We start from the raw sequence: 115,343 nt of genomic DNA, 5'->3' as shown, positions 1-115,343 counted from the left end.
CCTTTTCAGCTTCTTATTTATCAGAATTAAGCTGTAACTTAAACGCCTATAACGTTTACAAAAGCTCAAGTTCAACATGACATTTCTCCGTAGATATCTTTCTTTCATCGCCTCCATAACTACCCTACTATTTTCCGTGAATGGATTTGCTCAAGAGAGGACTAAAACAGACAGCACGGTAATGGCACTTAAATTCGTTGACACATTACTTCCTGAGGGCAACTATATTGTAGAGGTGTTGGGATCCCCTCCTTTGAATGCCGCTGAGTCGGAAATTCTCAAAAAAATGAAACTTGCCATTCAACAGAACCAAGATTGGTTTCTAAAAACAATGAGCGGATTAAAACCTGGGGAACTTATGCCATATCACAAAAATCTAGGCATTAGCGAACAGGAGTACGCGGTATTTATACAAGTTTCACAATCGGCAAAAATAGACAAAATAGGGATCGTAAAGCTTAAGATCATTCACAAAGACAACAGCATTTATTTCGAGCCCGAAGACTTTCCACATTATTTAAAGGAGCTCACAATTCACCTTAAGGACTATACGATCATGATTGACAGTATACCCTTGAAATACAAAAGTCAACGCATCATGGACAGCAAAAATACAACACTAGTTGCGGGACCATGGAAGGGATACTCCTGGGATTTTGAAGAAATTAGGAAAGACGGACAACTAATTGCAGACCCCGATAAGATGGATCCATCGGAAATTAACACGCTCGATATAAAATCGGTAAAACTGACTATTGGTAAACTCGACCATAATGACCAATGTTTTCTTTATCTAAGAAGTAATATTGTCAATAAAGGTCATGTTCTCGCAAAACAGGATATAGCACTCTTATTAAAAAAAGAATAAGCTAAATCTCGCTTGCTAGCTTATTCATTAAGCAGAAGAAATTCGTCTTGATCAATAAATGGAACAAATGACCAACGGCAGGCTCATTCCCTGATTTGATAGCTAGCTTCTTTTAAAATAAAGCATTTAAATAAAAGGCCACTTAGTGTTTTTCTAAGTGGCCTTTTAGGAACTCCTATAAGCAACTGACGATTGATTAGTTTTACAAATTTGGGTTATTATTCAGTTCGTTTAGAGGTATTGGAAATAAAAAATATTTGCTATTTGGAGATAAGTTAGATCCATCTGGAAACTTGAGAATATAATGTCCCATTACTGCTACTGTCTTTCCAGCATCATCCACAAAGGTCTCATTAGCCTCGCGACGTACAGGCGCCGTCTGCGTCCGAAGAATATCGTAAAGACGGAAACCCTCACCCCATAATTCTTTACGGCGCTCCAATAAAACTTCCTGTACCGCCTTTGCTTTATCAAAATTTGCGACATCGAGATCTTGCAAAGTCCGTTTACGTCTTAATTCGTTCAGGAGGTCTATAGCGCCTTTTACATCGTCCAGGCGAGCTCTACTCTCGGCTTCGATAAGCAGCTGTTCAGATGATCGCATTAAAACGATATGTCCATCACGGTTAGGGTGCTTATTTCTAAACTTACGGTAACGATAAGAACGATAGATCGCCTCAGCAGGTTGCTTCGCAATCTCAAAAAGCGATTTACGCACATCAGCAGCTGTAAATAAGCTGATAAAATTGGGGTCAGGAATAATGCTATTATAACCAAAATATAGATTTACACCTTTGGCATCTGTTGCGTAGGGAGTTGTCTCAATATAGGCTAAGAAAGAAGCTCCACCCAAATTTTGGGTTGCGGTCTGTGGGTGTCCCCAGATCCACTCCGGATTGCTGACATCGTTAAATCCTTCCTTGTACTGCTCTGCCGTCATAATCGGATAACCGACACGTGCTTTTGCTGCATAATCACGTGCTTGCGCCCAATTTTCCTGTGTCAAATATGTTCTAGCCAGTAGACCATAAACGACATTGAGGTCGAGTCTGTTCTTCACTTTCCGGTTGAAACCCGCCAATAATTTTTCGGCTTCTTTCAAATCGGAAATAACCTGCTCATAAACTTCCTTTACTGTAGCCAGTGGTTTGGGAACCGTCGTTGGTGTCGTCGGTTCGGTATAAATCGGTATTGCCTTGACATTTGGGTCTTTCGCATAGGTAAACTGGTACTGACGTACGAGATTGAGATAATTCAATCCCCTCAAGGCATAGGCTTGCCCCTTGAGGTGTTTTAAGCTTTCTTTACTGTTATCGTCAATTTTCACATTGGCTATCAGATTATTGGCATGGTCAATAGATTTATATTGCAAGGTCCAAAAGAAAAGCGCCCGGCGAGTGGTGTTGTCAAAAGGATCTTTATAGGGATATGAGTCCCGAAAACCATAACGGCCGTCACGTGCAATAGCGTCCTCTCCCATCACTTCATGTGTGAGGAATATGGTCGGGAGTCCAGGATTGTCTTGAGAGGTGCTATTTTCCATCAAAAAGCGGATTGATCCGTTGATAAAGGCATCAATATTATTCTCTGAAGAAAATACCTCGGGAGTCGTAATCTGGGTTGCAGGAGCAGTCTCGAAGAAACTGTCACGGCAGGATGAGAGTGCCAATAAAGGAAAAATGATAGTGATATATTTTAATTTCATAATAAATCAAATATGCGTGTTAAAAGGAAACATTGAGGACCAGAGCGTATGACTTCTGTGCCGGGTAGCGATAGTAGGTAACTCCACCTACCGTTTGCTCTGGGTCCAGGCCCTGAGTTCCATAGAACGTCAATAGATTTTCACCTACAAAACGTATCCGGACATCGGAAAGAGACCATTTTGACACTAGATTACGCGGAATAGTATAGCTTAAGCTCAAATTCTTTAGGCGTCCATAGCTTGCACTCCGTAGAAAACGTGTGGAGGGAATACTATTCCAGGAATCAGTCACGTAAGACAATCGAGGGAAATCGGTATCTCTATTTTCGGGTGTCCATCTATTGAGGGCCTCCTTGGACCAGCTTCGCCCCGGTGCTGAACCCACATGCATAATCATGGGTTGATCACCATCAAAGATTTTTCCTCCTAGACTATAGGAAAACAAGAAAGAAAAATCTATTCCTTTGTAACTAAAGTTGTTACTAACACCACCATAAAGATCTGGTAATGAACTTCCTTCAAAATAAAATGTTGCTTCATTTTGATTCGTTGTCGTCGTGCGCCCAGTTATATTTCCTGTTGCATCTTTTACATCTTTATACCAGGTTGCCTTGCCAGTCTCCGGATCTACTCCAGCCCATTCCTTGATATAAAAATCATAGATGGAACCACCTTCAACCATTTTTTTCGTGTTACCATACTGCCCAATGGATCCGGTGAGAATTTCTTTTTGTGGTAGTTTGGTGATTTTATTTTTATAGTGTCCCACATTTGCCGTAATAGACCATCTGAAATCTTTGTTTCGAATAGGCACACCGGTAATCTGCCCATCAATTCCGCGGTTGCTCAATGAGCCGATATTGGCGTCAATCCCGCTATAACCTGTAGACGGTGAAAGTGGCTTTTGGAAAAGCAGGTCTTTTGACTTCCGATCATAGACATCAATCTGTGCTACCAACCGATTGTTAAATAAAGCGATATCAGCGCCGATGTTGAGATTAAGATTTGTTTCCCATTTTAAGTCTGGTGTAGGTAAATCAGAGGGTAAAAGCCCCAAATTGTCCAAACTGTTATAAATGGAATAGAATCCACCATAAGCATAGTTACCAACTTTATCATTTCCCTGAGCTCCATAACTCGCCCGTAGATTCAGGTTGTTAATCGTGCTGATTTCTTTCAGGAAGGATTCTTTTTTGACATTCCAGGCGGCACCGACAGACCAGAAGTTACCCCAACGTGATTGCTTACTGAAGCGGGATGAACCGTCTCTACGGTAGCTTGTAGAAAAATGGTAGCGATCCAGATAATCATAATTTACCTGTCCCAGCCAGCTTGCGAGCTTATAATCGGAAGAAGTCCCGTTAAAAACACCACTCAGTGTCCCTGCGGATGGTTCCGTTTTACCAAGCACCTGGAAGCCCGTGCGGTTACCTGATAGTGAAGAAGCTCCCTCTACATAGATTTCGGGACCGACCAGCGCACTAATGCTATGTTTATTACCAAATGTAGTCGCATAGTTCAGAAAGCTATTGACCGTATAGTTGAGTGTACGGCTCGAACTTCGGCTTGCGGATCCCGCTCCATCTGTAAGGACACCGGTACTATAGTACGAATGCGAATAGGTATGTGAACTCGTGTTTCGGTAGTCGATATTGGCCGAGGTCTTCAGGAATAAATTGTCCGCAAATGATATTTTGATATTGGTCCCCAACAAAACTGATTCATTGTTGCTACCGGAAATTGCATTTTCCGCGCTACCTAAAATATTTGAACCACTCGCAGCTGTGGTTGGGCGCCATAACCCATAGTCCCAGATCTTATTGCCCTGTTCATCCAGCACATAGCTCCCATCGGGATTGCGCTGATAGACGGGATACAGATCGGACACTAAACGCTGAAAGTTAGCGAAGTTGCCGGTATTGCTATCGCTCTGCGTGGGCGCACGTTGAAAGCCTGATGACAAGGCAACATTCCCACCAACTTCAAACCAGTTGTTCACCTTTGATTGTATATTTGTTCGGAAATTATACCGCTTGAAATCAGCCGTGCGAATCCAGCCTTGTTCATTGAGGTAACCGACAGAAAGATAATAACGAGTACTTGCGCCGCCACCACTCAAGCTAAGGTCATATTGCTGGCGTCCCCCCCTTCGGGCAATTGCTTCTCCCCAGTTATCGTTCCAGAGCGATGTTGCTCCTGCAACCAGCTTTCCATCGAGTCCCACAGGTTTTGGATAGTTAGTCCCAAAGATGTTTACTTTAAGCGCACCATCGACCAAATAATCTGTGGCGTACTGGGCAGCATCGCCGGCGGATTTCCCTTGATCGAGCTGCGTATTGCGGATTGCTTCCCATTGCAATTCATAATATTCCTGCTGGGATAGGTATTCATAATCTTTCACGGCCCTCCCTGTATAACCGTAATTCGCCGAAAAGTTAACGGCAGTCTTACTGTTCAGTTCACCGGATTTTGTTGTGATCACGATGACGCCATTTGCACCACGTGAACCGTATAGTGCACTTGCTGTCGCATCTTTTAAGACCGAAATAGAAAGGATATCTTTTGGATTGAGGCTATTGGGATTGGCCCCGGGGGTACCATCTACGACATAAAGCGGTGCTGTTGACGCGTTTACAGAGCCTACACCCCTGACAAATAACTCGGCATCACTCCCAGGCTGACCTGCTGCGGCAATGGACTGTAGCCCAGGCACCGTCCCTTGCAATGCTTTCCCAATTGTCGTAATCTGTAGATTATCTAATTCTTTGCCACTTACGGTAGCTACGGATCCTGTATAACTTGATTTTTTAGCCGTAGTATAACCTACGACGACGGTCTCCTCAAGTGTATGATCCACAGGCTCAAGTTCAATAACCACTGGAGAATGATCTATGACCAAGGTCTGACTTGTATACCCCACAAAGGAAATTGTCACTGTAAAGGGTAATTTCTGTCCGGTTACAAATTGAAACCTCCCAAATTTATCGGTACTTACATGATGGGTTACATCCTTTAGACTTAAGGTTGCACCAGAAAGAGGCTTTCCAGTGGCAGCGTCCTGCACAACACCACTGAGTACAGCATTTATAATAGATTTTGTTTGCTCCTGTGCGAAGGAAGGTACCACGGCCCCACTGCCAGCTAGTGAAAGAAGCAAATAAAACAAGCTTGATTTTCTCATTGTTTTTCTGTTTGATGTTTTTTGTTTGTTCTTTACTCGCCGTAGATTTCCTTTAATTTCTGCAATAGCGCATCGCCTTTAATGTTTCGGGCCACGATAATACCATGCTCATCGATAAGTAGGTTGCTCGGGATAAAACGGACACCATACAGAGCTGCAGCTTCTGTATCCCAGAACGAAAGATCAGAAACCTGAGTCCAATCCAATCCATCGTCCTTAATGGCTTTTAGCCAATCTGCTTTTTTCTTATCCAGTGATACGCCAAATACGCTAAATCCATGGTTTTTATATTTCTGGAAAGCCGCAACAATATTGGGATTCTCCCGACGGCAAGGACCACACCAGGCTGCCCAAAAATCAAGCAATACGTATCCTTTACCAAGATGCTCACTGAATCTTATTTTATTTCCATCGGGACCAATAGACACAAAATCTAAGGCTTTATTCCCCGGCAATACGGCACGCTGTTTTAAGATTAAATCTTTCAAGATGCGCACATATTGTGTTTGTTGCAATGAGGCATCCAGCAATTTTGTATGCTCTTCGAGCTCATCCGGCGACAGATTATAGGAATAGTTACGGAACAATGCATACGCAGCGACAATAGATTTGGGATCCGCTTCAATAAACTGCTTAGCAGTATACTTACGTTGCTCTTTATTTGCGCGCTCAAAATAATCTTGAGCTTTTGACCCTCTCACAGTAGCATGATCGCCATTTTCTCCATACTGGATGAGCACTTCAATTGGAGCATCCTCCAAGAAAAGTTGGACGGGATGGCCTTCTTCATTCAACTTCAGACCATAGAGTTCGGGTAACTGCACTTGAGTCCCGAAACTAAATCGACCGTTGTGGACTAAAGCTGAATCAATCGTCTTAAATACTTTATTATCGTATTGTTGAAGATATATTTTACCTTCTTTCAATCCTTCTATTTTTCCAGTTAAACGTAGCGCTGCTACTTTTTGGGCCGATGCCTGTGTGGCAAGAAACAGCATCGAAACAGTAAATAATGTCAGTTTATTTTTCATCTATTTAAATTATTTAGGAGTGTTTATTTTCACTGGTATAAATGAAATCACTATGCCCAGTTTGCTTTTTCTAATAAAACTGCCTGATATATTCATTTTCCGGTAGGATTATTCATGGATATTTTGCTTTTTAGCTATATTTATGAACTCCTCACTCTCCATTGAATAAATCATAGTTTTATCCTATTTTATTCGTTGTTAGTTTGTAATCGTTTATCTTCTTATCCCAGATTGAAGAACCTGTCCGAGCAAGACCGCATTAAAAAAGCTGCGTGCATTGCCAAAGGAAATACCTCGGAATAAGGGATCGTCAACAAAATATACAATACGTCCATTCCCACTATTTTCTACGATAATGCTGGCTGTACCTGTGATGCTCTTTTGGTTTTCGGCCGATGCGTATCCATTTAATAAGGGAGACTTGCTATAAATTGCAACATTATTATAGGCCTGGTCACCTAGCTCAACAAAAAGAGTGTGGTTGCGGTAAACAGGCTTTGTTTTCTGGGTGTAACCATAACCGATGGGATGGGTTCTGTCAATTTCAGTGTTAAAATAGGTTCCACCAATACGTTTTGTTCCTTCCCGACCTTGGGCGGAAGCATAATCAAAACGTTCCTTTGTTTTCGTTGGTTTTTCCTCTTTCGGCACTACACTATCGCTCCTTCCGTCAAGAAATTGAAAAGAAGCAATCTTTTGTCCTGCAAGCCATTGTCCAGTACGTCCAAAAGCAATTAATGTTCCCCCATTTTTTACCCAAGCACGGATACGCTCAATAGCCGCCGAACTCAATCCGGTGTACTCGCCGCTAGCCAATACAAGTACTTGATATTCCTCGAGGTTTACACGACTGAATTGATCAAGATTTAACCGTAAGATCGGCTGTTCCAATTGGCGCTCAAATGTATACCACACTTCTCCGGCCTCATAAGCACTAATCCCATTTCCGGTTAAAAGCAATGCATTTTGAGGTGCGAGGCTTTTAAATCCACTACTTCCGAGATCTATTCCCTTTCCGCTGTATCCCGTGGAAGCGGATGCAATCGTTATATTTCCTCTTTTATTCAATTTCTGTAAGAGATCAAATAATTCATCTGCTGAGATGGGCTGACCTTGTATGGGAATCAGCAGACTTCCATAATCAAACCCTATTGTCCTGCCCTGATCAGATAGTTCAAAGGGACTGCTAGCGGACTTAACAAGGATGCCGCGCTGTAGCAATTGGGATAACAACCAAGCTGCTCCCTCCTGCCGCCAGTCTACGAGATAAGCATAATTACTCCTTGTCAGGGCAATAGCGTGCGGATTGATAGCAGAACTTTGATCGCTCTCTCCGTTGTCCACCCCTTGTTTTAGACTAGCATAAGAGAAGCCATAGAGGTAAGCAATGGAATTGCCCGAGCCATCATAAAAAACGCTGTCCACATATGTTTTGGTTTCGTCAAAGATGACTTTGACCAGCCGATAGTTTGCCTGCGCCGTCGGAATAATGATGGAAGTTCCTTTCTCAAAATCTTTACCATCTACCTTACGGTCACGATTGTTCGTTAGGTAGCGGATTTGATGCCTGGCAAGAAGTTCCTTGAAATGTGCTGCTGTGTTATTATTGTACTTTAGATCTACCAAGTAACCTTTAACCGGATCTTTTTGAGCTAATTCGAACGCCGACTGGAAGAATCTCAGTTGATTTTCCAAAAGTGTCGTACGATGATCAATAGATGCTGTAATGCTCGCCAAGGCTATTCTGAAGTGGTTTCGAATAGCAAAGGGGTAAGTTAGATCACCATTGCTTGTTTTTTGAAAGAGGCCTCGTGGACTTGCTTGCTCAAAGAGGATTCCTAAGCTTCCGACATGATCAGGATAAGTAGATCCATAGGTTGGATTAATATTATCAAATTGTTCTTTGGTGAAATAAAAAGATCCTATTTCATCCAATGCCTTCGCATAATAAGTAGCAAGTTTCTGATTTAGCTGATATGTACTTTTAGGGACTAAGGGAGATTCTTGAGCATCGGTCTTTGTGGGTTCGAAGAAGAAGGAAGATGCTGCTCCCATCTCATGGAAGTCGCCTTGAAAATGGGGCAGCCAATGTTGAAAGTAGCTGACACGCGCCTTACTTTCGGGATTTACCTGATTGATCCAATCGCGGTTTAAGTCAAACCAATAGTGATTTGTTCGGCCTCCGGGCCAAACTTCGTTGTGCTCTCTATCCAGAGGGCTTCCGTTTGGTGGAAATGCTGCATTAGCATTGACCCAATTGACATAACGATCATAACCATCTGGATTACGAACTGGGTCTATAAAAAATATTCCCTTTGCAAGTGAGGTCGCAACAACTGGGTCTTCGGCAGCCGCTAGGTAATAAGCGGTTAAAATAGATGCTTCGGCAGCTGAGGTTTCGTTACCGTGCACACTAAAACCCAAAAATACCAATGCGGGCTGTGTTTCATTAGATACGATCCGGTTCTCTTTTGCTTTGTTAATCGTTTCGATATGCTGTTGACGAATTTGTTCACTATTGCGTATGTTGTCGGGTGAAGAAGCTTTCAGCACGATCAGCGGTCTCCCTTCCCAGGTACGACCAATCGTATCTATCTTTATCCGGCCGGAACGTTGCTCAAGTATCTTAAAATAATCAACAATCTGGTCATAACGGGTATGACTATGACCGATTTGATGATTGAAAAATTGACTTGGCGTGGGGATGTTTGTCACAAAACGGCTTCCTGCCGGAAAATAATAATCTTTCTCCAAGTTTTGCCCAGCGGATTCATTTTGAAACACTTTGGGCACTGGGCCCTCCTGGGCAGAAGCAAAAAGAATACTGCTCCACAGAAAAAAAAGCAATAGCGAGCACTGGAAAAATACTTCGTATTTTTTCATAGGGATGAATTAGTTTAATAAGTGAATACTGACAAGTAGGATGATGCTACTTGTGGCATGATTGATAATAAGAGAAATACTATCCTTTACTATCCATTAAAAAAGTCTAGAAGAAAAAATTTAAGCGCAATAGCGCATTCGAAATGGAGTAAGGTTAAATCGAATGTTTTTCATGTTGTGAATGACGGAAAAGGTTGATCTTTGTGGTTTCATTTGAACTTTGTTTTTGTTAGGTTGTATCGCTGCCAACGCCAATTGATAAACGATTTGATCACAAATATAAAACATCTTACTGATAAATACTACTAAACAAGTAGTCTTTTTTTTACTTTTATCAGGAATCACGATTTTGTGACAAGGATATCATTGCCCAATACACCTAAGACGCCGGACCAAGGATAGCTATAAACTTTTCGAGATACTTACATTTATCCGAAGCAATGGTAATCATTTCCTTTAGATTATTATTCGTGGTTTTAGGATTTCAACAGAGGTGAGTTTATCATTTCATTGTGAAAGCGCTCCAAGTGTAAGGTACGTTGCCCAGATACTGGCTGCTAGAGCGAACAAGAGACTGTACCAGAGAATATCTATTGGCCTTCTGATCTTTATCAAAAAAACTATGACAAACATCAATGGGCAAACTGTGATAAAAATAAAGATAATTGTCGCTAAAGTCTCGAAAATATCTTGACTATAATTCATAAGCAATAACATGATCCCGACATAAAACAGCCAGACGAGGAGCGGTGAAATAAAGCACAACAGCAATCTCCACAGTAATTTGAGCTTAAAATGATCCGGGATGGCCCTGCGATAATTTCTATATAATAAATAACATATCCCCGCCAGACATAGGACCAGAATTACTAACTGCAAATAGATATTAAAAATGGTGTCAGCACGGGTGTTGATATTTGAAGAGGATTGGAGTTTATCATGGTTATAGTGTTTGATATTGATTGTTTCTCCATTAACAAATGTCTTTATGACCTTATCGGCACTGATCGTGTCCCTGATTATCCAGGTGGAGTCTTCCAATCCCATCTTATAAAATCCTTCAATAATAGTCTTACCTCCTTTTGTCCTGATGAACCGTCCATCAAGTCGCCCACCATTAAATCTTAAAGAATCACTCCCCTCTTCAGTATTGACTGTGAGCAAAGTTATTTTTCCGGGCGAAACCAGGCTAGCACTATCTGCTAAACGATGTAAAATGGCAAGATCAAGAGTTTTGATTGATTGATTTTTATTGTAATCATCGTTCCGCTCAGGCCTACTGGTAGATAGATAATTTATTTTGACAACAAGTAAGGAATCGCTTTTATGAAATTCCAATTCATCATCAAAATTAAGGTGCTGGATTGTCGGATCTTTTAACAGTACATACTGCGGCTGATCAAAAGATTGGATATATCTTTGCTGGCTGGTAGCACAGAAAGAGAAAATTGCGACAGCTGCGCTAAAATATGTGCTCAATCGCGTCATTAAGACTGGATTGACGGACTGTTGTGCCCTCCTTTTTGTGTAGAACCATGCCAACAATATCATGGGTAATGCGATCAGATCCGAAAGATCCACGGTTCTTCCAATACCAAAGTAGGGCTTCATAAATTGTATGATAACCGAGGAATATTCACTTTTCCAAAAGACAAATAAGACTGCTGTGGATATAAAAACCGTTAATTTTTGTTTAGGGAAGATAGCGGACCAGAAAATAGGGAAAATAAAAAGCCCACTGAAATCAGATAGTTTTCCGGTAAACGTATTATGGAATACCGCTTTCAGAAAAAAATCATTGATAATTAATAGAACAAGAAAAAAAATAAAAAGTGGCGAAACAAGATGCTTTAGGCGTTCATACATACTTTAGCGTTTACGTTTTCTATTGATACTTATTATGTAATTTGGTAACCCAAAGACTACAGCAGTTGCGAAGACCATTTTCACAATAGTTATGGGGATATTGTTTAAGATTGGGAAAGTGTGATTTTCGGAAAATAACGGCAAAAATAGAATGGTTCATTCGACCATTAACATCCCATCGGGGTTTTAATAATAATTAATTTGGTTACTTTTTGTCCATTGTCTTTCCGCTTACCTACGATTCGTAAGAAATATCGACTTATACTTATGGCACAAGGATATTCACGTGGAGAATTTGTCTTTTCCAAAAGTTTAAACCAATCCTCTCCACACTGCTCTTTTACTGTTTGTTTCAACTCATCCATCGAGACTTCGGGAAAGGTATTATAATCCTCTTCGGTGTATTTATCACCTACAAATTGCCCATTTGAATTTTGTTTTAACGACTTCCAGTTGGAGTTAAAATGCTCCCAATCAATAAGATCACAGTGAGGCCCTTCATTCATAATGGTTACACTCGTTTCATACCGTTGCTCAATGTTCAAACCGATAAGTTGCTCGCTCGAAATGGATATGGTACGTCCTTCAATGGTTTCTCCAACTTCAGCTTCGATCTCAGCAGTATCTTTTTGAATCCGTTCCATTTTTTCTGCATCAAAAATAGCCATGCCATTAATGACTACTACAAGTTCATTGAATTTTATTTTTGTAATTGTGTTAGATTCATTCGTATTGTGTACAGCGGATAGGTCCACGCTATCGCTCCCTCCTAGCTGCATATTTTTATTTTCAGTCAGTAGAACTCCTGCAGTATCTTTCTTTTCGTCCCCAGTGATAACTACATGTTGTGGATCAGTTCGTTTTTTTTGTTCTCTTTCGTTTCTACAGCTTAAAGCCATTAGCGCGAGTATAGTAAGCGTAATATTTTTCCACATGATAAAGTCGTTTTAAAATCCAGAACGTCCACAATGAATGGTACTTTACTTGATATTTATCTTATTGTTTAACTCAGCAGTGTAATAAGTAAACTGCTTGCTTCTCTCATTGTCGACCTTTTTAAGTGTATAAGCTTTTACAATTATGGTATTCTGATCGATCCATCTAATATTTTCGACTGCCCAGTTTTCGGTTTGAAAACTACTGTTTTCGGAAAGACGAATCCGAAATGGAGTTCCTTTTCGCACGTCAAGAATTCCTATAAAACAGCTATTAGGTGCGTACACCTCATTGTAGTAATATGCCAGAAACCGTGCGTCAGGAGATGGAATAGGAATTTCAACAGCACCATCACCTACCGAAGCAATCCTATGCTGGCTACCCTCGATGCTATCCAACAAAACCAAATCGCTAAAACCTAAACTTTCGGCAACAGAATGGCTTACCAAAATATGCATTTTCAGCTGTGGAAAATAGCCGTTATACTCCCAACCCTGGAATCCATCCCCTTGGCCTGCTGAGGAATCATACTTTTTAAATTTTAACTTACCTTTTCCTATTGGAATCACAAAATTTTTCTTTTCAACTGCAGGCCTGATATCGACGACGGTATTGGCGCTGAATGCCTTTTCATAGTTTTCTGCTGCCGCGGTCTTGAAATTTATCTTAGGCAAGCTGTCGTACCGATCTCCATAGCCGACAGTCAGATTTTTATCGGACTGCCCGTAAACAAGGCTTATGGAAAAAAGAATAATAAAAATCAATCTCATATTTATTTCTCGATTATGCGTAGCAAGAAAAGTTTTCTTGATACTATTTGACAAGCAGATTTATAACTTCCTAAAAGAATTAAAAACCAACTCGATATAAAGGTAACTTACATAACAACAAAAGTTAAAGGCTATTTAATATTTGTTTATAGCTGTTTATGATTCGCAGCTTCATAAGCTTTTTTTGCTTCGCGGTGGCATGAGTCATTGTATCAGCAAATTTGACGGCAATCTAGTATATATTAGGCTTCTATCTACCCGTCTAACAGATATCAAAAAAATAGTCCTACATGTGCTGTGCATTGCTTTGTACAGCCAAAAAATTCAAGGGAGAAGAAATTGGAGCTCTTTTTGCCATTAAAATTTAACGAATTTATCCTATCTTTAATATTCAAATATTTAAATTTTATGAAGGCACATACGTACGAAACACAATCGACAATTACTCCTGAAAAAGCATTAGACTTCTTAAAAGAAGGCAATCAACGCTTTGTCAATAATCTAAAAGCAAACCGGGATCTACTCGAACAGGTAAATGCTACTCGTGAGGGTCAATGGCCATTTGCTGTGGTGTTAAGCTGTATCGATAGCCGCACTTCTGCTGAACTTATATTTGACCAAGGTTTGGGTGATATTTTCAGTATCAGAATTGCAGGAAATTTTGTCAATCAAGATATTCTAGGCTCTATGGAATTTGGCTGTAATGTCGCTGGATCTAAACTGGTTGTCGTTTTAGGCCATACCAAATGTGGTGCTTTGAAAGGTGGATTGGATGCTGCACAAATCGAAACAATGGGAATGGACAACTTGAACCATTTAGTTAATCATTTTGATCCTATTATCAATGAAGTGATTGATGAGAATGAAGAGCGTTCATCAAAAAATAGTGTATTGCTGGAGAAACTCAACCAACAGAATATTAAACACGCAATTAAAGATATTCGCAGACAAAGTTCAACACTTCGTAAACTTGAAGAAGAAGGTAAGATCAAGATTGTTGGTGCCAATTATGATGTTGAAACAGGAAGTGTAAATTGGTTATAGGCTTATTTCAGAAAATGTGATCAACTCTTATGAGGATCAAAATTTGATGACTTATTCAAAGAACTGTACAGCATAACACGAAGACATGGGTTATGCTATAAATATAAAAAGGCCGTTTGGAAAGTATCCAAATGGCCTTAAATTACTTTGTATTCCTACTATTTATTTCAGATAATTTTCAATATCAACAAGCTGGTATTTGGGGCTTCTCTGCATGAATTCATCCAAAAAAGCGCTATGGGTAGCTCCCATTATTATAAGAATTCGATCATCGTTATTGACTGGTATCTGGTTTAAATTGGAGAATATCCGCAGATTTCGTCTATAAAATTTGCTCGCTTCATCTGCCCCTTCGAAATTGCCTTTTGTACTATTGTGAGTTAATATATCAGCATTTAGATTTATAAATTTTTGGAAAGTCGCTTTGCGATTAAATAGCTTCAATTTTTCTAGCACAGAAAGGTTTTCTGCGGCCATAAATTCTTTAAGAATACTGGCGTTGTATTTTTTTGAGGTTATACTGTCCACCTGATTTTCCAATTCATTCCCTATATTATAGTTATAAGCTGCAGTCTGCTGCTCGTCGATACCATATATTTTGTTTACGCCAGTCATTTTACCGATTTCGTAAGCAATTAAGGCGATCTCCCCTCCATATTTTGGTGTATAATCTTTAGTTTCCTTAAAACTCCTGTAGTCTGCGTTCAATTCCTCATTTTTGGTTGGAAGTACTTCCACACAAATTATTGTCGGTTTGAATTCCGCCAGCATCTTTGCTATTTTATAAGCCTCATTCTTATTTTTGTCATCCTTTTCATTAAATTTTACTTTATGTGCATCAGGTGTATATGTCATGTGAAAAGTCGCAAAATTTAAGACTTCAATTTTTTGCGCATAAACTTTTCCAAAAAGAATTCCACAAAGCAATATGAGGATGAATTTTAAATTGATCCCTTTTGCTCTGTTAGATAATTGAATCAACTGTGCTGTGTTTTTCAGGCTTTTCATGTGTTAGTTTGTTCTTATTGATTCAAAAATATCACAGTTCGCTCGAATACAGGCTACACTTGGGTGTAGTTTTATAGGTGGGCCTAGGCGGAATAGCTTAACTCATTCTTTATGGCTAATGAAAGCTTCCAGAACAGCTTTAGTCGATGAATATTCAGGTGTACTGCTTTTGAAAACCACGTTATCGATTAACCATCGTTCCTGCTTTATTAAAACCACTTCGTCAAACCAATTTAGTTTTAATTTGGAATTCTTAAACTCCAGGATAGCTCTGGCCGTCTTGCCTTCGACTATAATACTATCCAAAACAAATTGTTCTGCACCTTCATACTCGCTCGTGAAAATATCTCCTTCCAATATGATTGGCTTGTCGGTAGGATCGCTACCATTGGCTGTTTTGAGTACCTCATCTTTTTCCTTAGCGATCGCTTGGGTGATCAATGTCGCCAAGTCTTTGCTGAGAAGGTTCATATTGACAGTCTCTAAGCGGCTCTTGTAATTCATAAAAAAGGTATTTAAGGTTTGAGTTATTTCTGAAATATCCTGCTTCTTTTCATACTCCTCCCTTAAATTCTTATCTGGTTCTGGCACAAGTTCAGTACGGTCATGAGTACTATCCTTTTTTCTTTCCGGATTGGTACAATGTGCTAAGAATATGATGATCATCTGACCGAGCATTATTCGCTTTACCGTATAAAATCTGAACATAAAAATGCGAATTACATATATATCTGTAACGAGTTAACCAGAACTATTATTGCCGGTCAGAGGTTAAAGATGGTCTAACAACTGGCCATTTACTGTATTTTAATCATTTAATGGTATTAGTTTAAAATGGATTTAGACACTTCAAAAAATCCATATTATATTATGACATGGTTAGATTAGGAAATTTATCCTGTAAAACTCCAATAAATTTCTCACCAACGACCTGATATTTTGCTCTTGTTTCCAATTGTATCTTTAGATTGAGCAGATCTTGCGGGTCAATCCGATAATTAAGTCTATCATGGATTTCAAGAGATAATGAACTTCCATCAATATCAAAAGTAATAACATGTGTTTTTGGTAAATATTCCTCCGATGATTTTGAATAAATACCCAATTGCGATTTCAGGATACCTCCATATTGAAGCGCAGCCTTTTCAAGTCTAAAATTATCAAATACGATGTGTTCATCTAATTCGCCCACTGTATCTGTGCTGAAAAAATGTAGATCGTTTCCACTTAAGGCCCAAAAACAATCGGTTTCAATTCGTCTAAGCTTTACACCAATTGTAGACAATGCTACGTTTTTCAATCCATCAGTTACGAGTTCCTGCACTTTATTGGCTGTTGACTGAGGAACAGATGCAGAAGTAAACGCATCAATGGGTTTACCATTCATCCATCGTTTTAATTTTGAAAAATCCTGTATTAAAAGTTCCTGTTTGTATTGGGCATATCGAGTTCTCTCAACATCTAAATCAATTTCTGATTTTGCAGTTTTATGTTTTTTATTCATAATAATCATGAAAACTATACCTGCAATGATTAATATGACCGGAATTATAAATAGTGGGTTCATTCTTTCTTTAGTTTAAGTTTTTTGTGTTTGTCAACTGTTTTTGTTTATGGTTCTATTTATTTCAAGACTGTATCATAAATTGTGTTCAACAGATCCTGTCTCATTTTTGAGTTTCTCTGATCAAGAAGTATGATAATACCCCATTTTTTATTTCTATTGTAGCAGATGATGGAAGACTGTCCCATAGAATCTCCAGATTTCATATAAATTGTATTTTTATCATCTGATACAATGTTAAGTCCTAATCCCATCTCTCTCTTTTCATCTTTATATACTACTTTTTCCGTGATGATAGCTGCTTTCCCTACTGTTGTTTCATTATTTAAAACGGCTTTTAAGTAGGCAACCATGTCAGAAGCATCAGACTTTATTAATCCTGCAGGTGCCGTAATATTCCATTTGAAAAATTCCTGGATTCCTCCATTTGGATTGTGAGCAGTTGTTCTGTTTTCTACATCAAAATCCTTCGTTAAGGTATTGGTCATATGTAATGGCTTTATCAAGTTAGCGCTGATAATTTCATCATAGCTCTTACCATACACCTTCTCCAATATTTGTCCCATTAAAGTATATCCAATTGTGGAATAGCGATATTTACCATAATCTTTTAGTTCATTACAATTATTGATTATTCCAGCTAATGTTTCAGCAGTCACGCTACTTACAGGCTGCTGCGGGTTCAGTTCCATCAATTTCGGAAAATCTAGATCTGGTAAACCGGACTGATGTGATGCCAGGTCCGAGATTTTAATTTTGTTTTGAAGATTTGGTTGGAGTATATACCCATTGGGAAGAAATCCATCGATATAATCATCCAGTTTTATTTTATGATCCATAACTGCCTGTGCAATTAAATTTGAAGTCAGGATTTTGGTAATTGACGCAATTTCGAAGATGGAGTTTTTATTAATTTTTGTTTGACTCTCTGCATTCAACTTACCATAGGCCGTATAATATTCTTCATTGTTATTGATAAAGCCAACACTAATTCCTATCTCAGGATTTTTTTTATAATTATCATTTACGATGGAATCAATTCTTTTGCTCAGGTTTTGTCCAAAAGAAAAGCTACTAATAAATAATAGTCCAACTAAAAGTTTTGATGAAGTGTTCATTGTATCGTATTTAGGTTAAAATTTATTCCGATACAAAGATGTGGAAGACATTCAAGTTATGCGACCGAATAAATGCAGTCGCCCGTATTTCTTCAGAAAAATGAGTACGAGTAATTACAAAAGGAGTACGAATAATTACAAGCAGCTAATTTAAAGACCCTTACGATAAATTGTTGGTGTAATACCCGTATGTTTTTTAAACGCGGTATTAAAAGAAGATTTTGAATTAAAACCAACTTGATATAAAATTTCGAGGATAGTGACCTTATTTTTTGTATCATCCTTTAAAATATCCATCGCATTCTCAATACGATAAGTATTCACAAAATCGTAAAAATGCTGTCCTATTTGATGATTGATTAAAAGAGATAAATCCCGAACTGGAATTTCTAGCTCATTGGATACATCTTGAATGGTGAGCGATGGATTAAGAAAGGGCTTTTTCTCGACCATATACTTTCTTAACTTCACAAGCTCCTCATTATGTTTCTGTTCAGCTAGGGTTGACTGTTCACGACTATTTTCTTCTGAAACGAGCTCAGAAACAAGCTTTAGTTTTGAGTCAATATTTCTAAAAATATCCGGATTATTTAATGCTTTAAATAGATACCAGCAAAAAACAAAAAGAGAAGATACTAAAAGTCCAATCTTTAACCATTCTGAAATATGTGGATAATCCGAAAATTTAAGAATGTTTTTTAAAAGAGCTACGAGATATAAAATGGTCAATACAATGGTAAACTGAAACAGCCAATTATATGAACTGACGCTTTTCCCGGCAAAATTTTCAAGATATAGTGTCTTTGATTTTCTTAATACACTAAAAACAGCAGTGATATAGGTAATAATCTGAAGATGTATTAAAATATGAAGGAACTGGAACTCTATCATATTTTGACGATTCTGAATAAAACTTATTTTCGATGCTACACCTACAGTATAAAAACGTGGTGATAAAACCAAATTAACAATTAAAAATGGAAGCAGATGTAGTAAATATTTCGGCCTTAACTTAAAATCAGCGTAACAAACAGATATGATATAAAGATAAAAAACGGGAATTTGCAGAAAGATTAATGTACCTCTAAACATTCCCAAATTTGAGGGGCCATCAACCATCATATTAAATACAGGCTCACTAACATCTATTGCATTTAATATCAGAAAAATAGCAAATAATGAATTGCTTATTTTGTGCTTTGTTTTAAGCGTAAACAAGAAAAATGCGAGAAACAGTGAAATGAATAAAGAGACTATATTTACAATAATTAATAAATTGATTTTATCCATTCCTTACTTTTCTTTGTTTATGGTCATTTCTATTGGTATTCAGGCAGTGTATTGAAATTAAAAATCCAACAAATGCAAATATAAAAATTAGATTGACTTTGTCTGTTTGTTTTTTTTATCAAAGTATATTCTAGCAAAGCAGGCTGGGTACCGATTTTTTAAGTTGAACTTTGCGATAGGAAAAGGATAAAAATGAAAGCTCAGGTCGGCTAGTCGCAATTCAATATGTGGAAATTATGATAAAGTTTATACTCCTAACGAGGAAGATCATTACCTTTGAGCACTATGCTGCAAGTAACCTGTGCGATTATACAAGACGCTAATAAAATTCTGATTTGCCAACGCTCTGCGTCGATGAAGCTACCATTGAAATGGGAATTTCCGGGTGGGAAGATTGAAGCCGAAGAGTCTAAAGAAGACTGCCTACGCAGGGAGATCAAAGAGGAACTCAATATTGATATTACGATACATAAAGCGCTCACGGTGGTAGAGCACCATTACGCCGAATTCTCACTACAGCTCTATCCATTTGTATGCAGTCTGCATTCGGGTGAAGTGGATACACTGGAACATGCGCAAGCGATATGGGTAGATGCCGCTGAGCTAAAGAATTACGACTGGGCAGAAGCGGATCTGCCTATAGTGGATGAGTATTTAAACGGACAACAAGATAATAACAAACATATGGTACATTCTTTTCTGATGGTTGGCCAATCTAATATGGCTGGAAGAGGATTTTTAAATCAAGCTCCCCTACTTTTTGATGAAAGAATAAAAATGCTCCGCAACGGATGTTGGCAAACGATGTGGGAACCTATTAATTGTGACCGTCCAACGTCTGGAATCAGTCTTGCATCAAGCTTCGCCGCTGCCTGGCTGGAGAAGAATCCAGATCGTGAGATCGGACTTATTCCATGTGCTGATGGCGGAAGTAGTCTGGATGACTGGCGCACCGATGGTCCACTCTTCAAAAATGCTATTTTTCAGGCCAAACTAGCCATGGAAAACAGTTCCTTGGATGGCATACTCTGGCATCAGGGTGAAAATGACAGTTTAATGGGACGTTCAAAGCAATATGCTGAAAAATTGAAAAATATAGTCGATGCATTCCGAAATGCCTTGGAAGCGGCCGACATTCCTTTTATTTCGGGTGGCCTTGGCGACTTTTTACCATTGGGGCGCTACGGACAATACTTTCCTGAATCCCGCGAGGTGAATGAAGCTTTATTAGGTTTTACCGAAAATAGTGACAATTGTTATTTTGTGAGTGCTAGCAAGCTAAATTCCAATCCCGATGGATTGCATTTTGATGCGCCATCCCTGCGAAAATTTGGGCTGAGATATTTTCAGGCATTTCATCGGCAGACCAATATACTTGGTGCGCTGGACAATGAGGAAGAAACAATCCAAAGATTAGAACAGCGACCATTGACAGCAGCAGAAAAGAAAACGGTGCTGGAAATTAGGTATGCCTCAGGGCTGCTCTCGCAACATGAATATGAGAAACAATCGCAACATTTAGAACGGTGATTTTGAGCAGAGGTTAGCCTATCTCAGGGCTCCATCCTCACAGTAATCTTCAATCGCTGGAGAAACATGGACTAATTATAGTTGCAGCATCTATTGTATTCCATGATTTCCTTCCAATTAGCGTATCTTAGTATTGCTGCAATTTTATTGTTCTTTCCCAGAGGCTCAAAAATGACACTTTGCCCCCGTCGATTCCTTATCTTAGGTTATATATTCCCACAGAATATGGTTCTCTGTTTTCAATTCAAGGCCCTTCATTCTGGTTGGTTCGCCCTTATTAAAATTGAACTCATTGATATAACCGACCTCTGGTTTTACATTTATCTTTTTAGTCCAGATTTGATCAAGACCTTCTGTCGTCATAAACGTTTGATACACCTTAGAAATCGTACCTTTCGACCAGCTGGTCTTTAAACCTAGGAGTTTATTTTTTTAATCTAGAACTATAGCTGAATCAAAGAAAATTGAATAATTTTAGATGGTAAACAAAAGACCTAGGGACGATAAAAAATTATGGAAATAGAACAATATATCAGTACGCTTTCGCAAACCGAGCAACAAGCGATTAGTCAATTCCGAAAAGTAATATTAGAAAATGACAAAGCTGTTTCTGAAAGTTTTGGAAAATTCATGTCTAATCCCAATGCGATCAGTTATAATGAACAGGGTGTTTTCAAATATGGACTTACAGTTGCTAAAAACTATATCTCATTCCACTCGTTGGTGATGTATTCCAACCCCCAACTCATAGATGAGCTAAAATCAAAATTGCCCAAAGCCAAGTTCCAAAAGGGCTGTATTAATTTTAAATCGTTGGATGAATTTCCGGAATCGGTTTTGATAGACCATATGCAGATATCTTCCAAAATAGACTTCAGTCCAGTAATAAACCGGTACCTGAAAAAGAAGTAAAACCCATGCGAATTTATAGATTGACCAAAACTGGGGGATGTGCTCAGTTTGTCCTTTTATTTGGTATATGATCTGAATTGGAAAAGAGGCGTATTATCCATCCCTATTTGCAAACAAAATGCATCAAATTTATCTTGGAGTAAACTATGATAAGGTCGACAGGCAATGTAAAGAAGATTGTCAGCAATATCCTAACACAGCCCATTCTTTGTAGGATCATCGGTGTACTAATGGTCCTATTTAACAGTTTAATTACTTTTAGTGATATTCATACCCTCTATCAATATCATTTTTGTAAGAGTTGCTACTGGTACGAGATGGAGCTGGAGTCTATTCTTTATTTCAGAATAACTATTGGAACCATCAATATATTACTAGGAATGGCATTAATAACGCTAAAAATTAGGTACTGGTTGTTGGTTTTGATTATCTACATATTAATATTCAACATTAGCTTCGAATTAGAAAAGATAATCCATAGGGTAGAAATCGGTGATCCTCAGGAGTCTTCGTGTGCAGGAGATAATACTCAACTTGTATCAGATTATGCTATAGTATTTGGAGGAAGATCTTTTCCTATATTGCCGCACGAAATCCGTATAAGAATGGAACCCAGCAATATATTAAAAATATATAGGAAAAGTGATCGAAATATAAAGTATGCAGCCAGCAGCCGAGAGAAATCAGGGACTAAATATTCTGCAAATTTCATTATCAATGGATTTATATTCGTTTGGAAAAACAGTCAAGGCTTATCTTTATTCCCTGCTATATATCCTACAATAGGTAAACACATAAAACATAAAAGCTTCCCTCGAACTGACAGAGGGAAGCTTTTATCCGATTGTTATAGATTGTTTCTCAGATATCCTTGAAAGTTATCTTGAAACTGCAGGCCATTGCCTAATCTAAATTTACTTAATTTGCTATTTAGTGCTAATCCCCACAGTATAAATTCGGTCAGGAAATACCGATCTTCCGTCTTCGTTTCTGGCTGATATTGTTGTATCAGCGTTTGGATAGGTGTCATTTGATCTAATAAGCTCTCATAATCCGCATCAGTGAGTTCATCGGAAAGCTCAATACCCTCCGATTCCGAAAACCAACGAACGATATCATCATAGGGATAACGCTCGTTTTCCTTTTCCAGCTTCTCAATTTTGGGGAACAAGACCGGAAAGATACTTTTTACTGCATTTTCGATCAACTGCAACGCCACAGTAGCAGCCCCCTCCTGTTCACCTTCGTAAACCAGCTCCACCTTACCGGTTATAGCCGGTACGATACCCATAAAATCGCTCAAGCGCACCGCTGTTGCTTTTGTTCTGTTTCTAAGCATACGCAATTCGGCTGTGCTTAACAGGTTTTGAAATGCCGTGATGCTCATCCGCGCACTGACACCACTTTTTTCATCAACATATTCGCTATTTCGGGCTTCAAAACTGATCTGCTCAATTAATTCACGAGCCAGCTCAGGAACATATATTCGCTCCTTCTGCGCAGCTTCCAAATTGGCCTCTTGGGCAGTAATTGCCTTTGCCACCTCAACAGATGCGGGGTAGTGTGTTAGTATCTGGGATCCTATCCGATCCTTCAACGGCGTCACAATACTTCCCCTATTGGTATAATCCTCTGGGTTTGCAGTGAACACAAACTGTACATCTAATGGTAGACGTAACTTAAATCCACGAATCTGAACATCCCCCTCCTGCAAGATATTAAAAAGGGCCACCTGAATCCTAGCTTGAAGATCGGGCAGCTCATTAATCACAAATATCGAACGGTTTGCCCGTGGAATCATGCCAAAATGAATCACACGATCGTCCGCATAACTCAAGCGTAGATTAGCGGCTTTGATAGGATCTACATCACCGATTAAATCTGCTACGGTCACATCAGGAGTGGCAAGTTTCTCAGCAAAACGGTCGCTTCGATGAAGCCAACTTATGGGGGTGTCATCCCCGTTTTCCTTCAATAATTCCTGCGCGTAGCGCGATATAGGATTAAATGGATCATCATTGATCTCCGAACCTTGTACCACAGGTATATATTCATCCAGCAGATTAACCATAAGCCTAGCCAGGCGTGTCTTTGCCTGACCACGAAGACCTAGAAAATTAATATTATGCTTGGAGAGAATGGCTCTTTCAAGTTCGGGAATAACTGTGTCCTCGTAACCATGTACACCAGTAAAAACGTCTTCGCCTTTGTTTATTTTTGTAATCAGATTCTGGCGCAATTCTTCTTTTATCGTCTTAGGTTTGTAACCTGATGTTTTCAATGCGCCAAATGTTGTAATCTTCGTATAATCCATATATTCCTAATGATGAGGCGCAAACGTTGCGCAAGATGATATCCTATTATCGATAAACGATGTGTTTATCGTATTCTTTTTTTGCGATTTTCTTCGTAATCTTCAAAAATCATTCCGCCCAAATCTCCAAGTCCTGTGTAGTATGCTTTGCCTTGGTTTGAAGCTGTAAATTCGTTAACAAATTGCTGCAGATAAGGATCTGAAGTGATCATAAAGGTGGTAATGGGTATCCCCAGCTTTCGGGCTTGTGCTGCCATGCTATAGCACTTGCTGGTAATAAAAGGATCCAAACCCATCGGATTCTTATAGTAAGTGCCATCAGGCATATTTAAACAGCTCGGCTTTCCGTCAGTAATCATAAAGATCTGCTTATTGGCATGCCGTTTTCGTCTGAGTATATCCATCGCCAACTGAAGGCCAGCGACAGTATTGGTATGAAAAGGTCCTACTTGCAGATAAGGCAGATCTTTGATCGCTATCGGCCAGGCGTCGTTACCGAAGACAATGATGTCAAGGGAGTCTTTGGGATAACGTGTGATGATGAGCTCCGATAAGGCCATAGCCACTTTCTTCGCGGGTGTGATCCGGTCTTCCCCGTATAGAATCATACTATGGCTGATGTCAATCATCAACACTGTACTCATTTGCGATTTAAACTGCGTATCCTCTACAACCAGATCATTTTCTGATAAGCTAAACTCTCCTATCCCATGATTGATCTGTGCATTTTTCAAGCTCTCGGTCAATACGATTTTCTCCAGGCTGTCTCCAAACTGAAAGCTCCTAAAATCGCCCATATTTTCGTCGCTCCGCCCCTGATGATTGGTTTTATGGTTACCTGACGATCCTTTTCGCATCTTTCCGAAAATCTGATCTAATGCATTCTGTCGCAAAGCTTTTTCCAGCTTAGAGGTAAGGTCTACACCGCCATCACCGCCAAAGCCAAATTTTTCTCGGATGTATCCTTTGTTTTTGAGATCCGCAATGAAATCGTCGATCGTATATTCTGGAGTGGTCAATTTGAACTCTCTATCCAATTGACGCAGCCAATCAATAGCCTCATCAAAATCACCGGCAGTATGTGTAATCAGTTCTTTGAAAATAGTAAATAATTTATCAAAAGGTGTCTGAAACGGCTCGGCATATTGTGTGAAGAGAAAGCCCCTATTTCGTTTCGTGCTGTCCATGCATTTGTTATATTAAGGATGAAGAAGCTATTTATCTATAGATATCGGAATCGCTTCATAAGATAAATTTACGAAATAATAATTCTTATAAAGAGTCACATATCCAAAATTTCATCCCGATTATGCCAATCACAACAACGGATCAATGTTTATCTTTTTCACTAATTCATTGACTTGTTCCCGATGTTTTTCCCGCACATTGTCAATTGCCAAGGTGCCCCCTAGTATAAGCATTTCTTTGTGCTGAAAGCGTTTCCCTAACCTGTCCTCAAGCATAACTTTCTCCATGCTTTGGGCAATGCCGATTTCCTCTAAAAAGTTATTGGGATGACCTGCAGTACAGATGACTATTCCATATTTGACTATTTTCATTTTAGGCAAGTCTGGCTTTTGTCCATAGGCATAGCCAACCGAATATACCCGGTCAAACCAACCTTTCATCATTGCCGGACAATCGCTCCACCAGACCGGATAGAGAAAGATAATACAGTCAGCATTTTCAATTTTTTGCTGTTCTTCAATCACATCCCTAGGAATTGGCAGCGCTGTATCCGCATTCCCTTCTCTTTGGTATTCCGTTGCGGTCATAATACCCTGAAAATTATTTGCATATAAATCAGAGACTTCAACATTCCATTTTTGGGCTGCCAATATATTCTTCAGATGGGTGAATATCTCAAAAGTATAGGATTTCTCGCTCGGATGACTGTAAACAATTAAAATATTCATAATGATACGATTAGAATTACATTTTCTTTTGCGAATCTTGTCGTTTAATCAAAACGAGATTGACAACGAAATACTCATAACAACCTATTATTCAAAGCAAAGGTCAAGGCCTCATTCATATTGCCTACGCCCAATTTTTCAAATAATTTCCGTCGATGAAATTTAACCGTATCGATTGAAATGAAGATCTTTTCGGAAGTTTCGTGGATAGTAAGTCCGCGATGATAATAACGTAATATTTCGATTTCACGTTCTGTAAGATTAATCTTTTCACGGGCGATCCATTTACCGGTCAATAGGTCAAGCTCCCACAGCAAATCAGAATGAAGTTTTTCTATGGTTACATTTCCTGAAGATACATTTGAAGATAGAGATACGATACACATGGCCTTCCATATCTTTCCCTTCTCGGTTAGAAAAAACGGTGTTAACTTGTGATTGATCAAAATATATTTCTTATTTGCATCTTGTATTTGAAAATCATAGGATATAACATGAAGCTTCCGCTCCTCCAATGGAATATTTTCATAGAAATTAAAGCCAGCATTGTTGATCTGAATGAGCATCTGAAAATCCGTCGCAGGGACATATTTCTGATAAAATCCGTATCCCATCTCAACAACCTGTTTTGAACTTAAACCTGCCAGAAACAACGGGTTATCTGAAACAAATTCAAATGCTTTCAATTGATAATCTATCACATAGATACTTTGATAGGTAATGCGTGCGAAAGCTTTAACTATTTCTATATAATCTTTGGTCTGTTCTAAATCTTTTGCTGAAAGACTATCCACCGTATTCTTGGGTGAAAATAAATCGTTAACATCCATGTTCAAACTCTATACTTCAAAAATAAATAAAACTACACTCAGGTGTAGCTTTTATTATGATAATCAGTAATATTTTTGAGCAAAATAGAAATCAATAGGGAGCCAAAAATCTATTGACTATGTGGACAACAATTATCCCTAATCGGAGAGCTTTGGCGAACAACAAACCGAAACATATCATTACAGCCTTAATTAACTTAAAAATGACAAATTGCAAAAACTGTGGAACTGATATCATTTCCAATTTCTGTCCAGAATGTGGTCAACCCGCGGTCCTTAAAAGAATAGATGCACACTATATCGCCCATGAGATCGAACATATTCTTCATTTCGAACGGGGGATTCTGTATACTATCCGCGAACTAGTCACCACTCCGGGAAAAAATGTTCGGAATTACATTTCTGAGAATCGAAGTCGCTTGGTCAAACCCATTATTTTTATTATTGTCACCTCACTGATCTACTCGATTGTAAGCCATTATTTTCATGTTGAAGACAAATATGTTAGTTATTATGAATCCCGACACTCCACAACGGGTGCTATGTATCTATGGATTCAAACCCATTATGGCTATGCCAATATTATGATAGGGATATTTATTGCATTTTGGGCAAAATTATTTTTTAAAAAATATGGGTTCAATCTTTTTGAAATTATCATCCTGTTGTGTTTTACTCTGGGAATGAGCATGTTAATACATTCACTTTTTGCAATAATCGAAGGTGCTACACATAAAAATGTTATGGTACTCTCTAGTATAGTAGGTATGTCATATTGCATTTGGTCTATAGGACAGTTTTTCGATCCACAAAAAACAGCTAGTTATCTAAAAGCCTTTGTCGCATACATTCTAGGATATATTACGTTTACAATAGTGGTCTTTACTATCGGTTCGACAATAGATCTTATCTTTCATTGACAATAATAGTTTTCGGATCTATTTATAAAAGGGATAAATCACCTCCGCCTTATAACTTAATTTTTATCAACTGAATTAATAAATGTTACAAAACAATTATTAAAATCCATTTATCAATCGATTGACTAAACAATATTGGATAAAAAATATAATTTTTTTTCTAGATAATAAGCTCAATGGTTTATATTCATTATTATACAATATAAACCATTATGAGAAAACTTTTAAATTTATTGATTGCCACCTTGGCTCTGGGTGTAGCGTCGTGTAATAAGACGCTCATCCCAACGGATGAAAAAAGTGAAAATCTAAAACTAAAAGCATCCAGCGCAACGATTACGAATGAATGGCGCCAAAATCCGTACAAACTCAATGTCATTTACTTCGTGCCTAATGATGTCGATTCAATCCCTAACTTTGGAAAACGAATCAGTAGAATCCTTCTTGATGCACAGGAAATGTTTGCCTCGAATATGAACCGCGAAGGTTTTGGGCGCAAATCCTTCGGATTGGATCTGACAAATGACACCCTGATCAATATCCATTACATTGCCGGAAAATTTGGTAAGTCAACTTACCCTTATTCAGGTGGTAGCGGTGCTGTAAAGTCCGAAGTAGATGCCTATTTTGCACAGAACCCCACGTTCAAAAAAAGTGAGCATAACCTGATTATTATTCCTACTTATAATACCGATCCGGCCAATCCAGGCGGCCCGCCATTCTATGGTACTGGCACGACCTGTTATGCTTTAGATTACATAAATCTGGACGCCAAAAACCTCGGAATAGGTGGAGATATTGGCTGGAAAGCGACAGTCTGGATAGGTGGAATGATTCATGAACTTGGCCATGGCTTAAATGCTAGTCATAACCGAATGAACAAGACATTGGCTCCGACTTTAGGTACTGCATTGATGGGATCTGGCAATTCAACTTATGGAATCTCCACCACTTCATTGACAGCTACCACTGCAGCAACCTTTAATAACAGTCAAGTGTTTAGCACTGTGACAAGAAATGACTGGTATGGTGCGGCATCTGCGGAAATAACTTCATTATCCTCAAGCTACAGCAACGACAAAATCATTATTTCCGGAAAATTTACCACAACCAAACCTGTAAATGATATCGTCGTTTGGCATGACAGGGAACCTTTTGGTGGCAATAATGATTATGATGCAGTACAATGGGCGACAAAAATCATTGGCCAAGATAGCTTCAGATTCGAGTGCCCGCTGGCAGATTTTTATGATTTAAATGGAAATTATGAAATGCGTATCGGCTTTATGCATGTCAACGGAAGCCGCTCAACATTAGGTTATGCTTACAACTTTGTCAATAATGTTCCTGATCTCAGCAAAGTTGTCACTCACAAACTATTGCCAACAACAGGCTGGTCAATCTTAGGCAGTGACAGCAACGAATCTGGTGCTCCCGCAAGCAATGTGTTAGATATGAACAGAAGTACAATCTGGCATACACCATGGTCTTCAGCCCAAACACCACAACCGCACTTCTTCTCTGTGAATATGGGTGCTCTACGGTCGGTAAAAGGACTTGCATTTCGAAACCGCGATAATCTGAATGGAGCGATGAAAGATATTAATATTTATACGAGCACCAATGGTACAAGTTGGACCTTAATTAAATCTGCTCAGCTGAGCAAAGTTTCGGGTTCCTGGATCAATGTTAATCTTGATTCAACAATTAGCACGCGCTATCTTAAAATAGAATCTGTGAATTCCTGGGGTGATTTCTTCTATTCACACCTTGCGGACTTTGGAGTCTTCTCTAATTAGTCTTCAATTCGCTTAAACCTATAGAGGGGTGTCCACAAAGGTCGGACACTCCTATTTTTTTTTATTTCGTAACCATCTACACTATCTTTTTCAAATATTCAATTCCTGGAGCACATTTTTGATTTTTGAACTGCTCCTTTTATTTATTCTAATATATTTGGTATCAACCACTAATATAGAGCCTATGACGATAAAACTGTCCCTTTAAATCTGGAATATGGATTTCAATCGATAAATCACTATTTTAGTTATTGTATGTCTTAATCAAATGATGAAAAGTTAATCATGGACCAAAAACAAGTAAAATACCCCGAGGAGAGTAAAACAAATTATATTAAAAATCAAACGACCGATCTTCAACTATTGGAATTCGAATTCGCAGAGAAAAGAATTCCAGCCACGATGCTTGTATTTATTCCGTTGTTAATATTTTTCACAGGTATCGATATCCTGTTAATAAGCAATTTGTATACTGTGAATGGTGATTTCAAATTACTGGCAGCTACATTCATTTGGACTTTCTTTCTTGTCACAGTCTATCGTAGTTTTCTCTGGAATCTGTTTGGCAATACAAAGGTTGAATTAAAAACAGATGGACTAATGATCGAAAAAAAAGGGACATTCCTCACCAGACCACAGAAATATGATTTAAATAAGGTAAGAAATTTAAAATTGGTTGATTATAAGTTCAGTTTTTTAAATTTTCTTGTTTCCCGTGGTAGTTTGATCAATTTACAAACCTATGGCTGTATTACCTTCAACTATGAAAATAAAGAAATAAATTTTGGCGGAAACATTTCGGGAGATAAGGCGCAGGAAATTGTTGAAATAATTCAAAAAAGAAAAGGCCTACTATAGAAACTCTTCAACAAGGAAGCATATCCCCAAAAGAAATCGAATAGCTATTAAGGGCAAAATGTACTCTGTGTAATTTAAAAATTATGGGCAAACAGATCATTAATACAAGGGCAGAAAAACAGGGCCGTATCCCTTATAATAAAACGGCTAAAAGTCCATTGGAAAGTGATAAAAACAAGGACAGTGGGCTATAGATGTAGGTATCCCGTGATGCAAATACCGACTGTCTATACTTCTTAAATATACCAACATATTTCAGATCACCTATAAATCGCAAAAAGAAAATGCCGCTAATCACATACATGCCGTAAAGTACATAGCGATTCTCGAAGGGAACCTTTATCATCCCAATGGCAGAGAGGTTTATCAATGCAAAAAATAATAATCCAATGGCGACAAGTAAAGTCCCCTGCCAACCAGGATTAAATAACCTTCTTCCATTCAAGTCTGTAGGGATGGTAGCGCTAATCCCCCACTGACCTCCGAATACCCAAAAGAGATGAAGTAATGCTAGCAAAATAAAGATATTGGCAATTACTATTGATAATATAAATTCCATTCGATAAATATAATCTTTAAAATATACATCACCTTTAAAAAGTAATTTTTTATTGCATAAACAACAGCATTGAACATTATTGCTTATGCTTTGTGGCTATTTAAGATAAGTAAGCTAGAAAAAACATACATAGGGCCAGATGTTTACTACATCTTGAAGACATTAAACTTATGACCATCAGGGTCAGCAAAGACAAATCCATAATAGTTATTACCGAAACTGGTCGGTTTGGATACAATCGTTCCCCCAGCACTTTCAACTTCATTGGCCCATTGATCTGCTTGTTCTTTGCTTTCTGCAGAAAGTGTGAATATGATCTCATTGCTTATCTGAGAATCGCCAAAATTGACATCTTTTACATTCGATTCCAGTATATTTTTCAGAAAAAAATGAATTATAAAATCATTTTCCCCAAAAAAGAAGCTGACCAGGTCATTAGAAGTATGGGGATTATTGGGTTTAAATCCCAGTACTTCATAAAATTTCTGTGTGCGTTCCAGATTAGCAACCGCCAAATTGGCCCATATCATTTTAGGTTTCATATTATCTCATTTTTGTACAGCATAAAGTTAATGGTTTTCAACAGATTAAAGATTGTCATGGGACAAGTTTTTCCTATTCCTCTTGCTTTGTCAAACAAGCAAGCCTTTATATTCTCGCAAAAAAATTAAAGGTATGTTGAGCGATGAGCACTGGATTAATAACTGATGTGTCATTAAGTCGATCTTCATACAATTCGATTTGTATCAATTTAACATCATTCGGTATTTTATACTTTTCATCTTTTGTATAATTATAACCGCGTACATCTTCATTTTCCTTGCCAGGAATTTTCTTGATTTCAACAAAGTAGCGCAGTGTAATGGTATTACCATATTGTTCGCCTTTTTCGAAACGAATTTTTCTGACCTGACTCATTGTATGTCCACTGGAATTAATATTTCCTTGTATACGAAATTCTAGCGTTTCAACAGTTTTGGAAAGCATAAAAATCTGGGGCGCGAACCGCTCTGTTATTTCGTTACGGCTTGTAAAAGTATATGTTGTACCAGTTTCGGGATTCTCTTTTGCCACGCGTTTTGGTACGGTTTGAATAGCAGAAATTTGCAATTTCTGTGTATTGATTTTACAGCCAGCAAATGCTACAAAGGAAATTAAAACCAGAATCTGTTTCATCGCACTATTTTAATCATATTAGATATCAAAAGTAACTAAAGGTATCAAACTAAAATATCCCTGAAAATGATGGTTTTTTTAGGTCTAAAGTTGATTTTTAGACTTGGATTAAGCCAAATCCAACCAATGACATGCACCTGCTGCTGAGATCCTTACGGTCCACCTGGATTTGAGCTTGCACCGATAAGAGTGAATACAGTATGCATAGGAACATTCAGAACAAATCCCCTAAGGTATCTAACTGAACTGGAAAAGAGGAAAATCCGCGCCGGTTTCAAAACTGGTAAATAATTGTAGCCGATGTTGGAAGTTTCTTGGGATAAATACAAAACTTTTTTTGTTACAATTTTAGAGCAAACAAGATAAAAACAACAGCCGAATCATCCCACTAAAGCAAAAAAACAACGCTTAAAAATGTTCATTTCAATTATTTATTGGCAAAAACAGCTCTGGTATCGCTTTGTATGAATTAAGCACATTGTTCCCAATATTTTTGTATAATAGCTATATTTTTAAAAAATAGCTAGGTAATGTTATCCATCGAATATTATTTTAAAACATATTTTCTACAGCTCTGTACGTTTGCCTTTCCATGGGTCAACTCGGAGGAAATAGCCAAGGATATTGTACAAGATGCTTTTATTGTCCTAATGGATAGACCAGAGCTGTTGGAGAAAGGAGAACGGGTTATCAAAAGTTTTCTCTACACCTCCGTAAAAAATATGGCAATGAACACCAAACGACGAGATATGGTATTTGATAAGATACGCAATTCCATCACCGTAGAAGAATCCGACAATCATAATATCCTGGACGATCTTATCAATTCCGAACTGATTGGCGCATTACACCGCGAACTTGACCAATTACCTGAAGGCTGTCAGCGAATCTGCCGTTTAATCTACTTGGATGGCATGAAATATGACGAGGTAGCACAGGAATTGGATGTGTCTGTCAACACCGTAAAAACCCAACGCATGCGTGCAATAAACCTTTTGAAAACCAAATTCCTAAATTTAATTTTAAACTTCCTTTTGTTTTAAAGATTATTTCTTTTTATTTTTTTTTCATCCCGAGTCACCCTTTTTGATTCCTCAAGTTATTTAGTTATTGAATTATGATAGAAACCGATAAAATAGTATTGGCTGAATTGGCTTCATTACTCCTGAAAGATGGACAATTATCTACTGCACAGGAAAATGAGCTAAAACGTTTGTTGGAAAAATATCCTGAGGCAAAGGATAGTTTACGCCACCGTCTTGCGAATACGGATATCCAAGTTCCATTTGATTTACGCAGCACCGATCTAGATCAGGAGTGGGAAATTTTAAAAACCAAATATAAAGAAAGAAAAATTGCTCCAAATTATCGTCGGTGGAATGGAAAATGGAAAACTACTATCGGAGTAGCTGCTGCACTACTATTACTCTTTACTTTTGTTTGGATCTGGAAATCCTATCTAAAACCTATCAATTATCTTATCCCAGATAAGGTCTATGGACAGAAAAATGATGTCCTCCCAGGGGAAAACGGTGCTATCCTGAAGATTAAAGGAAAAGAAGACATTAACTTAATGAATAAACAAGTCGATCAAAGCCTTTCTCAAGGTATCGAATTAAAAGATGGAAAATTACTATACTCACAGCTCAAAACCGAAGAGTCTAACCCGATACACACCTTAATTGTGCCCAAGAGATCTACTATAGCGATAACGCTAAGTGATGGTACACGTGTATGGGTGAATTCGGAATCAGAACTGATTTATAAAGCAAATTTCACTGAAAATGAACGGAAGGTAACATTAAAAGGTGAAGCTTATTTTGAAGTTGCCAAGGACACAAAACGACCATTCATCATAGAGGCTAATGACCTTAGTATCCAAGCTATAGGAACAGCTTTTGATATCAATTCCTATAAGCCCAACGCCAAAGTACTATTAACAGAAGGACGCCTAAAAGTCAATGGACAAGAAAAAGAGATTTTTATAGATGCTGGAAATGGAGTAAAAATGGTTAACAGTCAATTGGTAGCCTTTCCTATACCAGATATGGAGGAAGCAACAGCATGGAAAGATGGCTATTTCTATTTCGATAATAAAAATATGCAGCAGATTCTCGATGAATTAAGCCGATGGTATGGTATCAACATAGACTCCAACGTTTCATTAGACAAAAGGCGTTACAAAGGAGGTATAAAAAGAGATGTGACCCTTGCAGAGGTCTGTAATCTACTGAAAGACCTGACCGGCTATCAGTTAACAATCGACAAAGAAAAATTAATCGTTAACAAACCGACTGACAAAAATAAATAAACTATCTAACTAAGAAAAGGAGGGCTTATAATATGTAAGAAGATAAATACCTAAATATTGTATGAAAAAGAATGCAGAAGTACTCCAATACTCCTGCATCTAACTGAATTAACAACTGATCATAAACTATTAATTCTCTACCAAATTATGAATAATTTATTTTATTCAAAAGGAATTCTTTGTCCTATAGACAAAGGAAAATTTTTGAACAATCTAATCAAAATGAAACTGACAGGAATATTATTAGCAACATCCATGATGGGTGCCTATGCTTCAAGCTCTGCTCAGATTACACTGCACGCCAAAAATGCAAAGATTGAAACGGTCCTCAAAAACATCACCAAGCAGACAGGAGTACGTTTCATCTTTATGGAGGGCTTACTGAATAATGAAAAAGCAAATCTTGAAATAACAGATGCAACCCTGAATAAAACACTTGATCAGCTCTTTAAAAATAGCGCATTCTATTACATGGTACATCGTGGTACTGTCGTCATAAAACGGAAACAGGAAAATGTACCTGATGATCAATCAAGTAGCGAAATGCTGTATCAGCAACGAACTATTAAAGGGAAAATACATGACACAAAAGGAAATCTATTAAATGCAGTAAGCATTTTGCTCAAAGGGACAAACATTGGAACCTCAACAAATGCTAGAGGCGAATTTCAACTTTCTCTCCCAAATGGGAATAGAGGTACGTTGATCTTCAGCGCAGTGGGCTTTAAGCAACTTGAACTTCCCATCAACAACAAAACTGAGCTCAATATCGTCATGGACAACGACGAAATTGGGCTTGAAGAGGTGGTGGTCGTTGGATTTTCAGAGGTCGATAAAAAGCACCTCGCCTCCTCCGTATCTCAAATGGATATGGAAAAAGTAAAAAACCGTCCAATCTATAAAATGCAGGATGCCTTTTCGGGAACAATTGCTGGTGTTACAATGATGCGAGGGAATAGTCTTCCTGGCAGTGTACCTGGCACCATTTCTATTCGCGGTATCAGTACACTACAAAATGCCGATCCTCTGGTCATCGTAGATGGAATGGAACAGAGTATCCACGATATCGATCCTAACCAAGTGAAAAGTATTACGGTACTTAAAGATGCGGCTTCAGCATCTATGTATGGCTCCCGCGGTGCCAATGGCGTTATCATCATCGAAACGGAGCGTGGACAAACTGGCCAATTCAAGGTTTTTACAAATAACTGGTATGCAATAAACAAACCGATAGATCTTCCAGAATTTGTTGGCGCAGTTGATTTTATGAAATTGCGAAATGAAACACTGATCCAACAAGGGCAACCAGCGATCTATTCTGATGAAACAATTGAACAATATGCGAGTGGAAAAATAAAAGGAGTTAACTGGCTGGATGAAATAATGGAACGCACCTCTACCGCAATCAACAACAACGCTAGTATTTCTGGTGGTGGAGGTGTCGGTACTTTTAACCTTATGTTGGGTCATATTAAGGAAAATGGCCTTAACAATATTGAAGGGACGCAAAAATTCTCGGCCAGATTCAACACAAATATCAATATTGCAGATAAGTTTGTTTTGATGGCCGATTTTTACGCGCATCGTCTACAAGTCAATAGGCTGATGGCAAATGATGATGGTCACGGGCTCTATCAACAAGCCTGGCGCCTAAACCCAACACAACAGATCTACTATGATGTAGACAGGCCTGAACCATTCATTCTGCATAACAACATTAATCCGATAGCTTCGATTAAACATGGTGGTACCAAAAACTATATGCATGACCGTAGTACGATCAATCTCCGACCTAAATACAATATTAACAGTAACCTAAATATCGAAGGAAATGTATCATACATGATCAATAAATCTGCCGACAAACAAAAGCGATTAACCTATAAATTCTTTGATGAAAAAGGGGCGCCAATCAGCATATGGGGTAACGATGTGAATGCCTCACAGGGAGTAAGTGAGAGCCAACTGACTGCGCGAGCATTGGTAAATTACAATAAGGAACTACGTCAGGACAAAGACAAAATCTATCTCACCGCAGGTTCTGAGATCATGAGCTATACCTTCACCGATTTTAGAGAAATTAGCAAGGCTTCTTTTTTTGGTAAATTAAACTATTCATTTGATAACCGTTATATATTTGAATTAACAGGTCGTTCGGATGGAAGCAGTAAATTTGCACCGGGTCATCGCTGGGGATTCTTTCCATCAGGGGCCTTTGCATGGAACCTGCATAATGAAAGCTTTTTCAAACCTATCCTCGAATCCGAGACGATCAACAATATTAAAATCCGTGCCTCATACGGTTTAATTGGTAATGAAAATGTAGCCCCGTATCTGTGGCAGGAATCTGTCAATACTTGGGGATGGACAATGCGTGTTCCTAATTCTAATTTTTCATGGGAGAAACAAAAACAATGGAATCTTGGTCTCGATATGAATGCCTTCAAAAATAGACTTTCTTTAACAGCCGAGGTATACCATAAAAATTCGTATGATTTAATCTATGATCAATTTGCTGTTCCGCCCCTAACAGGCTCATACACCTTAGTCTCAGCAGTAAATATTGGTGCGGTAGAGAATAATGGCTGGGAAGTTTCGATAAACTGGTCTGACAAGAAAGATGATTTCTCCTATAAAGTCGGTGCAATGCTATTCAATAATCGCAATCGCATACTCAAGGCTGGCTATAATGAAAATGACCGCTTGATTTTCAAAGGCAATAATGATCAGATATGGTATAAAGGGATCCCAATCAATAATTATTATGGTTTTCAATCAAATGGCTACTTTCAGAATCAACAAGAAATTGATGAAACAGCAGCAAAAATGCCCAATTCTAGACCTGGTGATATCCGTTATGTCGATCAAAATCAGGATGGTCTCATTAACGACAATGACCGTGTTTATCTGGCGGATCCACTTCCCTATTACAATTACGCTATCAATATTGACCTGCATTATAAACGCTGGGATTTTTCTGCGTTAGGTCAAGGTGTGGGTAAGAGAACTGGTAGGCTAGCTGGTCAGGAAGCCTATCCAGTTTATGTAGATGGAAACAGCAATGATCTAGGGGCACCACGTGTTGAATATGTTGCCGACCATTGGAGTCCGGAAAATCCAAATAGTCGTTTCCCACGTCTATGGACAGGCTCTACGCCGAACACACTTTTGAGTAATGTATGGCTCAGCAATGCGGCCTATTTCCGTGTTAAATCACTTCAACTTGGATACACTTTTCCATCCATTGGTAAAAGTGTCAAAAACCTGCGGATTTATGTAAACGCCCAGGATGTATTCACCTTGACAAAGTGGGAAGGACTAGACCCTGAGCGGATCGGTAGTGGTAATGGAAATTACCCGCGGATGGCAACATACAGTTTTGGATTAAGTGCGAGCATTTTTTAATATCATATACAATGAAAAAGAAAATTATTACCCTGATAATAGCATTGGCGACACTTAGTAGCTGCGAAAAATTTCTTGATAAACGAGATCCAACAGCAACTTCCTTTGATGAGTTTTTTAACACAGAGGAGGATTTACGTCGTGTGGTCTATAGCAGTTATTTGGATGCTTTTATGGGTCCAGGTGAACGTCGTCTCCTTTTTTATATGACCGAAGGTCGTTCGGACAATGCTTATGCCCGCATTGAGACAGACCACCATATGATCATTGCCAACGGCAATATGACCAGCAACTCTGCTTTAGCTGTTTATTACTGGAATTTACACAATCAGCATATAGGACGCATTAACACCTATTTGGCAAATGTTGACGTTCCCTATGTCGAAAATGAATCTACGCGGCAAAGGTATAAAGCAATTCTTGAAGGTTTGCGCATCTGGCATTACTTCAGGATCACAGAATTTTGGGGTAATGTCCCTTTTGTGCTTACTCCTGTTAAACTGGAAGAGGCAACACCAGCTGTGACCCCTAAAGCCGAAATCCTCGACAAACTCTTTGAAATGAGTGAAGATGTCGCCAATAGACTTCCGGAAAATGAAGGTACTACAAATGCATATATGTTCAATAAGTATTCCTTTAAAACATTGGTTATGCGCTATGCGCTCTATAATGGAAGGTACGAACTGGCGGCGAGGCTTGCTAAGGAAATAATGGATAGTGGAAAATATCAACTGCACCCTCAATACGCCAATCTATTTAACTATCAAGCAGATAAAACCAACAAAGAGTTTATCATCAAGTTCGATATGGAGAGTCATAACAATTCAGCAACGGCGTCATTTCAACATCTGGCTCCACAATATCGAACCGGAAATGGACAATCTTATGTCGTTCCTCTAAAAGCACTCGTGGATAGTTATTGGACTTTACAGGGGCGACCAATTGACAACTGTCCATTACACAGCAAGCAAGCCTATGAGCTTAATCCAAAATTAAACCGCGATCCACGGTATGAAGCCAGTGTATTTGGTCATGGCGATCTCTTCAATAATGAAAAAATAGACATCTATGATTCCAAAAGCGCTTTTTACTACCAAAACCTACGCAGTAGTAGATCGGGATACTGGTTTAAGAAATTTGTGGACCAAGCCGATGCGTTCCGTACTGGTGGAAATATGCATTTTTCTTTAGCCCGCTACGCCGAAGTCCTTTTAACCTATGCCGAAGCCAAGATTATGTTGAATGAAATAGATGAACTGGCTAAAAGTTGTATCAACCAAATTCGCAAAAGAGCCGGACTTGATATGAGCATTGCGGATGTCAATTTAGTTGCAAAATCACAGCAGGAATGGATAGCGCTCATCCGCAACGAAAGAAGAATCGAATTTGCTGGCGAAGGATTACGCTATAGTGATATCTTGCGATGGAAAACGGCAGAAACGGTACTTAATCAAGCAGCTCTCGGTCACATGCGTTTGAATGGTGCTGGACAGTCTGAGGTACTTAAAATTGAGGATCGAAAGTTCTTAAATCACCAATACCTATGGCCATTTCACGAAAGTAGTTTTCAGGTAGAACCTAACTTGGTGCAAAATCCGGGTTACTAATCCAATACAACTGTATTCTTTTATCCGATATTGCAAAAGCGGCATTCCTTATGGAATGTCGCTTTTGCATTTTATTTTTCTTTTGTTCAATACAACTTTTAATAGGAATAGCCTACCTAAGCGAAAAGAGAGACCTTTCGAGCAATGCCAAGAAGTAGCCCCCCTTATATGCGCAAAATAGCAACAACTTTTTCAAAACGACCATGATTGCTTACTGAAGTTGCAAATAGTTCTGTCCCCCCCTCTACAGCAATATATGGAATGCCAAAATGGTCTTTGACAATTTCATTTTTTTCGATTTCAATAACGTAGTCTAGAAGACTAAAAACGCTAACAGCTATGGAATGTATAAAATCAGGCGCAAGAATTGTTTCTGTATAGTAGATATTCCCTTCACAAAAAACCCGGCCATAAGCATTACTGATCGACTGCTGGAATATTGTACAAACCAGTTTTTTAGGCATATATTTCCGGATCTTGGTTTCTCTATTCCATATCTTATAAGCTGCCTCTTTCATGCTCCATAAGAGCCATAGCGTAGTCTCGGGATCTGGACTACTTGCTATTAACAATTGCTCATCAGCACCAAATAATTTCGGAATAAATCCCCTACGTCGCCAATTACTGTCTTTGCGGGATTGCACCAGATCGATGACGTCATTACCAATCATTTCATTTGAAGTTTGCTTTCTATAATATCAATAGCTGCCTTTACATTGAGCATACGTTCCATATCGGGATTGTCAATAACAATATCGAATTTCTCTTCAATATCCAATACTATATCAACCAGATTGGCAGAATTGATTTGGAGGTCGTGAATGAAATCAGTATCCTCGCTAAGGCTCCCAAAAGCGTCATCATTTGCAGTATATGGTGCTATGATAGGCCTTAATGCGTCAATTAGTTCTTCTCTGTTCATAGACTTAGTTATTAAATTTTTTAAATATTAGACAGGCATTTACATCGCCAAAGCCAAAACTGGCTTTGGCTACAATATTGGGTCTCAAGTAGGTTGTTTTCAGCGGTACTTTCAGCGGATCTATAAGAGCAGCAATGTCGGGATGTAGGTCATTACAGTTGCTATTACCGAACAAGAACCCTTCGTACAGTTGCAATACTGTAGCGACACTTTCAATACTACCTGCCGCGCTGAGGCAATGTCCAATCAAGCCTTTGAGCGAATTGATGTAAGGGAAGTTTTTCCCGTTACGTTCAAGCGCCTTAGTCCAATTTTCTATCTCGAGCGCGTCCTTGGCTGTTGCAGTAAGATGCCCATTGATGGCATCAATATCCATAGCAGAAATGCCAGCATTTTTAAGTGCATCGATGATGCATCGTTGCACAGCATCGCTATTAGGAGCTGTCATGCTCCCCATTCCACGCTGACCTCCTGAATTGACCTGGCCCCCAAGCAATTCTGCATATATCTTTACACCACGCGACAAGGCGCTTTCCAAATCTTCTAATAGTAAAGCACCTGCTCCACTACCGGGGACAAACCCTCCGGCCGTTGCACTCATTGGCCGGGCCCCTTGTTGTGGATGTTCATTATATTGAGAGCTACAGACCCGCAGGGCATCGAAGCCTGCCCAGATGTAAGGGCCACTATCTCCTGTACTCCCTGCTACCATCCGTTTTGCTCTTCCCGAACGAATGCGGTCATAAGCCATCAGAATGGCTTCCGTACCCGTAGCACAGGCTGATGAATTGGTTGTCACTTGATTTCCAAGCCCGAGTTTTCCCCCTAGGTATGCACTGACTCCACTGTTCATCGTCTGTGCCACTACTGTACTTCCTAGCCTCCGTGTTTGCAGATCGTCTACTTTATAAATGCTCTCACGAAATTTATCTATGCCGGAGGTACCTGACCCAAAAACAGTTCCACTATCCCAATCCGGTTCAGAAGAAGCATCTATTGGTAGCTCTGCATCTGCCCATGCTTGCATACCAGCAATGACGCCGTACAATATTCCGGTGCTATTAAATCCTCTCAGTTCCAAGTCGGTAAAATACTGTCTTTTGAGATCTTCAGATATCGCTGGCGTTCCTGCTATCTGGCAAGAGAATTGTAACCTTTCCAGTAGAGGATCATGCATTATCCCCGAAAGTCCATTTTTTATGGCCGTTGAAAAGGCGGGTACTCCTACTCCGTTTGGGGCAACCACCCCTAGTCCAGTTATTACAACTCTAGTCATAGCTCTCTCTTCATCATACCTGACAGGGTTCCTTTACAAACCTCATATCCAGCTTCGTTTTTCAATGTGACAGCGCACTTGAGCTTCCCGAACCTAAAATATATCTTATCCGAAAAAACGGTAACCTTTTCCTTAGGATACACCGGTTTTAAGAATTGTATTTCACTTGAGGTCAATGCCATCGCAATACCATTGTTTAAATCACTACCGAGCAAATAAATTCCAAAGCAGGCCAGCCCTATCTGAGCCATTACTTCGGTCAAAATAACGCCGGGAGTAATTGGATTACCGCAAAAATGCCCTTTGTAAAAATCCAGATTTTCATTGAAAGTATAGTTTCCTATAATACCTTCTTCATCTACATGCACCAATTCATCCACAAATAAAAATGGCTCCCCATAAGGCAATTGCGCAATAATATCATTCAAATCCATCGACTTATTTTTTAAGGTTACCATTGTAATAAAACTCGCTGTGCTGAGAAACCGGGGCCAAAACTCAACATTAACCCTAGTTCTCCGGCCTGAGGCTCGTGTGCCATGATACGCTCGAGAACATAAAGAACTGTAGCACTTGACATATTGCCATACTGGGCCAGAACGGCCTTGGTATCTGTAATATCTTTGCCAAACTCGGCAAAAATCTGCTCCATTGTTGCGACAATCTTTTTACCTCCGGGATGAAAAATCATATACTTTATGTCTTCAATTTCTAAACTATTCTCCTGTAAAAATGGATGTATGACTGCATCAAAATGCGATGCGATCACATTGGGAACCTCAACATCCAATATCATCTGCATACCGCCATTTGTTAGCTTGAAACCCATAATGTCTTCAGTATCATAAAAATGGTACATCTGTTGGTCAAGTATCACAGGTCCTCGATCTGCTTCATGAGAAGAAAGTAAACAACAGGCGGCGCCATCTCCAAATATCGCAGCGCTAACTATATTAGACATTGAAAAGTCTGACAGCTGAAAGGTTGCTGTTGGTGCTTCGACGGCAATTACAGCAGCACGTTTTCCAGGATTGGCCTGCAAGAAATTTTTGGCGTAAATAATACCGGAAACTCCAGCAACACAACCCATTTCAGTAACTGGCAGCCTGACAATATCCTGCCGGAGTTTCATCTTATTGATAAGATATGCGTCCAATGAAGGTATCATAATCCCTGTACAGCTGACGGTGATGATATAATCCAGAGATTGGGGTGTCCATCCTACCTTTTCGAGAGCCTTACGAAGTGCTTCCTCACCTAATACTATGGCTTCCCGCATGTAAATATTATTTTTCTCCTCGAATGATGTTGCAGTAAAAACCTCATTCGGATCCATAATAGCATACCTTCTGTCGACAGCCGAGCCCTCAAAAAGTTTCTTTACTTTTTTTATAAACCGGTGCTCCTGGCCCTTAAGCCATATATCCAATAGCGGAAGTATTTCAGCAGTTGTGCTGGAGTATTTGGGCAGTTGCTTGGCAACACTTATTATTTTAACATTCATATATTGGAAATTATCCATTGGTAACGAAATGCCCATTTCCACTGGACCATATAGTTTTTTAAATGTAATTGTTTGCAGAACTCCTCAAGCTCATTTTTCTTAAAGCCACGTAATATTGAAATAAGTCCATCCTTCTTGGTCATATTGTTTAACTTAAAAACAACACAAATGGTTTGAAAAAGTCGATAGGCAATTTTGCTTCGCTGCAAATCGTTGATTACTATCCCTAGGTTTGAAATTTTGACAAGGATATTTATTAGTTCTATAATCTGATCAGTATCAAAATGATGTAATGTAAGAGTACATAGTGCAATGTCAAACTTTGCCATTTCAAAATTCTTATCGAATACATCGCCGCACAGGTATGAAATATTGGGATAATCTTTTGATAAAACTTGAGCATAGTTAACAGTGAATGGATTGGCATCTATTCCCACTATTTTAAGATCTATATTATTACTATAACCATAGTCGCTCAACATACGTAACATCTCGCCATTACCGCAGCCGATATCGACAATGGTTAGTGTTTTGGTTGTATCGGCTTTTAACAACAATGTCCGGACGCCATCTAAAGTAATCTTGTTGCCCCCCAAAAAATGATTTATTTTCGATATTTCGTCCAAAGTAATGCGGAGTTCATCACCTTCGAGTGAAAAATCGTCCATAATTTCGTTTTTCTTAGTTCTAAACTTTGTATTTATCCCCATTTTATTTGCTTCATATTTCCGTGAGTTTGTTTGATTATCCATGTCAACACTGCAGGAAAAAGTATGGCAACCCTCATTAAGACCCTAATACCAACTTCGTATCCTAGCACTGTTGCTAAAATCCTTCCGAAAAATAGGCGTCTCGCAAAGTTTTTTCGCCATTGGTTGATGTAACGTTTTTCCAGTCCTTCACGTGAGGTTATTTTGCCAGCATAATAGTCCACAATAAGTTCGGAAGCTATTTTTGCACTGTGTATCGCCATCGCCATCCCATTACCGCAAAAGGGGTGGATCAGGCTCGCCGCATCGCCGACCATTAGGATATGATCTTCTATCACTGTTTTTTTTTCAAATGAAATCTGGCTAATGGTTAGCGGTTTATCAAAAAGTACCGTATTGCGTTCAAAAAAACTTTTTAGATGACTATTCGTAAACAAGACATGCTTCTGATGATCGACGACATTTTTATATTTTTTAAACATCTCTACATCTGTTAGATAACATAAATTTATCGCATTATGCTCGATTTTTGAAATGCCGCAGTATCCTCCCGGAAAATTATGCAACGCAATTAGGCCGTCCGGAAAATCACCTGAATAATGTGCTTTAACCGCCATCCATTTCGATGTCTTTTTCATGAAATCACGAGCTAAAATCTGATCAATATTGGCACGTTTTCCAAAAGCACCAAGCACAATCTTTGCTCTCAAAATCTGATCTTGAACCGAAACCTCAAATATATCGTCACTAAAAGATATTCCAGAAACGCTGGCTATCACAATCGCACATCCATTTGCTTTTGCTTTTTGGTATAAGAAATCGTCCAAACAATACCGGCTTACGCCAATACCGCCCAAGGGCAATTTGACCTGAGCCGATTTTCCATTTTGCGTCGTGAATTTAAGATGTTGAATATAGGTTGGATGCAATTCATTTATATTGGCGTTAAGCCAGCACAAATAGGGTACAATTTCATTGGAAAGATATTCTCCACACACTTTATGATGAGGATAATTGTGCTTTTCGATTAATGTTACTTTTAATCCTTGTTTAGACAGATGAAGTGCACTCGTGAGCCCGGCAAGACCCCCACCTATAATTATCACATCAGGATTTACTGTCATACATCACAATTCGCTTTACATTGGTAATCTTTAACATATCATCTTCATAAGTCATCACAGTCTCCATTTGGTCAGTCCCGTTTGATTCAAACAAAATAACGCTAAAAAATAAGCACACTCGGCAAGGTAACTCACAAGCCTTATGATTAATCTGGTTTATGAAAAGTTTCTTTGATAACAGCTACGACCATAAATAGTTTTGATCTTGCGCCAAATAGAAAACTAAGAGCTTCCCCTCACACTTGTATTTTTCATCGATCAGAGCTTTAACTGGATTGGCTATGGACTTTTTAGAAATCTTTGCTCCTTTTCGACAAATAAACCGTCGAGAAAAAGATACCTGTCTCTGAATTGCTCGGGAGATGCCTTTGCTTCAATAGCTATGTTAAGTATATTCATAAATTTATCTGTTGCTGTGGTTTTTGGCCACACAGCAAGGTCTCTTCCATTGGGATTACCGGTCTTAATAAAATTGATGAAGTAGCGCTGTCCCAGTAGTGAAGTTTTATAGTCATCCTTCGTCCAGTCAAAAACATCATTGCTCTTCAGGTTTCCCAATAGATATTCAATATCACTGGCATGGGATGCTCCCGGGAGGACTGGTGGCAGATTCTCTTTGTCCGTATTCGCAGATTTTTTATTTATCCCACCAGCGAGTCCTGTCTCCACGTTGCTATAAGCTGCTTTCATCGGTGGCCGCGCTTTGCTAAATATGTAAACATAGACAGGTTGACCACTGTTTTTTCGTTGCAAATCGAGCCACTTCCAAGTACTGTAAACAATAAAATTATCACTGGCTAGCCCAGTCGCCGATTTGAGGACTTCACTTTCTGTTTTTCCGGGATATAATTTGAGTACTTCATCAGCTCCAGTGCCAAACTGTTCGCGTACTAACCTTTCATAGTTGTCCGGTGATGGATAAGACTTGCCTGTGAAGGCGAGATAAGGAGCCTCTGTAGACGTCCAGCCCGCAAGTAGAGGAACTTTGGACTGCTCCCCTGCTTCAAATATTTCCAACGGTGATTTGGGGAGAAAATAACCATCTATGATCAGACGTGTCATAAAGGCGCCGGGCTCACTGGCCCAGTCAAGTAGTTCTGCGGCAGGAATTTTACGCAATTGGCTGAGATTGCCTGCGTTGACTTTGGCCGCAAATGTAACACCTCGTTGTTCTTGCTCCCCAAGGGAAATAGTGCCATATCTTAAATTAAAAACACTTCCGCTCTGACCGATAGCACGCTTAAATAGCCCTTTAGAAAGCGGACTGCTCATCTGAGCGGAAACAGACATGCTTCCTGCAGATTCGCCACCTATGGTAACCTCATCAGGATTACCTCCAAAGGCAGCTATATTCTTTTTGACCCATTTTAATGCCGCATATTGATCCAGGAGACCATAGTTCCCTGATGCATTTTTTTGTGATTCTTGGGTTAGTTCCGGATGCGCAAAGAAACCAAAGATGCCCAAACGATAATTGACCGTAACGACAATAATGCCTGCTTTGGCAAAACTCTCCCCATCGTAACGATTTTCTGATCCATCACCGGCATTAAAGCCGCCACCATAAAAATAAACTAAAACAGGAAGTTTACCGGATCCCCCCGCCTTTGGTCGCCATATATTCAGGTAGAGGCAATCTTCACTTATACCCGGAGAACGAAATCTCATATCCCCATAGATCGGTTTCTGCATTGGTGAATTTCCAAAGCGATCTACCTTTCGAACCCCTGTCCAATGATCGGCAGGTTGTGGTTCTTTCCATCGCAAATTGCCAACCGGCGGTTTTGCAAAAGGGATTCCACGGAATGCCTGCACTCCGCTGGATAACGTAATTCCCTCCATTATCCCCTCCTCAACCTTTACTTGAGGCTGTTGGGCAAAAACAAATGATATAATCAGGAACGCGGTGACAGTAAAAAAAGTCTTTATCATAATAATGTTCGCTTAGTTTATGCTTTAGTATTCACTCAGTTAAAATACTAAAATAAAATTAAACGAACAGGTTTTCAATATCTTACATAGGACTGCACCAATTAGGTAAACTCTCGCTTGTAGGCATTGGTTAAATTACAAAATCAAATGCCTTTACTTTATCTCGCACCGTCATTCCATAATTTTTCAACAATTTCGTTTTGATTATATTCAAAATAATTGCCCTGTTTATCTTTTTGTCTTTGAAACAATCTGCGGTCAAAGGTTGTAAAATTTAGCTTTAGAAAATCAATAAAATAGTCATCAAGATGATAATGAAACTGCGCTCTCAAACTTTTATCATCCTCGTCCTGCATAACAAAAGTCTTTTGCCATCGCACAATTTCTGCCAGTTCATCCTTTGTGATATGTTCAATAATTTTCGGAGCGGGAAGTGATATTCTGAATGCCAAAACTTCAGCGCCTTCTTCCTCCCACCATTCCCAAAGATTAAATTGAGATATATCTTTACCCGTCATTTCATGAAGCGTATTTTCAAGCTTTTGATATTCGGTATTATCTTCATCCCCGTTCTCTTCACAATAGTCAGAATATGCCAGAATGAGCTTTAGAACTTCAGGATAGCGTTTTTCCAATGTTTGAAAATCAGGTTCAATTTCTTTTCTTAATTCCATTATCTAAATATAACGTCAAAAGTATCGCCATCTTGTTGAACGGCCTCCGCACATCCTTAGCTTTATACCAAACAAGTAGGTTCTTGTCTTTTGCTCAAAAAGACGAGGTCAACAAACAAAAATAGAATAATAATTTATACCGATTATATTTTACCATGTTATCGGCAGTTAAAAAATTAGTAAATTCACGATATAATAACGCTTGATCAACACATAAATATAATAAGATGCACCTTACACTGGTGTCCTGACAATGATTAAGCAAGTAAATGTCGTACATCTGTTATTTATCGGAAAACAATTATGGAACTATCATCGACAGCAGAAAATATTATCACGCAAATTAGCGACAAGAAGACCAAACTTGGTGACTTGCGTAAAATTGCTAACGTTATTAAAAAAGACCACGAACTAGCCATGGAACTGTGGTCTACAACACACTACCTTGCCCGACAATTGGCGATCTTACTGATGGACAAGAAATTACTTTCTAAAGAAATTATTGACAGGTTGGTCAGTGATATTGAACAACATCGGGAAGACGAAAAACTGCAGCTGATTGATTGGCTTATGGCGAATCAACTTGCCAAAGACAAACGTACAATCGCATTAATGGAAAGTTGGGAAAATAGTACATCTCCCCTTCAAAGACGTACTTTTTGGTACCATCAAGCCCGATTGCGATGGGTGGGACAAACACCGCCGCCCAATAGCGAGGAATTGCTTTCGAAGATTGAAACCCGAATTGAAAATGAAGTATCTGAAGTCCAGTGGGCGATGAATTTTACCGCCGCTCAAATCGGTATTTTTCAGGAAAATTTCCGAAAAAGATGTATAAATATCGGTGAGCAAACAGGGCTTTATAAAGACGAAATGGTGGCTAAAAATTGTACACCAAACTATTTACCAAAGTTCATCGCCATTCAGGTTGCAAAACTTAATAAATAAAATCACTGGATTTCTCATAAAGTTGTTCGGTGATATATCCCGGTGGCCAAAATTGAGATCACACTGCGGAAAATCTCAATTTGAGATATTAGCAATAACTTAGAAAGAACACCCAATCAACGGGCTAACAATGCAATGAAATCGGATATCAATATATCATCCGCGGAAATATGGACCAAACAGTTATCTATTTGGATGATATACCTGTTTCTTACTACGATGATTTTTCCTTCCATCTGTAATGGTCAGGATAAAAAATCGTGGTCGGAAGAAGAATGGAATACTTTGCTGACAGAGCAATTATTTCCAGGTAAAAAGATCGAAAATTTAGCTTTCAATTTCGATACCCCTTTTGAAGAGAAATACATTCCGATGAAGGATAGTATTATTCTGAATGGACTATTATTTAAAACCAAAATACCCAAAGGTCTGATCTTCTATTTACATGGAAGCAATGGAGCCTTGGACACTTGGGGTAAAATTGCGCCTATATATACAGCGAATAATTATGATATCTTTATGCTTGACTATCGTGGCTATGGCAAAAGCCAAGGTAAAGTTACCGATGAAAGTATGCTATATAATGATATTCAAATAGTCTATAATAAACTAAAGACAATCTATTCTGAACATAACATTATCGTATTGGGCCAATCTATGGGCAGTGCCCTTGCCTCTAATATTGCAGCCAACAACCAGCCGGGTCTGCTGATCTTACAGGCCCCATATTATAATTTAGCAGACTGGGTAAACAATGTTGCTCCTGAATTAGACACCACAAATATCCCCTTCCGTTTTGATAATGCATCTCATTTGAAGAAGGTAAAATGTCCGATTATTATTTTCCACGGCAGCAGTGATAAGGCTGTCTACTATGGTTCCTCTGCGAAACTTTCCAAACTGTTAAAAAGCTCAGATCGTTTCATCACATTAAACAATGAAGGGCATAATGACTTCTCGAAAAACAAAGTTTATCTGAAATGGATTAGCACGATATTAAGATCAAACCAACATGCGAAATAAATGACGATAATCCATTATTGGCTATAAATATTGACAGTCGCGAAAGGAATATGACAATTGACACCGAATTACCAATTACTCTTCCTACCTTTGTTTTCAAATTAAACACATATGCCAAAAGAAACAAAAGCGGGACTTTATCAGGGAACCATAGAAAAAGATGCCAATGGAAATTACTTTTGTGGCCCTTATCTATTGGATTATCAAATCGTAGAAGCTTATTTTAAATTGGGTGATCGGGTCAGCTTAAAAAGTATCATCAAAAATACCAGCCGTATGAGTATGGAAACTTATCCACAAAAATCAATTAAGTTTTCATATGCTACTGAAAATCATGACAATGATTAAGATGAACTAAATCGTTCAATACTGAATACACTTCACCTGTTTTCATACCCCTTTAAAACGGGATGTATGAAAACAGATGGATAATAAAGTATCAGCCCTGCAACTTAGGGGTAAACGAAATTGACGATCAACTTTTAGAGATGATAAAATCCTGATAAACAATTTCGAATTCCTTCTGTTAGGTATAAAACAGATAATATTGTTTATGCCTCATTTTATTATAGAATGTTCACAAGATATTCTTCAAACGATAGCTCCCGGCGAACTCATGGACGCTGTATATGATACCGCAGACGCTACAGGAATTTTTGCTAACAATGACATAAAGGTTAGAATTCAGTCATTCCACCATTATAAACTTGGAAGCAATAAGACTAATTTCTTACATGTCTTCGGATATATTATGGAGGGACGAACTACGGAACAAAAGGCAAATCTCTCAAAAACAATCACTGCCCGCCTCAAGAAATTGCTTTCTTCGATCTCTTTCCTTTCGGTTAGCATCAGCGAATTTGAAGCAGCAACCTATTGCAACAGCTCGTTAATAAATCCTCAGAATATGAATCATGACCGTCATTTCGAATTATAGGATCTCCACATTAATTTTCGGCTAAAATGATCCATCTCATTTACGTTTGAGATATGGATCACGATGATCCCTAATCATTCTGCTTAACTTAGTCTATATTCAAAAAAGGAGATAATATGACGAATACAATGAAAGCCGCACGTTGGTATGCTGCAAAAGATATCAGAGTAGAATCAACTGAAATTCCTGAACCGAAGTCTGGTCAAGTTAAAATAGCTGTTCATTTCGCAGGAATCTGTGGATCTGATCTACATGAATATGTACATGGTCCCCAATTAATCTCGGTAGATCAACCTTATCCACTAAATGGGCATCAAGGAACCACTACATTAGGGCATGAGTTTTCAGGAGTAATAGATGCGATTGGTGAAGGCGTCCATTATTTAAAAGTAGGTGACCGTGTGGTCGTAGAACCGATTTTTAAAAACTTCGATAGTCCTTTTATCGCAAATGGTGCATATAATTTATCAGAACCTTTGGGATTTGTAGGCCTATCCAGCAATGGTGGATTTGCGCCGTATGTTGTCGTCGAAGACTATATGGTACACAAAATACCCGATAGCATGTCGTTCGAAAAGGGGGCATTAGTGGAACCTGCCGCTGTAGCAGTTTATGCAGTACTCCAAAGTGGACTTAAAATCGGAGAAACGGTTTTGGTCTCTGGAGCTGGTCCAATAGGTTTACTATGCGTTCAGGCAGCACTTGCCGCAGGTGCAACAACAGTTATTGTGACTGATATCGCTGACAAGCGTTTGGAGAAGGCTAAAGCCATCGGTGCTACCCATATCATCAATGCAAAAGAAGAAGGTATACCACAAAAGATTAAGTCCATCACGGAGCTTGGAGTGGATGTATTTCTAGATTGCGCTGGTGTACAAGCCTCCTATACAACTGGAATTGATAGTTTAAAAAATGGTGGAACGGCTGTTTTAGTTGCACTTTTTGGTAAACCTGTAAATACCAATGCACTGGATCAAGTGCTACGGGAAATCACCATTAAAGGTATTATTGCTTATCGTAATATCTTTCCACAGGTTATTGCACTTATCGATAGTGGACGTATGCCCGTAGAGAAACTTGTGACACGCAAAATAAGCTTAGACAATATCGTTTCAGAAGGATTTGAAGCTCTGGTTCATGATCCCACTGAAGTCAAAATCTTAATTGATATACAGAAAAATTAATGCAGTCAGGATACAGACAATAATAAGCAACGTATCGAAAAAATAATGTGATCGTTATAAATATGGCCGCTTGGGTGTCCCAAGCGGCCATATTTATTCGGTTTGCCAAATCTTTTGTAAATGATTTACATCTTATTTGGTATTATTGGTCAACGGGAAGATAGCACTCTCCACATGCGCTTTCTCAATCAAGCGTTGCAATTCCTGTACTTTTTTCGGATTGCTATTCGCAACATTGTTCTGTTCTTTTGGATCTTGTTTGAGATTGTACAGCTCTTTAATCGGAGTAGCAGTAGTTACTTTCTGCAAAATGAGTTTCCAGTCACCTTTTCGTAAGGCCTGACGTCCACCATCTTCATGGAATTCCCAATAAAGATAATCATGTTGCTTTTGTTGTTTATTCCGTCCCAATAAAGTAGGAACAAAAGAAACCCCATCTGTATATCTGGGTTTATCCGCCTTAGCAAGTTCGACCATCGTCGGCATAATATCCCAAAAAGCACCCAGATAGTTTGATGTCTTTCCTTCGGCTATTTTTCCCGGCCAATAGGCAATGAACGGAGTCCTGATACCTCCTTCATACAAATCGCGCTTATTTCCACGCAAACCTCCAGAACTATTGAAAAAATTAGGATCTGCTCCCCCTTCTTTATGCGAACCGTTGTCACTTGTAAATATGATTATGGTATTGTCAAGCAAGTTGTTTTGACGTAGTTTTTCTACGATCTGACCAACATAAGCATCCATACGACTTACCATGCTTGCATACATAGCATGCGGTTTCTCTACACCAGCATAACCCGGAACTGTTGCCTTTGGTCCGTAATCATTTCCTTTATGTGGTTTTTCATCAAATGAATTGGCATATTGCTGGTAATATTCATCTTCTGGACCAGAAAGTTCGGCATGGGGAAGCACAGTAGGTACAAAGAGAAAGAAAGGTTTGTCTTTATTCGCATCAATAAAGGCAAGAGTTTTCTCTTGGATCAATGCTGGTGCATATTGACCTTTGGCCAATAATCCATTACCATCAAGCTCAATCCGCTCTTTATTATGCCAAAGATGAGTAGGGTAATAACGGTGGGATTGACGTTGGCAATTGTAACCATAAAACTCGTCAAATCCTTTCTGATCTGGTGCTCCGGTAGTATTGACCATCCCTAGCCCCCATTTTCCGAAAGCACCTGTCGCATAACCCGCCTTCTGCAACAACATAGCGATTGTCTGTACCGAGTCTGCCAACGGTTGTTGTCCCTCTGGTTCGATTTCTTTATTTCCTCTTACATAGGTATGCCCAGTATGTTGTCCTGTCATTAGGGAAGAACGCGAAGGAGCACAGACAGAGGTACCAGCATAAAAGTTCTCAAACTTCATTCCCTTATTGGCTAGTGAATCAATATGCTTGGTTTCAATTTTTTTCTGACCATATACACCAAGATCCCCATAACCGAGGTCATCCGCCATAATAAAAACAATATTGGGTCTTGTCGCCCTATTTTGAGCAAATGTGGCTCCTGATATAGCCAATAAGAAAACAGCTACAGCTACCTTCTTATTATTAATAGATTTTAGTAGGTTCATGTATATCCAAAGTTAAGTAATTACCAACCTTCATTTTGTTTTAAATTTTTATTTTGTACAAGTTCCGAAGAAGGAAACGGGTATAAATAATAATACTCCGGAAATGGTGACGGCGCCTTACCTTCGTAAGAGATATACCCTTTTGTCGATCCATTTTCAACTGGGATAGGTGTATTGGCCGGAACATCCACACCTTTAGTAATATATCGGCCCAATTTTGTCGCTACCGCATAATCCATTTTTCTCCATCTTCTGAGATCGTCGAATCGAAAACCTTCTCCCATCAATTCAACTGCCCGTTCCCTACGTATTTCCCAAAGGATGGTATTCACCGATTGATCGCGTGTAGGATCTTGTGGGATTGCAGTTAACTGTAATGGCGCTACACCACCCCGTGCTCTCAATTTATTTATCGTTTGATCAATAATCTGCTGGCTGATTTCGTCTAATTCGTATTTTGCCTCTGCATACCCAACCAAAATTTCACCAAGTCTAAATATTGGTGCATCATTGATATCAACATTTTGGATTCGATTAATTTTATTGCTGAATTTATAGAAACGATAGCCCGTATAACTTACACTATAGGGCTGTCCATTTGTAAAATCTACATAATGGGGTTCTTCTTTCAATATCAGACCTTCCCAGTTCATCCATGGTAACGTTTTATGCTTATCGTCAGATAATGTAGCCATTAAATCTATATATTCCCGATCATTTGGATTATCCGTATATTCCCATAGTAAATTTGTTTTCCCCATTTTTACTCTGTAAGGAGGTGGAATGGTATAGTATAAACGGGTATCCCGATTCCGAAATTCGTCGTAAGCACTTTGATCCCCATCAAATGCAGTACTTGTCCAACGGGTTTGCCCATCTTTCATCAGGTACATATCGACGGCTTTCTTGGTGAGATCCCAACGACCAGCTGAATTACGGGCTCTAGAGGCCAGACCATGTGTAATCTGATTCAATTCATACTGTTTGTAAAGAAATACTTCGTTGACATTAGCCAACGACTCGCTGTTAAAAAGCAAATCATAATTGTTGATCAACGGAATATTATTGACCAAAATCTTCTCCGCAGCTAAAGCTGATAGACGCAGGTATTTTTCAGCATCTTTAAGTTGTCGATATTTACGCCAAGTACCTTCACGCAAACCGAAGCGTGCGGTCAAAGCCAATACAACTTTACGGTTTATCGTATTAGGTCCATCACCGTTTTCTTTGATATTTTCTCCCGCATAGCTTAGCATTTCCAGAATATGAGCAGCGATTTCATCGCGGTCGCTCGGGGTACCATATAAGATTTCCTTATCGCCATCATCGATGGTATGTTCTACCCAGATCGCGCTGCCGAATTTGTTCAACAGGTCCATGTATTGGTAAGCTTTGAAAAAGTACCCGATACTGCGAATATGTTTTTTCTCAGACTCAGACAATTGGCTGGCTTGATCAATATTATCCAAAAGAATATTAATGGAACGAATCTGTATAAATGGATCCTTATAATCTGCGCTCGTTGAAGGAACAACCATACGCTGCCAGATCCAGTCCGAAGTACTATTGGCTTGAGCAGTTGCAAATAAATCGCTGTTCACCTCTGAATCTGGAATTGAAACGTTGTATCCTGGGAAGGTTCCATAAAACTGCCAGGCATACGAAATAAAATTATTGTAGTTAGTGAATGTGCTCTGTTCGGTTAAAGTCCCCTCGGGATCCAGATCCAGTAAATTGCTACAGCTGGATAAGGATGTGCTCAAACCAAGGAAAATGATATATTGGATAAATCTCTTTTTCATAATATTTTACGTTTTTCTAATGATTAAAAAGTAACATTCACACCAAAACTGTATTTTTTCAGGAATGGATAAATCCCTCCCGAACCGATATCTTCTCCATCGGCTTCCATCCCTCTGGGCATATGGTCGGCTTTAAATAGATTTTCACCCGACACAAAGAATTTGATGTTGTTGACCACTTTACTGCGTAAAATTTTATTGTCCACTGTATATCCTACCGTAATATTCCGTACACGCAGATAAGATGCATCTGAAAGATATTTCGTCTGCCGACGCCTATTGGCACTGGTATTTAATCCAGCATTTGCATATATTCTTGCATAGGTCGCATCCGTATTCTCCGGAGTCCAATAATCAAGATTGCCCTTGTAGAGCGTGCCAAACTGATTATTATAGGGCCACATCAGGAAATTATCTAACCAAATATCCCGCTTACCCACCCCCTGGATGAAAACGCTCAGATCAATATTTTTATAAGAAAAATTACTATTTAATCCAAATTGAAAACGTCTATTGCTGTTACCGATGATCTTCATATCGCCCGGATCGGATACCGTATTGGTGCCATTGAAAATAATACCATCTTGGTTCAGATCCGCGTATTTCATGTCACCGGGATTCTGCGCCACTCCCTTGAAAAAAGGTATACCTTCTTTAAGTTTGCCATTCATCAGATTAGCATCCAATGTATTAGGCTGAAAGTCGTCATTTGTATAATATCCATTACTTACATAGCCCCATATCTCACCAATTTCTTTCCCTTTGTAATAACCATCTATCAATCCTGCGCTATTATTGATCTTGGTAATGAATGCCCTATTGTCGGAAAGATTAAAGGTAAACGAATATTTAAAGTCTTTGATTTTGTCCTTCCAGGAAAGTTCGAGCTCCCAGCCTTTCGATTCAAGGTCAGTCACATTTTGAAATGGTGGTGCAGATCCCAAAACTGCCGGTAAATCTGCTCCCTGATAAAGCATGCCAATTGTCTGACGTCTGAACCAATCAAAACTTCCATTCAGTTTACTGTTGAACAATGCAATATCAACACCTAGGTTTAAGGTGCGAACCTTTTCCCAGGAAAAAGTCGAACTGATTAGATTGGGCGGATTGATCGTCAGATAACGGATACCCGTATTAGGGTCTATCCAGTTGGCATTGCCCGTAGTCATTTGTGGAATTGCGGGGAAATAGACCTGATTTTTATCGAGACCCAATACGACTTGGTTGCCTATCTCTCCATAAGAAGCCCTAAATTTCAGCATTGGAATGCTGTTTTTAAGATGCTCCATAAAACCTTCCTCTGCGACGTTCCATCCCGCGGACACAGAAGGAAAAAATCCAAACCTACTATCTTTAAGAAAGCGGGAAGAACCATCCAAGCGACCATTTAGCTCCAAAAGATAACGGTTTTTGTAATCATAGTTAATTCTTCCGAAATAACCCAACACAGCGTACTGACCGAAACTATCGGATGTATTTTGTGTCCCCGTACTTGTCCCTAATGAAGGTGAATTTGGACTCAATATGCCATATCTTGTAGCTGAAAAGGATTCGATATAACTTTTCTCATAATTTGTTCCTACCAGTACTTTCAGATTATGATCTGCTATCGCACGACTATAGCTCGTATAAAAATTTAAGGCATTATAATCTGTCTGCGAATTTGACCGGGTATAAAAATCCTGATTAAATAGATATTCCGTATTGAAATTGTTCGGATTCATATACCTATTTCTATTCTGGGCATTTTTATTGTTTAGATTATTTTTGCTAAAGGTGTACTCTGCGGTTATATTCCAGCCGGGTAAAGGATTATATTCCAATTTTCCAAAAAGCCTAAGATTTTCCTCATATCTACGTGCGGCATCCTCGTACCTAAGGTAATTGTTTGGAGTTCCATAGGGAATAGTTTTTCCATCGTTATCAACGGTTTCACCCGGATTGAGATAGGATCCGAATGTGAGAGCTCTGTAAAACATTTCGCCCATATTTGCTGGAGTCAGGCGATTATCCTTTTTATAAAATACATTGACACTTGCATTAAAATTCTTAAACAGTTCAGCATTCACAAAAGCATTAAAATTATACCTGCTGTAGCTGTCTTTTTTGGTAATCATAATGCCATCTTCATTGCTATACATACCGGATAGCCTATAGGCTATCTTTTCGGAACCGCCCCGGATAGACAGATTGTGTAAATGCTCAAATCCTGTCTGGAACACTTCGTTATAGAGATCGTATTCTTTCAAAGGATATTTTGTATTGTTTATCTCGGCTATACCATCGGCATATTTAGAGGGATTGGTCTGATATTCCTTTAACAGTTCAAGCCAGGTATCCACATTTTGACCTGCCCAATTTGAACTGTTTCCGAAGTCTTTTAATGCCTGAACGAACTCCAAAGGAGTTGCCTTTTCCGGCAAAGTTGACGGCCGGCTCCAAGTTAGATTACTGGAGTAATTGATGCTGGTTGGTTGATTTCGAGTCCCCTTCTTGGTTGTGATGAGTATAACACCAAAAGCAGCTCTAGCACCATAAATTGAAGCCGCAGCCGCATCTTTCAATACAGTGACATTTAGAATATCTTTTGGGTTGACATCATCCATATTCATAGGTACATTATCCACCAAAACCAAAGGAGATCCACCATTAATTGAAGGTAAACCACGAATATTCAATTCGGTTGAAGTTCCCGGACGCCCCCCACCAAATGTCACTTGAAGCCCCGGTAATGCACCTTGTAAGGCTTGGGAACTACTCGTTACCGGCCTATCGCCCAATACCTTTTCCATATCAACGGAAGCCACAGATCCAGTAAGATTTGCCCTCTTCTGTGTACCATAACCAACGACAACAACCTCTTCTAAAGAGGTTAAATCTTCTTGTAAGGTAATCGCCATAAAAGATTGACTAACTGAAACTTCCTGACTTATAAAGCCGACATTACTAACGAGCAGTACTGCATTGGGGCCACTTACTCTGAGCGTAAATTCGCCTTTGTCATTGGTACTTGTACCGCGATCCTTGTCCTTTTCAACCAAGGTTACACCAGATAGCGGAAAGCCCTGACGATCCACAACTTTTCCTTTGATATCGAGACCTTGTAGTGATTTAGCATTAACGGTTATCACATAAGTATTCTCGCTCGTGTTTTCCATTCGAAGCTGAAATCTATTCAGCAATGGCGCCAAAGCATTGTTCCAATTTTGATTTTCGACAGAGATTAAAGGTAGGTTTTTATCATCTACAACATTGTCAAAATAGATGAATTTAACTTTGGTTTGTTTTTCAATTGTTTTCAACACAGTTTTAAGATCAGTATTCCTGATTTTTAAAGATACCTTCTCTTGAGCTTTGGTGCTTATTCCGAAAACCTTTACGGTAAATGCAAAAGTGAGCGCTAGCGTTAATTTTGTCATTAATGCATATTTAATGGTACTTGATTTTCGTACAAAAAATACCTGACCATGTAAATTATTTTTCATAGTTTTAATTTGATTATGGAACCATAGAGTACATTATCTTTCTCAGGGACCTTGTACTCTTTATTTCATGAACTTAGAGGATACATCAACTGGTGTATCCTTTTTTTGATAGGTTATGTATAGTCTTTATTCATCGTTTATTTAGGGTTAATATAGAATAATTGTGTCATTTTCATGTTTAACACGTATAGCTGGATTAGCCAGTGTAATAGTCTTTAAAGCCATGTCAAGATTATAACCTTCCATAGTTCCTGTGAACGTCGTATTTTCAAGCTCCGTATTGTTAATTATAATATTTCGATTATACCATTTGCTAATTTTAGAAGCGACGATAGACATCGGATCGCCTTCAAACGAGAGCTTATTTTCAAGCCACAAAGTCTCTGATGGCATTTTTTCCCCTTCTTGAATTTGGAGTTCTGTACGTTGTACCAATGGAATGCGAGTTTTTCGCAAGGCCTGCTGAACTAATTTTTCCGCAATAGTTATTTTTTCACCCGGTATCATACGGTAGGTTTCGCCATTCGTTCTATCTGTCATTTCGATCGCACCTTCTACGAGTGAGGTCTGTATTTTATGCTCGTCAGGATATGCTCTGATATTGAACTTGGTGCCAAGAACCTTCACTTCAGCGTCTTTGTATGACACAATAAAAGGATGCCTTTTGTCTTTCGCTACCGAGAAGAAACCCTCGCCAATTAATTTGACATGACGATCCTTTTTGTTGAAACCTTTGGCCAAATAAAGTTTACTATCTCCATTCAGCCAGACCGTACTGCCATCTGGAAGATTAAGAATTCTCTTCTCTCCTTTAGCACTACTATAATGCATTCCATACTCAATGGATCTCGCTTGATGTTTATACCACCAAATGCCGGTGGAAAGGATAATTAGTACAGAGGCAGCGGCTAAATAAAAAGGATAGCCCACTTGCTTAACTTTTAATTTCAGCGTCTCAAATAAAGATAAGCGTAACGACGGAGTCGCGATCTCCTCGGATTTCACTGTGTTGATTTCTGACTCAGTGCTTTCTATCTGTTGCCATATTTGATCAAATGCGGATTCAGTATTTGGGATACTCGATTGCGAAGATTGAACTTTACTTACAATAAAATTATAAAGAACTTTATTTCGACTATCTTCATTGATCAATTTCTCCAAAAGCCGCTTTTCTTCAGGATTTAGTGTTCCCTCAAGCTGTCTATTTAATAAATCTAGAAATTGATCTTGGTTCATAGTTCCTTTTGATTCTTTAAAATAAGAGCCAAAAGAGGATGAATGTCACCAATTGAAAATGAAATAAAACTTCAAACAACTGTATACTAGCTATTTATTTTTTTTAAAGAAATTGATTCTCTTAGGCGACGCAGGGCAAGCTGTATATGCCGATCCACTGTATTTTTGGAAATTTCCATAATAGCGGCCGTTTCGTGGTACGTACAGCCAAGGTCTTTTACGAGGGTAAAAGCCATTTTGCATTTTGAGGGCAGTTCCTCAATAGTTTGTTGTATAATTTTCAGATTCTCATTTGATATATATTCCTGTTCAACACTTGGAGATTGATAATTGAAATCAATAATCTCAGAAATATCAACATGAGAGGGTTGTCTTTCAAGATATTTTATGGCATTGTTTCTAACAGACCTAAAGAGATAAGTTTTAATATTTTCTATTTCCATTAACTTATCTTCCAATAGCCACAATTTCATAAATATCTCTGAGATAATATCTTCTACCGGTTCCGACGACTTAATTATGGCGACACCAAACTCATATAGATCGGGGTGAAAACTTTTGAATAAGGTTTTAAATGCAACCTGACTTCGATCGAACGCTATTGCATATCGCAATTCATTCCATAGGAAGGGGGCTTGATTAAAATCCTGCATTTATTTATGAAAAATGGTCTATATAAAATAAAGATATTAATTTTTACACATATACAAGAATACAAAAACCATACTTTTTTAGCCAAATACTATTTTTGGTTTGCTAATTGTTTCAGTTAACTAGATTGCATATAACTGTTCAGTTGGTACAGACCCTCCTTATATAAAATGTATAAATTCTTAATTGAATTTATACATTTTATCCTATTCATTAGACAAGGCAACCTTTATAGCAAAGCTTCCGAGACCGCATAACTGTCTTCCAAGAGCGTATATTCGATAATTTTATGGTTGTGTATCCTCAAGTGAATAAAGAATACAGAACTGACCAACCTTCCTGTTTCCAACATCTTGGAGGTAAAATTCCCTTTTATAATAGCCTGTTCTTCGTTGGTCAATACTGTCTGTATTGCAGCCGTTACGGGTTCTACAGCTGACCACAATAGCTTAAAAAGTTGTTCCACCTCCGGTTTTGAACTTCTCGATCCCAGCCATTTTATCTTTGCTGTATTGCCCGGAATTTCCAGGTAAAACTCTTCAGCAAAAAGATCAACCAGGTTTTTCAGTTCTCGCCGCTGCAAGCTAGCTAGGAAGGTATCCACAAAAGCATTGATATTTTCCATCTCAAATAGTGTTTAGATTTCTGTTTTGCAAATAAGCCATCATTCCAACCCATACGGCAACAGCTAGGATCATAACAGAACCTATAATACTGATTGTATAAAATAAGGAGATGACAGCAATAACGCTGGCAATAACCCAAATAACATCTAGCGTAATGATAAATTTGGTCCAGCTTTTCGAGATAATTTTCTTCATAGCCGTTGCCAGTACAAATACAGAAAACACGATCAGGAAACCTCCCACCAAGGTAAATGGGCTACTGTGTGGTGTTTTAAATAGTTGTGTAAATAAAGAAGGCATGGTCGCTAATAAGATCCCGGTCATTCCTGAGCTGATCGCATTGGTCAGCAATACATTTTTTAGTGTCATAATTTCTATCTTTTTGTTACTCAAAAGTACTGCTGTACGGACGGCTTTGGATTATCTATAAGCGACAGGGTATTGACATTATGCGACAATCAGATACAAACTGTAAAACATATCATTAGATTTACAGTATGAATTATAGACAGACCATGTTGCAAGCCTTAATTGCCTTTTGTGGCGAGCGTGGGCTAGATAATGCTAAAATTACTGCATTATCAGGGTTTTCGATTGCCCAGTTAATGAATGGCTCCAGGTTTGATATCTCCGATCAACAGGTGGAAAATCTGTGGAAGAACATTGTTCAGTTTTCCAAAGATGAGCTGATAGGCTTGCATTTTGGAGCCACAATGCAGTTAGCGGCGCTAAATATTGTCGGACAGATTATCCAGACGAGCAGCACCGTGAAAGATGCTCTTCTACAAGTACGATCGATGATGCACGTAGTCACGGATCTTTATACAATGGAAATAGAACTCGGACCTAAAACATGTGTCATCCAATACCTTAAAAATATAGGTTTTGACCATTTCCAGATGACCCAAAGACAATTCGGGGACTTCCTGATAGCGTTTACAATTTATGAATTGAAAGGGCTGTTGCTTAAAAATCTGAAACCCACGAAGGTTGGTCTACCAAGCTTTCAGAAAGATCGCTACATGGACTATGAGATAATTTTGAAATGTCCAATAGGAAAAGCAGAACATTATACAGTAGAATTTCCCAGAGAATACCTGGACTTTCCGATCATTACAGCCAACTATGAGGTGCAAACTTTGCTCATTAACCAAATGAACAAATTGCAAAATCCAAACGAGTTAACAGGTGCTCTTTCCAAGAGGATATTCAACTACCTTCTAGCGAACTCTTACCTTTACTCACTCTCGATCGAAGCGGTAGCCGGAAATTTCAATGTCAGTGTAAGGACTTTACAACGTAAACTCAAGGATGAGGGAGCTTCTTATGTACAAATTGTTGAAGAGGTGCGTAAGTCACTGGCTGTCCATTACATGCAAAACAGTAATTCTTCCATAAAAGAAATTTCAACCATTTTGGGCTACGCTGAGCCAAGTGCCTTCGTTCGGGCATTTAAAAAATGGACAGGGAAAACACCTACAGAATATCGAACAGCTGGTCTCTAGATTTTTATGGTGTTACAATAATATAAAAATTATAAGAATATCCGTGTTTTAGCCTTTTCCAATGGCTAATGTAAAACCACTTAGTTAGAGCTTGAACCAAGAACAAAATATTTATCCAATTCACAATGTAAAAAAGATGAAAATTAATGTATTTTAATTGATTTTTAAACTTGAATGATTAAAATAGTCAAAAATATAATCTGAATTCTTATGAGTTTTACAAGAACTATTATTGTCGCGATTTTAGGTTTTATAAGCCTCCGTTATATTAATCAACAGCAGTATGGAACTTCGTTTATAGCTGATTTCTTTTGGATATTCATTCTAATATGTGATATCCTATTAACCATTTTTGTAATTTTCAAGGATGTCCAAGGATACAAAACGAGTAAAAAGTTAGGTTCTTTTTTGCTAACACTTGTGTGCGTATGTATCACGATCACTGCCTTTTTACTAAATCATAGTGTAAAAAAGGAACTCAATAGGCCTGTTTTCATGGAATTATATTTTAACGGTGATATAAATGGTATTGGTATTAGGCTACGGAGTGATAGTACTTACATTTATGAAAGTGTATTTTTGGTTGGCTCGGATATTTCATATGGAAGGTACAAGACCACTGACAGTACTATAACGTTAGATCCTCCTTTCAAAGGCTCAAAAATTGATTATCATAACTTTAAGCTTATGCCAACAGCGAATGGAATACAGGCAAGTCCCATAGATAAGAACAATAATATTCTTAGCCCCTACTACAATTTTAATGTCATTGACCATAGGAAATAATTCCTGATCTAAACAAACTATTTCTAGCCTTTCATACAAATAAACATGGTCGTGCAACAAAAGAAAAAAATGAGTATTTACTAGAATATATCAGCCCCATTTTTGGGTGAAGCTGATATATCTATATATAGAGTTTAATAATACAGTCCCAACATATATTTTGAAGTGACACGCAAACCTATTAGAATGAAACCTTACCCCATTCTATTTATCACAAATCATCAAAGATTTCTTGAATGACTCTCCAAAAGAATTGATTGATAGACAGGTTACATTGGAAATAAAGGCTCTCCTACGCAGCACAAATTTATCCATTAAAGAGATTGCCTACCGTCTCAATTTTGAAGACATTTCGTATTTGACACGTTATTTTAAGAAACAAACAGGTATGACATTAACGCAATACAGAAAATAATTTATGGGAACGCCTTATCATTCCCAGACCTCCCATTCCCCACGCTGGAAATCATACTTTGCGTATTCCCCACTGTCAGTAAATTCTGAAGCGACCATTCCTACTTCAAAAATTGAGTTTTCATTCCAGCTTGCTGTAAAGTAGAGGGCATGTCCTGTTAATAAGGCGATGCCAAAATCGCCATCGGAATGGCTAAAATGTAGACCATGATCATCCTCTCCTGTGATCTTGTAGTTGTAGCCTAAAAGTCGCTCTTTAAGCTCTTGAAACTGTTGTCCAGTAAAAGGAACAAGGTTTTCCTCTTTTTCGAAAAAATCCGCATCATGAGCATTTTCCTCCCTTGCCTTTGTTTCAGTCCTGTATAGTGAAATATCGTAACTCATCTGTTTTGAAATGCTTTTATTATTCTTTTTCAATTGGCATATTTGACAAATGCTGACCGAGTCTTGTGGTACGCTATAAGATCTCTTGTAACGCCTTAAACCCCAAAATACCATTATTCAATTTTACTCATAGCCCTTCCAGCAACCGAAATATGCAATTTTAATTTGCTTTATAAATATAGTAAGTAATGATCCTGAATACCAGATAGATTTATGATTCGGGGGGTAGGACTTAATATCTGTCCAAAATAATCGATTATTTGCAGCATCATTAATTTCAAACTAAGCTTCTTGAATAGACCACACATATCGATTGTAGAGATCTATCGCAACTTGAGGCGAACTTCAATCAATCGATGAGGTTGCGCCTCGAAGTAGGACAAAAATCAGCGGTAGAGTTCTTCCCGTAATTCCACCAAAAGTTTTGTCAGCATAGCCTGATCCGGTGCAACTGGAAGCATGCTCGATAAAGAAAGATCCTGTATCTCTTTAGAAAGCTGTTGGGAGCGCAGAAAAAGTTCCTCATAACTGTATGTTCCACTTTTAATGAGCAGGAGCTCTTCCCTATTTGGCCGATGTACATGCAATTCACCATTGAACAAGATCTCTTTTGCCTGTTCCAACAAGCGGATCGTGTGCATCATGTTTTTGGCATCATACCCCTGACCATGGCCCACTGTGCCCTGAAAACGAACCTCATTGCGTTTGGCCACCCAAGTAAAGTACTCATTGTAAGTCTTACAATAGGAAGAATAGGCTTCATGGTTAACAAAGAGATATGCACTGGACGTTTGGTCCTTTGCAATCGAGCTACAGGAGACCTCATCGCTTGCTGTGGATGAGATAATACCTTTGTATCCGAACTTTCCTGTCAAATCATAAAACAATGCATACATACCTTTGGTATGATCTATCTTTGCCAATCCACAATTTTCCTGTTTCCATTGGCGATTGACCAACCATTGTTTCAACTGTTGACTACCATTCCCTTCGATTACAAAACAGAAATCAAGCAAGCTTTTACGTTCCTTGTCCATGGGGTTGTTAATTTTCTTGTTCAATCCTTTCGCCTTATGTACCTGAACCATTGCGTATTGGGCAAAAGTAGTCACCGCCTCGCGAGTCATAAATCCCTGAATCTTAAACCGTTCAAAGATCGGATCTTTGTATAAGAGACATTCATCAGTACTGGCCAGAAGCTCCAATATATTGGGATTGCTTTTGGAAAGGAGTTCCACAAAACGCCCCAATTCATAATAAACCTCATCATTACTCGAATTGGCAACTTGAGCAATATATTTATTTCCAAAAAAATATTCGCGCGGTAAATAAAAGACACCCTTGATATCTGTATCCGAAGTAGCGGTCGCCAGTCCATAAGCCCGACTTCCGACCACTGCCTCAAACAGGATTAGTCCATTATCCCGAAGTTCATGTATAGTCATTTCAGTATAGTTTTAAAGTAATCTTCAAGCCCCTCCTTATGGAGCTTAACCATTGGAAGATCATGCACTTCATGTTCCAAATGATTAAATCTTTCTTCCAGATAATCTTTTATTATTGCGGGACAACTAAAGTTGAAACCTTCGTCTACCTCACTCTTCAATTGTACTAATTTCGCGACTTCGGTTCGTATCCCCTCAGGCATTAATCCAGATAAATCGACTAAAGCCATTGGTGCATAAGAACGGTAGGTGATACACCACTCTGCAGCCAGCAAAGATCGCAAGATATAAAATAGGGTCTTGAGTCGTATAGTCCCACCGCAGAGATCGCCGATCTTACTACGAACTATTCCCAGATAATGATGCGCTTGTCTGCGCGCACTAAAATAGTCTTCGATCAATAGCAGAAAACCTTCTTTAAATCCGGAAGTTTCATGATATACAATTGGTGACTGTATCCATTCGAATGGGCTAACATTGCTTTTGTACAACAACGTCAGTACTTTAATTAGATCCCAACCAGATATATCCAGTTCTCCGGTTATCGGATAGCGCAATTCTGTTTCCAACGGAAAAACGCTGGAATAATCTGAAGGTTTCCTTATGTAGAAAAACCGAACATCATAATCACTATCTGTTGAAGGGAATCCCCAACCACGACTCCCCGATTCACAGGCAAACAGTATACTTATACCTTCTATTTCCGCTATTTCATTTAGCCTATTTTTTATCTTTGTTTCCATGTTTGATACTTTTATGTGTTTTTCCTTTTTCGTTGTCACAAATATCAAACTGGGATACTGTAGCCTTTTTGCGTATCCAAAAAAACAGATAAAAATTCTTATATCTAACTTATTTACAGCAAGATATTTTTACATAAAAAAAAACACGTCACTAAGCTATTTCTAAAGTACGCAGGTAGAATACGTAGTAATGATGAAAAGAAATATTAGATCATACATTCACTGACTTTCTTTCCAACGGTATGACGATTTTTATCTATATAATCTAAAAGGGATCGAGGTATCTTACAATCTTTATCCAGCACATCAAATTGTATTTTTAAACATTGGAACAAATAAAATTTTCTATTCTCCAATAGATAGAGAAATGCTACATCTCCAACTTTTAAGTGTCCCTTTTTCTTCGAACAAACCAAGACCCCAAGATCAGTTGTAGAAGCAATACTTTCAGCAATAAGTCGTAAGGTATTTTTATTTTTCAGATAGTTATGATAATTGGAATCTTTAATAAGAGAATTGCTTTTTTTATTCCACTTGAGCGCGATATTATCAGCAATTTTCACCAATACCGTATCAGAAATGAGCTTATTAGCGTCTGTTGTCCCATTCAGATCCTGCTTCGCATAGACATAATTTACGCGAGCATCTTTCTTAAAATAATTAAAAAACAGTAGTGAGCATACAATATATAATAACTTTTTTTCCATCGCGTAGTATCTCTTAGTACAATACGTATCTTATTGTTTGATTTGATTATTTTTTGATCACCCATTTTTTTGATCAAGAACAACGCTTTTTATATAACTCATTTTCAGCTAAATTACATGGTAGTACCTACAAAAATCAGAGGTTCAGCTAACGTAAATCTGCAAATAAAATAAAAACTATTTTGTACAGATCGATAGCTGCCATAACACGATTGATATCCGCACCGATTGAGTAAATTTATGTAAGATGTTACTTCCCGAAATCACGATGACAGGCAGCTTACCGTGTTTATCTGAGGCCCAAAGATCTCGAAATGCGTGGTCCCTCATTATGAATTTGGTATGCATTTCCAGCATATATTCCGAAAACAATGAGCAAGTTCCCTTTTATTTAACTTGTATAGCGATATCTTAAATAATTTTGGTAAATTAAGCAAAAGAAGGCTCGGTCAAGAAAATGTCTACATTGAAATTTATAAATCACTGGGCATCGTAACCAATTGCTGCTTTCCACAAAGAACAATACAGAAACCAACTCAATAATTGAGAAACGGAGGGAAATTAATGAATATAAAAATTATTGGGTCAGGTAGCTATCTTCCGGACAATAAAATCAATAACGCGAATTTTGAAGATCGTATTTTTTTGGATGAGGCTGGTGAGCCTATCAAATACCCTGAATCCATTATAGGTAAGTTTAAAGATATTACTGGCATTGAGGAACGTCGTTATGCAAATAATGATCAGGTTGCTTCTGATCTAGCGTCTATTGCCGCAGAGCGGGCAATCACTAATGCAGACATCGATCAAGAGACACTTGATTATATTATCGTCGCACATAACTATGGCGATGTACCCTATGGAAAAGTTCAATCCGATACTGTTCCCAGTCTGGCAACACGCGTCAAGAAAAAATTAGGTATACGAAATCCACATTGTATCGCCTATGATCTTTTGTTCGGTTGTCCGGGCTGGAATGAAGGCGTGATACAAGCTAATGCGTTTATCAAATCAGGCATGGCTAAACGCTGTATGGTTATCGGTACCGAGACTCTTTCCCGTGTCGTAGATCCATACGATCGTGATTCAATGATCTATGCTGATGGTGCTGGCGCAGTTATCGTAGAAGCTACAACAGAGGAGGCAGGATTACTATCTTTTGAAAGTGCAACTTATGCATTTGATGAGGCCGACTATCTTTATTTTGGAGGCTCCTTTAACAGCCAACATGAAGAAGGCACCCGTTATATTAAGATGAAGGGACGAAAGATATATGAATTCGCTCTGAGTAAGGTTCCTTTAGCCATGCAAGTCTGCATAGAGAAAGCTAATCTTGACATTAATGCCATAAAAAAGATATTAATTCATCAGGCCAATGAGAAAATGGATGAGGCCATTATTTCGCGATTCTATGGATTATATCATATGCAGCCGCCAGAGGATATCATGCCGATGTCTATTCATAAATTTGGGAATAGCAGTGTTGCAACTATTCCAACACTCTATGATTTAATTAGGCAGGGAAAAATTGAAGGACATTCATTCAATAAAAATGATATCATCTTATTTGCCTCTGTAGGTGCAGGAATGAATATCAATGCATTCACCTATAGACTTTAGCAATTCGTCAACATACCTAGTCAATTCACGTTCAATGGGCGAAAACGAAACACGCTCAATCTTATGATAGAAGGCTTATTTAATAGCTAAGAGCGTTTAAAATTTTATATCAAAAGAGCGAGCAAAAGCCTGGTCTAATACTCCACTCTTTATACTCGCTCCAAGTTAATAATCTACCATTAAGTCAAGCTATCTTCTACAATTGCTTATTTCTTTTTTTTACGAAAGACATTATCTGTTAGATCTTTTGAAATTGAGTCCTTTTCTTTTTGATATGACGACTGTGTTTTCTCTTTTGTACTTTTTTCCTTTTTTTGATCTTTACTCATGACTTATATTGTTTACATTGTGAGGGTGTGTCCCATAACCATGGGTCCATGAGTTGTGGGAATTAAACTTGGGTGTGGTTGGTTCTAAACAGAAAATTTCACGATGATATAATTGGAGAAATTTAAAGATAAAACGAGAAGCTTTTATCATGTTTGGTTTGTCGAATGGGGTTATATGAATAACAAACCTTATTCCTAAAGATACAAATAATAACTGATATCCCATCAATCCCAAAGGTTTATTAACAATAGCATAGCTTTATCAGCTCATCTCCTATCCAGAAAATAGCAAGGTATCCAATTTTTGTGTGGTTTATCGCTTGCGGAACTTGCCTTTGATCATTTTGTTACCTTCCTATGAACAGTAATAATGGTATTTATTTCAGTAATTCATATAACTTTATATACTAGCGTATTTCGCAATTTTGAAAAAGATATAATTTCAATAAGATCCTGAAGACAAGAATGCGTTAAACTTTAGGTAATATCCTGAAGGAGAAGCATTCACTCGGAAGAAACGGATTAATTGTATCGATCCTCGGGATTGATTACAAGACTGGAAAATAAATTGATATAGATGAAAATGACATTATCAAATAAAATGGCAACAATAGTAGTAAGCCTCGCAATGTTCTCATCAGCCAATGCTCAAAATAAGCAAAAGCCAATGGTTATTGAAGAACAAGGCAGTTTTGCGATTGGTGGAACAAAGAAAATGGAAGAAGGGAAGTTCGAGCTGAGTAATGCCTTAGCTCCTCAGGGGCAGACATTTCATGCAGACCATGCCTATGTCTATTACCAGATACCCCAGAAGGCCCGAAAATATCCATTGGTATTTTTACATGGCGCAGGACAGTCAAAAAAGACCTGGGAAACAACTCCCGATGGCAGAGAGGGATTTCAAAATATCTTTTTACGCAGGATGTTCCCGGTATATTTAGTTGACCAGCCCAGACGTGGAGATGCGGGTAGAAGTATGGTCGAAACAACTATCAAACCTATTGCAGACGAACAGTTTTGGTTCACACAATTTCGTATTGGCAATTATCCCGACTATTTTCCAAATGTACAGTTCCCCCGAGATACCGCATCGCTGGAACAATTTTATCGACAGATGACACCCAATACAGGACCATTTGACAGTAATGTGATCGCTGGAGCACTCTCTACATTGTTTGATAAAATAGGTGCTGGTATATTGGTAACGCATTCACAAGGTGGCGGCCCGGGATGGTCTACGGCAATTAAAAACAGCCGAGTTAAAGCCGTTGTCGCTTTTGAACCATATAGCAGCTTCATGTTTCCGAAAGGCGAACTGCCACAACCAATCCAATCCACAGGACTTTTTGGTGAGCTCAAAGCTGTTGAAATTCCATTAGCAGATTTCGAAAAACTCACCAAAATTCCCATCGTGGTCTACTACGGAGATAATATTGCCAAACAGCCCAGCAAAGTCTGGAATATGGATCACTGGCGTTCGGGACTAGAAATGGCCAGAATATGGGCGGCAACAATCAATAAACATGGGGGTGACGCCACTGTCGTCCATCTTCCCGAGGCCGGTATTCATGGAAATACACACTTCCCCTTTTCTGACCTCAATAATATTGAAGTCGCCAACCACCTATCAAAATGGCTGAAAGAAAAAAGGTTGAGCCTTTAGGCATCTTATTATCCTGTTATAAACTTAAATTTATGATTTATCGGCCAATAATATATCCACTATCTTAAAATACACTTGTTGAATATCGATATGATCTGTATTGCTAAGTATAACAACGCCTAGTTTCTTTTCGGGAATTAACGAGAGTATGCTCCTATAGCCAATATCTCCTCCCTCATGGACATAATTTACATAGCCTCTATAGGGATAAATAAACCAGCATAGTCCCACTGATAATCCCTGAGCCGGATCAACAGTCACAGAAGGGCTTGTCATTGCCTTAAAAGTGGACGGTGTGATAATTTGTCTATTTTTATATCTTCCTTCATACATATTTGCAATTGCCCAATGTGAAAGCTCTAATACATTTGAAGTTAATGTGGAACTAGGTGCATGTTTCCGATTATAGGGATATACCATACTTATGGACTGTGAGCTGCCCGTATAGGGCACGGTCTGCAAATCCTTACTCATCTTAGGGTAATAAAAATTGCTTTTGTCCATGTCAAGAGGGACTAGAATATTTTCTTCTTCATACTTTTCAAATGATACACCAGAAACTTTAGCGACCACATCTCCTAATACATCAAAGGCAATGTTGCTGTAATTAAAACCTGAGCCCGGATCATACATCAATATAGAATCAGCCAAGCTCCGTGTATACCGTTCTAGTGCCCCTTCGTCTGATTCCGCTTTTTCCCATTCATAATCTGTAACATCTGGGATACCCGAAGTATGATTGAGCATTTGTTTTATAGTAATTTTTCTATACCGCGGATCTTTCATTTTAAAATACGGTAAGTAATGAATTAAGGGCCTGTTGATATCAAGTTTTCCTTGCTCAGCTAATTGCATAACGGCAGTTGCTGTAAATGTTTTAGATATTGAGGCGACATGAAAAAAATGTGAAGGAGTAAGTTTCTCTTTAGCCTGTATATTAGCAAACCCAAATCCTTTCGCGTATATAACATCTTGCCCATTTGTAAGTGCTATCGCAATTCCTGGAATACCCGCCGTATCAATCAATGAACTCAAATAGGAATCTATCTGTTGAGTAGCAATATGATCTTCCTGAATGGCGTTTTCCGATTTTCTACATCCAGTGACCATCAATAAAATAGATATTACGATACATAGAATAGTTTTGTCTGCTTTCATCTTACCTGTTTTATTATTAAGACAAAGTCAAGATGATTTACCCTCGTCGTCAAATCAATTAAATTTAAGATTCGACCAACGGCATAGGTTAGTAAAACTATACGATAATTTTTCTGAGAGTCAAAATACTTGCCCTAGGACAAGTATTTCAAAGTGAATTTCTTGTAGTTTTATATCATAAATCTGCATTTCTATGCCTGTTGTTTTTTCCGTTTCCACTTTAGCATGCCTCATTTTATTTGGACTCGCTTCTCCCAATAAAATGGTGGTGATTCCTATTGCGATATGGGCATTTGCACTCTCAGCGGTGTCATCCCTTAATATTTTTCTGATTTTCCCACCTACTTTTGTACTTGTCTTGGTGAGCGCGCTCTTACTGAGTATCAGTTACTATAGATTATCAAAAAATTTAAGCTTGAACGCTTATTATCTGCTTGGTATCCATATCATCAGACTCCCTATTGAATTCATTATTTTTCAACTTTTTAAGCATAAAATGCTGCCTATAGAAATGACATTTTTGGGTTGGAACTATGATCTATTTTTCGGCATTACTGCCGTTCTATTTTTAATCTTTAGTAGCTTCAATCCAAAAATACTAACATCTGCATTTTTCAAAGCATGGAATATTTTGGGTATCTGTTCACTACTAGCTGTTGTGGTCATTGGTATATTATCATCACCATTACCTTTACAGTCAATAGCATTTGATCAACCTAATATTGCTGTATTACAGTTTCCTTATGTCTTGCTTCCAACAATCATAGTACCTATAGTAATGTTATCACACTTTCACCTGCTGGGAAACAGCGCTATTGCTGAACACCAAGAATAAACTGATGCTAACAACATAGCCTGAAATCAGCATTTTATCGCTTTTGCTGCAAATTGAACACGGTACCAGCAGGGTCGGTAATCCAATGCATATTTTCCGGAAGTTCCTCAATTTCGTCACAGGTTTCCACCCCACTTGACAATAGATAATCGGTCGCTTCAGCAACATTCGGAACAGTAAGCTGCAACCAAGTTTCGGAATGGGTGTAGTTATCTACACAATCCAGCCAAATAATATTGTGCCCAAATTTCACCTCATGTGTCCTGGAGACTGTTGGATTATCGATCGGCTTCTCCTCGACATCCAATTTCAGAATATCCCTGTAAAAAGCTACCGTCTTTTCATATTTATTTTTGGGAATTTTTATGGCAATATTAATCCCAGCTTCAAATTTTGTGTTCATATTTACTATTTTTAACAAGAATACAAGATAAATAATTTATTTAGTCAAGACGCTTGCCCTATGGCAAGATTTGGTTCAGACAAACAAACTTTTATATGATCCCACAGCTATACACTTTCTTAAAAATCATCTTTATATTTCTTCTTTTTGATATTTTAATATATTTAAGGTTACGCAGACTGGCCGTATGGAAATCACAACCATTAACCGCAAATGTAATCTGGTGGTTATTGAGTATTTTCTCTTATGTCTGCATATTCTTGAATTTATTTTTCGAGTGGAACAATTTTTTCGCCGCTTGTTTCATGTTCTTCCCTATTTCATTATTGCTTGCAAAGACAATCCTTCTTTTCTCCATCGGCGTGGATATACTTTCGATATTTTTTAGAAATATTGGCAGACGACTAACAAACGATAACACAATACCAGATGCAAATAAAAAGACCATAGGAAGATCTGATTTCATTATCAAAAGTGGTCTTTTGTTAAGTAGTATCCCTTTAGTCGCTTTAACCCGTGGTTTTATATCCAATCTCTATGATTACCAAATCAAACAGGTCAATTTGATTTTACCCGATCTTCCAAAATCGTTCGAGGGCAAGATCATCGCTCAGATTTCTGACATACACGCTGGCAGTCTTTATAATTTAAATGCCGTAAAAAAGGGTATAAGCCTATTGCTTTCACAAAAGCCAGATATCATTTTCTTTACAGGAGACCTGGTGAATGACTTTGCCCATGAGATGGATGACTACCTCTCCATATTTGATAAATTAACGGCCCCCTTGGGTGTATTTTCTATTTTGGGAAATCACGACTATGGGGACTATCATTTTAATAGGTTCCATTTCAACAATAAGCGTAAGTTGACCAAACAGCAGAACCTGAGCAATGTAAAAGATATCCATCGCAAACTTGGCTGGCAGCTCCTGTTAAACGAGTCGAAGGAGATTGTCGTAAATAATGAAAAAATCACGCTTGTAGGTGTAGAGAACTGGGGGGCGAACAACCCGCACAACTATGGTGATCTCGATCTGGCCATGTCCAAGGTTGATCCTTCTTCACCTATCAACTTCCTCCTTTCACATGACCCGTCACATTGGAGGGCTGAGGTATTACCAAAATATCCGATGATCGATGTCACCTTTAGTGGACACACACATGGGGGGCAATTCGGCTTTAGCAATCCAGATTATCAATGGAGCCCAATTAAATATGCCTATCGTGAATGGGCCGGTCTGTATCAGGAAAAACATCAATCACTTTATGTGAATGTAGGTTTCGGCTACCTGGATTACCCCAGTCGAGTGGGAATATTACCTGAGATCACGATATTCCATTTAAAAAGTAAGGTTTAATACGATGTCATAGACGACAGTATTAAACCTTACAGAAATAAACAGACGTTTTTTCAAAAAACGGCTTAAAACCTTGAAATTAGGGAATCAATTCCCTACAAACGATCTTTAGACAAAAAACTATGGTCGCAGATGGTATGCTTTGGGCTGAACAAAAGCGCGGATTCCCTGCGCAGATAGGGTTGATCCCAGCCCTGAGTTTTTTCGTCCAGACCAAGGGACGTTGGGACTTACCCGATCACAGCAATTCCAATACACTGTTCCCGTGTTCATTTTTTCCAGTATTGCCATGGCCCTATCCTGATCAGCTGAAAATACGGCTGCAGTCAGGCCATAGGTGGTATCCTGCATTAGATGGATCGCCTCATCATCTGAAGTCACCTTTTGGATGCCGATCAACGGGCCGAAACTCTCCTCCCTCATCAATTCCATGTCGTGATTGCAATGCTCAAAAACTGTAGGTGCATAGTAATAACCTGTATCTTCCAGTGTATGCCCCCCCAGGCGCAAGATTGCTCCCTTTGCAAGCGCGTCTTTTACTTGGGCATCAAGCACAGTCAGCTGAGCGGCTCTGGTTAGTGGCCCGATAAATACATCTTGCTTCATCGGATCTCCAATGGTATAAGAGGCTACTTCTTCAACAAAAGCTTCAACAAACTGATCGTATATCTTGTCCGAGACATAAATCCGCTCAACAGCACAACAGCTTTGTCCATTGTTGTAAAATGCACCTTCTGCTGCTGAAATGGCGGCTTTCTTAATATCTACGATATCATCGGCAACATACAGCGGATCCTTCCCTCCTAGTTCCAATTGGACGGGAACTAATTTATGCGCTACTGTGGTCGCAATATGGAGACCAGTCTTATATGACCCTGTAAAAAAATAGCCATCCAGAGGTAGCTCCAATAATTGCTGGCCAATCTCAGCGTCTCCGACAACACATTTGAATACATCTTGGGGAATACCCGCTTGATACAGGTATTTCTCAAACTGTATACCTGTACCAGTAGCAAACTCCGATGGCTTATAAAGCACGGCATTGCCAGCTACAAGTGCATACAGAAATACATTAAACCCAACATTATAAGGGAAATTCCATGCGGAAATATTGGCGATCAGCCCCAGTGGTTCATACACAATCTTTTCGTGGGTTGCCCCAGTTGTTGTAATGAGTTCCTCGGAAAGCCATTTAACCGCATTTGTCCGAAGATGTTCGATACGGTTCTGCGCCCCCACAATTTCGTTTAGCGACTGGGTAATAGGTTTTCCCGTTTCCTTCGTCAGTATTTCGGCAAGTTCTTGTTTATTGGCCAGAATTAACTGTCCAAACGCAATTATGCAGTCTAAACGTTGTTGTAATGGCACTTTTGCCCAAGAAAGTTGTCCTTTTTTTAAAAGAGCGACCGCTGTATCTAATTCGGATGCTGTGATAACAGGGATCACAGCATCTACCTCCCCCGTAGCGGGGTTTCTAATTTCTATGTTGTTTTGCATGTTCTAGAAAAACATTAAAAATCAATTCTTCATCCAACAGTTCTCCGGCTTGCGTAGCAGAAAACTCCGGATGCCATTGTACACCCATCACTTTACCTGGAGCTGCTTTGGTATATCCAAATGCCTCGATAAAACCATCATCCGAATGAGCGTATACTTCCAAATCTTGTCCAAGCTGTTTGACCGCCTGATGATGTACGGTGTTTACCTTAGGATTAGAGATATGCCCATACAAATCCCCAAGCAAGGTTCCAGGTACAAAGTTTATGGGATGATTAATCGTATCGTATAATTCTGCCGACCGATGGGCTCCTGCTCCAGGTATCTGTGAAGGAATATCCTGATAAAGTGAACCCCCAAAATAGACATTCATCAATTGAAATCCCCGGCAGATACCCAATATGGGCTTCTCCTTCCTGATCGCATAATCCAATATCTTTAGTTCATACTGATCCCGGTAAGCGTCTCCTCTCCACTTCCCTATGGGATCCTCACCGTATTGCGCTGGAGCAATATCGCTCCCCCCTTGAAGGATGATACCATCCATCTGATCAATAATATCCGTCAACAGCTCCCCTTCTAAATCGGGAAGCAGCACCGGAAGTACACCTTTTTTCCCTATCCAACGGGCCATATCATTTTCCATATAGCTCAGTGATTTAGGACCAAAGACAGTACGTTCCTTGTCAGGATAAAAGAAGCAGGCGCTTATACCAATTTTGATCATACTATTTTTTTATTAGAATGCTGTTTCATAAATAGCAAGAAAGTCTTCTGTTGTCACCGGCTTCGGATTTGAAGGATGACAGAAATCCGCGTATGCAAGTTCCGACAATGGTGCAAGATGTTGCTTTTGCACACCTATGGATGATAAACGGCTAGGTAAATCCAGGCGCGTATTCAGTTCAAATAAATAGTCCACGACTTTATCGCCATCGTTATTGCCAATACCGAGCGCTACTGCCATTTTATCAAAACGATCTTCGAATCCCGCATAGTTAAATTGCATACCGTAAGGTAGATTAATAGCGTTGGCAAGTCCATGATGAGTGTCTAACAACGAGGAAAGAGGATGTGCCAGACTATGGACAATACCCAGCCCCTTTTGAAAAGCCACGGCCCCCATGAGTGAGGCCAAAAGCATCTTCGAACGAGACTGTAAATCAGATTCCTTGGTTGCCTTTTCAATAGCTGCTGCCACCATCGCCATTCCCTCTAACGCTATACCATCACACATCGGATGATATCCTTTTGCTAAATAAGCTTCCATATTGTGTGTGAGCGCATCCATTCCTGTAGCTGCTGTGACGAATGCCGGAAGATCCATCGTGAGGAGCGGATCCGCAAAGACTATTTTGGCCATCAGCCTAGGGCTGAACAAAATACGTTTCTTTTTGGTTTCGTCTTCGGAAATAATAGCACTACGACCAACCTCACTTCCAGTACCTGCTGTAGTGGGTACAGTGATTAGATGTGGGATCTCATTGGTTACATAAATATCTCCACCGATAAGATCGTCGTAGTCAAAGAGATCACGATGATGATGTGCACGCAGTGCTATTGCACGCGCAACATCAAGTGCGGCTCCACCTCCAACACCGATGATGGAATCCCTATTGTTCCCCCGATAGACATCCCCACCTTGCAGCACATCGGATTTAACCGGGTTTTTGTGCAAATCATGAAACACAATCACGTCTATCCCTCTGCCCGTCAATTTACGCTGGATTTCCTTAAAAAAAGGAAGTTCGGCAATAGTTGGATCCGTTACCAATAAAGGGCGGTTAAGACCATTGCGCAATAGGTAATCCGGTAATTCATTGATCGCTCCTGCACCAAAACGAATCGGTGTCGGAAAATTAAAACCATAAATTTTATCTGTATCCATCTTGCAGTTAAATAATTTCAAAATATCTTTTTGTTTCCCAATCTGTTACTTGTTCTGAAAACTGCCGCCATTCCCATAACCTGGATTTACAGAAGTGGTCAACAAACTTTTCACCGAACAATTCTGATGCTATTTCAGACTGCGCCATCCGGTTCGTAGCTTCATAGAGATTTCTTGGTAAAACGCCATGTTGCAAATCTTTATAACCATTACCTACAGTATACGGATTGTCCAAGGATAGTTTATGCTTGATACCGTAAAGTCCACTCGCTAGACAAGCCGCTATGGCGAGGTATGGATTAACATCCGAACCAACCACCCGATGTTCAATACGTGTAGCCTTTGGTCCACCATCGATGACCCGCAGGGCCGTAGTCCTATTGTCTATCCCCCAGGTTAAAGTCGTAGGGGCCCAAGCGCCCTCCGTGAGTCTTTTATAGCTGTTAACAGTTGGTGCAAATAAGGGTAGAATATCCCGCAGACAATACAGTTGTCCAGCAAGAAATTGCTTCATCAGTTCACTCATGCCCAACTGATCGTCGGCATCATAAAATAGATTTTTTTCTTTTTTTAGGTCCCAGAGGCTCTGATGTACGTGACCGCTACAGCCCGGTAGTTCTTTCGTCTGCTTGGCCATAAAGCTAGCGACAATACCATGTTTTTTACCGATCTCCTTTACTGCTGACTTAAAGAGTATAGCCCGATCTGCAGCTTCAAGCGCATTACTGCATTGAATCGCCGCCTCCATTACGCCAGGTCCTGTCTCAGTATGCAAACCTTCCAAGGGAATACCAAACTGTTCGAGCATCGCAAGAAGATCACGAAAGAACCCGTAATTATCAGACATCCGCAAGATGGAATAACCGAACATTCCTGAGGTAATCGGTGTCATTTCTTTAAAGCTGTTCTGTGATGCATTGATATCACCTTTAATAAAATTGAACCATTCAAATTCCTGTGCAAAAATGGGTTTGTAGCCAGCCTGTTCAGACTGTGCTATGATATTTTTTAAGAGCGCCCTCGGGCACACATTTTGATCTATAGCATGTGACGATTCAAAGTCAGCCAGAAAAAATGGAACATCCTCCTGCCAGGGTATCTTTCGGAAGGTATTTCCATCTATACGGGCAGGAAAATCTCCATAACCGGTATGCCAGCCTGTAATTTCCACATTGTCATAAACTTGGTCATTGACATCCCATCCAAACACGACGGAACAAAAGCCGAATTCATTGTCCAATGAAGAGATAAACTTATCACGGTGCATAAATTTGCCTCGCAATACGCCATCAATATCTGCTACGGCGACTTTGACGTGCGTACTCGTACTTGCCTTTAATTTGGAAATAATTTCTTTTTTGTCGATCATGATTTGATGGTTTTATCCTTGTCAAGGAAGATTAAGAAATAGAGATATGATAAGATGACAAGCCCAAAGAATAGTAAGGCTGTCAATGGGTTGTAGTAAATCATAGCAACCAGGCAGATCAGGGCGATGATCAGCGCAAGCATAGGAAATAAGGGATACAGAGGAACTTTAAATGGGCGCTCCAATGCGGGTTCTTTCTTGCGTAAGGCGAAAAAAGACCACATGGATATAATATAGAGACTGATTGCACCAAAACAGGCAATGGTAATGATCCCAGCCGTCTTTCCCGTCAGTAGCGCGACTATACCAACAGCCATATTGACCAATAGCGCATTAGCTGGTGTTTTAAAGCGTGAGTGAACTTTTCCTAAGATAGATGGTGCATATCCTACCCGTCCAAATTCAAAAGTGGCACGTCCCCCGGCCAAAATAATACCATGGAACGACGCAATAAGACCCAACAACCCTACCCCAATTAGTAATTTGTATAGAATATGGGAGCTATCAATGACGTTGGCAATAGCAAGAGGTAAAGGAGAATCTGAGGCCTCGGTACTTCCCAATGGATAGACAACTGCTTCCCAACCAGCGACACCAACCGCTGATAAAAATGTAATGATACACAACACGACCAAAGTAACGATAGCTGACCCAAAACCGATCAATACATTTTTCTGTGGATTGATGGTTTCCTCAGCCACATTGGCGACCCCTTCAATGGCTAGAAAAAACCAGATGGCAAATGGAATGGATGCAAAAATGCCTGAATACCCATTGGGAAGTGCATTTTGTTGAAGATTAGAAAATTCAAATGCTGGCAGCGTCACACCGGCGAATATCAATAATTCAATAACCGCAAGGACTGTCACAACCAATTCAAACGAAGCAGCGAGTTTCACACCTAAAATATTCATTGCTGTAAAAATCAGATAGGCTCCAATCGCAAAAGTAAGATAGCCTACACCTGGATGAAGCAAATGAAGGTAAGCACCTATCGCCGCTGCAATGGCCGGCGGTGCAAAAACGAATTCTATATTTTGAGCAATCCCTGCGACAAACCCTAATTGTTTCCCCAGCCCCCTATTGGCATATTCAAAAGCCCCCCCAGCTTTCGGTATGGCACAAGCCATTTCTGTATAACTAAAGGTAAAGGTGAGGTACATAATTATGACGAATATAGTCGCGATGGCTAAGCCTAAGGTCCCTCCTTCTGCCAGACCAAGGTTCCATCCAAAATACATTCCTGAAATTACATACCCTACCCCCAATCCCCACAACATGACGGGGCCAAGGACTTTCTTTAATTGGGGATCACTCATAATTCTTTTTCTAGGTTGGTAACTGATATTAAGTAATATGAATTTACTACTTTAAATTAAATTATAGTGTTAAATACCTACTATTAAACTTATTTTAGTAAAATTATATTGAAATATTATTATTTTTAGATTTGCTATTCCAACGACAGGCTTATACCCCTTTGTTTTTAGATTTAAATTACTACAACAATGAAATTAGACGAAAAAGATCTTATGATCTTGGACCTTTTGCAACAGGATGCCAACATGAGTAACAAGGAAATTTCCGATCGAGTCAACTTATCCATGACTCCTGTATACGAACGGATTAAGAAGTTGACGGCTACAGCTGTGCTCAAACAAAAGGTATATTTGCTGGATCGAAGAAAACTGGACCTGAACCTGATGGTTCTTGTATCGATCAGTATGGAAAAGCATTCAAACGAAAGTGCTTTGCTATTTATGGAAGAAATACAGAAATTTCCGGAAGTGGTCGAATGCTTCCATGTGACAGGAGCTTTTGATTATCAGCTCAAGGTTATGGTCAGAGATGTCGACCATTATCATGAATTTAACTTCAATAAGCTTGCAACGATTAAAGGAATCAGACATATGGAAAGCTATTTTGTCATGAAAGAAATTGTCAACGCGACACGACTTCCACTTTTCCTTTAACGATCTTCATCTGGCAAACTAAAATGTGATTACAAATTTTCAGACGGAGATCTGCGTTTATTTTAAGAATGCTCCAAACCCTGCTGCTTAGTTTTCCACTCCTTGTACTTTTCCCGCATACAATGACCACATGGTCTATATCCATGGCTGACGGCATCAGCCTCATCCCGAAAGAAAACACGATGTTCGACTTTCATCCGTTTACCCGTGGCACAGTTTAGACGACCGTAAATCTTAGCCTTTTTATATCCGCCCAAGGTAATTTCGCCCTTTCGAATGAAGGAACTTAAAGACCTCGTTCTGTCAGCCGCTGTCCCTCCTAAATCTATATGTCTGACCATTGACTGGGATTAGTTTTTATGATTTAGCGTCATGAAAGATCAGGCCTAACGTATGGCGTTCGCCACTATGAATGGTCGATACCCCATGTTTCATAGTTACGCGGTAGTAACCCCTTGCCCCTTTAACCGGACGAAAATTAGTCGTAAACACAATAATATCACCTTTTTTGGGCTTAACGACATGTGTACGGGACTGAGCCATCGGTATATTTTCCGTTAAAATAAATTCTCCGCCTGTATAATCTGTATCAATATCATCTAAAAAAAGAACAAGCTGCATTGGAAAAAAAATCTCTCCATAAAGATCCTGATGCATGGCGCAGAATCCGCCAGCACCATATCCGAGAATTAAGGCTGTAGCCTTATCCTGACCGTTATTTTTACATTGTGCTATAAAATCCCTATGCATCTGCGGAAACTGCACATTTATTTTTAAGACTTCCATCCATCTGTTGGCTAGCGGCATCAGATAACCATAAAAATTTTCCCTTAATTCGGTCAATATGCTGGGCAATGGATAATGAAAATATTTATAAACACCCCGACCAAAACGATACCGCTCCATCACAACGGTCTTTCTATAGCGATATTCGGCCTTAAACTCACCAAGCAATTGAGCACATTCCTGTTCATCAACAACATCGGGAACAACCGCAAATCCCTTGTCGATCAATTCGTCAAGGATAAGATCCCATTGTTTCGTTTTTAATCTTTGTTCTATTGTATACATACCTATAATTTAAATGGGCTATTTTTTACCTGCAAGAATCTCCTATCCTTAGCTAAGACCATCATGGAATATAATCCCAAGGCTATGCCGGTGCCCCTTGTGCAATGGGCTAACACCATGCTTCATATGGACCCGATAATAGCCTTTGGTGCCTTTCGCTGCGCGAAAATTAGTCGTAAAGATGATCATATCACCACGTTTGGGTTTTAAGACATTAACCTTAGACTGCGCCCGTGGTATCTGTTCTGTGATAACAAACTCACCACCGGTATAATCCTGATCCACCTGATCCAACAGCAATACGATTTGTATGGGAAAGTAAATTTCACCGTATAGATCCTGGTGTAGCGTATTAAATCCGCCTGTATTATACTTTAAAATAAGGACGGTAGGTTCCACCTGTCCATGCTGCTGACAAAGTTCTCGCATGGCAGCATGCGAAGCCGGAAATCTTCGGTCCAGATTAAGCTCCTCCATCCATTGATTGGCGACTGGAGCAATCAATGCGTATACTTTTTCCCTTATTGTCGTAATCAGCTCGGGCAAGGGATATTGAAAGTATTTATATTCCCCCAAACCAAAGCGATAACGCTCCATGACAATAGTCTTTCGATACCTATTGTCAGCACCGTAAGCTGCAACCAGTTCATCACATTCGACTTGATTTAATAGATCAGGTACAATCACAAAGCCCTTATCATGTAATTCCCTGGTGATGACTGTCCAATCCCTTGCCAGCAATCTAGATACTATATTTTCCATGACGATAATTTTCAACAGCTCAAAATTAGGCCTATCAATCAAGGTAAAAAATCCGAAACCTGCTGTTTTTCCTTTTTTGGAGATATATCATCAATCTTGACACAATGCGCAACAAATTACCATTTTTATCGAGCACCATTTTTTGCTAAAACGATCGAAAAGAGCAGTTTAAACAAAACAACGAGCAGCTTCAGTATAAAAACTAAAAAAAGAATAGGCTTTAAAGATACAAGCCAGAAAATCAGGAATAAATACAAATCGGCAGAATAGCTGATTTTCAACCGCAGACAAACAGGCTAGGGAAAGCTTTTCGAGAAAAAGCGATTAAAAAATAAAAGTGAATCCTTTTAGAAATGAATATTTAGAAAGAGACTTTAAGGAGACAAAAACAAAATTAGAGAATAAAACATAGGTTAAATGGAAAGAGCCCGGTGGAATACCGAGCTCTAGTACAAAAAACTTAATTTTGTTAATCCGTCTAACTTTTGAGGTTCACTTCAATAGTGGACGATTCCTATTTTTTTTTATGTTGTTGACACTATTTATTTAATGAAGCCATATCAATGACAAACCGGTATTTTACATCACTGTCCAATACACGTTGGTAAGCCTCGTTCACATAATCAATGTCAATCAATTCGGTTTCTGGAAGGATATTATGTTCAGCACAAAAATCAAGCATATCCTGTGTTTCCTGTATACCACCAATACTTGAAGCCGTCAAAATTTTATTTCCTCCCATAATCGAGCGTCCGTTAATTTCCATTGGCGCTGCTGGGATACCAACACAGATGTATACACCCTTGGTTTTTAGCAATGCCAAATAGAGATTATAATCGTGAGGTGCCGATACGGTGTCTATGATAAAATCAAAATAGGCTGAAAACTCCTTCAACTCCGAAGACTCATGCGTATTTAAAAACTTCTGGGCACCTAACAGCGCCGCATCAGCTTTTTTACGGGGCGAATGACTTATCATCGTAACTTCAGCTCCCATGGCGACAGCGATCTTCACTGCCATGTGGCCTAAACCACCTAACCCTAGCACGCCAACTTTATGCCCCTTGCTGATATTCCATCGTTTCAAGGGCGAGTAAGTGGTGATCCCCGCACAAAGTAAAGGAGCCACCTTTTTGATATCAAGCGATTCCGGCACATGTAAGACAAAGTCTGCATCAGCCACAATATTATCGCTATACCCACCATAGGTGCAAGAGTGATCGTGCATCACATCCGTGCTATTATAAGTCCACACCGTTTTCTTCTCCGAACAAAACTGTTGCTGATCCGATTTACAATTATCGCACTCACCACAGGATGCCACCATACAACCAACACCGGCTAGATCACCTTTTTTAAACTTGGTCACCGCACTGCCTACCGCACTGATGCGACCAACGATCTCATGCCCTGGAACAATTGGATATTGTGTCCCACCCCACTCATCATGCACCTGGTGAATATCTGAATGGCAAATACCACTATACAAGATATCGATTAGCACATCATTTGAACCAAGTTCTCTTCTTTCAAATTCCCAATATTCAAGCGGGGAATTGCCATCCTTCGCCGCGTAACCTTTCGATTTAATCATTCTTTTGTTTTTTATAAAATACCAATTGGATCCAAATTATCAATAAATAAGATCCATTTACCACGTTGTGCGAAGTTAATGGGGATTTGCCCGAAAAAAAGAATCTTTCAGACATTATTGACATTGAACAAACAATGAAAATCGCAAAATGTTCTTGGGCAACCACTCTGAACAGTCAATTTGATCCCTTTCAAATTTTAATCCCTTTCAAAATCAATCTCATAACCCCTGATCACATTCATGAGCTTTCTTTAGAAGCACAAATCTAGCATTCTCTACATATTGGACAGGTAATATGTCTCTTGCATTTAATTGATTATTTCTCCATTACCCTTCGCCAAACGTTCACGGAACCGCTGAAGCTCTTCGGAGCTCGGTCTGACCCAGTCGCTTACTTCACCGATGATTTTCAATGCCATTGTGGAGCGATAAGAACGCGTCGGGTTACCTGGGAATTTTTTATCTGTTAGATTTGGATCATTTTCATAGCTTCCCACTGGTTCAATAATATAAACACGTTCGCGACCATCGCCCCTTGCCAAAGCCGCCGCGAGTCCGGCTCCGTTAACTAATGCGGTGAAATAAATATGGTTCATGGTAAGTTCAGATTGATAGTTGGAATTACCTCCCGCTGTCAATAGCGCACCCACTGGTAAATCAGCTCTTGTACCATGATAAAATGGACCGGTATCTGATGGTTTTTCACCCAAGACTGCAGCCAAATCAGCATATCCATGAGACTTATCACTATCCCCCAGCGCTTCATAGCATTTGGCCAGGTTCAAATAAAGATTTGGCAAAGCACTCTTAACCGTATCATCATTTAGTTTTAATGCATGGCTCAAGGCCGCCTCCAACCATGTCAATCTGTCGGAAATAGCCTCTTGATTCCTGGCGATATAATAAGCCGCAAGAAAGTGTTCGTGATCGTCTGTGGCTTCGTTCCAAGCTTGCATAAATAAGCGAAGGGCTTCTTCAGTATGCTTGGCTTCTTCCATGCTCATACCCTGAAGACAAAGTTTAACAACGTTGTTGAAAGGTGAAAATTCCATACGCGTATCTTTTTTTACATCGCCGAATGTACCCTTGGCACAGGGAGATTTAAAATCCACATGCACCGGTATCTACTGGATTAAAGTTCTACATTTTTTTATACATTTCCGTATTTTGTTCGTAAATCATATCGAATCGACCTTCGGACAATTCGTAATTATTCCTAAAAACAGCAGATTGACATAAAGGTTTTACCCCCTTATATTGTCGCAATTGCACCTCATCCGTGCTTCTAAACTTCGCTAAATTTGAATTGATAATCAAACACTTGAAACAATGAGAAAGATCAGAATTTTCGAACACATCTCCCTTGATGGCATCATCGAACACGATGGAGATTACGCCTATGGCGCATGGACAACTGCCTATAGAAGTCCCGCAGGAGCGGAAATGCTCTTTCAGGCATATGGCTCAGACTTCGACCTTCTTTTAGGTCGTCAGACTTATGATATCTTTAGTGGCTTCTGGCCCAATGCGGGAGATTTCCCTATGGCCAATGCCATAAATGCTGCAACAAAATATGTCGCAACACACCGTCCCGACAGTCTAACTTGGGGGCCAGTAAAAAATTTGGAAGAGGACATTGTCGCCGCGATTCATGCCCTTAAGTCAATGGATAGTCCCGATCTGATTGTTGTAGGTAGTTCTACACTGACCTCGCTATTACTTGAGCAGGGTCTCGTCGACGAAGTGGTACTCATTACCTACCCCGTTTTGCTGGGACATGGCAAGCGCCTACTCTCAGATATGGTGTACGCCCAGGAACTTGTCTTCCTCGACTCAAAGGCAACCCCGACTGGCATATTCATCAATAGCTATAAATATATTGGACCGCTTAAAAGATAATATTCCTACAATGGATAAGCTCCCCTCCTAGCCAACTTTATACGGGTTAGGAGCTAATATTTCCTAGTTTTACGCAATAAATCATGTCATAAAAATCTCCCCATTTTTTTCAGAAATGGTTACAATCATTGATTTAAAACTATTGTTTATATAATCATTACCTTACTCAGTTGAATATGCCTACTTTCTTGTATATTTGATTTTAAACAAATTATCTCTATGAAAAGAACCTTATTATTCATTGCTATTATTTGCAGTACTTCCTTTGCTTTTGCGCAAAAAACAACCTATAAAGTCAGTACACAATCATCAATAATCAAATGGGATGCGAAGAAAGTCGTCGGTGGTCATGTTGGTACTATTGCCTTGAAAGACGGAACGATCCAAACAGATAAAGGTAAAATTACCGGTGGTGGATTTACCATTGATATGAATTCTATGGCATGTACTGATGCGCCAAAACTAACTGGCCATCTTAAAAATGAAGATTTCTTTGATGTACCGAAGTATCCAACAGCAAAATTCATTATCAGCAAAGTGGATAACAGCAAGGCTACTCCAGTAATCACAGGGAATCTTACCATTAAAAACAAAACGAAAGCGATATCTTTTCCCGCAAAGGTAACTAGCACTGCTGACGGACTTTCGGCTGAAGCATTAGGTGTAAAGGTAAATCGATTGGATTTTGATATCCAATATCGTTCGGCCAGCTTTTTCTCTGACCTCGGGAATCGGGCTATTGAGGACGAGTTTACATTGGACATTCAGATCAAAGCCGCAAAATAGCTATGATAACAAACAATGATGTAGCAAAAAAACTGCGACATCATTGTTTGTCTAAAGCAGCTCAATCCCCTGAGCGATATATTTACGCATCTGGGGGCTCGTTGATTCATGTTCTGTCACAATGATATCAAGCTTTTTGGTTTTATCGATGATAAAGCTTGACTCAGTATCAAATTTATCGGAAGTACACAATCCAACGATGCGAACACTCTGTTTCATCATTGCACGTTTCGTTTCAGCATCTTCCTGATAATTACAGGACAAATTTTCAGGAGTAATTGAACAAACGCCCAAAAAGTATAAATCAGCTTTAAAATTGGCAATGCTTTCCAACGTAGTATTGCCAAAAGTGGTAAAGGCGGACTTATAAAGTCGGCCTCCCAAAAATATGATATCGATCAAAGGATGGTCTTCGATCACACTCGCGACAGGAAAACTATTCGTAATGATAGTGACTTTAAGATCCTTTGGTAAAATTTTAGTCAACTCCAGGATAGATGTACCCCCATCGAAAAAAAGTACCTGATCATCTTTTATTAATGATAAAGCTTTTTGTGCAATAATCTTTTTCTGTTCCAACCCTGCTTTCTCGCGATCACGATAATGATATTTTTTTTGCACAATGCTGTGAGCTCCACCCCGTACTGCGCGAAGAAGATCCCGATCATTCAATTCCTTGATATCTCTCCGTATGGTATCTTCAGATACCGAAAGCTTTTTGCTCAAGGTTTGAAATGAAACCGAGCCCTCCCTATTGGTGATATCTAAAATGGTTTGCAGACGATCGTACTTTAGCATAGGAACAAATATATAGATTTACCAGAATAAAATGAATTGCAAAAATTTGCTATAATTGCAATATTTTGCAATTATATAATTACATTTGTGCAATAATAAAGATAAAACTTATGATAAAAAAGACAATTTCCATTGATATGGACGGTGTACTTGCAGACATCCAACGGCACTATCTTTCACATTATTTTGAAGAAACGGGTATACGGATAAATGAAAACGATATCGTAGGGCTGAAGGAAGCGGATTGTTTACCTGATCAGACGGCAGTCTTACGGTATTTGCATACACCAGGTTTTTTCCGCAGTATTCCTGTTGCACAAGATGCACAAGACGTGGTGAAGGAATTACAAAACTATTATGAGATTTTTGTCGTATCTGCCGCAATGGAATTTCCCAATAGTCTTTTAGAGAAACGGGAATGGTTACAAGAATATTTTCCATTTATCTCGTGGAAGAACATCGTATTCTGTGGGAATAAAGGTATTATCGACACCGATTTTCTTATTGACGATCATCTAAAGAATCTAGACAGTTTTTCTGGAAAAGGGCTTATGTTTAATACATTTCACAATGTCAATGAGCACCGATTTGAACGGTTGAAGAACTGGACTGATGCACATCGTTTTTTTGTTGCTGACCTGCAAAATAAAAGGTTCAACTGAGTAAGTTATAGCTGGCCAATCACAAGAGGTAATTGCCCAGCTATAGTTTGCAAGAATTTATCTTCTAGCCTGGAATTTCCAATAAGTCCAATAAGACACGGAAAGTGAAAGCATAAGAAAAGCAACGACGATAAGCGAGACTGAAATTCCATAAAATTGGGCAACTCCACCCAACAAGGCGGGGCCCAACAACTGTCCCGAGTGCCCCAATGTTGACATAACCGGAATACTTGCTGATGCCCCAACCCCTTTTAAATTTCCGGCATGACTAAATAAAATCGGAACAATATTAGCAGCACCAAAGCCCAATAGGATAAATCCGGCTAATGCACCCCAATAAGAAGGTGATAAAACAGCTACCAGCAAACCGAATACCGCTAAGAGTCCCCCTCCGACCACAACAACCCGATGATCTAACCGGGCAACAAGTACATCGCCAAAAAGTCGCATTGTTGCCATGGCAATGGAAAAGGCAGCATATCCTATCCCCGCAATTTCAAGCGGTGCATTTTTTTCCTCATGCAAAAATACCGCACTCCAATCCAACATTGAACCCTCAGAGAGATAAGCACAGAAACAGAGCATGCCCAGAAATAAAACATGCAAATTGAACCAACCAGCCCATTTGGACTGGCCTGCAGCCATTTTCTTGTCATCATGATGACTATTAATGCGTATTTCATCATCATGCGCATACAACCTACGATACATGACGAACATAATTACAACGATCAGTAAGGAGATCAATAACATGGCATAGGTAGCCTGAAACCCTAACTTTATCAACAGCCCTAATCCGAGCGACCCCGTTAATCCTCCCACACTAAAGATACCGTGCAGACCGGATAAGATCGGCCGATCAAAGAGTTTCTGGATAAGGATTGAGTGCGCATTTGCGGAAACTTCTATTCCTCCCATACACATACCAAAAAAGAATAGTGTAATCCCCATTGTTATGATGGAATTAGCAATTAACAACATCGGCAGTATCAATGCGAGCGTGATACCCGAAAGAAAGATAATTTTTCTTGTTCCAAATTTATTCAGAAGGATGGTCGAAAATGGCATAATAAAAAGAGCTCCGCCGCCGATAAGAAGCATCAAAAGTCCCAATACACCATCATCTATTCCAAGCCGTTGCTTAACATAAGGAACGACAGGTGCCCAACTGGCGAGTCCCAACCCACACACAAAAAAGATAAACCTGACAGCATTTCTCGCTGTATCCGGACGAATGGGTAATGATTTAATTTCCATATAATTTGAGATAAACAAAAATAGTATAGCGATAGACTTGTCTAGGCTTAGTCGTACAAAACTATCAATAATAAATCAAAACAGAAGCATATTATTGCATAATATTGCAAAAAATGCAAATTAAAGCAATAAAACAACCAGTCCCATTAAATAATACCGTCATTAGTAATCGTTTACAATTTTTATTTCAAGGACTACTATCTCCATACATTTTTTGGCGCATTAATCTTCACCCTCTATTTTTGCTATAATTGTGATTTATACCTAAATTGCTATTAGAAAGTGAATTCTTTCCAACAAAAAGGCTTGCGTCATCCAGAATAGGCAAAACGTTTATTTTACCACATGAACTATAAAACGATAGGCTATTTTCTTTTATCAACACTAATTATAGGGTCACTCTATATAAATGGTTGGTTTAATATATCTTATACATTCCGACAGCTTATAGGGATTATATTCATCATAGCTTACTTTGCAGGAACGGTCTTCTTCATTCGCGCACCTATTTTGAGAGATAAACAATTAAAAAGACATCTCTTAATAAGATTGGGTATCTTAATACTAATTGGCCTTATTATCATTATTTCTCAATGGTATATGCATAAAGAAAATGATCGTTTGGGTGCTGGCTATTTATTTTATTTCGAAATGCTCGGTTTTGGAATTCCGCTCCTCATTTATACAGTAATAGAATCAATTTGGTTATTAGCGAAGAAGAAATATGCAGCGCTGTGCATCAATCTACTGTTGGCGATGGGAATCTATTGTATTGTTATCTTTAGCGGACTCTTCGGTTTTTAAATTGGCTGTCATTTGCCGCGAGGCAGATCCAAATATTTTAAGATCACTAGAAAATAAACCTATTGCTGCAATAAAAATTCATATAACCATTTTACCTGGACTGATTCCAATTGTACGAATACAGTTGCATATCACGCCGCCCAAAACAGTCTACTGACTAACTAAGCAATTCCACTATTGGGTTCAATATCTCCTTCTCATATGCAAAAACAGTTTTTTCCGAAGCCTTCCCTGCCCCAAAATCAGGGCTGATTTTATAACTTTTCAAAAACTGCTTTTCCTTGATCCCTAAACTATAATGCCAGTCACAAGATTCTGAGCTCGTGATGATGACCGCCTCCTCAAATCGCATTAATTTTCGTCGGCCAAATGGTAAATTCTCCCGATAAATTACCTGATTATTGCCATCAAATATATAGCGGACATTCAATTTAAAAATGAGATCGTATAGTCCATGAATGAAAAGATATACTATGATAGCACAACAAAGTATTCGTCCTCCCTCTCCTAATCTTGCATTGAACAGCCCCAAAATTATCACTGTCACAGCTATACCCGCAACAAACCCATAGAGACTGGACATTATTCCCCGATATGGGCTAAATGCAATGCAATTATTCCCGATTTCGAGTCGCAGTTTATCCTTCAAATCCATCTATTTTCATTTAATTATTTTGAGTTAGCGTTCGATAATCTCATGAATTTCATTTAGTATACTTTGAATAGGTTTGGTATAAAAATGTTGAGCAAGCTTCAGCTCCTTGTCTTTACCATTTTTACTATAATTAGCCAATAGGGTAACGTTTGTCGTAATAAACCCCATCTGTTTCAATTTATGAATTGTAAACCCTTCAAGATCCGAAAGTGGTAACACCTTTACACCGCTAAACAAACTCACTCTAGTTCGAAATTCCTGTTGGTCCATATCTATTGTCAGGAAACCTACATAGAAGGATAGCGTTAATAGCGTCGTAATTCCCAGCATCCACCATTTGAATGTAGATTCAGGTATTTTAACAAACCCTAGAATAGTTAATAAAAGAAAGAAACCAATTAATGGAACAAATAACCCATATTGTTTGTTCAGGGTATATACATTACCCTCCTTTGTGAAATTTTTCATGTTTTTTTTAAATCAGTTTAAGGCATATTGAGCATTTTATATTCAACACCATGTTTGTCGGCATATGGAATAATCAGATCATGAACCGCATTAAACTTTTCATCTATGATCCCACCTTTATTTGAATCGAGCTCTGCAATAGCGGCATCGATCTCAACATCAGGCTTCCCTTCATCAATCATTTTAGCAATGCGGGGAAAATCAACTTTATAGATTTGATCGACATAGGTAAACATATCGAGCGCAAGTGTCAAAATTTGAGCTGTTTCTGCTTTAGATTCCAATTCCTTTAAGGACTTAATATCGGCATCAAACATCCGCACATAATGATTTTCGACATAGGCTACAGCGCCAACCTTTTTGACCTCATTCTTTTGGGTTACAATAGTTAAACTCCCCGCCTTAAGTTGTGCCCTAATCTCATTAAAATGCCGCTTAAAACCATTTGGAATCTTGTTCCCATTCAATGCCACGCGTTCAAAGACCTGCTCTGGGTAACTTTTTTCACCTATACCACAAGAACCTAAAACAAGAAAGAATAAACCAGTCAAGAAGAAGATAAAGTTCCTTTTCCAGATTATTTGCCTATTATGACCAACCTGACACATTAAATCATGAGTCCTCGTTATTTCATTCAATTCCATTTCTATTTTCATTAAAACCTTATTTTTAATAAGAGATCGTTATCTATTTTTATTATACAGGATCAAGCCCGGAACCAACAAAGCCAAGGCTAATATAATCAATGGCCAATTTCCATATTCAAACATCCAGGCTGTTTCTTTTGATATGCCGATTTTTAGAATAACCACCAATGCAAATCCAATAAGAATAAGCATAATACCAAGTGCTTTTTTCATTTTCTCTTTATTTTAAATCTTTTAATTATTTAGTTTAATACTATTTTTCTGAAACAAATATGCTATACTTGATCCCGGGTGATTAATTTTCCCAGCTCATTGGACAATACCTGCATTGGCCCCCTCCCAAACGATTGACTGACCACATGACGATTGGTTTTTCCTTCAAAATTAAATCTTGCATAGAGCGTGCTATTTATTGGAATACGCAGCCAATAAATGGTGTCCATTTCAAAACTGCTGAAATCTGAAAAGGAATACGAATCCGGTGTTTTTTCTAGCTTGGCTCTGTCCACCTGAATCCGTTGATCTTGCGGACAAACCCTGAATTTAGATGGTCTTAGGATCATTAGAACCAATATCAACAGTGTAAAAGAGACGATACCAATACCTGTTTTTATATACTCACCATAGGCAAACATAAAAAGCCCAATAAAAAACCAAATAATCAGTATAATATGCTGTAGGGCAATAAAGGTCCTAATCTTGTAAGCATTCCCCTCCATAATTAGATATTTATAATATTTCATAACCATCCCGCTTTTACTCCTATCCGATAAAGGCAAATTTATGTTCAAACAATTTGCCGATCAGTGGCAAGGGTTTGCTTACTTCATTTGCAGCGTTTATCATACCGAAAATCATCAGCGCTAAAAAAGCAAAACTACTATAGTACAATATCCCTAATGCCGGAACAATCGTCACAACGATTGCGATGATCATGTTGCCAATGAACCAAGTGATGACTAATCCCAAAGATTGGCGCAAGTGATACTTCAACAAGCCGTCAGCTTCTTTATTAGGAGAAAAATAGGCTATCAACCAGCCAATCAAAGTGATGTACGATACAATAGAGCGTGTTTTGTTGTCCATAATTTTATGATTTGTTGTTCATCCCAAAATTCATCTTTCACCATTTTAAAACCAAAGGATAGGATCCTACAAAAGGTCTACTGTCAGTAAATGCAACATCTACAAAACGTCTACACGCATACACAACAAACTAAAAAACAACAATTTACAACAACAAAACAAAGACAACAAAAAGAAAAAAGGCTCGTATTAGGTCTACAGCTTTTGTACATTTGTAGCATGAACAAGATAATTGCTTTTGTACTATTTTGGGCGGGTCTCTTACCAATGGGCTTCGCAAATAACAGCTATGTCGATAGTCTACAAAACCTTTTAAAGACGAATTTGACGGCGACAGAACAAGTATCGCTCCAACAGCAATTAGCGGACTGGTATCGCGCTAATGAACAGTATCCACAGGCCATACAAATGGCCCAAAACAGCCTCAAGTCCGCTCGCAGAATTTCTAAAAACAACCTTGAGATGACCAAATCATATTGGATTCTGTCAAATATATATACCAATACACAAGATTTTGAAAAGTCGCAGAAGTTTATCGATAGCGCTTATCATTCCGCTCAGAACCAAAAAATTCCCTTGCAGCAGCCTATGCAAACTATGCATCAGCTGTATTACACACAACACTCTTTGACAGTGAAAAAACAGTGCAACTGTTACATCAGGCGCTTTCGCAGATTGGTGACAAGGAGCGAGAACCTCTTCTGACAGCGCGAATTTATTACCTTCTTTATGGCGTTTATACGGAATGGAATGACGAAGCCCAAGCATTGAATTATATCCATAAATCGTTGGAATTCGCCCAAAAATCAAAAAACATCAATATGCTGGCCAATTGTTATACAGCCATATCGGTTGTGTTTTCCTTTAAATATGAAACCACTCATCAAAAACAGCATTTGGATAGCACCATGCTGTATCTCGATCATGCGATCCTATTACAGAAGCAATATCCTGATCAGGTACCAGCCAACACCTATGCCAATAGTTATAACAACAAGGCAAGCTACTATTTAAAATATTACAATATAGGCGATCCAGAAATCAAGCGAAAAATACGGCAACATATCAATGAAGCCTTGCGTGTGGCTCCCGCCACAAATGAAGAAGCAATGGCAAGTAGTTATGGTATGCTCAGTGAATTGAGCATGGAGGAAGGTGATCTTCATGCTGCAGAAATGTACCTCAATAAAGCCTACATCATGCTCGCGCAAAAAAAGAAGCCTTATTATCACACCTTAATCAATGTACTGAACTCGATGGTTAGCCTATACACGAAAAAATCAGATTTCAAGAAAGCACTGGATTTTCAGCAAAAGGTAGCTGAGTACAGTAACCTGCTTTTTAACGAAGAGATGGCCTCAACCACCAAGCGCTTTGAAGCACAATATGAACTAACAAAAAAAGAACAGGAGATTAAAAGTCTACAAGAAAAAGCAACAAACCAGCAAACACAAAAATATTTTATTTTAGGACTTTTTGCCCTCGCTGTCATTGGATCATTCTTTATGTTCCGCTCTTACCATTTTAACCTCAAGTATGCATTGGCGAGGGAAAAACAACTTACTTCCGAAAAAAACGAAAGCTCCCTGCAAATAAAATATGAAAAAGAAGAACGAGCTCGCATGCAACTAGAACAGGAGTTATTGGAATTGCAGCAACAAAAACTACAAAATGAAGTTATGACAAGTCAGCTGCAATTACAGCATAAAAGTAAGGTCCTACAACAAGTCAAGGAAAAACTAACAGGAGCCGAAGCCGCCAATATACAGCAGATCCTTAGAGAAGAGTCCCTAACAGATACTGAATTCGAAAAAGCAAAGTTTAGAATAACAGAACTGCACCCCAATTTCTTTAAAAATATCAATGAGCATTCGAAACAGAAATTAACCGCTTTAGATCAAAAATACTGTGCCTATTTCTATCTTGACATGGATACCAAACAGATTGCCAACTTACTTCACGTAGAACCCAAAAGTGTACGGATGACCAAATACCGAATCAAACAGAAGTTCGGTTTGGATAGTCAATCCAATCTTACAAATTACCTAAAAATGATTGTATAGCTTTCATCGACTATGCTGTAAATCAATAAAAGCTTAATGGGATGACTCCCATCTTCTGCATGCTGATTAATAAAAGCTCTTGTCCAGGAAACAAAAAATTTTCGTATATTTTTAATGTTAGTCGTTCCGACACCTTTGCGAAGCCAACGGCCCTAAGTCGTGCTTCTTTAGAAATGAACGGGATTATTCTCCATAAATAAACTAAAAATATGCAAACTCGAGCAGAAAAATTACAGCAGATTATGGATTGGGCACAAAACAATACAGATATTCGGGCAGTTCTCCTAACCAGCTCCTTGGTAAATCCACTGGCACCAGTTGATGAGTTAAGTGATTTAGACATCGAACTTGTATTTGATGACAATACCACGTATGTCGCCGATAAGAATTGGCTAAATAACTTTGGCTCTCCTATCGCCATGATTGAAGAGGATGAAAGCTACTTTGATAGCAAACATGCCATGAAAATGGTTTTATATACAGATCACATAAAAGTTGATTTTAAGTTATATAGTAAGCCTAATTTTTTGGAAGAGGTACGCCAAAGCCCGTTATGCGAAGATTGGGATATTGGTTATCAAGTACTCCTTGACAAAGAGGGGATAACGGAAGCGATCCAAAAACCCTCCTATCGGGTGTCAATCATAAAAAAACCTACCGAGCAAAAATTCAGACAGCTACTCAATGATTTTTGGTGGGACTGTACTTATGTCGCCAAATGTCTTGTCAGAAAGGATATTTTTTATGCAAAATTTATGTCCGAAAACAATATACGTACCGATTATCTGGTACCGCTGATTGAGTGGTATATCGCTAGCCAGCATGATTGGAATATCACAACCAATAAACATGGACGCCTATTTAAAAAATACCTGACCGAGCAAACCTGGGGAAAAGTAATGCGGACTTTTTCAGCTGGCGATATCGATGAAAATTGGACGGCGCTATTCGCAATGGCCGATCTTGTCGCAGAAATTGGCAGGGAACTAGCGAATAAATTGGGCTATACATACCCTATAAAACTCGAACAGGATATCAGGATATATCTCAATGCCATAAAGACGAAATGAATTTGATTAATTTTTTAATATCTTTAATTATTGTATTTTCCAGAACTTAAAATTGATCACTATGATGATAAAAACACTAACATTGAATATGTTCTTCCTGCTATTGACCATGAGCGTTTTCTCGCAAAACCATGCAGGAATAAAATCGCTCCTAAACAAGGATTCAGAATTTATTTTCCCACAGACAGTGCAAAAAATCGAAGCAGCTTTAAATGCGAAAACGGTCTACTATGAAGATGCCAATGAAGAAAAATATGCCAAATGGTTGACCAATTCCGGTCTGGAACTCTATACCAGTCTTGGAAAAGGTAATACCATCAATGAAATCTTTTTTGATATCCCAGAAGATCAAGCACTTGTTGTCGAGGGCTTGCCTTTTAATCTTGTGATGAACAAAACCACACTTAAGGAAAGTGCAGCTAAATTCAGTAAATATGCGGCCAAAACGCAAAAAATGGAGGAAGGAAGTACCTTTCCAGGTGGTTCAAAACTTACCTTTAAAAAGGGAAAACATTATGCTACTTTAATTTTTGACAGTAAAAATCTACTGAGATTTTTAGGCCTTACCACTGAATTTATTGGACCTGGCGTAAATTAAAAAATAGTCCCAGCACTTTGATTCTTATCAAAGTCTATACCGGAGAGAGATGGCCCGCCAGATATGATTTGCAAGATCCTGATCCAATTCATGCTGTTGAAAAGACCATCTCTCTTTGTTCTTAACCAAAGTTTGCAATAGACCATCTAACAGAATATCTAATTCTGTCTCTTCTTTTGTCGGACACTTTTTCAACAATTGAATCTGAAAATCTCTTTCCTGATATGTAATGCGGAAAATCTGTCCTTTATATGCTGTATTTAACTGTCCAATCGTATCTTCCATGGCATCTAACTCAAATTTAGTCTAATCTGTCAAACCGTATGGTCGGCCTATCTATAGCTCTTAACCACATTGGAGCATCCATACACCTCTCCTAAATATCCAAAATAGGCTTACGAATAAGTGTTCACATTCTAAATAAGTATGTAAATATAAAAATAAAAAACAGTATTATACTAATTATTTTAGCACAAAATAATCTAATTTTTTAATCCCGATTATTCGATATCTTCGCTTCTATATATCCATTACGGCGTCCAATCCGCGCTTCAAGCCCTCAAAGGTCGACAACTTACTTACAGCCATCAAAATCCCTTTTATGTACGGTTCTGCGCCATTGCCTGCATCGTGACGAAGGATCAACGTTTCGTCCTTTTCACCAAATATTGCCTCAACACCAAGAATATGTCCCGGTAAACGCACAGAATGCACCTGTATACCATTTATGCTTGCTCCACGCGCATCCTTCCGTCCGACGGTATCATCAATTGCTACCGCTAACTCTGGTGTCTGAATTTTGGAAAGGCGATATGCAAGTTCAGCTACGGTGCCACTTGGGGCATCAGGCTTATCCCCGGAAGCATAATCAATAATTTCAAAATGTGGGATAAACTTAGCCGCAATTTCCGCAAACTTCTGTAGAAGCACTGCAGTGATTGCAAAATTACCGGCAGCTAAAATTGCCGTATGATGCTCATCTGCCACCGCTGCGATTTCTTTAAAATCAGCATCTGTTAGCCCCGAAGTTCCCAACACAACTCGCTTCCCTCTTTTTAATGCTGCAATAACATTGCTCTTGGCAATTTCTGGTCTGGTAAAATCAATCATCACGTCAAAATCCACTAGATCAAGCGCATCTGTTATATTATCAAATAATGGAATCGGCCCGTCTCCCAGATTTAAAATTGTTGCTAAATCAGCACCACCTTTGGAGCGGGACAGACCACCCACCAATTGTAAGCCCTTTTCCTGCGTTATCTTTTTGCTTAGCTCAGTTCCCACCCATCCTGTTGCACCCGCTATAAATACCTTTATCATAGTTCCTTTTTTTGGTCGTCCAACGCTCAGATGTTACTTCTTTATGGCCACTATCGCATAGACCATTGGAATTTTGTCCTCAAGTAGTTCAATCCGATATTTATTCTTTTCAAATTCAATCGTCCCGTTAAAACAATTATAGGGGGAATAATCAAATTCATCAAGTTGCGCAATTTGCAGTCCATTTTTTATCAGACTATTGACCACTTCACTTATACCGTGATTCCACATGACATACTCCTCTGTTATAGCCGCATTTCTATCCGCATAAGTTCCGTTTGCAGTTTCTATGATAGCTCCTGAATTAAAATATCGATAACCTATTTTTTCAAAATTATCATCAAACATCCAAACAACAGGATGGAACTCAACAAAGACAAATTTCCCATTGGGCTTCAAAAATCTGGAAATAACCTTTGCCCATTTATCTAAATCAGGCAACCAGCCGATTGTACCATAACTCGTAAAAACATAGTCAAATTGCTGATCCAAATGATTCGGCAGATCGTATAGATCACAACAGATAAAACGAACATCGGCATTTGTCTGTTCAGCAATTTTTCGCGCACTTTCAATAGCCTTATCGGACAAGTCGACCCCAGTTACTTCAGCACCGAGCCGGCTCAGTGAAATTGTGTCTTGACCAAAATGACATTGCAAATGTAATATTGTTTTCCCCTGAATATCATCGAGCAGGTCTAGCTCAATCTCATTCAAAGAACTTCTCCCCTGAAGAAAACCCGGGAGATCATAAAATTCTGACTTGAGATGTGAATCCGTTCTACTATTCCAGGACGCTCTGTTTATATCCAAATAATGCTGTTCTTTATTCATAGCTTAAATCTACCTTTTTTATCCGTATTATTTATATCATTAACCCATGCTTAAAGAAGAATTAATGTTCTTAACAGCTGTAATACTTCATTGTTTTAAGAAGGTCAGATTAATATTAGAATGCTGATAACGTCCTAACCTATTATTTTCTGTTAATTTGAGTCTGTTGTCCGCAAGCACAAATGTCAGTCCTGTAAAATCGTAATAACTCCAATAAGCTCTTGTAAAAAAGTGGAATGAACGAAAAGGAATATGATCAAAGTCAAAAAAATAACTGTGCGCTGTATTCACACTGTCTATGATTAAAAGCTTATTACTTTTAGGTTTTTCAATAATTAAATATTGGTACAATGGAATCTGGTCGTTTTCCGTTTTTATCCAACCAAAGTCTCCATCTGTTACACAGGCTTTCACCGCCAATTTTTCAACTCTTCCATTAGCTAATTCAAATGCCCGATAATATTGTGGTTCGGCAATATTGTCAAAGTATATTTTCACGCTATTGGTATCAAGTTCCTCATTGGTTTGATATAAGGGGAGAAATTCCGTACTCGTAGACCAATCTGTTTTAACATCGATCTGCGATGGCATCTGAGAGAAAAAAGTCAGGGTATCATTTTTAATTACAAAGGACCCTCTGGATTGATTCTCATAGCCCACATCCTCCCCCGCTTTCAGGGGAAGGTTTGTTTCCTTATAAAAATAACTATGATCCCTGAAGTTCAGCACCAATTCATTGGTAGAATCGCTTTTATATGTTATGATTTCAGCATGATGATCAACCAGATGAGATGTGTCGCCGCCTGTTTTCTGGCCATTATCCCCACAAGATTGCGATGCAAATAGTACAAGCAGCAGTATTTTATAATTTTCAAGTGCTAACATGACGTTCAAATTTTAAAATATAACATGATTCATTTATGATCCCTTTGCCTCAAAACCCCATGAAAATAAACTATTTCGCCTTTTCAATTTTTATATCAGATGGCCCATCTCCATAGTAAGTAGGTTTCTGTTCGACCATCTTTGGATTGCCATTTTCGTCTTTTTCCAATTTTTTAATACCCGTTCTTGGTGGACGTTTGGTATCCAGATCCATCTCGAAAGAAATGGTAATTTTATCATTTATGCCAAGACTGTTTCCTTCATTATCAAAAACCTGCAAATCATCCGCTGTAAACTTATCAGGAATATACATTCCGTTTTTATTGTCCTTGTAGCCCAAATCTATACTACCGATATAATCTCCTTTTCCCTTTGGTTCAGAAAACAACGAAACAGCAATTTCCATATCGCTTCGGACTGTTACGTCACTGTTAAGGTAAGGGTACCCTGTCAAGCTAAAGCGCTTGCCGGCATTATCCTTGTTTTGATCTAGTTTTTCAAACTGATCCGCATTAATTGGAGTTGCCGGTTGATCCTTTCCACCACCACAACTTGATATCGCAAAAGTTGCAGCCGTTAGCAGAGTCATCACTGTCATTTTCATTGTTTTCATATTATTATCATTAAAAGTTATACCTTAATTAAACCAATCTGTTGTTGTTGTAGTATCCTGAGATAACAAACCCAACAATCAAATATAGAATAAGCAAGCACCACTTTTAGACCGGTCTAATATTCGCCTGAACCCAATGAATATCCGTCTATCAATTACAAGGTTCCGGAGCTAGACTCGCACAGGAATTGATCTAATTTAAGCGTTTTCACCCCTTACAATTTGTTCATTACTACTTTTATCCGTTTTTATGAAATCCTTATTTTATCAATACTGCAAATAATAATATAGTTGCGTACCTAATGAATAAGCTAATCCTAGCAATATCATGACTGGTAAAACATATAATAAGGAATAATATTTGGCAATAAAATCAAAAGATCCCTTACTGCTCCTTACCCCCTCTTTTTCAAAATAGTTTTCCAGATCTTGCTTTGCCGAAACTGGAAGATAGTGAATATACTGCTGGCCTGTTTTTAAGGTTATTCGCAAGACAAAGTACAACCTTAACGAATCAAATATGCGAAAGAATTCAATATCTTGAATAGCGATGTTTTTCCCGTTCAAAATGATTTGGTTATCCTCAAAAATTATAACATCTGCGCTCGATTTTATTTTCGACACAAATAATGAATACGGGAAACCTATGACTAAGACTGCATTCCATAAGGGATGAATATTGCGAATTAATAGTGTGCTAGCGAACATGAGCGCGAAAGAAATCAAAGCGGCATATAAGCTATACAAAAGTATTCGATCAAAGTTAAAGGCTTCAGCTTGTAGTGGCTGCTTCATATACAATTATCTTTTCTGGATTAACAGCAGGCTATTTTTCAAATTGACCCTTATCAAAAGCTTGACCCTTATCAAAAGCCGAACAGGTCTTATTTTATCTGACTGCTGGGATAAAGCTAGCTCACTACCACCACAATACTAGATTTATTTACAATTCGCTATCGTCCTTTTACAATATGTCTGTTTTCATGATTTTAAGGGTTCAGTATCAGCCTACAATCTGCTCTCTCAAATTTTCAACCAAATGGTTGTTTTCAATACCCCATTTATCAATGATTGCTATAACTGGCAATAAGCTAATCCCCAAGTCAGTCAGGCTATACTCGACTTTAAGCGGAAGTCCTTGATAAATTTTCTTCACGATAATACCAGCTTGTTCCAATTCATGAAGCTGCATATTGATTACTCTTGGGCTCGCATCATGAATAGCACGATGCAATTCACTGGGACGTTTTATACCTTTGTTGATACCATCCAATATACAGGCTTTCCATTTTCCACCAAGTATTTTCATCGTGACGACTATGCCACAGTCAAGATCTTCGGGAATCTTTCTACTATACATAATTTCATAATTTTCATTAAAACTACTGAATTTTGCAATTCCATAGGGAATAATTTTTCCCTGGGTGAATCCTTTTTCCCTTATTGTCAACGTACCAGCTTGTCCTCATATTTGTTGTATAAAAATAAATAAGGAAACACATGGAAACATTGAAAAATCAAATCAGCATTATCGGCCTAGGTCCGATGGGTATAAAAATAGCGCAGCTCTATCTACAAAAAGGTTTTCAGGTCAATGTATTCAATCGAACAGCAGCTAAAGCAGATCAACTGGTAAGAGAAGGTGCTCGATTAGCAAAAAACATCAGCGAGGCCATTGAGGCGAGTCCAGTGAGTATTGTTATCGTTCATAACTATGCGGTAGCGAATGATCTTTTTTCATCAATCGAAACGGGAAATGCATTAGCGGACAAACTCATTGTGCAATTGACTACTGGTACATCGCAGGAGGCACGTTTAAGCGAAACCTGGTTTAACAGTAAAACTGCCGGCTACCTTGATGGAGCGATACAGGTGGCGCCAGAACAGATGGCACAGCCCGATACAACAATATTGTTTTCGGGCAATAGCGGAAAATATCTGGAAATCGAAGATACATTGAAAATTCTGGGTGGAAATCTAAAATATCTAGGGGAAAATATTGGTGCTGCGGCAGCCATGGATACCGCTACACTCTCCTATATCTATGGTGCAGCAGCAGGTTTTCTACATGGTGCTTTAATTGCCGAATCGGAAAATTTCGACGTCAGGGAATATGGCAATATCATCGCAGAAATTGCTCCGGGAATGGGCGAATTTTTAAAGCATGAGGGTGCAGTCATCAGTAGCGGAGATTTTAAGCTTTCCCAAAGTCCACTTGCCATCTCTGTAGAGGCAACAGAAAGAATCCTTGCAACAGCAAAATTAAGTGGAATAAATAGTGAATTTCCCCAATTTGCGGCAAATTGGCTCAAAAGAGCAAAAGATGCGGGCTATGAACAGGAAGAATTTGCTGCTGTGATTAAGACATTGCGGACACCGCGATAACCAGAAGCCCGACCACCTAAAAGTGGCTCAACACAAAAACGTTATCATCGGATAGCTTTATGAAACCAATTGTGGAAATAAAGCTATACGATTAGAACTAAAATTTACGACCAACCGATTAAAGAATATAATAGAATTCCTCGGCAGGTGCCGTTGGCTTCGGAGGAGGTTCGCCAATAGCCTCCAACAGATTCATCTCAATGGTCTGGCAGATCGTTGTCATCGGCGTATCCATGGGTTTATTTTCAAAAGGATCTTGCATTAAGATGGCAGTACGTTCAATAATAATAAAAATAATGGGAATTCCGATCGTCAGCATCATTTTGACCAAGATAACATCATCATTCAGACTAAAGGGTAATAAGAGCGCAAATAGATAAATCAGAAAATGGATCAGCTTACCATAGGACACCGGAAAAACCGTATTTTTTATGCGCTCACATCGCCCCATTGAATCCGAAAACCGCGTTAGAATCTCGTCTGCAGCAACCTGCCGAAATTCAGTAATCAACCCCTCTTGGGCCAATAAACGCAAATGCTTTCCATGCGCATTTAAAATTCCGTAAACAGCATTGGTGTCCTTGATTTGATAATTTTCCAAATAGTCGCTTACCCTTTTTGAATACGGCTCCTTTCGCAGCGATTCACTCAAGGCATAATTCCATATAATCTGTCTTTCAACAAACATTTTTAGATGGATGTCCTGATCTTTACTGATAAAAGTCTGCAAAAGACGAATTAAGCTACGGGAATCATTGACAATTCCGCCCCAAACGATACGGGCTTCCCACCACCTATCGTAAGATTGCGCAGTTCGAAAAGCCAACAAAAGCGATATGGCTGTACCAACGATGGCAATTAACGATAAGGGAATTTCCAATGTAAGAAAGTCTTTGTGTTTTGCCAGTAGGCCCACCAGACAGCCAAAAAATACAATTCGAACCAGATCAGTCTGAATGGTTTTTAAGAAGTATGAGACAGAGATCCTCCTATTAAGTAACATATAACAATCATTCTTTAGTTGAAATAATACATCATATAAATCCGAAAGTTGTTTTTTTGTTTTAAAAGACTAAAAACAAAATGTTAAAAACCTACAATAAAGCGAATTATTTTTTATCATCTCTATTGAGATTATTACGAATCTTATGGACAGATTTTCAGGTAAAAAACAAAAATAATGCCGTATTACACAAGATTTCCTTAAATTGTGTCCGCTTGATTTAACAAGTGTATAATACGATGGATATATTGGATTTGGATAAAGAATATTGGGACAATCGCTATAAAAACAGGGAGACCGGATGGGATATCGGTTATGCCTCACCGGCATTAATCGAATATGCGGAAATGGTGATTCCCAAAGAGGCTTCTATTTTGATCCCTGGCTGTGGAAATGCATACGAAGCGAAAGCGCTACTTGACAAAGGGTTTAAAAATATCACTTTACTTGATATCGCACCAACATTAGTCAATCAGGTTCAAAAAGAGTTTGGTGAAACTGCACCGATCCGGATTATCTGCGAAGATTTTTTTGAACATGGCGAAAAATACGATTATATTCTCGAGCAGACTTTTTTCTGTGCATTAGATCCGATTCTACGTGAAAAATACAGTAACAAAATGGCCGATCTGCTCCATCCACATGGTATTCTTGCAGGTTTATTGTTTAACAGAGCATTTGAATCAGCTGGGCCACCCTTTGGCGGAAACAAAACGGAATATCAACGACTGTTTCAGGTAGCCTTTGATATTTTAAAAATGGAGAACTGTTTTAACAGCATACCTCAACGACAAGGTAGTGAGCTTTTCATTGCATTAAGGAAGAAATAGCTTATTTACCAGGCATCACCTGATAAGTCGGATCCTCCATAATATTAACGATAGCGATTCCCTCGGCATTTTTGAGTAAAGAGCGACAATCCTCACTGAGGTGCCAAAGCTCTATCTTCTTCTGTTGTGCGGCATACCGCTCCGTGATTTTATTTAACGCATCCACAGCAGACATGTCCACCACCCTGCTTTCCTTAAAATCCAAAATGACGCGATCGGGATCCTCAGAGATATCAAACTTATCCAAAAAATTGGCGGTAGATCCGAAAAAAAGAGGACCATATATTTCATAATGCTTTATGCCATCTTGGTCGAGGTATTTTCTGGCCCGTATCCGTTTTGCATTATCCCAGGCAAAAACCAATGCAGACACGACGACACCAACAAGTACAGCTAAAGCCAAATTGTGCAATAACACTGTTATTCCAGCAACAAGAATACCAACGAAAATATCTGATTTCGGAAATTTATTGATGATCCGGAAACTTACCCATTGAAAAGTTCCGATCGCAACCATCATCATCACCCCGACAAGTGCCGCCATCGGAATCTGCTCGATAAAAGGAGCACCGACCAGGATAATCACCAGGATTGTTATGGCACCGATAAAAGCAGATAGTCGGGTCCGTGCACCGGCATTCAGATTCACCAGCGTCTGGGCCACCATGGCACATCCCCCCATTCCACCAAAAAATCCGTTAACCGCATTTGCAATCCCCTGCGCCATGGACTCGCGATTTGCGTCCCCCTTGCTAGCTGTAATTTCATCAACCATATTAAGGGTTAAAAGAGACTCAACAAGTCCCACAGCAGCCATCACTAGGGAATATGGAAAGATCAATTGCAATGTCTCCCAATTCCAGGGAACATTGGGCAGATGAAAATGTGGCAGTGATCCGCTGACTGAAGCGATGTCCACGACCTTCTTGGTTTCTATACCCAGCAGGGAAACCAGACCAAAAACGACTAAAATGGCGATTAACGACGCGGGAATTGCTTTTGTCAGCCTCGGAAAACCGATCACAATCAACATCGTTAACAATGTAAGTCCCCCCATAATATATAGTGTCGGCCCAGACATCCATGCTGTGCCTGTTCCACTGCTCACTTTAAATTGGACAACCTGCGCCATGAAAATAATAATCGCCAATCCGTTCAAGAAACCATACATAACAGGCTGCGGAATCAGTCGAACAAATTTACCCCATTTAAAAAGACCGACCAAAAATTGCAATAGACCTGCCAGGACCACAGCGGCGAAAAGATAATCGATACCATGACTTGCTGCAAGCGCCATCAGAACGACAATAGTTGCACCGGCCCCACCAGATACCATACCCGGTCTTCCTCCCAAAACAGCTGTCACAAGCCCCATTAAAAAAGCCGCATAAAGCCCCGTCAGAGGAGGCAAGCCCGCTAATATTGCAAATGAAAGTGATTCCGGTATCATGGTCATGGCAACCGTCAAACCAGCAAATAGCTCATTCTTAAAATTGACGGATCGCACATTAAAAAATTCAAAGGTATTGTTCATATCAAAAATCAGTTGAACAGTAATAAAGCCCTGCAAAGGTAACAATCCGTACCGCAAATCAGCAAGCTATGCGCAGCTAAAACACAAAGAAATCACAATCCTAAAAACACTTTTAGCAACTATTTGTTATTCATTACAAGTTTTATTGCAAAACAGTATATTAACCCTTATGAAACAACATTTAGGTACATATCGCTCTATTTTATTTTTATTTATAAATCTATTTACTACCCTTTTTGGAAGCTTGGGCTTTGCTAATTCCACAGCTAGCGGAACCACTTATACAAGTCAGTCTGTCGTACCATTTTCAATCTTAAATCCCTCATTGCTAGCAGACAGCATGCAGCTAAAATCATCAACAGACAGCATAATTCCTATAGGCCCCAAAAAAAAATTGATGGATAGCATCACCGTATCCATGCACCAGACGAAATGGATTTCCGATCGGATCAATGCCAAATTACCCGATAGTATCGTAAATTATCAAAAGAAAGACTTTCTGCGGGCTGGAATCGAATGGTTTTCTATTCAGGCCATACCTGCTTCAGTCAATTATTTCATACGGAAAGATCCTGTCTCCCATATTTCCTTCAAAAATTTCTTCAGTCATTTGAAGTTTTCCGCTTGGACATGGGATGACAATCTCTTTGCTACAAATCAGATCGCCCACCCTTACCATGGTCAGTTCTATTTCAATTCATTCCGATCCAACAATTTTAGTTTCCTACAGTCTACGCTCGCGACAGTTGCCGGAAGTTACATCTGGGAGACAGCAGGTGAGACAGAGCCGCCTTCGATCAACGATATTATCAATACCAGTTTTGGTGGAACAATTCTCGGTGAGATGACTCATCGTCTTTCACACCATGTGCTCGCCAGACCAAGCCTTACAAAAGGACAACGTAATAAAAAGGAAATTTTGGCAATGTTGATCAATCCGATGAATGGCTTAAATCGGCTGCTCGATGGCCGTTGGGGAAATACAACCAAAGGTGCCGTGGTTGACAGTTCTTTGGTCCATACCGAAGTGGAGTTGGGGATCCGCAGATTTGATGCCAAGGAGCATAATGTCCTGAGCCGGGGAAAGAATGATATCTACGCGCGCATTAAACTGATTTACAACAACGATGATGTCGATAAAAAGAAACCATTTGACGACTTCTTTCTAAATCTTGAGATTGGATCAGATGACAGTTCTATGGTCAATGCAGTTAATGTTTACGCTTCTCTCTATGGAAATCGAATATTATCCAATTTAACAGGCCGACATCGTGGTATCGTCTCCGCTCATTTTGACTTTTTGCGTAATGAAGCGTTCTATTATGGATCACAAAGTATCAATTACAATATTTTTTCCAATTATAACATCAGTAAACGGACCAAGTTGACCACCATTCTGGGTGGTGGTCCAGTCGTACTGGCCGCAGTACCGGATCCCTATCTTCATTTTGGCGAAAGTCGTACCTACGATTATGGCCCTGGAGCAGATGTCCGGGCATCAGCAACACTAAGTACGCTCAATCGCTTCAAATTTGGTATAGATTACCGTGGTGGATATTTCGTCACAATCAGTGGTAACAAATCTCACCACTATCTTCATACCGCATCCACCAGTGCATCTGTGCGGATCTGGAAAAACTTTGGGGTCAACCTTTACTCCGGATATTTTAGACTTGAAGGCCATTACCAAGACCATAACAATGTCAATAAAGATTATCCTTTTATCCGTTTGGCTCTAGCCTACAACTCCGAATACTAAGACAAACCAAACGATTAGAAAAAAGACCTAACCGTCTTCCGGTTAGGTCTTCTTTTTAATTTGTCCAATATTTTTTCATCGCCTCCTTCAGACGTGGGTCATACCCATAGATATCTGGATAAGAAACCATTTTACCATCATCGTCAAGCCAGGTGGTATAATAAGTCAGGTATACAGGCATCTGACGTTTCAGTGTTACCCAACGCGACTTGGTGATAGAATCCGTTGTAATCTCTTTCGCAATCTTCTCAGCCTGCTTTTCATTATTGACCAGGTAACCGGCCAGGTCTACGGGTTTTTCAACGCGCACACAACCATGGCTCACAGCGCGGTTAGTCTGTCCAAACATTTGTTTGGCAGGCGTATCATGGAGATAGATCGAATAAGCATTTTCAAACAAAAATTTCACATTACCCAACGAATTGTCTGAACCCGGATTTTGTTTAAAACGGAATTTCTCCACCGAATCGGATTGCCAATTTACGGTACTGGGATCCACCTGCTTTCCTTTATAATATGCCACCATATTACGTGAAGCTAGATAGTTGGGATTGTTCCGTACACTTGCCAATAATTCTTTTTTCACAATACTACTCGGGATATTCCATACAGGGTTGACCTGCATGGCATCCAAGATGCCCTGCATGACCGGAGTTTCATGGTTTTCACCTTTACGGGTATATGCCGGGTTATCCGTTTCACCAACACACACATTCATCAATTGGCTGGTTTTTCCGTCTTCCATGATGTGTAGTCTCTGTTCAGGAATATTGACAATAACATATTTCTCGGGGAAAGACTCCCCCATCCACCGTAATTTTTCAAGCACCATCAATACTTTCGTTCTTTGCGCATTATCCAGGTTACCGTTTTCCAACAAATCCTGAAATTGAATGTAATACTGGTTTTTTGGTTGAATTCCAGCCATTAATGGTCCAATCTCCACACTATCCAATAGATGCACGACGCCAGCATAGTTCATACGTTTCTGAGGAACAAAATACCTCCCATACAAACGTTTTGGGTTGATTACACCATATTTTATACTGCTTACATAAGCCACTAAGCCATCTGTCCCTAAAAGATCCAATTTGGCCAGAAGCGGATAAGATTCCGCTACATCCTTAGGCTTCAGTTTGCGAAGAGAAAATAAAGTTTCCTTGATCTCTGTTGTATGAAAGTAACTGCTACGAATCCCATGTTTTTCGCTTTGTTCAAAATAATTCAATAGCGTATCAATACTACCATCGAATAGATGGCCAGCGATTAAAGTCATCCCCTCGGTAGAGTCAGATAACTCCTTCATCCAACTCGGATTATGCAATTTGGACTTCTGTTTACCGTACACCTCATGGAATACCTTCAGATAGGCCGTCGTATCAAATTCTTTATAGGATTTTTGCTCAAAACCGTTTGCGAGCACATCGCCATAAGTCGGTGGATTCTCTTTACAGGAAAAAAATACAATTGAAACGAAGGAAATAAAAACTAAAATACGTAACATACGACAAATAATGAAAAAGAAATGGCTTCGCAATAATGAAGCCATTTTCTGATCACAAAGATAAATAATTCTAATTGGCAAACGAATTTTACCTGTCATTGAATCACTACAGAATGAATTACTGCTGTTTTTGCAGGAAATCTTCGAGGAGTTCGACCATCTCGGAGTTCCCCAAAAAAGCTGCCGTTCGTTGGTGTAATGTCTTTGGTTCAATATCTAAAATACGTTGATATCCATTGGTCGCTTTACCTCCGGCTTGTTCAATAATAAAAGCGATCGGATTACACTCATACATCAATCGCAGTTTACCATTCGGGTGGGCAGAGGTGGTTGGATAAAGAAATATCCCTCCTTTCAATAGATTACGATGAATGTCGGCAACCATAGAGCCAATATAACGTGACGCGTAGGGGCGCTGGGTAGAAGCATCTTCCATTTGGCAGTATTTGATATATTGCTTAACGCCGTTCGGAAATTTAGAATAGTTTCCCTCATTGATCGAATAAATATGGCCAGCTTCGGGAATCTTCATATCGGGATGTGATAGGCAGAATTCACCAATCGAAGGATCCAATGTAAACCCATTCACACCCTTTCCAGTGGTATAGACCAACATCGTTGAACTTCCGTAAATTACGTATCCAGCTGCAACCTGCTTAGTTCCATGTTGCAGAATATCATTGCTATTGCACGATACTCCGGTATCCGAAAGCCGACGGTAAATCGAAAAAATGGTACCCACAGAAACATTCACATCAATATTACTCGAACCATCCAGTGGATCTATACAAACAATATATTTTGCATTTTTAGAAACTCCAGACTGCATGTAAACTGGATTTTCATGTTCCTCAGAAGCAACCACACAGCATTCGCCCCCACTTTGGAGCGCTTTAATAAATTGCTCATCAGCATACACATCCAGCTTTTTCTGCCCTTCCCCCTGAATATTGGTTTGACCTGCATCCCCCAGGATATCAACCAATCCAGCCTTATTGACTTCTCTGTTAACAATTTTTGCTGCAATTCCGATATCACGCAAGAGTCTGGACAGCTCGCCTTTCGCGTATGGAAAATCGGCTTGTTTTTCAATAATAAATTGACCTAGTGTTGTTATACCACTCATAATAGTGTTTTATTGGATATTTGTTGCACAAAGCTAAAAAAGTAAAACATATTTTAGCAAAGTCAAACCCCTGTTCAGCTAAACTTTAGCAGACGAAATACGCAATCGATTGCGCATTTCCTTGAAAACTTTCATTTGCTAAAACGATTATCAACTACAAAAAGATAACAAAGCTCAGCCAGAAGTAGATATCTTCTAAATATTGCCAAATAAAAAAAAACTAAAAAATGATAAGTATTTGGTAATTTTGGCAAAACAGATTGATACAATGCAACAACTTATACAGCTCGTTGAAAAGGAAAAACTAGGCAGCCAACTTGTTACGCAACATACGTTGATTATTGACGATAAGCAGGTCAGCCATGGTGCACTTTTTTTCGTTAAAACAGCGCGTAAAACCTTTAAAATAATGGTTCCATCACCTTTTCACGAAGCATTGTTAGCAGGCAAACTAACTGTCCAGAGCTTAATGAAGCATCCAGAAGCCATGCTGCTTTCCTAAAAGCCGACTTTGGTCCCCAATACAACTTAACTCACCCCTATCCTCCCTGTCCCCGCTCCTGTTTCGTTGGGTATTATCACGCTAAACAAATAGCCCACTTTGTTTGTTTATTTTAGGTGTGGTATCGAGATCATCGTTTATCCAACAGGTTGATTTTCTTTCCGAAAGGACGGAATATACGCTTTGAAATATTACAAATAAACAGTGTAAAAGTATAACATTACCCAAGCAATAACCCTTAAATTTATTGTACAACAAAATGCTATGCAATACCAATATAAACTTTCAGGCATGTCCTGTGACGGGTGTAGAACAACAATTGAGAATGCTATCAATCAGCTTCCTGAAGTTCAGGCTAAAGTTACGCTAGAGCCACCGCTACTGACAATAGAATCTGCAATAGAAATTCCGACAGAACAACTACAGGAGACCCTCGCTAAATTAGGTAATTATCATATTGGCGAACTGAATAAATCTGTACAAGAAACCCCAAATACGGAACAACCAAAGCTATCTGCATCAAGCAAGTACTATTGCCCTATGCACTGCGAAGGTGATAAAACCTACGATCAACCGGGACGCTGTCCTGTTTGTGGGATGTACCTTGTACCGATGGAAAATAATGAAAACAAACATCATCATCCTGATCATAGGCACAGCGCAGACCAAACTCCAACAGTTGTCACACAGAAAAAGAAGGAACAGCAGCATGAATCCATTATGCAGGAACATAATCATGCTGGACAACAACATCAATCTGAAGCACAGGATCATGACCATCACCAACATGAATCGGTACAACATGGTCACGACCATAACCAGCATAAACATGCCCACAACGACCATTCTGCCGCTGCAAAACCCAATCAACAGAAAGCGGGTTCAGCGGGAAAATACTACTGTCCCATGCATTGTGAGGGCGACAAGCTCTATGATAAACCGGGCAACTGTCCAGTTTGTGGGATGAACTTGGAGAAAGTACCCGAATTAACCAAAAGCACACAATACAGCTGTCCGATGCACCCCGAAATTGTTCAGGATCATCCTGGAAGCTGCCCGATCTGTGGTATGGATCTTGTCCCTATCGCTGGAGGAAATGATACCGACGATGATAGGACCTATAGAGATCTCCGGATGAAACTGTGGCTATCCATCCTGTTTACAGTTCCGATATTTATACTATCCATGGGAGAAATGCTTCCCGGTAATCCGATCGGTAAAGTAATTCCACCGGATTGGTCAGGCTGGATACAATTATTTCTATCCCTGCCGGTGGTCTTCTATACCTGTTGGTCATTTTTCCAACGCGGTTGGATTTCTTTTAAAACCTGGCGTCTGAATATGTTTAGCTTGATTGCCCTTGGCGCTGGTGCGGGGTTCGTATATAGTATTATTGGCCTGTTTTTCCCGCAGTTATTTCCGGCTGATCTAAAAAATCATCACGGATATATCGCATTATATTTTGAGTCCGTTACTGTTATCCTAACATTGGTTCTCCTTGGGCAAGTGATGGAAGCCAAAGCCCATTCCAAAACCAATTCAGCAATCAAAGAGCTCATTAAACTCAGCCCCTCTGACGCTACCCGGGTCGAAAATGGTATCGACGTAAAAATTGGAGTAGATCAGATTAAGATCGGTGATACGCTGAAAGTAAAACCCGGAGATAAAATCCCTGTCGATGGACAGATTACAAATGGTACGACGAGCATTGATGAATCCATGCTGACAGGCGAACCTCTACCTGTCGAAAAGCAGGAAGGTGACAAGGTCAGTTCCGGAACCATCAACGGTGAACGAAGTTTTCTCATGAAAGCAGAACGTATTGGTTCAGACACCTTATTGGCTCAGATCATTCAGATGGTCAATGATGCCAGCAGAAGTAAAGCTCCAATCCAACGTCTCACAGATAAAGTATCTGAAATATTTGTTCCAATTGTGATCGTTATCGCATTGTTGACATTCTCCGCCTGGTGGATCTGGGGTCCTGCGCCATCATTGGCTTATGGCTTTGCCAATGCATTGGCAGTGCTTATTGTTGCTTGTCCTTGTGCGCTTGGTCTGGCAACTCCGATGTCCGTCATGGTCGGTGTCGGCAAGGGAGCCAAAAATGGTATTTTGATCAAAGATGCCAGTGCATTAGAAAAAATGAACAAGGTTGATGTTGTATTAACAGACAAGACGGGAACAATCACTGAAGGCAAACCCACCGTTGATGACATTCAACCCACCGCTAAGAGCGGTATCAACGAAATATTATCCTTAGCCGCCGCCCTCAACAGCAACAGCACCCATCCACTCGGGCAGGCTATTATTGATCGGGCAAAAAAGGAAGGAAATAAAATAGAACAACAGGTTGCAGACTTCGAAAACGTTGCCGGACAAGGTATCAAGGGGCATATTAACGACCAATTGGTTGCCCTCGGTAATCAATTGTTGATGGAATCCATGCAGGTGATCATTCCAGACGAAATACGAAAAGCTGTCGAGTCAGCCCAATCCAATGGCAAAACTGTTTCCTATCTCGCAAAAGGAAGTGATTTACTTGGCTACTTTAGCATCTCCGATCAGATCAAGACCTCTTCCAAACAGGCCATTCACTACCTGCTTCAGCATGATGTAGATGTAATTATGCTTACTGGAGACAATGCACACACGGCAAAATCCGTAGCCCAGCAGGTCGGCATCAAACATTTCAAAGCAAATGCATTACCGAAGGATAAATTACAGGAAATACATAAGCTACAGGAACAAGGACATATTGTGGCAATGGCTGGTGATGGTATTAACGATGCTCCTGCCCTTGCGCAAGCCGATATTGGCATCGCTATGGGAACAGGAACAGATGTAGCGATACAAAGTGCGTCTCTGACCCTGCTACAGGGAGATCTAATAGGCATCGCTAAAGCCAAAATACTGAGTAAGAAACTTCTCCGAAACATTAAAGAAAATTTAGGCTTTGCTTTTATCTATAATATTTTGGGCATTCCCTTGGCTGCAGGGCTTCTATATCCCAGCTTTGGCATCCTGTTATCACCAATGATAGCTGCTGCTGCAATGAGCTTTAGTTCCGTTTCGGTGATTTTAAACTCACTACGCTTAAACCGTGCAACAATAGAAGTAGATAAGAAGTAAACAAAAAGAAAGGCGCTTGATAGCAACGAAAATAGATAATTAACTATATTCGCTATTCTTAATGACATATATTTATCATTATTAATTATGCGTAATATACTTTTAATACTTCTATCGGTTATCGTAACGCTAGTTTGTGTCAAAAACCCGCAAACAATCAATATTGATCTTTTTGTGGAGAGCAAAGTAGCATTATGGAAACTCCTATTGACATTTTTCGCAATGGGAGTACTCTTTGCCTTTCTCCTAAAAAGTGGTAAAAAGACGAAACAGCAGGAAAACACGGCGGCATTTGATCAATCAGAAGACGACAATCAGGCCCCTAAATCTACATTATCCGATGAAGATCGCGATTTTTTGTCTTAGTGATAAAAAATAAATAGCTAAAAATGAAGGTTTAAACACATTAAAGGCATTTTTATCACATAAATAGTTGCGAGGAATAGGGATTAACCCTATCTTTGCATCACTTCAAACAAGGAACGATAGTTCAAAAACAAAGAAGTAAGATTCCGTAGCTCAGCTGGTAGAGCAATACACTTTTAATGTATGGGTCCTGGGTTCGAATCCCAGCGGGATCACAGATTAGTATTAAAAAGCGCA

Annotated in this window: 106 protein-coding genes, 1 tRNA gene and 1 pseudogene; 38 read left to right on the top strand and 70 right to left on the bottom strand. The window is 39.1% G+C overall.

From position 1 onward, the window contains the following. Window positions 1–76: 76 nt before the first annotated feature. On the top strand, window positions 77–868 hold the full coding sequence (locus DFQ12_RS00545; RefSeq protein WP_120257085.1) for a hypothetical protein: 792 nt from the start codon (window positions 77–79) through the stop codon (window positions 866–868). Between the two features lie 202 nt (window positions 869–1,070). Here DFQ12_RS00545 and DFQ12_RS00540 read toward each other — a convergent pair whose 3' ends face one another. From DFQ12_RS00540 to DFQ12_RS00510, 7 genes are all read right to left on the bottom strand, one after another. Beyond that, window positions 1,071–2,573, bottom strand: a complete 1,503-nt coding sequence (locus DFQ12_RS00540; protein WP_120257084.1) for a RagB/SusD family nutrient uptake outer membrane protein — start codon at window positions 2,571–2,573, stop codon at window positions 1,071–1,073. A gap of 19 nt (window positions 2,574–2,592) precedes the next feature. Beyond that, window positions 2,593–5,754: a SusC/RagA family TonB-linked outer membrane protein gene (locus DFQ12_RS00535; RefSeq protein ID WP_120257083.1), complete on the bottom strand. Its 3,162-nt coding sequence runs from the start codon at window positions 5,752–5,754 to the stop codon at window positions 2,593–2,595. A gap of 32 nt (window positions 5,755–5,786) precedes the next feature. Next, window positions 5,787–6,785: a TlpA disulfide reductase family protein gene (locus DFQ12_RS00530; protein WP_120257082.1), complete on the bottom strand. Its 999-nt coding sequence runs from the start codon at window positions 6,783–6,785 to the stop codon at window positions 5,787–5,789. A 213-nt stretch (window positions 6,786–6,998) separates the two neighbouring features. After that, window positions 6,999–9,668 (bottom strand): M14 family metallopeptidase, encoded by a 2,670-nt coding sequence (locus tag DFQ12_RS00525; protein WP_120257081.1) that lies wholly within the window; start codon window positions 9,666–9,668, stop codon window positions 6,999–7,001. Between the two features lie 507 nt (window positions 9,669–10,175). Then, complete coding sequence (locus DFQ12_RS00520) at window positions 10,176–11,534, bottom strand: hypothetical protein (RefSeq protein ID WP_120257080.1); 1,359 nt, start codon at window positions 11,532–11,534, stop codon at window positions 10,176–10,178. A gap of 167 nt (window positions 11,535–11,701) precedes the next feature. Next, the gene (locus tag DFQ12_RS00515; protein WP_244211646.1) at window positions 11,702–12,469 is read right to left on the bottom strand and encodes a hypothetical protein; all 768 of its coding nucleotides are present in this window, start codon (window positions 12,467–12,469) and stop codon (window positions 11,702–11,704) included. 45 nt (window positions 12,470–12,514) lie between these two features. Beyond that, on the bottom strand, window positions 12,515–13,240 hold the full coding sequence (locus DFQ12_RS00510) for a hypothetical protein (protein ID WP_120257079.1): 726 nt from the start codon (window positions 13,238–13,240) through the stop codon (window positions 12,515–12,517). Between the two features lie 297 nt (window positions 13,241–13,537). Between DFQ12_RS00510 and DFQ12_RS00505 the strand changes: the two genes are divergently transcribed. Further along, window positions 13,538–14,284: a carbonic anhydrase family protein gene (locus DFQ12_RS00505; RefSeq protein WP_279634374.1), complete on the top strand. Its 747-nt coding sequence runs from the start codon at window positions 13,538–13,540 to the stop codon at window positions 14,282–14,284. A gap of 162 nt (window positions 14,285–14,446) precedes the next feature. Here the strand turns inward: DFQ12_RS00505 and DFQ12_RS00500 are convergent, their stop codons facing one another. The 5 genes from DFQ12_RS00500 to DFQ12_RS00480 form a co-directional block, all read right to left on the bottom strand. Further along, window positions 14,447–15,292 carry a DUF5694 domain-containing protein gene (locus DFQ12_RS00500; RefSeq protein ID WP_208642403.1) on the bottom strand — a complete coding sequence of 282 codons (846 nt, stop codon included), beginning with the start codon at window positions 15,290–15,292 and terminating at the stop codon, window positions 14,447–14,449. A gap of 102 nt (window positions 15,293–15,394) precedes the next feature. Beyond that, on the bottom strand, window positions 15,395–15,958 hold the full coding sequence (locus tag DFQ12_RS00495; protein WP_147420301.1) for a hypothetical protein: 564 nt from the start codon (window positions 15,956–15,958) through the stop codon (window positions 15,395–15,397). Between the two features lie 202 nt (window positions 15,959–16,160). Then, entirely contained in the window at window positions 16,161–16,859 is a 699-nt protein-coding gene (locus tag DFQ12_RS00490) for a 6TM ABC transporter family protein (protein ID WP_120257077.1), read from the bottom strand. A gap of 56 nt (window positions 16,860–16,915) precedes the next feature. Continuing rightward, entirely contained in the window at window positions 16,916–17,974 is a 1,059-nt protein-coding gene (locus tag DFQ12_RS00485) for a serine hydrolase domain-containing protein (RefSeq protein WP_120257076.1), read from the bottom strand. Window positions 17,975–18,124: 150 nt separating this feature from the next. Beyond that, complete coding sequence (locus DFQ12_RS00480; RefSeq protein WP_120257075.1) at window positions 18,125–19,264, bottom strand: helix-turn-helix domain-containing protein; 1,140 nt, start codon at window positions 19,262–19,264, stop codon at window positions 18,125–18,127. Between the two features lie 285 nt (window positions 19,265–19,549). On the opposite strand from DFQ12_RS00480, the gene DFQ12_RS00475 reads away from it, so the two are divergent. Continuing rightward, window positions 19,550–20,794: a sialate O-acetylesterase gene (locus DFQ12_RS00475; protein ID WP_120257074.1), complete on the top strand. Its 1,245-nt coding sequence runs from the start codon at window positions 19,550–19,552 to the stop codon at window positions 20,792–20,794. A gap of 513 nt (window positions 20,795–21,307) precedes the next feature. After that, the gene (locus DFQ12_RS00470; protein ID WP_120257073.1) at window positions 21,308–21,706 is read left to right on the top strand and encodes a DUF1801 domain-containing protein; all 399 of its coding nucleotides are present in this window, start codon (window positions 21,308–21,310) and stop codon (window positions 21,704–21,706) included. Window positions 21,707–22,553: 847 nt separating this feature from the next. Here the strand turns inward: DFQ12_RS00470 and DFQ12_RS00460 are convergent. The 4 genes from DFQ12_RS00460 to DFQ12_RS00445 form a co-directional block, all read right to left on the bottom strand. Then, a complete protein-coding gene (locus tag DFQ12_RS00460) occupies window positions 22,554–24,020 on the bottom strand; it encodes a sigma 54-interacting transcriptional regulator (RefSeq protein ID WP_120257071.1) in 1,467 nt (488 codons plus the stop codon). 65 nt (window positions 24,021–24,085) lie between these two features. Further along, entirely contained in the window at window positions 24,086–25,207 is a 1,122-nt protein-coding gene (locus DFQ12_RS00455) for a vWA domain-containing protein (protein WP_120257070.1), read from the bottom strand. A 129-nt stretch (window positions 25,208–25,336) separates the two neighbouring features. After that, on the bottom strand, window positions 25,337–25,936 hold the full coding sequence (locus DFQ12_RS00450; protein WP_120257069.1) for an NAD(P)H-dependent oxidoreductase: 600 nt from the start codon (window positions 25,934–25,936) through the stop codon (window positions 25,337–25,339). A gap of 74 nt (window positions 25,937–26,010) precedes the next feature. Continuing rightward, entirely contained in the window at window positions 26,011–26,766 is a 756-nt protein-coding gene (locus DFQ12_RS00445; protein WP_120257068.1) for a response regulator transcription factor, read from the bottom strand. Window positions 26,767–26,885: 119 nt separating this feature from the next. Here DFQ12_RS00445 and DFQ12_RS00440 point away from each other — a divergent pair, with 119 nt between their 5' ends. The 3 genes from DFQ12_RS00440 (at window position 26,886) to DFQ12_RS00430 (ending at window position 30,343) form a co-directional block, all read left to right on the top strand. Beyond that, the gene (locus DFQ12_RS00440) at window positions 26,886–27,686 is read left to right on the top strand and encodes a DUF3667 domain-containing protein (protein WP_244211645.1); all 801 of its coding nucleotides are present in this window, start codon (window positions 26,886–26,888) and stop codon (window positions 27,684–27,686) included. Window positions 27,687–27,898: 212 nt separating this feature from the next. After that, a complete protein-coding gene (locus tag DFQ12_RS00435; RefSeq protein WP_120257067.1) occupies window positions 27,899–29,485 on the top strand; it encodes a discoidin domain-containing protein in 1,587 nt (528 codons plus the stop codon). Between the two features lie 285 nt (window positions 29,486–29,770). Further along, the gene (locus DFQ12_RS00430) at window positions 29,771–30,343 is read left to right on the top strand and encodes a hypothetical protein (RefSeq protein WP_120257066.1); all 573 of its coding nucleotides are present in this window, start codon (window positions 29,771–29,773) and stop codon (window positions 30,341–30,343) included. 133 nt (window positions 30,344–30,476) lie between these two features. Here the strand turns inward: DFQ12_RS00430 and DFQ12_RS00425 are convergent, their stop codons facing one another. The 3 genes from DFQ12_RS00425 to DFQ12_RS00415 all read right to left on the bottom strand — a co-directional run bounded on the left by DFQ12_RS00425 (window position 30,477) and on the right by DFQ12_RS00415 (window position 32,078). Beyond that, entirely contained in the window at window positions 30,477–30,902 is a 426-nt protein-coding gene (locus DFQ12_RS00425; protein ID WP_120257065.1) for a DUF3995 domain-containing protein, read from the bottom strand. 146 nt (window positions 30,903–31,048) lie between these two features. Continuing rightward, the gene (locus tag DFQ12_RS00420; protein ID WP_120257064.1) at window positions 31,049–31,444 is read right to left on the bottom strand and encodes a VOC family protein; all 396 of its coding nucleotides are present in this window, start codon (window positions 31,442–31,444) and stop codon (window positions 31,049–31,051) included. A 106-nt stretch (window positions 31,445–31,550) separates the two neighbouring features. Beyond that, entirely contained in the window at window positions 31,551–32,078 is a 528-nt protein-coding gene (locus DFQ12_RS00415; RefSeq protein WP_208642402.1) for a hypothetical protein, read from the bottom strand. A 530-nt stretch (window positions 32,079–32,608) separates the two neighbouring features. Here DFQ12_RS00415 and DFQ12_RS00410 point away from each other — a divergent pair. The 4 genes from DFQ12_RS00410 (at window position 32,609) to DFQ12_RS00395 (ending at window position 39,401) form a co-directional block, all read left to right on the top strand. After that, window positions 32,609–33,121: a sigma-70 family RNA polymerase sigma factor gene (locus DFQ12_RS00410; protein WP_120257063.1), complete on the top strand. Its 513-nt coding sequence runs from the start codon at window positions 32,609–32,611 to the stop codon at window positions 33,119–33,121. A gap of 74 nt (window positions 33,122–33,195) precedes the next feature. Continuing rightward, entirely contained in the window at window positions 33,196–34,389 is a 1,194-nt protein-coding gene (locus DFQ12_RS00405; protein ID WP_120257062.1) for a FecR family protein, read from the top strand. 147 nt (window positions 34,390–34,536) lie between these two features. Continuing rightward, window positions 34,537–37,794, top strand: a complete 3,258-nt coding sequence (locus DFQ12_RS00400) for a SusC/RagA family TonB-linked outer membrane protein (protein WP_208642401.1) — start codon at window positions 34,537–34,539, stop codon at window positions 37,792–37,794. Window positions 37,795–37,805: 11 nt separating this feature from the next. Continuing rightward, window positions 37,806–39,401, top strand: a complete 1,596-nt coding sequence (locus DFQ12_RS00395) for a RagB/SusD family nutrient uptake outer membrane protein (protein WP_120257061.1) — start codon at window positions 37,806–37,808, stop codon at window positions 39,399–39,401. A gap of 164 nt (window positions 39,402–39,565) precedes the next feature. On the opposite strand, the gene DFQ12_RS00390 is transcribed toward DFQ12_RS00395, so the two are convergent. The 9 genes from DFQ12_RS00390 to DFQ12_RS00350 all read right to left on the bottom strand — a co-directional run bounded on the left by DFQ12_RS00390 (window position 39,566) and on the right by DFQ12_RS00350 (window position 47,543). Further along, window positions 39,566–40,072: a 4'-phosphopantetheinyl transferase family protein gene (locus tag DFQ12_RS00390; protein ID WP_120257060.1), complete on the bottom strand. Its 507-nt coding sequence runs from the start codon at window positions 40,070–40,072 to the stop codon at window positions 39,566–39,568. Continuing rightward, window positions 40,069–40,323 (bottom strand): acyl carrier protein, encoded by a 255-nt coding sequence (locus DFQ12_RS00385; RefSeq protein WP_120257059.1) that lies wholly within the window; start codon window positions 40,321–40,323, stop codon window positions 40,069–40,071. The genes DFQ12_RS00390 and DFQ12_RS00385 overlap by 4 nt, the downstream gene beginning before the upstream one ends. A 4-nt stretch (window positions 40,324–40,327) precedes the next feature. Then, window positions 40,328–41,599, bottom strand: a complete 1,272-nt coding sequence (locus tag DFQ12_RS00380) for a beta-ketoacyl-[acyl-carrier-protein] synthase family protein (RefSeq protein ID WP_120257058.1) — start codon at window positions 41,597–41,599, stop codon at window positions 40,328–40,330. Beyond that, window positions 41,596–42,033, bottom strand: coding sequence for a 3-hydroxyacyl-ACP dehydratase FabZ family protein (locus DFQ12_RS00375; protein ID WP_120259159.1), 438 nt, complete (start codon window positions 42,031–42,033; stop codon window positions 41,596–41,598). Before DFQ12_RS00375 ends, DFQ12_RS00380 begins: the two co-directional genes overlap by 4 nt. A 17-nt stretch (window positions 42,034–42,050) precedes the next feature. After that, entirely contained in the window at window positions 42,051–43,103 is a 1,053-nt protein-coding gene (locus tag DFQ12_RS00370) for a type III polyketide synthase (protein ID WP_120259158.1), read from the bottom strand. Further along, window positions 43,100–43,771: a methyltransferase domain-containing protein gene (locus DFQ12_RS00365; protein ID WP_244211644.1), complete on the bottom strand. Its 672-nt coding sequence runs from the start codon at window positions 43,769–43,771 to the stop codon at window positions 43,100–43,102. The genes DFQ12_RS00370 and DFQ12_RS00365 overlap by 4 nt, the downstream gene beginning before the upstream one ends. Before the next feature lie 32 nt (window positions 43,772–43,803). Continuing rightward, the gene (locus DFQ12_RS00360; RefSeq protein ID WP_120257057.1) at window positions 43,804–44,937 is read right to left on the bottom strand and encodes an NAD(P)/FAD-dependent oxidoreductase; all 1,134 of its coding nucleotides are present in this window, start codon (window positions 44,935–44,937) and stop codon (window positions 43,804–43,806) included. A gap of 279 nt (window positions 44,938–45,216) precedes the next feature. Continuing rightward, a complete protein-coding gene (locus tag DFQ12_RS00355; protein ID WP_120257056.1) occupies window positions 45,217–46,869 on the bottom strand; it encodes a carboxylesterase/lipase family protein in 1,653 nt (550 codons plus the stop codon). A 158-nt stretch (window positions 46,870–47,027) separates the two neighbouring features. Then, window positions 47,028–47,543, bottom strand: coding sequence for a hypothetical protein (locus DFQ12_RS00350; protein ID WP_208642400.1), 516 nt, complete (start codon window positions 47,541–47,543; stop codon window positions 47,028–47,030). Window positions 47,544–47,846: 303 nt separating this feature from the next. On the opposite strand from DFQ12_RS00350, the gene DFQ12_RS00345 reads away from it, so the two are divergent. The 5 genes from DFQ12_RS00345 (at window position 47,847) to DFQ12_RS00325 (ending at window position 51,635) form a co-directional block, all read left to right on the top strand. Next, entirely contained in the window at window positions 47,847–48,491 is a 645-nt protein-coding gene (locus DFQ12_RS00345) for a DNA alkylation repair protein (protein ID WP_120257054.1), read from the top strand. A gap of 195 nt (window positions 48,492–48,686) precedes the next feature. Then, window positions 48,687–49,514, top strand: coding sequence for an alpha/beta hydrolase (locus DFQ12_RS00340; protein WP_167457158.1), 828 nt, complete (start codon window positions 48,687–48,689; stop codon window positions 49,512–49,514). Window positions 49,515–49,625: 111 nt separating this feature from the next. Continuing rightward, complete coding sequence (locus DFQ12_RS00335; RefSeq protein ID WP_120257052.1) at window positions 49,626–49,862, top strand: hypothetical protein; 237 nt, start codon at window positions 49,626–49,628, stop codon at window positions 49,860–49,862. A 205-nt stretch (window positions 49,863–50,067) separates the two neighbouring features. Further along, on the top strand, window positions 50,068–50,451 hold the full coding sequence (locus DFQ12_RS00330) for a 5-carboxymethyl-2-hydroxymuconate Delta-isomerase (protein ID WP_120257051.1): 384 nt from the start codon (window positions 50,068–50,070) through the stop codon (window positions 50,449–50,451). Between the two features lie 116 nt (window positions 50,452–50,567). Then, on the top strand, window positions 50,568–51,635 hold the full coding sequence (locus DFQ12_RS00325) for a 2,3-butanediol dehydrogenase (RefSeq protein WP_244211643.1): 1,068 nt from the start codon (window positions 50,568–50,570) through the stop codon (window positions 51,633–51,635). 132 nt (window positions 51,636–51,767) lie between these two features. On the opposite strand, the gene DFQ12_RS00320 is transcribed toward DFQ12_RS00325, so the two are convergent. From DFQ12_RS00320 to DFQ12_RS00290, 7 genes are all read right to left on the bottom strand, one after another. Then, window positions 51,768–53,216 (bottom strand): arylsulfatase, encoded by a 1,449-nt coding sequence (locus DFQ12_RS00320; protein ID WP_120257050.1) that lies wholly within the window; start codon window positions 53,214–53,216, stop codon window positions 51,768–51,770. Window positions 53,217–53,236: 20 nt separating this feature from the next. Next, on the bottom strand, window positions 53,237–55,018 hold the full coding sequence (locus DFQ12_RS00315; protein ID WP_120257049.1) for a RagB/SusD family nutrient uptake outer membrane protein: 1,782 nt from the start codon (window positions 55,016–55,018) through the stop codon (window positions 53,237–53,239). Window positions 55,019–55,041: 23 nt separating this feature from the next. Next, the gene (locus DFQ12_RS00310; protein WP_425275588.1) at window positions 55,042–58,176 is read right to left on the bottom strand and encodes a SusC/RagA family TonB-linked outer membrane protein; all 3,135 of its coding nucleotides are present in this window, start codon (window positions 58,174–58,176) and stop codon (window positions 55,042–55,044) included. A gap of 474 nt (window positions 58,177–58,650) precedes the next feature. Continuing rightward, complete coding sequence (locus DFQ12_RS00305; protein WP_120257047.1) at window positions 58,651–59,739, bottom strand: FecR family protein; 1,089 nt, start codon at window positions 59,737–59,739, stop codon at window positions 58,651–58,653. Window positions 59,740–59,825: 86 nt separating this feature from the next. Continuing rightward, on the bottom strand, window positions 59,826–60,392 hold the full coding sequence (locus DFQ12_RS00300; RefSeq protein ID WP_120257046.1) for an RNA polymerase sigma-70 factor: 567 nt from the start codon (window positions 60,390–60,392) through the stop codon (window positions 59,826–59,828). Between the two features lie 227 nt (window positions 60,393–60,619). Further along, complete coding sequence (locus DFQ12_RS00295) at window positions 60,620–61,015, bottom strand: nuclear transport factor 2 family protein (RefSeq protein WP_120257045.1); 396 nt, start codon at window positions 61,013–61,015, stop codon at window positions 60,620–60,622. 1 nt (window position 61,016) lies between these two features. Next, window positions 61,017–61,385 (bottom strand): hypothetical protein, encoded by a 369-nt coding sequence (locus tag DFQ12_RS00290; protein WP_120257044.1) that lies wholly within the window; start codon window positions 61,383–61,385, stop codon window positions 61,017–61,019. Window positions 61,386–61,513: 128 nt separating this feature from the next. On the opposite strand from DFQ12_RS00290, the gene DFQ12_RS00285 reads away from it, so the two are divergent. Together DFQ12_RS00285 and DFQ12_RS28595 are read left to right on the top strand one after the other, a co-directional pair. Then, a complete protein-coding gene (locus DFQ12_RS00285) occupies window positions 61,514–62,521 on the top strand; it encodes an AraC family transcriptional regulator (protein WP_120257043.1) in 1,008 nt (335 codons plus the stop codon). Between the two features lie 988 nt (window positions 62,522–63,509). Beyond that, a pseudogene (locus DFQ12_RS28595) lies at window positions 63,510–63,722 on the top strand (helix-turn-helix domain-containing protein); the annotation flags it as partial. A gap of 17 nt (window positions 63,723–63,739) precedes the next feature. Here the strand turns inward: DFQ12_RS28595 and DFQ12_RS00270 are convergent. From DFQ12_RS00270 to DFQ12_RS00255, 4 genes are all read right to left on the bottom strand, one after another. Beyond that, window positions 63,740–64,105: a hypothetical protein gene (locus tag DFQ12_RS00270; protein ID WP_120257040.1), complete on the bottom strand. Its 366-nt coding sequence runs from the start codon at window positions 64,103–64,105 to the stop codon at window positions 63,740–63,742. 386 nt (window positions 64,106–64,491) lie between these two features. Further along, complete coding sequence (locus tag DFQ12_RS00265) at window positions 64,492–65,550, bottom strand: DNA polymerase beta superfamily protein (protein WP_120257039.1); 1,059 nt, start codon at window positions 65,548–65,550, stop codon at window positions 64,492–64,494. Next, a complete protein-coding gene (locus tag DFQ12_RS00260; RefSeq protein ID WP_147420300.1) occupies window positions 65,547–66,293 on the bottom strand; it encodes a nucleotidyltransferase domain-containing protein in 747 nt (248 codons plus the stop codon). Before DFQ12_RS00260 ends, DFQ12_RS00265 begins: the two co-directional genes overlap by 4 nt. Window positions 66,294–66,499: 206 nt before the next feature. Then, complete coding sequence (locus tag DFQ12_RS00255) at window positions 66,500–67,000, bottom strand: hypothetical protein (protein WP_120257037.1); 501 nt, start codon at window positions 66,998–67,000, stop codon at window positions 66,500–66,502. A gap of 564 nt (window positions 67,001–67,564) precedes the next feature. On the opposite strand from DFQ12_RS00255, the gene DFQ12_RS00250 reads away from it, so the two are divergent. Continuing rightward, window positions 67,565–68,620 (top strand): 3-oxoacyl-ACP synthase III family protein, encoded by a 1,056-nt coding sequence (locus tag DFQ12_RS00250; protein ID WP_120257036.1) that lies wholly within the window; start codon window positions 67,565–67,567, stop codon window positions 68,618–68,620. Between the two features lie 906 nt (window positions 68,621–69,526). Further along, on the top strand, window positions 69,527–70,612 hold the full coding sequence (locus DFQ12_RS00245; RefSeq protein WP_120257035.1) for an alpha/beta hydrolase: 1,086 nt from the start codon (window positions 69,527–69,529) through the stop codon (window positions 70,610–70,612). A gap of 30 nt (window positions 70,613–70,642) precedes the next feature. On the opposite strand, the gene DFQ12_RS00240 is transcribed toward DFQ12_RS00245, so the two are convergent. Then, window positions 70,643–71,770: a serine hydrolase domain-containing protein gene (locus DFQ12_RS00240; protein ID WP_120257034.1), complete on the bottom strand. Its 1,128-nt coding sequence runs from the start codon at window positions 71,768–71,770 to the stop codon at window positions 70,643–70,645. Between the two features lie 193 nt (window positions 71,771–71,963). Here DFQ12_RS00240 and DFQ12_RS00235 point away from each other — a divergent pair, with 193 nt between their 5' ends. Then, entirely contained in the window at window positions 71,964–72,605 is a 642-nt protein-coding gene (locus tag DFQ12_RS00235) for a hypothetical protein (protein WP_147420299.1), read from the top strand. Window positions 72,606–72,639: 34 nt separating this feature from the next. Here DFQ12_RS00235 and DFQ12_RS00230 read toward each other — a convergent pair whose 3' ends face one another. Continuing rightward, window positions 72,640–73,008: a VOC family protein gene (locus DFQ12_RS00230; protein WP_120257032.1), complete on the bottom strand. Its 369-nt coding sequence runs from the start codon at window positions 73,006–73,008 to the stop codon at window positions 72,640–72,642. 95 nt (window positions 73,009–73,103) lie between these two features. Between DFQ12_RS00230 and DFQ12_RS00225 the strand changes: the two genes are divergently transcribed. Further along, the gene (locus DFQ12_RS00225; protein ID WP_120257031.1) at window positions 73,104–74,366 is read left to right on the top strand and encodes a metallophosphoesterase; all 1,263 of its coding nucleotides are present in this window, start codon (window positions 73,104–73,106) and stop codon (window positions 74,364–74,366) included. Between the two features lie 120 nt (window positions 74,367–74,486). Here the strand turns inward: DFQ12_RS00225 and DFQ12_RS00220 are convergent, their stop codons facing one another. The 5 genes from DFQ12_RS00220 to eat are packed head-to-tail and all read right to left on the bottom strand — an operon-like array spanning window position 74,487 to window position 80,439. Next, window positions 74,487–75,863 carry an aldehyde dehydrogenase family protein gene (locus tag DFQ12_RS00220; protein ID WP_120257030.1) on the bottom strand — a complete coding sequence of 459 codons (1,377 nt, stop codon included), beginning with the start codon at window positions 75,861–75,863 and terminating at the stop codon, window positions 74,487–74,489. Continuing rightward, a complete protein-coding gene (locus DFQ12_RS00215; RefSeq protein WP_120257029.1) occupies window positions 75,841–76,590 on the bottom strand; it encodes a gamma-glutamyl-gamma-aminobutyrate hydrolase family protein in 750 nt (249 codons plus the stop codon). The genes DFQ12_RS00220 and DFQ12_RS00215 overlap by 23 nt, the downstream gene beginning before the upstream one ends. 12 nt (window positions 76,591–76,602) lie before the next feature. Next, complete coding sequence (locus DFQ12_RS00210) at window positions 76,603–77,751, bottom strand: iron-containing alcohol dehydrogenase (RefSeq protein WP_120257028.1); 1,149 nt, start codon at window positions 77,749–77,751, stop codon at window positions 76,603–76,605. A gap of 7 nt (window positions 77,752–77,758) precedes the next feature. Next, complete coding sequence (locus tag DFQ12_RS00205) at window positions 77,759–79,120, bottom strand: glutamine synthetase family protein (protein WP_208642398.1); 1,362 nt, start codon at window positions 79,118–79,120, stop codon at window positions 77,759–77,761. Beyond that, complete coding sequence (gene eat / locus DFQ12_RS00200) at window positions 79,117–80,439, bottom strand: ethanolamine permease (RefSeq protein ID WP_120257027.1); 1,323 nt, start codon at window positions 80,437–80,439, stop codon at window positions 79,117–79,119. Before eat ends, DFQ12_RS00205 begins: the two co-directional genes overlap by 4 nt. A 189-nt stretch (window positions 80,440–80,628) precedes the next feature. Between eat and DFQ12_RS00195 the strand changes: the two genes are divergently transcribed. Continuing rightward, window positions 80,629–81,093: an Lrp/AsnC family transcriptional regulator gene (locus tag DFQ12_RS00195; protein ID WP_120257026.1), complete on the top strand. Its 465-nt coding sequence runs from the start codon at window positions 80,629–80,631 to the stop codon at window positions 81,091–81,093. Between the two features lie 62 nt (window positions 81,094–81,155). Here DFQ12_RS00195 and DFQ12_RS00190 read toward each other — a convergent pair whose 3' ends face one another. From DFQ12_RS00190 to arr, 5 genes are all read right to left on the bottom strand, one after another. Beyond that, entirely contained in the window at window positions 81,156–81,434 is a 279-nt protein-coding gene (locus DFQ12_RS00190) for an Ada metal-binding domain-containing protein (protein ID WP_120257025.1), read from the bottom strand. 16 nt (window positions 81,435–81,450) lie between these two features. Next, the gene (locus tag DFQ12_RS00185; protein ID WP_120257024.1) at window positions 81,451–82,164 is read right to left on the bottom strand and encodes a 2OG-Fe(II) oxygenase; all 714 of its coding nucleotides are present in this window, start codon (window positions 82,162–82,164) and stop codon (window positions 81,451–81,453) included. Between the two features lie 48 nt (window positions 82,165–82,212). Further along, on the bottom strand, window positions 82,213–82,926 hold the full coding sequence (locus tag DFQ12_RS00180; RefSeq protein ID WP_120257023.1) for a 2OG-Fe(II) oxygenase: 714 nt from the start codon (window positions 82,924–82,926) through the stop codon (window positions 82,213–82,215). Between the two features lie 538 nt (window positions 82,927–83,464). Beyond that, window positions 83,465–84,520, bottom strand: a complete 1,056-nt coding sequence (locus DFQ12_RS00175) for an NAD(P)-dependent alcohol dehydrogenase (protein ID WP_120257022.1) — start codon at window positions 84,518–84,520, stop codon at window positions 83,465–83,467. A 308-nt stretch (window positions 84,521–84,828) separates the two neighbouring features. Beyond that, window positions 84,829–85,242 (bottom strand): NAD(+)--rifampin ADP-ribosyltransferase, encoded by a 414-nt coding sequence (arr, locus tag DFQ12_RS28590; RefSeq protein WP_425275587.1) that lies wholly within the window; start codon window positions 85,240–85,242, stop codon window positions 84,829–84,831. 607 nt (window positions 85,243–85,849) lie between these two features. Between arr and DFQ12_RS00165 the strand changes: the two genes are divergently transcribed. Together DFQ12_RS00165 and DFQ12_RS00160 are read left to right on the top strand one after the other, a co-directional pair. Further along, window positions 85,850–86,419 carry a dihydrofolate reductase family protein gene (locus DFQ12_RS00165; RefSeq protein ID WP_120257021.1) on the top strand — a complete coding sequence of 190 codons (570 nt, stop codon included), beginning with the start codon at window positions 85,850–85,852 and terminating at the stop codon, window positions 86,417–86,419. A gap of 219 nt (window positions 86,420–86,638) precedes the next feature. After that, a complete protein-coding gene (locus DFQ12_RS00160) occupies window positions 86,639–87,205 on the top strand; it encodes a YceI family protein (RefSeq protein ID WP_120257020.1) in 567 nt (188 codons plus the stop codon). A 51-nt stretch (window positions 87,206–87,256) separates the two neighbouring features. Here the strand turns inward: DFQ12_RS00160 and DFQ12_RS00155 are convergent, their stop codons facing one another. Next, on the bottom strand, window positions 87,257–88,003 hold the full coding sequence (locus DFQ12_RS00155) for a DeoR/GlpR family DNA-binding transcription regulator (RefSeq protein ID WP_120257019.1): 747 nt from the start codon (window positions 88,001–88,003) through the stop codon (window positions 87,257–87,259). A gap of 110 nt (window positions 88,004–88,113) precedes the next feature. On the opposite strand from DFQ12_RS00155, the gene DFQ12_RS00150 reads away from it, so the two are divergent. Continuing rightward, window positions 88,114–88,665, top strand: a complete 552-nt coding sequence (locus tag DFQ12_RS00150) for a 5' nucleotidase, NT5C type (RefSeq protein ID WP_120257018.1) — start codon at window positions 88,114–88,116, stop codon at window positions 88,663–88,665. A gap of 57 nt (window positions 88,666–88,722) precedes the next feature. Here DFQ12_RS00150 and DFQ12_RS00145 read toward each other — a convergent pair whose 3' ends face one another. Then, window positions 88,723–89,922: an MFS transporter gene (locus tag DFQ12_RS00145; protein WP_120257017.1), complete on the bottom strand. Its 1,200-nt coding sequence runs from the start codon at window positions 89,920–89,922 to the stop codon at window positions 88,723–88,725. A gap of 345 nt (window positions 89,923–90,267) precedes the next feature. Between DFQ12_RS00145 and DFQ12_RS00140 the strand changes: the two genes are divergently transcribed. Beyond that, entirely contained in the window at window positions 90,268–90,726 is a 459-nt protein-coding gene (locus DFQ12_RS00140) for a hypothetical protein (protein WP_120257016.1), read from the top strand. Between the two features lie 157 nt (window positions 90,727–90,883). Here DFQ12_RS00140 and DFQ12_RS00135 read toward each other — a convergent pair whose 3' ends face one another. The 6 genes from DFQ12_RS00135 to DFQ12_RS00115 all read right to left on the bottom strand — a co-directional run bounded on the left by DFQ12_RS00135 (window position 90,884) and on the right by DFQ12_RS00115 (window position 93,582). Beyond that, window positions 90,884–91,381: a hypothetical protein gene (locus tag DFQ12_RS00135; RefSeq protein ID WP_120257015.1), complete on the bottom strand. Its 498-nt coding sequence runs from the start codon at window positions 91,379–91,381 to the stop codon at window positions 90,884–90,886. Between the two features lie 24 nt (window positions 91,382–91,405). After that, window positions 91,406–91,849, bottom strand: coding sequence for a hypothetical protein (locus DFQ12_RS00130; RefSeq protein ID WP_120257014.1), 444 nt, complete (start codon window positions 91,847–91,849; stop codon window positions 91,406–91,408). Window positions 91,850–91,866: 17 nt separating this feature from the next. Beyond that, window positions 91,867–92,505 (bottom strand): hypothetical protein, encoded by a 639-nt coding sequence (locus DFQ12_RS00125; RefSeq protein WP_244211642.1) that lies wholly within the window; start codon window positions 92,503–92,505, stop codon window positions 91,867–91,869. Between the two features lie 27 nt (window positions 92,506–92,532). Further along, window positions 92,533–92,709, bottom strand: coding sequence for a hypothetical protein (locus DFQ12_RS28000; RefSeq protein WP_167457157.1), 177 nt, complete (start codon window positions 92,707–92,709; stop codon window positions 92,533–92,535). Between the two features lie 62 nt (window positions 92,710–92,771). Further along, window positions 92,772–93,239 carry a hypothetical protein gene (locus DFQ12_RS00120; protein ID WP_147420298.1) on the bottom strand — a complete coding sequence of 156 codons (468 nt, stop codon included), beginning with the start codon at window positions 93,237–93,239 and terminating at the stop codon, window positions 92,772–92,774. A 19-nt stretch (window positions 93,240–93,258) separates the two neighbouring features. After that, a complete protein-coding gene (locus tag DFQ12_RS00115; RefSeq protein ID WP_120257012.1) occupies window positions 93,259–93,582 on the bottom strand; it encodes a magnetosome magnetite crystal formation protein family in 324 nt (107 codons plus the stop codon). A 219-nt stretch (window positions 93,583–93,801) separates the two neighbouring features. On the opposite strand from DFQ12_RS00115, the gene DFQ12_RS00110 reads away from it, so the two are divergent. The 4 genes from DFQ12_RS00110 to DFQ12_RS00095 all read left to right on the top strand — a co-directional run bounded on the left by DFQ12_RS00110 (window position 93,802) and on the right by DFQ12_RS00095 (window position 97,313). Next, window positions 93,802–94,287, top strand: a complete 486-nt coding sequence (locus DFQ12_RS00110; RefSeq protein ID WP_120257011.1) for a hypothetical protein — start codon at window positions 93,802–93,804, stop codon at window positions 94,285–94,287. Then, complete coding sequence (locus DFQ12_RS00105; RefSeq protein WP_147420297.1) at window positions 94,227–95,645, top strand: helix-turn-helix transcriptional regulator; 1,419 nt, start codon at window positions 94,227–94,229, stop codon at window positions 95,643–95,645. The genes DFQ12_RS00110 and DFQ12_RS00105 overlap by 61 nt, the downstream gene beginning before the upstream one ends. 209 nt (window positions 95,646–95,854) lie before the next feature. Then, window positions 95,855–96,715 carry an AadS family aminoglycoside 6-adenylyltransferase gene (locus DFQ12_RS00100; protein WP_120257009.1) on the top strand — a complete coding sequence of 287 codons (861 nt, stop codon included), beginning with the start codon at window positions 95,855–95,857 and terminating at the stop codon, window positions 96,713–96,715. 61 nt (window positions 96,716–96,776) lie between these two features. Beyond that, window positions 96,777–97,313 (top strand): hypothetical protein, encoded by a 537-nt coding sequence (locus DFQ12_RS00095; protein WP_120257008.1) that lies wholly within the window; start codon window positions 96,777–96,779, stop codon window positions 97,311–97,313. A gap of 27 nt (window positions 97,314–97,340) precedes the next feature. Here DFQ12_RS00095 and DFQ12_RS00090 read toward each other — a convergent pair whose 3' ends face one another. From DFQ12_RS00090 to DFQ12_RS00060, 7 genes are all read right to left on the bottom strand, one after another. Beyond that, a complete protein-coding gene (locus DFQ12_RS00090; RefSeq protein ID WP_120257007.1) occupies window positions 97,341–97,598 on the bottom strand; it encodes a hypothetical protein in 258 nt (85 codons plus the stop codon). Window positions 97,599–97,832: 234 nt separating this feature from the next. Then, window positions 97,833–98,633, bottom strand: a complete 801-nt coding sequence (gene dapB / locus DFQ12_RS00085; protein ID WP_120257006.1) for a 4-hydroxy-tetrahydrodipicolinate reductase — start codon at window positions 98,631–98,633, stop codon at window positions 97,833–97,835. 33 nt (window positions 98,634–98,666) lie between these two features. After that, complete coding sequence (locus DFQ12_RS00080) at window positions 98,667–99,467, bottom strand: class I SAM-dependent methyltransferase (RefSeq protein WP_120257005.1); 801 nt, start codon at window positions 99,465–99,467, stop codon at window positions 98,667–98,669. An 87-nt stretch (window positions 99,468–99,554) separates the two neighbouring features. Continuing rightward, on the bottom strand, window positions 99,555–100,352 hold the full coding sequence (locus tag DFQ12_RS00075; RefSeq protein ID WP_120257004.1) for a hypothetical protein: 798 nt from the start codon (window positions 100,350–100,352) through the stop codon (window positions 99,555–99,557). A gap of 70 nt (window positions 100,353–100,422) precedes the next feature. After that, window positions 100,423–100,965 carry a hypothetical protein gene (locus DFQ12_RS00070; RefSeq protein ID WP_120257003.1) on the bottom strand — a complete coding sequence of 181 codons (543 nt, stop codon included), beginning with the start codon at window positions 100,963–100,965 and terminating at the stop codon, window positions 100,423–100,425. Window positions 100,966–101,232: 267 nt separating this feature from the next. After that, the gene (locus tag DFQ12_RS00065) at window positions 101,233–101,760 is read right to left on the bottom strand and encodes a hypothetical protein (protein WP_120257002.1); all 528 of its coding nucleotides are present in this window, start codon (window positions 101,758–101,760) and stop codon (window positions 101,233–101,235) included. Window positions 101,761–101,968: 208 nt separating this feature from the next. After that, entirely contained in the window at window positions 101,969–102,325 is a 357-nt protein-coding gene (locus DFQ12_RS00060) for a winged helix-turn-helix transcriptional regulator (RefSeq protein WP_120259152.1), read from the bottom strand. A gap of 140 nt (window positions 102,326–102,465) precedes the next feature. Between DFQ12_RS00060 and DFQ12_RS00055 the strand changes: the two genes are divergently transcribed. After that, the gene (locus DFQ12_RS00055; protein ID WP_120257001.1) at window positions 102,466–103,350 is read left to right on the top strand and encodes an NAD(P)-dependent oxidoreductase; all 885 of its coding nucleotides are present in this window, start codon (window positions 102,466–102,468) and stop codon (window positions 103,348–103,350) included. Window positions 103,351–103,468: 118 nt separating this feature from the next. On the opposite strand, the gene DFQ12_RS00050 is transcribed toward DFQ12_RS00055, so the two are convergent. Further along, the gene (locus DFQ12_RS00050) at window positions 103,469–104,353 is read right to left on the bottom strand and encodes a bestrophin family protein (RefSeq protein WP_120257000.1); all 885 of its coding nucleotides are present in this window, start codon (window positions 104,351–104,353) and stop codon (window positions 103,469–103,471) included. A 239-nt stretch (window positions 104,354–104,592) separates the two neighbouring features. Between DFQ12_RS00050 and DFQ12_RS00045 the strand changes: the two genes are divergently transcribed. Then, on the top strand, window positions 104,593–105,183 hold the full coding sequence (locus DFQ12_RS00045) for a methyltransferase domain-containing protein (RefSeq protein WP_120256999.1): 591 nt from the start codon (window positions 104,593–104,595) through the stop codon (window positions 105,181–105,183). A gap of 1 nt (window position 105,184) precedes the next feature. Here DFQ12_RS00045 and DFQ12_RS00040 read toward each other — a convergent pair whose 3' ends face one another. Continuing rightward, on the bottom strand, window positions 105,185–106,717 hold the full coding sequence (locus DFQ12_RS00040) for a SulP family inorganic anion transporter (protein ID WP_120256998.1): 1,533 nt from the start codon (window positions 106,715–106,717) through the stop codon (window positions 105,185–105,187). Window positions 106,718–106,886: 169 nt separating this feature from the next. Between DFQ12_RS00040 and DFQ12_RS00035 the strand changes: the two genes are divergently transcribed. Further along, on the top strand, window positions 106,887–108,476 hold the full coding sequence (locus DFQ12_RS00035; RefSeq protein WP_120256997.1) for a DUF3943 domain-containing protein: 1,590 nt from the start codon (window positions 106,887–106,889) through the stop codon (window positions 108,474–108,476). 55 nt (window positions 108,477–108,531) lie between these two features. On the opposite strand, the gene DFQ12_RS00030 is transcribed toward DFQ12_RS00035, so the two are convergent. Together DFQ12_RS00030 and fbp are read right to left on the bottom strand one after the other, a co-directional pair. Further along, entirely contained in the window at window positions 108,532–109,980 is a 1,449-nt protein-coding gene (locus DFQ12_RS00030; RefSeq protein WP_167457156.1) for a L,D-transpeptidase family protein, read from the bottom strand. 118 nt (window positions 109,981–110,098) lie between these two features. Further along, the gene (gene fbp / locus DFQ12_RS00025) at window positions 110,099–111,106 is read right to left on the bottom strand and encodes a class 1 fructose-bisphosphatase (protein WP_120256995.1); all 1,008 of its coding nucleotides are present in this window, start codon (window positions 111,104–111,106) and stop codon (window positions 110,099–110,101) included. Between the two features lie 202 nt (window positions 111,107–111,308). Here fbp and DFQ12_RS00020 point away from each other — a divergent pair, with 202 nt between their 5' ends. From DFQ12_RS00020 to DFQ12_RS00005, 4 genes are all read left to right on the top strand, one after another. Next, window positions 111,309–111,608, top strand: a complete 300-nt coding sequence (locus DFQ12_RS00020; RefSeq protein WP_147420296.1) for a hypothetical protein — start codon at window positions 111,309–111,311, stop codon at window positions 111,606–111,608. Between the two features lie 264 nt (window positions 111,609–111,872). Then, window positions 111,873–114,740, top strand: coding sequence for a heavy metal translocating P-type ATPase (locus DFQ12_RS00015; protein WP_120256993.1), 2,868 nt, complete (start codon window positions 111,873–111,875; stop codon window positions 114,738–114,740). An 87-nt stretch (window positions 114,741–114,827) separates the two neighbouring features. Further along, on the top strand, window positions 114,828–115,106 hold the full coding sequence (locus tag DFQ12_RS00010) for a lipopolysaccharide assembly protein LapA domain-containing protein (protein WP_120256992.1): 279 nt from the start codon (window positions 114,828–114,830) through the stop codon (window positions 115,104–115,106). Window positions 115,107–115,248: 142 nt separating this feature from the next. After that, window positions 115,249–115,321 (top strand) — tRNA-Lys (locus DFQ12_RS00005). Window positions 115,322–115,343 lie beyond the last annotated feature (22 nt).

It is taken from the genome of Sphingobacterium detergens (assembly GCF_003610355.1).
Taxonomy (GTDB): Bacteria; Bacteroidota; Bacteroidia; order Sphingobacteriales; family Sphingobacteriaceae; genus Sphingobacterium; species Sphingobacterium detergens.
Note: the sequence above shows the minus strand (reverse complement) of the source record. Positions and strands in the feature narration are given on the sequence as shown.

Excerpts from the sequence above, each read along its gene's own strand:
- DFQ12_RS00545 (WP_120257085.1), top strand. The coding sequence starts at position 77 with ATGACATTTCTCCGTAGATATCTTTCTTTCATCGCCTCCATAACTACC.
- DFQ12_RS00540 (WP_120257084.1), bottom strand. The coding sequence starts at position 2,573 with ATGAAATTAAAATATATCACTATCATTTTTCCTTTATTGGCACTCTCA.
- DFQ12_RS00535 (WP_120257083.1), bottom strand. The coding sequence starts at position 5,754 with ATGAGAAAATCAAGCTTGTTTTATTTGCTTCTTTCACTAGCTGGCAGT.
- DFQ12_RS00530 (WP_120257082.1), bottom strand. The coding sequence starts at position 6,785 with ATGAAAAATAAACTGACATTATTTACTGTTTCGATGCTGTTTCTTGCC.
- DFQ12_RS00525 (WP_120257081.1), bottom strand. The coding sequence starts at position 9,668 with ATGAAAAAATACGAAGTATTTTTCCAGTGCTCGCTATTGCTTTTTTTT.
- DFQ12_RS00520 (WP_120257080.1), bottom strand. The coding sequence starts at position 11,534 with ATGTATGAACGCCTAAAGCATCTTGTTTCGCCACTTTTTATTTTTTTT.
- DFQ12_RS00515 (WP_244211646.1), bottom strand. The coding sequence starts at position 12,469 with ATGTGGAAAAATATTACGCTTACTATACTCGCGCTAATGGCTTTAAGC.
- DFQ12_RS00510 (WP_120257079.1), bottom strand. The coding sequence starts at position 13,240 with ATGAGATTGATTTTTATTATTCTTTTTTCCATAAGCCTTGTTTACGGG.
- DFQ12_RS00500 (WP_208642403.1), bottom strand. The coding sequence starts at position 15,292 with ATGAAAAGCCTGAAAAACACAGCACAGTTGATTCAATTATCTAACAGA.
- DFQ12_RS00495 (WP_147420301.1), bottom strand. The coding sequence starts at position 15,958 with ATGATCATCATATTCTTAGCACATTGTACCAATCCGGAAAGAAAAAAG.
- DFQ12_RS00490 (WP_120257077.1), bottom strand. The coding sequence starts at position 16,859 with ATGAACCCACTATTTATAATTCCGGTCATATTAATCATTGCAGGTATA.
- DFQ12_RS00485 (WP_120257076.1), bottom strand. The coding sequence starts at position 17,974 with ATGAACACTTCATCAAAACTTTTAGTTGGACTATTATTTATTAGTAGC.
- DFQ12_RS00480 (WP_120257075.1), bottom strand. The coding sequence starts at position 19,264 with ATGGATAAAATCAATTTATTAATTATTGTAAATATAGTCTCTTTATTC.
- DFQ12_RS00475 (WP_120257074.1), top strand. The coding sequence starts at position 19,550 with ATGCTGCAAGTAACCTGTGCGATTATACAAGACGCTAATAAAATTCTG.
- DFQ12_RS00470 (WP_120257073.1), top strand. The coding sequence starts at position 21,308 with ATGGAAATAGAACAATATATCAGTACGCTTTCGCAAACCGAGCAACAA.
- DFQ12_RS00460 (WP_120257071.1), bottom strand. The coding sequence starts at position 24,020 with ATGGATTATACGAAGATTACAACATTTGGCGCATTGAAAACATCAGGT.
- DFQ12_RS00455 (WP_120257070.1), bottom strand. The coding sequence starts at position 25,207 with ATGGACAGCACGAAACGAAATAGGGGCTTTCTCTTCACACAATATGCC.
- DFQ12_RS00450 (WP_120257069.1), bottom strand. The coding sequence starts at position 25,936 with ATGAATATTTTAATTGTTTACAGTCATCCGAGCGAGAAATCCTATACT.
- DFQ12_RS00445 (WP_120257068.1), bottom strand. The coding sequence starts at position 26,766 with ATGGATGTTAACGATTTATTTTCACCCAAGAATACGGTGGATAGTCTT.
- DFQ12_RS00440 (WP_244211645.1), top strand. The coding sequence starts at position 26,886 with ATGTGGACAACAATTATCCCTAATCGGAGAGCTTTGGCGAACAACAAA.
- DFQ12_RS00435 (WP_120257067.1), top strand. The coding sequence starts at position 27,899 with ATGAGAAAACTTTTAAATTTATTGATTGCCACCTTGGCTCTGGGTGTA.
- DFQ12_RS00430 (WP_120257066.1), top strand. The coding sequence starts at position 29,771 with ATGGACCAAAAACAAGTAAAATACCCCGAGGAGAGTAAAACAAATTAT.
- DFQ12_RS00425 (WP_120257065.1), bottom strand. The coding sequence starts at position 30,902 with ATGGAATTTATATTATCAATAGTAATTGCCAATATCTTTATTTTGCTA.
- DFQ12_RS00420 (WP_120257064.1), bottom strand. The coding sequence starts at position 31,444 with ATGAAACCTAAAATGATATGGGCCAATTTGGCGGTTGCTAATCTGGAA.
- DFQ12_RS00415 (WP_208642402.1), bottom strand. The coding sequence starts at position 32,078 with ATGAAACAGATTCTGGTTTTAATTTCCTTTGTAGCATTTGCTGGCTGT.
- DFQ12_RS00410 (WP_120257063.1), top strand. The coding sequence starts at position 32,609 with ATGTTATCCATCGAATATTATTTTAAAACATATTTTCTACAGCTCTGT.
- DFQ12_RS00405 (WP_120257062.1), top strand. The coding sequence starts at position 33,196 with ATGATAGAAACCGATAAAATAGTATTGGCTGAATTGGCTTCATTACTC.
- DFQ12_RS00400 (WP_208642401.1), top strand. The coding sequence starts at position 34,537 with ATGAATAATTTATTTTATTCAAAAGGAATTCTTTGTCCTATAGACAAA.
- DFQ12_RS00395 (WP_120257061.1), top strand. The coding sequence starts at position 37,806 with ATGAAAAAGAAAATTATTACCCTGATAATAGCATTGGCGACACTTAGT.
- DFQ12_RS00390 (WP_120257060.1), bottom strand. The coding sequence starts at position 40,072 with ATGATTGGTAATGACGTCATCGATCTGGTGCAATCCCGCAAAGACAGT.
- DFQ12_RS00385 (WP_120257059.1), bottom strand. The coding sequence starts at position 40,323 with ATGAACAGAGAAGAACTAATTGACGCATTAAGGCCTATCATAGCACCA.
- DFQ12_RS00380 (WP_120257058.1), bottom strand. The coding sequence starts at position 41,599 with ATGACTAGAGTTGTAATAACTGGACTAGGGGTGGTTGCCCCAAACGGA.
- DFQ12_RS00375 (WP_120259159.1), bottom strand. The coding sequence starts at position 42,033 with ATGGATTTGAATGATATTATTGCGCAATTGCCTTATGGGGAGCCATTT.
- DFQ12_RS00370 (WP_120259158.1), bottom strand. The coding sequence starts at position 43,103 with ATGAATGTTAAAATAATAAGTGTTGCCAAGCAACTGCCCAAATACTCC.
- DFQ12_RS00365 (WP_244211644.1), bottom strand. The coding sequence starts at position 43,771 with ATGGACGATTTTTCACTCGAAGGTGATGAACTCCGCATTACTTTGGAC.
- DFQ12_RS00360 (WP_120257057.1), bottom strand. The coding sequence starts at position 44,937 with ATGACAGTAAATCCTGATGTGATAATTATAGGTGGGGGTCTTGCCGGG.
- DFQ12_RS00355 (WP_120257056.1), bottom strand. The coding sequence starts at position 46,869 with ATGATAAAGACTTTTTTTACTGTCACCGCGTTCCTGATTATATCATTT.
- DFQ12_RS00350 (WP_208642400.1), bottom strand. The coding sequence starts at position 47,543 with ATGGAATTAAGAAAAGAAATTGAACCTGATTTTCAAACATTGGAAAAA.
- DFQ12_RS00345 (WP_120257054.1), top strand. The coding sequence starts at position 47,847 with ATGGAACTATCATCGACAGCAGAAAATATTATCACGCAAATTAGCGAC.
- DFQ12_RS00340 (WP_167457158.1), top strand. The coding sequence starts at position 48,687 with ATGATATACCTGTTTCTTACTACGATGATTTTTCCTTCCATCTGTAAT.
- DFQ12_RS00335 (WP_120257052.1), top strand. The coding sequence starts at position 49,626 with ATGCCAAAAGAAACAAAAGCGGGACTTTATCAGGGAACCATAGAAAAA.
- DFQ12_RS00330 (WP_120257051.1), top strand. The coding sequence starts at position 50,068 with ATGCCTCATTTTATTATAGAATGTTCACAAGATATTCTTCAAACGATA.
- DFQ12_RS00325 (WP_244211643.1), top strand. The coding sequence starts at position 50,568 with ATGACGAATACAATGAAAGCCGCACGTTGGTATGCTGCAAAAGATATC.
- DFQ12_RS00320 (WP_120257050.1), bottom strand. The coding sequence starts at position 53,216 with ATGAACCTACTAAAATCTATTAATAATAAGAAGGTAGCTGTAGCTGTT.
- DFQ12_RS00315 (WP_120257049.1), bottom strand. The coding sequence starts at position 55,018 with ATGAAAAAGAGATTTATCCAATATATCATTTTCCTTGGTTTGAGCACA.
- DFQ12_RS00310 (WP_425275588.1), bottom strand. The coding sequence starts at position 58,176 with ATGGAAAACACGAGCGAGAATACTTATGTGATAACCGTTAATGCTAAA.
- DFQ12_RS00305 (WP_120257047.1), bottom strand. The coding sequence starts at position 59,739 with ATGAACCAAGATCAATTTCTAGATTTATTAAATAGACAGCTTGAGGGA.
- DFQ12_RS00300 (WP_120257046.1), bottom strand. The coding sequence starts at position 60,392 with ATGCAGGATTTTAATCAAGCCCCCTTCCTATGGAATGAATTGCGATAT.
- DFQ12_RS00295 (WP_120257045.1), bottom strand. The coding sequence starts at position 61,015 with ATGGAAAATATCAATGCTTTTGTGGATACCTTCCTAGCTAGCTTGCAG.
- DFQ12_RS00290 (WP_120257044.1), bottom strand. The coding sequence starts at position 61,385 with ATGACACTAAAAAATGTATTGCTGACCAATGCGATCAGCTCAGGAATG.
- DFQ12_RS00285 (WP_120257043.1), top strand. The coding sequence starts at position 61,514 with ATGAATTATAGACAGACCATGTTGCAAGCCTTAATTGCCTTTTGTGGC.
- DFQ12_RS00270 (WP_120257040.1), bottom strand. The coding sequence starts at position 64,105 with ATGAGTTACGATATTTCACTATACAGGACTGAAACAAAGGCAAGGGAG.
- DFQ12_RS00265 (WP_120257039.1), bottom strand. The coding sequence starts at position 65,550 with ATGACTATACATGAACTTCGGGATAATGGACTAATCCTGTTTGAGGCA.
- DFQ12_RS00260 (WP_147420300.1), bottom strand. The coding sequence starts at position 66,293 with ATGGAAACAAAGATAAAAAATAGGCTAAATGAAATAGCGGAAATAGAA.
- DFQ12_RS00255 (WP_120257037.1), bottom strand. The coding sequence starts at position 67,000 with ATGGAAAAAAAGTTATTATATATTGTATGCTCACTACTGTTTTTTAAT.
- DFQ12_RS00250 (WP_120257036.1), top strand. The coding sequence starts at position 67,565 with ATGAATATAAAAATTATTGGGTCAGGTAGCTATCTTCCGGACAATAAA.
- DFQ12_RS00245 (WP_120257035.1), top strand. The coding sequence starts at position 69,527 with ATGAAAATGACATTATCAAATAAAATGGCAACAATAGTAGTAAGCCTC.
- DFQ12_RS00240 (WP_120257034.1), bottom strand. The coding sequence starts at position 71,770 with ATGAAAGCAGACAAAACTATTCTATGTATCGTAATATCTATTTTATTG.
- DFQ12_RS00235 (WP_147420299.1), top strand. The coding sequence starts at position 71,964 with ATGCCTGTTGTTTTTTCCGTTTCCACTTTAGCATGCCTCATTTTATTT.
- DFQ12_RS00230 (WP_120257032.1), bottom strand. The coding sequence starts at position 73,008 with ATGAACACAAAATTTGAAGCTGGGATTAATATTGCCATAAAAATTCCC.
- DFQ12_RS00225 (WP_120257031.1), top strand. The coding sequence starts at position 73,104 with ATGATCCCACAGCTATACACTTTCTTAAAAATCATCTTTATATTTCTT.
- DFQ12_RS00220 (WP_120257030.1), bottom strand. The coding sequence starts at position 75,863 with ATGCAAAACAACATAGAAATTAGAAACCCCGCTACGGGGGAGGTAGAT.
- DFQ12_RS00215 (WP_120257029.1), bottom strand. The coding sequence starts at position 76,590 with ATGATCAAAATTGGTATAAGCGCCTGCTTCTTTTATCCTGACAAGGAA.
- DFQ12_RS00210 (WP_120257028.1), bottom strand. The coding sequence starts at position 77,751 with ATGGATACAGATAAAATTTATGGTTTTAATTTTCCGACACCGATTCGT.
- DFQ12_RS00205 (WP_208642398.1), bottom strand. The coding sequence starts at position 79,120 with ATGATCGACAAAAAAGAAATTATTTCCAAATTAAAGGCAAGTACGAGT.
- eat (WP_120257027.1), bottom strand. The coding sequence starts at position 80,439 with ATGAGTGATCCCCAATTAAAGAAAGTCCTTGGCCCCGTCATGTTGTGG.
- DFQ12_RS00195 (WP_120257026.1), top strand. The coding sequence starts at position 80,629 with ATGAAATTAGACGAAAAAGATCTTATGATCTTGGACCTTTTGCAACAG.
- DFQ12_RS00190 (WP_120257025.1), bottom strand. The coding sequence starts at position 81,434 with ATGGTCAGACATATAGATTTAGGAGGGACAGCGGCTGACAGAACGAGG.
- DFQ12_RS00185 (WP_120257024.1), bottom strand. The coding sequence starts at position 82,164 with ATGTATACAATAGAACAAAGATTAAAAACGAAACAATGGGATCTTATC.
- DFQ12_RS00180 (WP_120257023.1), bottom strand. The coding sequence starts at position 82,926 with ATGGAAAATATAGTATCTAGATTGCTGGCAAGGGATTGGACAGTCATC.
- DFQ12_RS00175 (WP_120257022.1), bottom strand. The coding sequence starts at position 84,520 with ATGATTAAATCGAAAGGTTACGCGGCGAAGGATGGCAATTCCCCGCTT.
- DFQ12_RS00165 (WP_120257021.1), top strand. The coding sequence starts at position 85,850 with ATGAGAAAGATCAGAATTTTCGAACACATCTCCCTTGATGGCATCATC.
- DFQ12_RS00160 (WP_120257020.1), top strand. The coding sequence starts at position 86,639 with ATGAAAAGAACCTTATTATTCATTGCTATTATTTGCAGTACTTCCTTT.
- DFQ12_RS00155 (WP_120257019.1), bottom strand. The coding sequence starts at position 88,003 with ATGCTAAAGTACGATCGTCTGCAAACCATTTTAGATATCACCAATAGG.
- DFQ12_RS00150 (WP_120257018.1), top strand. The coding sequence starts at position 88,114 with ATGATAAAAAAGACAATTTCCATTGATATGGACGGTGTACTTGCAGAC.
- DFQ12_RS00145 (WP_120257017.1), bottom strand. The coding sequence starts at position 89,922 with ATGGAAATTAAATCATTACCCATTCGTCCGGATACAGCGAGAAATGCT.
- DFQ12_RS00140 (WP_120257016.1), top strand. The coding sequence starts at position 90,268 with ATGAACTATAAAACGATAGGCTATTTTCTTTTATCAACACTAATTATA.
- DFQ12_RS00135 (WP_120257015.1), bottom strand. The coding sequence starts at position 91,381 with ATGGATTTGAAGGATAAACTGCGACTCGAAATCGGGAATAATTGCATT.
- DFQ12_RS00130 (WP_120257014.1), bottom strand. The coding sequence starts at position 91,849 with ATGAAAAATTTCACAAAGGAGGGTAATGTATATACCCTGAACAAACAA.
- DFQ12_RS00125 (WP_244211642.1), bottom strand. The coding sequence starts at position 92,505 with ATGAAAATAGAAATGGAATTGAATGAAATAACGAGGACTCATGATTTA.
- DFQ12_RS28000 (WP_167457157.1), bottom strand. The coding sequence starts at position 92,709 with ATGAAAAAAGCACTTGGTATTATGCTTATTCTTATTGGATTTGCATTG.
- DFQ12_RS00120 (WP_147420298.1), bottom strand. The coding sequence starts at position 93,239 with ATGAAATATTATAAATATCTAATTATGGAGGGGAATGCTTACAAGATT.
- DFQ12_RS00115 (WP_120257012.1), bottom strand. The coding sequence starts at position 93,582 with ATGGACAACAAAACACGCTCTATTGTATCGTACATCACTTTGATTGGC.
- DFQ12_RS00110 (WP_120257011.1), top strand. The coding sequence starts at position 93,802 with ATGAACAAGATAATTGCTTTTGTACTATTTTGGGCGGGTCTCTTACCA.
- DFQ12_RS00100 (WP_120257009.1), top strand. The coding sequence starts at position 95,855 with ATGCAAACTCGAGCAGAAAAATTACAGCAGATTATGGATTGGGCACAA.
- DFQ12_RS00095 (WP_120257008.1), top strand. The coding sequence starts at position 96,777 with ATGATGATAAAAACACTAACATTGAATATGTTCTTCCTGCTATTGACC.
- DFQ12_RS00090 (WP_120257007.1), bottom strand. The coding sequence starts at position 97,598 with ATGGAAGATACGATTGGACAGTTAAATACAGCATATAAAGGACAGATT.
- dapB (WP_120257006.1), bottom strand. The coding sequence starts at position 98,633 with ATGATAAAGGTATTTATAGCGGGTGCAACAGGATGGGTGGGAACTGAG.
- DFQ12_RS00080 (WP_120257005.1), bottom strand. The coding sequence starts at position 99,467 with ATGAATAAAGAACAGCATTATTTGGATATAAACAGAGCGTCCTGGAAT.
- DFQ12_RS00075 (WP_120257004.1), bottom strand. The coding sequence starts at position 100,352 with ATGTTAGCACTTGAAAATTATAAAATACTGCTGCTTGTACTATTTGCA.
- DFQ12_RS00070 (WP_120257003.1), bottom strand. The coding sequence starts at position 100,965 with ATGAAAACAATGAAAATGACAGTGATGACTCTGCTAACGGCTGCAACT.
- DFQ12_RS00065 (WP_120257002.1), bottom strand. The coding sequence starts at position 101,760 with ATGAAGCAGCCACTACAAGCTGAAGCCTTTAACTTTGATCGAATACTT.
- DFQ12_RS00060 (WP_120259152.1), bottom strand. The coding sequence starts at position 102,325 with ATGTATAGTAGAAAGATTCCCGAAGATCTTGACTGTGGCATAGTCGTC.
- DFQ12_RS00055 (WP_120257001.1), top strand. The coding sequence starts at position 102,466 with ATGGAAACATTGAAAAATCAAATCAGCATTATCGGCCTAGGTCCGATG.
- DFQ12_RS00050 (WP_120257000.1), bottom strand. The coding sequence starts at position 104,353 with ATGTTACTTAATAGGAGGATCTCTGTCTCATACTTCTTAAAAACCATT.
- DFQ12_RS00045 (WP_120256999.1), top strand. The coding sequence starts at position 104,593 with ATGGATATATTGGATTTGGATAAAGAATATTGGGACAATCGCTATAAA.
- DFQ12_RS00040 (WP_120256998.1), bottom strand. The coding sequence starts at position 106,717 with ATGAACAATACCTTTGAATTTTTTAATGTGCGATCCGTCAATTTTAAG.
- DFQ12_RS00035 (WP_120256997.1), top strand. The coding sequence starts at position 106,887 with ATGAAACAACATTTAGGTACATATCGCTCTATTTTATTTTTATTTATA.
- DFQ12_RS00030 (WP_167457156.1), bottom strand. The coding sequence starts at position 109,980 with ATGTTACGTATTTTAGTTTTTATTTCCTTCGTTTCAATTGTATTTTTT.
- fbp (WP_120256995.1), bottom strand. The coding sequence starts at position 111,106 with ATGAGTGGTATAACAACACTAGGTCAATTTATTATTGAAAAACAAGCC.
- DFQ12_RS00015 (WP_120256993.1), top strand. The coding sequence starts at position 111,873 with ATGCAATACCAATATAAACTTTCAGGCATGTCCTGTGACGGGTGTAGA.
- DFQ12_RS00010 (WP_120256992.1), top strand. The coding sequence starts at position 114,828 with ATGCGTAATATACTTTTAATACTTCTATCGGTTATCGTAACGCTAGTT.